Source organism: Chryseobacterium sp. 2P (genome assembly GCF_059579425.1).
Genome location: NZ_CM184194.1, coordinates 865,070 through 980,412 on the forward strand (window position 1 = coordinate 865,070; position 115,343 = coordinate 980,412).

The 115,343-nt window shown below is 35.2% G+C and carries 106 protein-coding genes, 4 tRNA genes, 3 rRNA genes and 1 other RNA gene (2 of these 114 running past the window's edge); 78 read left to right on the top strand and 36 right to left on the bottom strand.

The features are described from left to right. On the top strand, window positions 1–437 hold the 3' end of the coding sequence (locus AC52CF_RS03815; protein ID WP_214590709.1) for an RHS repeat-associated core domain-containing protein. The gene continues 679 nt to the left of window position 1, outside the view; 437 of the gene's 1,116 nt are visible here — the last part of the coding sequence; the start codon falls outside the window, past its left edge; its stop codon occupies window positions 435–437. A gap of 497 nt (window positions 438–934) precedes the next feature. Here the strand turns inward: AC52CF_RS03815 and AC52CF_RS03820 are convergent, their stop codons facing one another. Both AC52CF_RS03820 and AC52CF_RS03825 read right to left on the bottom strand, forming a co-directional pair. Beyond that, window positions 935–1,699, bottom strand: coding sequence for a 3'-5' exonuclease (locus tag AC52CF_RS03820; RefSeq protein ID WP_214590708.1), 765 nt, complete (start codon window positions 1,697–1,699; stop codon window positions 935–937). Between the two features lie 74 nt (window positions 1,700–1,773). Further along, complete coding sequence (locus AC52CF_RS03825) at window positions 1,774–2,487, bottom strand: CDP-alcohol phosphatidyltransferase family protein (protein WP_214590707.1); 714 nt, start codon at window positions 2,485–2,487, stop codon at window positions 1,774–1,776. 125 nt (window positions 2,488–2,612) lie between these two features. On the opposite strand from AC52CF_RS03825, the gene AC52CF_RS03830 reads away from it, so the two are divergent. From AC52CF_RS03830 to AC52CF_RS03880, 11 genes are all read left to right on the top strand, one after another. Continuing rightward, the gene (locus tag AC52CF_RS03830; RefSeq protein WP_375181618.1) at window positions 2,613–4,544 is read left to right on the top strand and encodes an LTA synthase family protein; all 1,932 of its coding nucleotides are present in this window, start codon (window positions 2,613–2,615) and stop codon (window positions 4,542–4,544) included. Between the two features lie 196 nt (window positions 4,545–4,740). Continuing rightward, window positions 4,741–5,157: a DUF2147 domain-containing protein gene (locus AC52CF_RS03835; RefSeq protein WP_375181617.1), complete on the top strand. Its 417-nt coding sequence runs from the start codon at window positions 4,741–4,743 to the stop codon at window positions 5,155–5,157. Between the two features lie 109 nt (window positions 5,158–5,266). Continuing rightward, window positions 5,267–6,247 (top strand): pyruvate dehydrogenase complex E1 component subunit beta, encoded by a 981-nt coding sequence (locus AC52CF_RS03840; protein WP_076396100.1) that lies wholly within the window; start codon window positions 5,267–5,269, stop codon window positions 6,245–6,247. Between the two features lie 123 nt (window positions 6,248–6,370). Continuing rightward, on the top strand, window positions 6,371–8,365 hold the full coding sequence (locus tag AC52CF_RS03845) for a KUP/HAK/KT family potassium transporter (RefSeq protein WP_375181616.1): 1,995 nt from the start codon (window positions 6,371–6,373) through the stop codon (window positions 8,363–8,365). Window positions 8,366–8,432: 67 nt separating this feature from the next. Beyond that, the gene (locus AC52CF_RS03850) at window positions 8,433–8,906 is read left to right on the top strand and encodes a Fur family transcriptional regulator (RefSeq protein WP_076396095.1); all 474 of its coding nucleotides are present in this window, start codon (window positions 8,433–8,435) and stop codon (window positions 8,904–8,906) included. 7 nt (window positions 8,907–8,913) lie between these two features. Beyond that, window positions 8,914–10,653, top strand: a complete 1,740-nt coding sequence (locus tag AC52CF_RS03855; protein WP_336732761.1) for an OstA-like protein — start codon at window positions 8,914–8,916, stop codon at window positions 10,651–10,653. Window positions 10,654–11,101: 448 nt separating this feature from the next. Beyond that, window positions 11,102–12,277 (top strand): aspartate aminotransferase family protein, encoded by a 1,176-nt coding sequence (locus tag AC52CF_RS03860; RefSeq protein ID WP_375181619.1) that lies wholly within the window; start codon window positions 11,102–11,104, stop codon window positions 12,275–12,277. Window positions 12,278–12,328: 51 nt separating this feature from the next. Then, window positions 12,329–13,393 (top strand): hypothetical protein, encoded by a 1,065-nt coding sequence (locus AC52CF_RS03865; protein ID WP_214590703.1) that lies wholly within the window; start codon window positions 12,329–12,331, stop codon window positions 13,391–13,393. Window positions 13,394–13,454: 61 nt separating this feature from the next. Next, a complete protein-coding gene (locus AC52CF_RS03870; protein ID WP_214590702.1) occupies window positions 13,455–14,018 on the top strand; it encodes an outer membrane beta-barrel protein in 564 nt (187 codons plus the stop codon). A gap of 190 nt (window positions 14,019–14,208) precedes the next feature. Continuing rightward, window positions 14,209–14,595 carry an START-like domain-containing protein gene (locus tag AC52CF_RS03875; RefSeq protein ID WP_214590701.1) on the top strand — a complete coding sequence of 129 codons (387 nt, stop codon included), beginning with the start codon at window positions 14,209–14,211 and terminating at the stop codon, window positions 14,593–14,595. Between the two features lie 75 nt (window positions 14,596–14,670). After that, complete coding sequence (locus tag AC52CF_RS03880) at window positions 14,671–15,480, top strand: aminotransferase class IV (RefSeq protein WP_496517880.1); 810 nt, start codon at window positions 14,671–14,673, stop codon at window positions 15,478–15,480. A 321-nt stretch (window positions 15,481–15,801) separates the two neighbouring features. Here AC52CF_RS03880 and AC52CF_RS03885 read toward each other — a convergent pair whose 3' ends face one another. Next, a complete protein-coding gene (locus AC52CF_RS03885; RefSeq protein ID WP_214590699.1) occupies window positions 15,802–16,350 on the bottom strand; it encodes a YqgE/AlgH family protein in 549 nt (182 codons plus the stop codon). A 24-nt stretch (window positions 16,351–16,374) separates the two neighbouring features. Here AC52CF_RS03885 and pdxH point away from each other — a divergent pair, with 24 nt between their 5' ends. Then, window positions 16,375–17,019 (top strand): pyridoxamine 5'-phosphate oxidase, encoded by a 645-nt coding sequence (gene pdxH / locus AC52CF_RS03890; RefSeq protein WP_496517881.1) that lies wholly within the window; start codon window positions 16,375–16,377, stop codon window positions 17,017–17,019. 62 nt (window positions 17,020–17,081) lie between these two features. On the opposite strand, the gene AC52CF_RS03895 is transcribed toward pdxH, so the two are convergent. After that, the gene (locus AC52CF_RS03895; protein ID WP_214590697.1) at window positions 17,082–17,393 is read right to left on the bottom strand and encodes an HU family DNA-binding protein; all 312 of its coding nucleotides are present in this window, start codon (window positions 17,391–17,393) and stop codon (window positions 17,082–17,084) included. Window positions 17,394–17,792: 399 nt separating this feature from the next. Here AC52CF_RS03895 and panD point away from each other — a divergent pair, with 399 nt between their 5' ends. The 4 genes from panD (at window position 17,793) to AC52CF_RS03915 (ending at window position 20,676) form a co-directional block, all read left to right on the top strand. After that, the gene (gene panD, locus AC52CF_RS03900; protein WP_048511083.1) at window positions 17,793–18,143 is read left to right on the top strand and encodes an aspartate 1-decarboxylase; all 351 of its coding nucleotides are present in this window, start codon (window positions 17,793–17,795) and stop codon (window positions 18,141–18,143) included. A 4-nt stretch (window positions 18,144–18,147) separates the two neighbouring features. Further along, window positions 18,148–19,230: a lysylphosphatidylglycerol synthase transmembrane domain-containing protein gene (locus AC52CF_RS03905; RefSeq protein ID WP_496517882.1), complete on the top strand. Its 1,083-nt coding sequence runs from the start codon at window positions 18,148–18,150 to the stop codon at window positions 19,228–19,230. 193 nt (window positions 19,231–19,423) lie between these two features. Then, complete coding sequence (locus tag AC52CF_RS03910) at window positions 19,424–19,999, top strand: TerD family protein (protein ID WP_214590695.1); 576 nt, start codon at window positions 19,424–19,426, stop codon at window positions 19,997–19,999. Window positions 20,000–20,001: 2 nt separating this feature from the next. Next, a complete protein-coding gene (locus AC52CF_RS03915; protein ID WP_496517883.1) occupies window positions 20,002–20,676 on the top strand; it encodes a TerD family protein in 675 nt (224 codons plus the stop codon). A 71-nt stretch (window positions 20,677–20,747) separates the two neighbouring features. On the opposite strand, the gene AC52CF_RS03920 is transcribed toward AC52CF_RS03915, so the two are convergent. The 3 genes from AC52CF_RS03920 to AC52CF_RS03930 form a co-directional block, all read right to left on the bottom strand. Beyond that, the gene (locus AC52CF_RS03920; protein ID WP_496517884.1) at window positions 20,748–21,269 is read right to left on the bottom strand and encodes a 3'-5' exonuclease; all 522 of its coding nucleotides are present in this window, start codon (window positions 21,267–21,269) and stop codon (window positions 20,748–20,750) included. Window positions 21,270–21,337: 68 nt separating this feature from the next. After that, window positions 21,338–22,537, bottom strand: coding sequence for a tyrosine--tRNA ligase (gene tyrS, locus AC52CF_RS03925; RefSeq protein ID WP_496517885.1), 1,200 nt, complete (start codon window positions 22,535–22,537; stop codon window positions 21,338–21,340). Window positions 22,538–22,727: 190 nt separating this feature from the next. Next, the gene (locus AC52CF_RS03930) at window positions 22,728–23,243 is read right to left on the bottom strand and encodes a hypothetical protein (protein WP_496517886.1); all 516 of its coding nucleotides are present in this window, start codon (window positions 23,241–23,243) and stop codon (window positions 22,728–22,730) included. A 90-nt stretch (window positions 23,244–23,333) separates the two neighbouring features. Here AC52CF_RS03930 and AC52CF_RS03935 point away from each other — a divergent pair, with 90 nt between their 5' ends. After that, on the top strand, window positions 23,334–23,909 hold the full coding sequence (locus AC52CF_RS03935) for a Crp/Fnr family transcriptional regulator (protein WP_496517887.1): 576 nt from the start codon (window positions 23,334–23,336) through the stop codon (window positions 23,907–23,909). Window positions 23,910–23,971: 62 nt separating this feature from the next. Continuing rightward, complete coding sequence (locus AC52CF_RS03940; protein WP_214590689.1) at window positions 23,972–24,994, top strand: NAD-dependent epimerase/dehydratase family protein; 1,023 nt, start codon at window positions 23,972–23,974, stop codon at window positions 24,992–24,994. 17 nt (window positions 24,995–25,011) lie between these two features. Here the strand turns inward: AC52CF_RS03940 and AC52CF_RS03945 are convergent, their stop codons facing one another. The 10 genes from AC52CF_RS03945 to AC52CF_RS03990 form a co-directional block, all read right to left on the bottom strand. Continuing rightward, window positions 25,012–25,617 (bottom strand): hypothetical protein, encoded by a 606-nt coding sequence (locus AC52CF_RS03945; protein WP_214590688.1) that lies wholly within the window; start codon window positions 25,615–25,617, stop codon window positions 25,012–25,014. 121 nt (window positions 25,618–25,738) lie between these two features. Next, window positions 25,739–26,404: a hypothetical protein gene (locus AC52CF_RS03950; RefSeq protein WP_214590687.1), complete on the bottom strand. Its 666-nt coding sequence runs from the start codon at window positions 26,402–26,404 to the stop codon at window positions 25,739–25,741. Window positions 26,405–26,415: 11 nt separating this feature from the next. After that, the gene (locus AC52CF_RS03955) at window positions 26,416–26,970 is read right to left on the bottom strand and encodes a hypothetical protein (RefSeq protein WP_214590686.1); all 555 of its coding nucleotides are present in this window, start codon (window positions 26,968–26,970) and stop codon (window positions 26,416–26,418) included. 96 nt (window positions 26,971–27,066) lie between these two features. Continuing rightward, window positions 27,067–27,450 carry a tetratricopeptide repeat protein gene (locus AC52CF_RS03960; protein WP_214590685.1) on the bottom strand — a complete coding sequence of 128 codons (384 nt, stop codon included), beginning with the start codon at window positions 27,448–27,450 and terminating at the stop codon, window positions 27,067–27,069. A 111-nt stretch (window positions 27,451–27,561) separates the two neighbouring features. Further along, window positions 27,562–27,858, bottom strand: coding sequence for a hypothetical protein (locus tag AC52CF_RS03965; RefSeq protein ID WP_214590684.1), 297 nt, complete (start codon window positions 27,856–27,858; stop codon window positions 27,562–27,564). A gap of 84 nt (window positions 27,859–27,942) precedes the next feature. Further along, window positions 27,943–28,015, bottom strand: a tRNA-Lys gene (locus tag AC52CF_RS03970). A 5-nt stretch (window positions 28,016–28,020) separates the two neighbouring features. Beyond that, window positions 28,021–28,093: transfer RNA gene (locus AC52CF_RS03975), tRNA-OTHER, on the bottom strand. Between the two features lie 7 nt (window positions 28,094–28,100). Continuing rightward, window positions 28,101–29,417 (bottom strand): hypothetical protein, encoded by a 1,317-nt coding sequence (locus AC52CF_RS03980; protein WP_214590683.1) that lies wholly within the window; start codon window positions 29,415–29,417, stop codon window positions 28,101–28,103. A gap of 40 nt (window positions 29,418–29,457) precedes the next feature. Then, window positions 29,458–29,889 carry a hypothetical protein gene (locus AC52CF_RS03985; RefSeq protein ID WP_214590682.1) on the bottom strand — a complete coding sequence of 144 codons (432 nt, stop codon included), beginning with the start codon at window positions 29,887–29,889 and terminating at the stop codon, window positions 29,458–29,460. A gap of 293 nt (window positions 29,890–30,182) precedes the next feature. Then, the gene (locus AC52CF_RS03990; RefSeq protein WP_214590681.1) at window positions 30,183–32,237 is read right to left on the bottom strand and encodes a M3 family metallopeptidase; all 2,055 of its coding nucleotides are present in this window, start codon (window positions 32,235–32,237) and stop codon (window positions 30,183–30,185) included. Window positions 32,238–32,449: 212 nt separating this feature from the next. Between AC52CF_RS03990 and AC52CF_RS03995 the strand changes: the two genes are divergently transcribed. Next, window positions 32,450–32,983 carry an SRPBCC family protein gene (locus tag AC52CF_RS03995; protein ID WP_214590680.1) on the top strand — a complete coding sequence of 178 codons (534 nt, stop codon included), beginning with the start codon at window positions 32,450–32,452 and terminating at the stop codon, window positions 32,981–32,983. A gap of 58 nt (window positions 32,984–33,041) precedes the next feature. On the opposite strand, the gene AC52CF_RS04000 is transcribed toward AC52CF_RS03995, so the two are convergent. Beyond that, the gene (locus tag AC52CF_RS04000; RefSeq protein WP_214590679.1) at window positions 33,042–33,410 is read right to left on the bottom strand and encodes a DUF805 domain-containing protein; all 369 of its coding nucleotides are present in this window, start codon (window positions 33,408–33,410) and stop codon (window positions 33,042–33,044) included. A 138-nt stretch (window positions 33,411–33,548) separates the two neighbouring features. Between AC52CF_RS04000 and AC52CF_RS04005 the strand changes: the two genes are divergently transcribed. From AC52CF_RS04005 to rimM, 4 genes are all read left to right on the top strand, one after another. Beyond that, window positions 33,549–33,998: a GreA/GreB family elongation factor gene (locus AC52CF_RS04005; RefSeq protein WP_214590678.1), complete on the top strand. Its 450-nt coding sequence runs from the start codon at window positions 33,549–33,551 to the stop codon at window positions 33,996–33,998. A gap of 247 nt (window positions 33,999–34,245) precedes the next feature. Then, window positions 34,246–34,758, top strand: a complete 513-nt coding sequence (locus AC52CF_RS04010; protein ID WP_496517888.1) for a nitroreductase family protein — start codon at window positions 34,246–34,248, stop codon at window positions 34,756–34,758. 224 nt (window positions 34,759–34,982) lie between these two features. After that, the gene (locus AC52CF_RS04015) at window positions 34,983–35,537 is read left to right on the top strand and encodes a 30S ribosomal protein S16 (RefSeq protein ID WP_214590676.1); all 555 of its coding nucleotides are present in this window, start codon (window positions 34,983–34,985) and stop codon (window positions 35,535–35,537) included. Between the two features lie 12 nt (window positions 35,538–35,549). Further along, window positions 35,550–36,092 carry a ribosome maturation factor RimM gene (rimM, locus tag AC52CF_RS04020; RefSeq protein ID WP_235129813.1) on the top strand — a complete coding sequence of 181 codons (543 nt, stop codon included), beginning with the start codon at window positions 35,550–35,552 and terminating at the stop codon, window positions 36,090–36,092. Between the two features lie 21 nt (window positions 36,093–36,113). Here rimM and AC52CF_RS04025 read toward each other — a convergent pair whose 3' ends face one another. Beyond that, on the bottom strand, window positions 36,114–37,070 hold the full coding sequence (locus AC52CF_RS04025) for a helix-turn-helix domain-containing protein (RefSeq protein ID WP_496517889.1): 957 nt from the start codon (window positions 37,068–37,070) through the stop codon (window positions 36,114–36,116). Window positions 37,071–37,160: 90 nt separating this feature from the next. Here AC52CF_RS04025 and AC52CF_RS04030 point away from each other — a divergent pair, with 90 nt between their 5' ends. From AC52CF_RS04030 to rpoN, 6 genes are all read left to right on the top strand, one after another. After that, window positions 37,161–37,631, top strand: a complete 471-nt coding sequence (locus tag AC52CF_RS04030; RefSeq protein WP_496517890.1) for a hypothetical protein — start codon at window positions 37,161–37,163, stop codon at window positions 37,629–37,631. 20 nt (window positions 37,632–37,651) lie between these two features. Beyond that, complete coding sequence (locus AC52CF_RS04035; protein ID WP_496517891.1) at window positions 37,652–38,251, top strand: CDP-alcohol phosphatidyltransferase family protein; 600 nt, start codon at window positions 37,652–37,654, stop codon at window positions 38,249–38,251. A gap of 134 nt (window positions 38,252–38,385) precedes the next feature. Next, window positions 38,386–39,834 carry an asparagine--tRNA ligase gene (gene asnS / locus AC52CF_RS04040; protein WP_496517892.1) on the top strand — a complete coding sequence of 483 codons (1,449 nt, stop codon included), beginning with the start codon at window positions 38,386–38,388 and terminating at the stop codon, window positions 39,832–39,834. A 73-nt stretch (window positions 39,835–39,907) separates the two neighbouring features. Continuing rightward, a complete protein-coding gene (locus AC52CF_RS04045; protein WP_496517893.1) occupies window positions 39,908–40,129 on the top strand; it encodes a DUF2683 family protein in 222 nt (73 codons plus the stop codon). After that, a complete protein-coding gene (locus tag AC52CF_RS04050) occupies window positions 40,117–40,410 on the top strand; it encodes a type II toxin-antitoxin system RelE/ParE family toxin (RefSeq protein WP_496517894.1) in 294 nt (97 codons plus the stop codon). Before AC52CF_RS04045 ends, AC52CF_RS04050 begins: the two co-directional genes overlap by 13 nt. A 160-nt stretch (window positions 40,411–40,570) precedes the next feature. Continuing rightward, complete coding sequence (rpoN, locus tag AC52CF_RS04055; RefSeq protein ID WP_235129818.1) at window positions 40,571–42,034, top strand: RNA polymerase factor sigma-54; 1,464 nt, start codon at window positions 40,571–40,573, stop codon at window positions 42,032–42,034. A 153-nt stretch (window positions 42,035–42,187) separates the two neighbouring features. On the opposite strand, the gene AC52CF_RS04060 is transcribed toward rpoN, so the two are convergent. The 3 genes from AC52CF_RS04060 to AC52CF_RS04070 form a co-directional block, all read right to left on the bottom strand. Further along, window positions 42,188–43,810, bottom strand: coding sequence for an AMP-binding protein (locus AC52CF_RS04060; RefSeq protein ID WP_496517895.1), 1,623 nt, complete (start codon window positions 43,808–43,810; stop codon window positions 42,188–42,190). Window positions 43,811–43,872: 62 nt separating this feature from the next. Beyond that, window positions 43,873–44,547, bottom strand: coding sequence for a DUF8845 family protein (locus AC52CF_RS04065; protein WP_214590667.1), 675 nt, complete (start codon window positions 44,545–44,547; stop codon window positions 43,873–43,875). Continuing rightward, window positions 44,540–45,031: an RNA polymerase sigma factor gene (locus AC52CF_RS04070; protein ID WP_076396001.1), complete on the bottom strand. Its 492-nt coding sequence runs from the start codon at window positions 45,029–45,031 to the stop codon at window positions 44,540–44,542. The genes AC52CF_RS04065 and AC52CF_RS04070 overlap by 8 nt, the downstream gene beginning before the upstream one ends. Before the next feature lie 194 nt (window positions 45,032–45,225). Here AC52CF_RS04070 and rnpB point away from each other — a divergent pair. Next, window positions 45,226–45,550: RNase P RNA component class A (rnpB, locus tag AC52CF_RS04075), an RNA gene on the top strand. 92 nt (window positions 45,551–45,642) lie between these two features. On the opposite strand, the gene AC52CF_RS04080 is transcribed toward rnpB, so the two are convergent. Together AC52CF_RS04080 and AC52CF_RS04085 are read right to left on the bottom strand one after the other, a co-directional pair. Then, window positions 45,643–46,515, bottom strand: a complete 873-nt coding sequence (locus tag AC52CF_RS04080) for a polyphosphate kinase 2 family protein (protein WP_496517896.1) — start codon at window positions 46,513–46,515, stop codon at window positions 45,643–45,645. A 149-nt stretch (window positions 46,516–46,664) separates the two neighbouring features. Beyond that, window positions 46,665–47,159: a DUF1573 domain-containing protein gene (locus AC52CF_RS04085; protein ID WP_214590665.1), complete on the bottom strand. Its 495-nt coding sequence runs from the start codon at window positions 47,157–47,159 to the stop codon at window positions 46,665–46,667. A gap of 127 nt (window positions 47,160–47,286) precedes the next feature. On the opposite strand from AC52CF_RS04085, the gene AC52CF_RS04090 reads away from it, so the two are divergent. The 6 genes from AC52CF_RS04090 (at window position 47,287) to AC52CF_RS04115 (ending at window position 53,841) form a co-directional block, all read left to right on the top strand. Then, window positions 47,287–49,905, top strand: coding sequence for a valine--tRNA ligase (locus AC52CF_RS04090; protein ID WP_214590664.1), 2,619 nt, complete (start codon window positions 47,287–47,289; stop codon window positions 49,903–49,905). Window positions 49,906–49,972: 67 nt separating this feature from the next. Beyond that, complete coding sequence (locus AC52CF_RS04095) at window positions 49,973–50,608, top strand: DUF4241 domain-containing protein (protein WP_496517897.1); 636 nt, start codon at window positions 49,973–49,975, stop codon at window positions 50,606–50,608. Between the two features lie 83 nt (window positions 50,609–50,691). Further along, window positions 50,692–51,582 carry a PfkB family carbohydrate kinase gene (locus AC52CF_RS04100; RefSeq protein ID WP_214590662.1) on the top strand — a complete coding sequence of 297 codons (891 nt, stop codon included), beginning with the start codon at window positions 50,692–50,694 and terminating at the stop codon, window positions 51,580–51,582. 86 nt (window positions 51,583–51,668) lie between these two features. Next, window positions 51,669–52,508 carry an alpha/beta hydrolase family protein gene (locus tag AC52CF_RS04105; RefSeq protein ID WP_214590661.1) on the top strand — a complete coding sequence of 280 codons (840 nt, stop codon included), beginning with the start codon at window positions 51,669–51,671 and terminating at the stop codon, window positions 52,506–52,508. A gap of 56 nt (window positions 52,509–52,564) precedes the next feature. Continuing rightward, window positions 52,565–53,209, top strand: coding sequence for an HD domain-containing protein (locus AC52CF_RS04110; protein ID WP_214590660.1), 645 nt, complete (start codon window positions 52,565–52,567; stop codon window positions 53,207–53,209). A 38-nt stretch (window positions 53,210–53,247) separates the two neighbouring features. Continuing rightward, entirely contained in the window at window positions 53,248–53,841 is a 594-nt protein-coding gene (locus AC52CF_RS04115; protein ID WP_214590659.1) for a hypothetical protein, read from the top strand. Between the two features lie 52 nt (window positions 53,842–53,893). On the opposite strand, the gene AC52CF_RS04120 is transcribed toward AC52CF_RS04115, so the two are convergent. From AC52CF_RS04120 to AC52CF_RS04160, 9 genes are all read right to left on the bottom strand, one after another. Continuing rightward, complete coding sequence (locus AC52CF_RS04120; RefSeq protein WP_235129828.1) at window positions 53,894–54,124, bottom strand: hypothetical protein; 231 nt, start codon at window positions 54,122–54,124, stop codon at window positions 53,894–53,896. A 193-nt stretch (window positions 54,125–54,317) separates the two neighbouring features. Next, window positions 54,318–55,208, bottom strand: a complete 891-nt coding sequence (locus tag AC52CF_RS04125) for a DUF72 domain-containing protein (protein WP_214590657.1) — start codon at window positions 55,206–55,208, stop codon at window positions 54,318–54,320. 97 nt (window positions 55,209–55,305) lie between these two features. Beyond that, a complete protein-coding gene (locus AC52CF_RS04130) occupies window positions 55,306–56,874 on the bottom strand; it encodes a hypothetical protein (RefSeq protein ID WP_214590656.1) in 1,569 nt (522 codons plus the stop codon). A 9-nt stretch (window positions 56,875–56,883) separates the two neighbouring features. Continuing rightward, the gene (locus AC52CF_RS04135) at window positions 56,884–57,456 is read right to left on the bottom strand and encodes a phage tail-like protein (protein ID WP_214590655.1); all 573 of its coding nucleotides are present in this window, start codon (window positions 57,454–57,456) and stop codon (window positions 56,884–56,886) included. Between the two features lie 470 nt (window positions 57,457–57,926). Next, the gene (locus AC52CF_RS04140; RefSeq protein WP_214590654.1) at window positions 57,927–58,748 is read right to left on the bottom strand and encodes a phage tail-like protein; all 822 of its coding nucleotides are present in this window, start codon (window positions 58,746–58,748) and stop codon (window positions 57,927–57,929) included. Between the two features lie 16 nt (window positions 58,749–58,764). Next, window positions 58,765–59,568, bottom strand: a complete 804-nt coding sequence (locus AC52CF_RS04145) for a phage tail-like protein (RefSeq protein ID WP_496517898.1) — start codon at window positions 59,566–59,568, stop codon at window positions 58,765–58,767. 1 nt (window position 59,569) lies between these two features. Continuing rightward, window positions 59,570–60,391, bottom strand: coding sequence for a phage tail-like protein (locus tag AC52CF_RS04150; protein WP_214590652.1), 822 nt, complete (start codon window positions 60,389–60,391; stop codon window positions 59,570–59,572). Window positions 60,392–60,658: 267 nt separating this feature from the next. Beyond that, on the bottom strand, window positions 60,659–62,317 hold the full coding sequence (locus AC52CF_RS04155) for a ribonucleoside-diphosphate reductase subunit alpha (protein WP_076395972.1): 1,659 nt from the start codon (window positions 62,315–62,317) through the stop codon (window positions 60,659–60,661). Between the two features lie 207 nt (window positions 62,318–62,524). Continuing rightward, window positions 62,525–63,499 (bottom strand): ribonucleotide-diphosphate reductase subunit beta, encoded by a 975-nt coding sequence (locus AC52CF_RS04160; protein WP_214590651.1) that lies wholly within the window; start codon window positions 63,497–63,499, stop codon window positions 62,525–62,527. A 428-nt stretch (window positions 63,500–63,927) separates the two neighbouring features. Between AC52CF_RS04160 and AC52CF_RS04165 the strand changes: the two genes are divergently transcribed. The 38 genes from AC52CF_RS04165 (at window position 63,928) to AC52CF_RS04350 (ending at window position 107,347) form a co-directional block, all read left to right on the top strand. After that, complete coding sequence (locus AC52CF_RS04165; protein ID WP_214590650.1) at window positions 63,928–64,617, top strand: ABC transporter ATP-binding protein; 690 nt, start codon at window positions 63,928–63,930, stop codon at window positions 64,615–64,617. A gap of 98 nt (window positions 64,618–64,715) precedes the next feature. Continuing rightward, the gene (locus AC52CF_RS04170; RefSeq protein ID WP_235129837.1) at window positions 64,716–65,945 is read left to right on the top strand and encodes an ABC transporter permease; all 1,230 of its coding nucleotides are present in this window, start codon (window positions 64,716–64,718) and stop codon (window positions 65,943–65,945) included. Between the two features lie 78 nt (window positions 65,946–66,023). Beyond that, complete coding sequence (locus AC52CF_RS04175) at window positions 66,024–67,295, top strand: ABC transporter permease (protein WP_214590648.1); 1,272 nt, start codon at window positions 66,024–66,026, stop codon at window positions 67,293–67,295. A 29-nt stretch (window positions 67,296–67,324) separates the two neighbouring features. Continuing rightward, window positions 67,325–68,521 carry an efflux RND transporter periplasmic adaptor subunit gene (locus tag AC52CF_RS04180; RefSeq protein ID WP_214590647.1) on the top strand — a complete coding sequence of 399 codons (1,197 nt, stop codon included), beginning with the start codon at window positions 67,325–67,327 and terminating at the stop codon, window positions 68,519–68,521. Between the two features lie 784 nt (window positions 68,522–69,305). After that, window positions 69,306–70,822: ribosomal RNA gene (locus AC52CF_RS04185) — 16S ribosomal RNA — on the top strand. 195 nt (window positions 70,823–71,017) lie between these two features. Continuing rightward, window positions 71,018–71,091, top strand: a tRNA-Ile gene (locus AC52CF_RS04190). Between the two features lie 83 nt (window positions 71,092–71,174). Continuing rightward, window positions 71,175–71,251: transfer RNA gene (locus AC52CF_RS04195), tRNA-Ala, on the top strand. Window positions 71,252–71,405: 154 nt separating this feature from the next. Next, window positions 71,406–74,161: ribosomal RNA gene (locus AC52CF_RS04200) — 23S ribosomal RNA — on the top strand. 164 nt (window positions 74,162–74,325) lie between these two features. Next, window positions 74,326–74,433 (top strand): 5S ribosomal RNA (gene rrf, locus AC52CF_RS04205). Together the 16S, 23S and 5S rRNA genes with 2 tRNA genes alongside form the textbook arrangement of a ribosomal RNA operon. A 460-nt stretch (window positions 74,434–74,893) precedes the next feature. After that, window positions 74,894–75,433 (top strand): hypothetical protein, encoded by a 540-nt coding sequence (locus AC52CF_RS04210; RefSeq protein ID WP_214590646.1) that lies wholly within the window; start codon window positions 74,894–74,896, stop codon window positions 75,431–75,433. A 241-nt stretch (window positions 75,434–75,674) separates the two neighbouring features. Beyond that, window positions 75,675–76,940 (top strand): serine hydroxymethyltransferase, encoded by a 1,266-nt coding sequence (glyA, locus tag AC52CF_RS04215; RefSeq protein ID WP_214590645.1) that lies wholly within the window; start codon window positions 75,675–75,677, stop codon window positions 76,938–76,940. 59 nt (window positions 76,941–76,999) lie between these two features. Further along, complete coding sequence (locus AC52CF_RS04220) at window positions 77,000–77,464, top strand: regulatory protein RecX (protein ID WP_214590644.1); 465 nt, start codon at window positions 77,000–77,002, stop codon at window positions 77,462–77,464. 19 nt (window positions 77,465–77,483) lie between these two features. Next, a complete protein-coding gene (locus AC52CF_RS04225; protein ID WP_250902183.1) occupies window positions 77,484–78,614 on the top strand; it encodes a DegT/DnrJ/EryC1/StrS family aminotransferase in 1,131 nt (376 codons plus the stop codon). A 111-nt stretch (window positions 78,615–78,725) separates the two neighbouring features. Further along, entirely contained in the window at window positions 78,726–80,651 is a 1,926-nt protein-coding gene (locus AC52CF_RS04230) for a polysaccharide biosynthesis protein (protein ID WP_214590643.1), read from the top strand. A gap of 36 nt (window positions 80,652–80,687) precedes the next feature. Then, window positions 80,688–81,509, top strand: a complete 822-nt coding sequence (locus tag AC52CF_RS04235; RefSeq protein WP_290262913.1) for a polysaccharide biosynthesis/export family protein — start codon at window positions 80,688–80,690, stop codon at window positions 81,507–81,509. Between the two features lies 1 nt (window position 81,510). Beyond that, on the top strand, window positions 81,511–83,895 hold the full coding sequence (locus tag AC52CF_RS04240; RefSeq protein WP_214590642.1) for a GumC family protein: 2,385 nt from the start codon (window positions 81,511–81,513) through the stop codon (window positions 83,893–83,895). Next, on the top strand, window positions 83,879–85,183 hold the full coding sequence (locus AC52CF_RS04245; protein ID WP_375181744.1) for a nucleotide sugar dehydrogenase: 1,305 nt from the start codon (window positions 83,879–83,881) through the stop codon (window positions 85,181–85,183). Before AC52CF_RS04240 ends, AC52CF_RS04245 begins: the two co-directional genes overlap by 17 nt. 74 nt (window positions 85,184–85,257) lie before the next feature. Beyond that, complete coding sequence (locus tag AC52CF_RS04250) at window positions 85,258–86,565, top strand: flippase (RefSeq protein ID WP_496517899.1); 1,308 nt, start codon at window positions 85,258–85,260, stop codon at window positions 86,563–86,565. A 4-nt stretch (window positions 86,566–86,569) separates the two neighbouring features. Then, window positions 86,570–87,676, top strand: coding sequence for a UDP-galactopyranose mutase (glf, locus tag AC52CF_RS04255; RefSeq protein WP_214590640.1), 1,107 nt, complete (start codon window positions 86,570–86,572; stop codon window positions 87,674–87,676). Then, complete coding sequence (locus tag AC52CF_RS04260) at window positions 87,666–88,712, top strand: hypothetical protein (protein WP_214590639.1); 1,047 nt, start codon at window positions 87,666–87,668, stop codon at window positions 88,710–88,712. Before glf ends, AC52CF_RS04260 begins: the two co-directional genes overlap by 11 nt. A gap of 14 nt (window positions 88,713–88,726) precedes the next feature. Then, window positions 88,727–89,629 carry a glycosyltransferase family 2 protein gene (locus tag AC52CF_RS04265; protein WP_214590638.1) on the top strand — a complete coding sequence of 301 codons (903 nt, stop codon included), beginning with the start codon at window positions 88,727–88,729 and terminating at the stop codon, window positions 89,627–89,629. After that, complete coding sequence (locus AC52CF_RS04270) at window positions 89,626–90,624, top strand: CgeB family protein (protein ID WP_214590637.1); 999 nt, start codon at window positions 89,626–89,628, stop codon at window positions 90,622–90,624. Before AC52CF_RS04265 ends, AC52CF_RS04270 begins: the two co-directional genes overlap by 4 nt. A gap of 102 nt (window positions 90,625–90,726) precedes the next feature. Beyond that, the gene (locus tag AC52CF_RS04275; RefSeq protein WP_214590636.1) at window positions 90,727–92,169 is read left to right on the top strand and encodes a hypothetical protein; all 1,443 of its coding nucleotides are present in this window, start codon (window positions 90,727–90,729) and stop codon (window positions 92,167–92,169) included. 332 nt (window positions 92,170–92,501) lie between these two features. Continuing rightward, window positions 92,502–93,527 (top strand): EpsG family protein, encoded by a 1,026-nt coding sequence (locus AC52CF_RS04280; protein WP_214590635.1) that lies wholly within the window; start codon window positions 92,502–92,504, stop codon window positions 93,525–93,527. Further along, window positions 93,528–94,523 (top strand): glycosyltransferase family 4 protein, encoded by a 996-nt coding sequence (locus AC52CF_RS04285; protein ID WP_214590634.1) that lies wholly within the window; start codon window positions 93,528–93,530, stop codon window positions 94,521–94,523. It abuts the gene before it with no gap. Further along, window positions 94,520–95,527 carry a glycosyltransferase gene (locus AC52CF_RS04290; RefSeq protein ID WP_214590633.1) on the top strand — a complete coding sequence of 336 codons (1,008 nt, stop codon included), beginning with the start codon at window positions 94,520–94,522 and terminating at the stop codon, window positions 95,525–95,527. The genes AC52CF_RS04285 and AC52CF_RS04290 overlap by 4 nt, the downstream gene beginning before the upstream one ends. A 10-nt stretch (window positions 95,528–95,537) precedes the next feature. Next, window positions 95,538–96,572 carry a polysaccharide biosynthesis protein gene (locus AC52CF_RS04295; protein WP_214590632.1) on the top strand — a complete coding sequence of 345 codons (1,035 nt, stop codon included), beginning with the start codon at window positions 95,538–95,540 and terminating at the stop codon, window positions 96,570–96,572. An 8-nt stretch (window positions 96,573–96,580) separates the two neighbouring features. Beyond that, window positions 96,581–97,009 (top strand): WxcM-like domain-containing protein, encoded by a 429-nt coding sequence (locus AC52CF_RS04300; protein WP_214590631.1) that lies wholly within the window; start codon window positions 96,581–96,583, stop codon window positions 97,007–97,009. Then, complete coding sequence (locus AC52CF_RS04305; protein ID WP_214590630.1) at window positions 97,006–98,124, top strand: polysaccharide biosynthesis C-terminal domain-containing protein; 1,119 nt, start codon at window positions 97,006–97,008, stop codon at window positions 98,122–98,124. Before AC52CF_RS04300 ends, AC52CF_RS04305 begins: the two co-directional genes overlap by 4 nt. A gap of 80 nt (window positions 98,125–98,204) precedes the next feature. After that, window positions 98,205–99,341: a non-hydrolyzing UDP-N-acetylglucosamine 2-epimerase gene (gene wecB / locus AC52CF_RS04310; protein ID WP_214590629.1), complete on the top strand. Its 1,137-nt coding sequence runs from the start codon at window positions 98,205–98,207 to the stop codon at window positions 99,339–99,341. Then, the gene (locus AC52CF_RS04315) at window positions 99,341–100,546 is read left to right on the top strand and encodes a glycosyltransferase family 4 protein (RefSeq protein WP_214590628.1); all 1,206 of its coding nucleotides are present in this window, start codon (window positions 99,341–99,343) and stop codon (window positions 100,544–100,546) included. Before wecB ends, AC52CF_RS04315 begins: the two co-directional genes overlap by 1 nt. Next, window positions 100,547–101,440 carry an NAD-dependent epimerase/dehydratase family protein gene (locus tag AC52CF_RS04320; RefSeq protein WP_214590627.1) on the top strand — a complete coding sequence of 298 codons (894 nt, stop codon included), beginning with the start codon at window positions 100,547–100,549 and terminating at the stop codon, window positions 101,438–101,440. A 3-nt stretch (window positions 101,441–101,443) separates the two neighbouring features. Further along, a complete protein-coding gene (locus tag AC52CF_RS04325; protein WP_214590626.1) occupies window positions 101,444–102,406 on the top strand; it encodes an MraY family glycosyltransferase in 963 nt (320 codons plus the stop codon). A gap of 27 nt (window positions 102,407–102,433) precedes the next feature. Further along, window positions 102,434–102,979 carry a dTDP-4-dehydrorhamnose 3,5-epimerase gene (gene rfbC, locus AC52CF_RS04330; protein ID WP_087709307.1) on the top strand — a complete coding sequence of 182 codons (546 nt, stop codon included), beginning with the start codon at window positions 102,434–102,436 and terminating at the stop codon, window positions 102,977–102,979. Window positions 102,980–103,068: 89 nt separating this feature from the next. Beyond that, window positions 103,069–104,370: a 30S ribosomal protein S12 methylthiotransferase RimO gene (gene rimO, locus AC52CF_RS04335; RefSeq protein ID WP_214590625.1), complete on the top strand. Its 1,302-nt coding sequence runs from the start codon at window positions 103,069–103,071 to the stop codon at window positions 104,368–104,370. 408 nt (window positions 104,371–104,778) lie between these two features. Further along, window positions 104,779–105,561, top strand: a complete 783-nt coding sequence (locus AC52CF_RS04340) for a hypothetical protein (protein WP_214590624.1) — start codon at window positions 104,779–104,781, stop codon at window positions 105,559–105,561. 27 nt (window positions 105,562–105,588) lie between these two features. Next, the gene (locus AC52CF_RS04345; protein ID WP_214590623.1) at window positions 105,589–106,329 is read left to right on the top strand and encodes a hypothetical protein; all 741 of its coding nucleotides are present in this window, start codon (window positions 105,589–105,591) and stop codon (window positions 106,327–106,329) included. A 646-nt stretch (window positions 106,330–106,975) separates the two neighbouring features. Continuing rightward, window positions 106,976–107,347: a septal ring lytic transglycosylase RlpA family protein gene (locus tag AC52CF_RS04350; RefSeq protein WP_214590622.1), complete on the top strand. Its 372-nt coding sequence runs from the start codon at window positions 106,976–106,978 to the stop codon at window positions 107,345–107,347. A 56-nt stretch (window positions 107,348–107,403) separates the two neighbouring features. Here the strand turns inward: AC52CF_RS04350 and AC52CF_RS04355 are convergent, their stop codons facing one another. The 3 genes from AC52CF_RS04355 to AC52CF_RS04365 all read right to left on the bottom strand — a co-directional run bounded on the left by AC52CF_RS04355 (window position 107,404) and on the right by AC52CF_RS04365 (window position 111,568). Next, window positions 107,404–108,168 (bottom strand): exodeoxyribonuclease III, encoded by a 765-nt coding sequence (locus AC52CF_RS04355; RefSeq protein WP_214590621.1) that lies wholly within the window; start codon window positions 108,166–108,168, stop codon window positions 107,404–107,406. 86 nt (window positions 108,169–108,254) lie between these two features. Beyond that, window positions 108,255–109,799 (bottom strand): T9SS response regulator signal transducer PorX, encoded by a 1,545-nt coding sequence (gene porX, locus AC52CF_RS04360; RefSeq protein WP_214590620.1) that lies wholly within the window; start codon window positions 109,797–109,799, stop codon window positions 108,255–108,257. 128 nt (window positions 109,800–109,927) lie between these two features. Beyond that, window positions 109,928–111,568 (bottom strand): S41 family peptidase, encoded by a 1,641-nt coding sequence (locus AC52CF_RS04365; protein WP_375191140.1) that lies wholly within the window; start codon window positions 111,566–111,568, stop codon window positions 109,928–109,930. A 265-nt stretch (window positions 111,569–111,833) separates the two neighbouring features. Here AC52CF_RS04365 and AC52CF_RS04370 point away from each other — a divergent pair, with 265 nt between their 5' ends. The 3 genes from AC52CF_RS04370 to AC52CF_RS04380 form a co-directional block, all read left to right on the top strand. Beyond that, complete coding sequence (locus tag AC52CF_RS04370) at window positions 111,834–113,060, top strand: HD domain-containing protein (RefSeq protein WP_214590617.1); 1,227 nt, start codon at window positions 111,834–111,836, stop codon at window positions 113,058–113,060. 72 nt (window positions 113,061–113,132) lie between these two features. Further along, window positions 113,133–114,152 (top strand): UDP-3-O-(3-hydroxymyristoyl)glucosamine N-acyltransferase, encoded by a 1,020-nt coding sequence (lpxD, locus tag AC52CF_RS04375; protein ID WP_185204981.1) that lies wholly within the window; start codon window positions 113,133–113,135, stop codon window positions 114,150–114,152. Between the two features lie 4 nt (window positions 114,153–114,156). Continuing rightward, a protein-coding gene (locus AC52CF_RS04380; protein ID WP_087709291.1) for a bifunctional UDP-3-O-[3-hydroxymyristoyl] N-acetylglucosamine deacetylase/3-hydroxyacyl-ACP dehydratase crosses the window boundary here: on the top strand, window positions 114,157–115,343 show its 5' portion. Its footprint extends 211 nt past the window's final position; the window shows 1,187 of its 1,398 coding nt (coding positions 1–1,187); it begins with the start codon at window positions 114,157–114,159; the stop codon falls past the right edge of the window.

The following is a 115,343-nucleotide window of genomic DNA, read 5'->3' on the forward strand; positions in this document are numbered from 1 at the left end:
CTGTGACTGCTGTGGATGATAGACCGACAGGTGATTTAAATAAGAATGGTGATAAATTTTATTCGAATGATAAAAATACATATCAATTAAATAATAATCATTGGGTTAAATTATCTGGTCAAATGGTTGATGCAAATGCTCTTCATGCTGGAGGAATGGGATCTATTTATTCAACTTACAATTCTATTACCTTAGTAGATCGTGCTATTTATAATGATAATTTAGCAACCATTTTTGATTATACAATTGATTTAAAAGGATTGGCAGTTGGTATGGGTTTATCTTCTATAGAGAAAGGGAAATTTGAAAAACCTTCTATAAAAGGTCTTGTAATTGGGTTTATTTATAATTTTTATTCAGGAACCTTTAATCAATTAAATTCAATAAGAGAACATGATGAAAACGCTGAGAAAAATATAAATCAGAATAAAAAGTAATGATAAACGGTAGAATTATTATAAGAGCAATTATATATTTATTGAAATTTTGTGGAATTATCATAGGGATTGATATTATATATAATATTATAGTGCATCATCAATTAAAATCTGCTAATATAATATTTGATATTATTTTTGGTTTTCTTTTTTGGATACTATTTCTTTTTTCTGACAGATTTCAGTCTCATAAATTTTGATATGCCATGATCTCGCGGATTTTTAATCCGTTAGCAATAATAAATAACCCACCGGAAAGCGGTGGGTTATGTGTTTTATAGCGTAGCTGCGTTTTTGGCAAAAAAATCTTTAAACTTTTTATGGGTAAGCATTTTTTCCACGAGCCGGAAAAATGGTTTGCTTGTCTTCCTCTTCGAGCTGTTGTATTATCTGATCTGTTCAAGTTCCGTTTTATCTTCCAAAATTACTTCTTTAGGAATAGAACCGTCATAATCAATCGCTCATTAAAGCATCTTTTTAACCGGCTCACTTATCATTTAAAACTTGCTTGATAATTGGATTTTCGTGAAAACCTTTTTGGTATACAATGGGAAATCAGCGTTCTGAAGCCATCCGTAATAGCCCAGATCTTTCTGGAAAACAGATTTTACCGTTTGTCCCTTATATTTTCCGAAAGCAAAGATTTCCTGTCCGTTTTCGTTGAAGTGAATCATTCCGGCAAGATCTGCGAATTTGTTCTGAGACGAAAAATTGCTTAATTCTGCGATTTCGTTCGGTACATCATCGTATTTTCCGACCTGCGCATCAAGTACTTCGAAAGTTGCCATAACATCGGCTTCCGCAGAATGGGCGTTTTCCAGTGTTTTTCCGCAATAAAACTGATAGGCAGCTCCCAAATTTCGGGGTTCCTTTTTAAAGAAAATGGTCTGTGCATCAACCAGTTTGAATTTATTCAAATCAAAATCAAACTCGGCACGAAGCAGCTCTTCCGCTAACAATGGAACATCGAATCTGTTGGAATTGAAACCTCCTAAATCCGCACCGGTAATCATTTCCATCACTTTTGGAGCAATTTCTTTAAAGGTGGGCGCATCTTTTACATCTTCATCATAAATTCCGTGGATTTCGCTGCATTCTTTCGGGATCGGCATTTCAGGATTTACCCTCCATGTTTTGCTTTCTCTCGACGAATCAGGATTTACTTTTAAAATACAGATTTCAACAATACGGTCTTTCCCGATGTTCGTTCCTGTGGTTTCCAGATCAAAAATGCAGAGCGGTTTATGTAGTTTTAAATTCATTTTTTATAATTTGAAAATTTGAGAATGTGGTAATTTGAAAATGGATTTAAATGTCCATTATTCAACACATAAATTTATTTTAGTTGTTTTTGAAATATAATTGAGATTAAAATATAATAAAGAATCACCATCGGGATTCCGACCGTTTTAAAGATAGCTAAAATAATAACAGAACCAACCAATAACGCAATTTTAGGATAATTATCCTGCAGTTTCATCGATTTGAATTTCATCGCGATCATTTTTATCGGCGAGATCAAAAGCCAGGAAGAAATTACGTTTAAAACAATCAATGCAAGTTCATTATTCATGAGAAATTCAAAGCTCTGATTTTCTTTGAAAGCGTAAAACAGTCCGAAAATTAAAATCGTATTACTCGGCGTATTCAGTCCTTTAAAATAATATTTCTGATCTTCGTCTAAATTAAAAATTGCCAGTCTTAAACAGGAAAATAATGTAATCAGCAACCCGAAATATTGAATCCCAAACGGTAAGGTCATCCCAAAGAGATCCGTTCCAAACGGTTCAAGCATTTTAAACATCGTCAGTCCCGGAACCAGTCCGAAGCTCACCATATCTGCTAAAGAATCTAGTTGGGTTCCAAGATTGGAGTTTGCCTTTAACGCTCTTGCCGTAAAACCATCAAAGAAATCCAGAACCAGAGAAAGCACGATGCAAATCGCAGTCGTCTGATAATCTCCTGAAATAAGATGAATGGCGCCGATACATCCGGAAAACAGGTTTCCTAACGTTATCGCGTTGGCAAGATTATTTTTAATAAAATTCATAGGCACAAAATTAATAAATTAAAGTAACAAAGCGTTAATTAAACAGTGCATCAATTATTGTGGATTGATAAGCCGTTACAGGGAGATATTGTTAAATTAATTCGAATTTAATGTAAATTTGCAGCATGAAATTGTTTAAAGAATTTAGAAAACAGGAAGTTCTGGTGCTTTTGTACAGAATTTTTTTAGCCTATTTTTTCTATCAGATCGCAAGATTTTTATTCTGGTACTTTAATAAAGACTTAATAAAGATCGATTCTGTTTCAGATTATTTCAGTCTGTCTTTCCATGGGATTGCGTTCGATACAACGGCAATTTTATATGTAAATGCCCTTTTTATTCTTCTGAGCATCATTCCGGTCATCATCAATACTAAAAAAAGTTATCAGAAATTTCTTTTCTGGCTGTATTTTATCACCAACGGAATTGCTTATGCAATGAATTTCGGAGATATGGTGTATTTCAGATTTTCGCAGATGAGGCTTACTTCTGCCGCGTTGCAGGTTGCGCAGCACGAAAGCAATATTTTTAAGGTTTTTACAACTTCTGTTGCTCAGAATCCTTTTGTTCTGATTGGATTTGTTGGTTTAATGATCCTTTGGATTTTTCTTTATAAAAAAGTAAAAGTTCAGGAAAACAAACCAGAAAAGCTGGTTCCGTATTTTGTGTGGTCTGTGATAACGCTTTGCATAACGGCTGTTTTGGCTGTCGGTGGAATCCGTGGAGACTTTAAGCACAGCACAAGACCCATCAATCTGGTGGATGCCAATCGTTTCGTGAAAATTCCGGCGCAGGGAAATGTCGTTTTGAACAGTACGTTTTCCTTTTTCCGAACTTTAAATACGAATAATTTTAAAGAAGTTCATTTTGTAGATGAAAAATTTATTGAACAGAACATTCATCCTTATAAAGATTATAACAGAGAAGTCGCAGAAAAACCAAATATTGTTATTTTTATTGTTGAATCCTTCGGAAGAGAATATTCAGGAGCATTCAATAAAGACAAAAATATCAAAGATTACATTTCTTACACTCCGTTTATCGACAGTTTGGCAGGGCAGAGTCTTATTTTTCCGAATACTTTTGCTAACGGAAGGCAATCTATTCACGGGATGAGTTCCGTTCTTGCCGGAATTCCGAGTTTAACGGACGCTTTTACAAGTTCGCCGTATTCCAACCAGAAAATCCAGTCCATTGTTTCTGTCTGCAACGAAATGGGATACGATACTTCTTTCTATCACGGCGCTCCGAATGGTTCCATGGGATTTTTAGGCTTTGGAAACATCTTGGGCTTCAAACATTATTTTGGAAAGACCGAATATAATAATGATAATGATTTCGATGGAATCTGGGCAATCTGGGATGAACCTTTTTTACAGTATTTTGCGAAAAATGTAGGGAAAAAGCAGCCTTTCATGGCAACCGTATTCACGGCATCTTCACATCATCCGTTTAAAATCCCTGAGAAATACAACGGAAAGTTTAAAAAAGGAAAAATTCAGATGCATGAACCAATTCAATATACGGATTTTGCCATCAGAAAGTATTTCGAAACAGCTAAAAAACAGCCTTGGTTCAATAATACCATCTTTGTTTTTACGGGAGATCATACCAACGAAATTTATTATCCCGAATACGATAAAACAATGAATCGTTTCGCAGTGCCTCTAATCTTTTATTCCCCAAATCCTGCGTACAATTTAAAAGGTGTAAATCCTGAACTGGCACAGCAGATTGATATTTATCCTACGCTTGCAGATTTAATCGGCTATCATAAAAAAATCAGAAGCTGGGGAAGAAGTCTGGTGAGCGAGAAGCAGTATTCGCCGATTATTGCCAATTCAGACGGAACGGTGGAGCAGTTTATCATCGGGAATTACATCTACCGTTTCGATGGAAAAGAGATTGTAGGGATCTTTGATCAGTCTGATTTAGGAATGGAAAAAAATCTGATGGATCAGTTGAGATCTGATCCGGAAGCGCAAAAAGGAAAGCAAATTGCCAAAGCCTGGTATCAGGATTATATGGATCGGGTAATAAACAGAAAAATGAATTAAATCATAATGAATTGATTCTCATTGCTGAATGTTGTACTAGATATTGTGTTTTACCACTTTTTGTCCTGTTTTTTTGGTATATATCTTGTAATCTATGTGAAGGATAATAAAATTTTTTGTTGTTTTAAAATTAATTTATATTTTTAGCAATAATAGACAACGAAATTATTTTATTGAAATTAAAATTATAAGAAATATGAGAAAATTATTGTTAACCTTCGCGCTTTCATTATTCGGAGTAATGTCTTTTGCGCAGATCGAAGGAAAATGGAAAACCATAGATGACGAAACAAAACAGGCTAAATCTATTGTTGAGATCTATAAAAAAGGAGATCAGTATTTCGGGAGAATTTCCCAATTGCTGATAAAACCGGCTAACCCGAACTGTACGGAATGTAAAGACGACAGAAAAAACAAGCCTATTCAGGGACTGGAAATCATCAGAAACCTAAAAAAGGATGGGGATGAATTTACAGGAGGTACGATTACAGATCCTAAAACAGGAAAAACGTACAAGTGTACGATCACGAGAAGCGGCGATAACCTGAATGTGAGAGGATATATTGGTTTATCTTTCATCGGAAGATCACAGACCTGGCAGAAAGTTAATTAACCGGATTAAATAAAAATTAATAAGCGGCATTTCATTAAATGAAATGTCGTTTTTGTTATGTAAATAATAAAAAAACACTACTTTTGTACTCTAAATTTTTCAAATAAATATGGCAGAATATACTTTTCGTGAGGTAATTGCACAGGCAATGAGCGAGGAAATGCGTAAAGACGAATCCATCTATTTAATGGGGGAAGAAGTTGCAGAATATAACGGTGCATATAAGGCTTCAAAAGGAATGCTGGATGAATTTGGTGCTAAAAGAGTAATCGATACACCAATTGCTGAGCTTGGTTTCGCAGGGATTTCTGTGGGAGCTGCAATGAATGGTAACAGACCGATTGTAGAATTTATGACCTTCAATTTCTCTTTGGTGGGGATTGATCAGATTATCAATAATGCTGCAAAAATCCGTCAGATGAGTGGAGGACAGTGGAACTGCCCGATCGTTTTCCGTGGTCCTACAGCTTCTGCAGGTCAGTTGGGTGCAACGCACTCTCAGGCTTTCGAAAGCTGGTATGCCAACTGTCCGGGATTAAAAGTGGTCGTTCCTTCAAATCCTTACGATGCGAAAGGGTTATTAAAAACAGCGATTCAGGATAATGATCCGGTAATTTTCATGGAATCTGAGCAGATGTACGGAGACAAAATGGAAATTCCTGAAGAAGAATACTATTTACCTATCGGAAAAGCAGATATCAAAAGAGAAGGTTCTGATGTAACGCTGGTTTCTTTCGGAAAAATCATGAAGCTTGCTATTCAGGCTGCTGAAGATTTGGCTAAAGAAGGTATTTCTGTAGAAGTTATTGATCTTAGAACAGTTCGTCCGTTGGATTATGATACTGTTTTGGCATCCGTTAAAAAGACAAACAGACTGGTTGTTTTGGAAGAAGCGTGGCCATTTGGTTCTGTAGCGTCTGAAATTACCTACATGGTTCAGCAGAAAGCATTCGATTATCTGGATGCTCCAATTAAGAGAATTACAACTCCTGATGCTCCTGCTCCTTACTCTGCAGCATTATTTGCAGAATGGTTCCCGAAACTTGAAAAAGTAAAAGAAGAGATCAAAAAAGCAATGTACGTTAAGTAATTACACGATTATAGAAAAAAACTTCCGGAAGGAAGTTTTTTCATTTATTATATTCATGAAGAAAAATTCATGGGGATGTAAATTTGGCTTAAATTTGCGCGTTTAAAAATTAAATTAGCTGGTATGACAGAAGTTACAGAAGGCGGTCATCATTTTGACATCAAAAAGCTTTCTTTCATTGGAATTTTAGTGTCACTCGGAATTGTATTCGGAGATATCGGTACTTCCCCGCTTTACGTAATGAAAGCGATTGTTAACGCAAGAGGAGAAGGAAGTACGATGCCTTTCAATGAGTATATCGAAGGGGCGTTGTCCTGTATTATCTGGACACTTACACTTCAGACGACAATTAAATATGTGATCATTGCTCTTAGAGCAGACAACAAAGGAGAAGGGGGAATTTTAGCATTGTTTTCTCTGGTTAAAAATCTTAAAAAAGGCTGGCTCTATCTTATTGCTATCGTAGGAGCTGCCGCGCTTATTGCGGACGGAGTAATCACACCTTCGCTTACGGTAATGTCTGCAATTGAAGGTCTTGAAATTTATAATCCGGATACCCCGGTTGTTCCGATCACCATTGCGATTCTTATTATGATCTTCGTGGTTCAGCAGTTTGGTACGAGCTTTATCGGGAAATTCTTCGGACCTGTAATGGTAATCTGGTTCCTCGTTTTGGGAGGTTTGGGATTGTCTCATTTGAGCGAAAATCTTGAGATTTTAAGATCTTTCAATCCTTATTATGCCTATAAACTTATTGCCAACTCTCCGAGCGCAATTGTAATTTTAGGAGCGGTTTTCCTTTGTACAACCGGAGCGGAAGCGCTTTATTCCGACTTAGGACACTGCGGTGCCAAAAATATCCGTGTAAGCTGGGCATTTGTAAAAATCATGCTGATCTTAAATTATTTGGGACAGGGAGCGTGGCTTTTAACCAATTACGGTAAACCCGGCTTTTCGGTAATAAATCCTTTCTTCGGAATCATGGAAGAGTGGATGGTTGTTCCGGGAGTTATTCTGGCTACAGCGGCGGCAATTATTGCCAGTCAGGCTTTAATTACAGGATCATTTACCATTTTCTCAGAGGCAATGTCCTTAAATTTATGGCCTAACCAGAAAATTGATTATCCTTCCGGAGTAAAAGGACAAATGTACATCCCAAGAATTAACTGGGGGCTTTTACTGTTCTGTATTGTGGTGGTTCTTCACTTCAAAGAATCAGGAAAAATGGAAGCAGCTTACGGTTTATCCATTACGGTAACCATGTTAATGACCACGGTTCTTTTAGTTTATTGGTTATTAAAACATAGAGTAAACAAAGCGTTAATCCTTGTTTTTGCGTTTGTTTATATGGCAATCGAATTAGGTTTCTTCAGTGCAAACGTAATCAAATTCATGGAAGGAGGATGGATTACGGTCGTATTGGCTGGATCTATCGGAGTTTGTATGTATGCTTGGTACAACGGAAGATCTATTAAAACAAAATTCATCAAATTTATTAAGCTTGAGACCTATATTCCGATCATTAAAGATATGAAGCTTGATGAAACAATTCCTAAATATGCGACTAACTTAGCGTATTTAAGCCGTGCGAAGAGAAATGATGAGATCGAATCGAAGATTATTTATTCAATCATCAAAAAACAGCCGAAAAGAGCCGATCATTATTTCATATTAAGCATTACCAATCAGGAAGATCCATATACTTTTAAATATGCAGTAGACGAAGTTCTTCCGGGAACGATCTATAAAATTAACTTCATGTTAGGATTTAAGATAGACCGAAGAATTAACGATTATTTCGATATGGTTCTCAGAGATCTGATGGCAGACGGAACAATTCCTTCAAGAAGCAGCCATCCTTCATTAAGAGCGCATAATATTCCGCCGGATCTGAAATATGTGATTATAGACAATACCTATATCAACGATATTCTTCTTACGGTTAAAGAAAAAATCATTCTTAATATTTATAATTTCGTTAAATATATCGGAAGCGACGACTTTAAAGCATGGGGAATCACTTCGCACAACGTTGTGGTAGAATCTGCGCCTATGACGGAAGACTGCGTCGGAAAATCCAAAATCGAGCAGTGCGAATTTATCCGCCACAAAGGTTAAATTCTTTAACACAGTATGACAATTTGTATTTAAATAAAAATCAATAAATTTGTAGATAAATTTTTTGATGGATACGATACAAAAAGAAAAAAATATTGCGCTGATAAAGGATGTTTTAAGAAACTATTTATTGGAAAAAGGTTTCAGAAACACGCCTGAAAGATATACAATACTTGAAGAAATATACGGTATGGATCATCACTTCAACGTGGATGATCTGTACCTTTTAATGTTGCAGAAAAAATACCACGTTTCCAAAGCAACAATCTACAATACAATTGAAATTTTCCTTGATGCAGGACTTATCCGTAAGCATCAGTTCGGGGAAAAAACACTCACTTCTTCCTCTTACGAAAAATCTTATTTTGATAAACAGCACGATCATTTAGTCGTGTATAAAAAAGATTCAGATAAGGAGATTGAAGAGATCATCGAGTTTTGTGATCCGAGAATTCAAGGAATAAAAGAAGCAATTGAACAGGCATTTGGCGTAAAAATTGATTCCCATTCGCTGTATTTTTATGGCACAAAGAATGATTAATCAATTCATGAGACTATTTGCTTTATTCCTAGTCTCTGTTTCAACGTTTTTATTTGCACAGAACCAGCCGAAAACTCTGCAAAAAGATCCTTATTTTACCAACACGACTCCTCAAAAAAATGCTCCGCCTGCTGAAAAGGTGAAGCACATCCATTCTGATGAATTAAGAAAGGACGATAAATACGACGGAAATAATTATTTCGTGGGTAATGTACAGTTTTCGCATCAGGGTTCTTTGCTGAATGCAGATCTAGTAATTGTGTATGAAGAGCAGAATTTCATCAAAGCCATCGGGAATGTAAAATTACAGAACGCCGATGGTTCAGTAATTACAGCCGATGAAATGGAGTACGACGGAAATACACAAAAAGGAATTGCCCGGAAAAATGTAGTTCTTACCGATCCGAAAGGAACGGTGATAAAAACGGAAACCATGTATTACGACAGACTCTCCAATCAGGCGTATTACAACACCGGAGGAACCATTAACGACGGAAAAAGTACAACGTATTCCAAAACAGCAACCTATTTTCTGACAACCAGAACGATTGATCTTTCCGGAAGAGTGAAAATAGAAGATGCTCAGTACATTCTGGAAGGAGATAATGTGGTTCAGAATCAGAATACAAACATCGTAAACATCAACGGACCGACCACGATCATCAACAAGAAAAATCCTAAAAACCGAATCGTTACCGATAAAGGAAATTACAATACAAATACGAAAGAAGCTTTCTTATACAAAAACTCCAGAGTATATTACAACGATAAAATTCTTACCGGAGATGAAATGTATTACAACCAGTTGTCCGGTTTCGGAAAAGCAACAGGAAATGTAACGCTGGATGATCCGAACGAAAGAAGATTCATAAAAGGAGGTTACGGAGAAATTTACGAAAAGAAAGATTCTGCCATGATGACCAAAAATCCGTATGCTGTAAAAGCTCTGGAAAAAGATTCGATGTACTTTGCGGCAGAAAAAATTATTTCTTTTCAAAAACCGGATCCTGAAGATATCAAGGTGAAGAAAAGTTTTCTTCGGGCATACAAAAAAGGTCGTTTTTATAAATCTAATGCGCAGGGAAGAGCGGATTCTATTGCTTTTAATGAAACAGACGGAGTTCTTCACATGTATACCAATCCTATTTTATGGAGCAACGGAAAGCAGGTGACCGGAGATAAAGTTGAGGCATATTTCAATACCCAAAAAGAAAATATAGATTCCTTAAAAGTTATCGGGAATGCTTTTGCTATCAGTAAAGTCGATTCTCTGAATATGAAAGACGAATTCAATCAGGTAAAAGGCAAACTGATGACGGTTTATTACGGAGAAGATAACAATATCAAAGAAGCAAAAGTAATCGGAAATGCTCAGGCAATTACCTATTCCGATGATGAAAATGAGCAGACAAAGGAAAAAGAAAGAATAGGGATTTCTCTCACTTCATGCGGTATTATTGATGCTGTTTTTGAGGAAAAAATGCTGTATGTTGTTGCCTGTAATATTGGTGCGGCATCAGACACATATCCTATGAGTATGATAGAACCCGAAAGGCGGAAGTTTCCGGATTTCAACTGGAATACCAAAGACCGGATTTTGAAATGGCGGGATATCCTCGTGGATACACCGAATTATGAGGAAGTGAAATACGAAGCCGACAATACACTTTATAACAAAGCTCAGGAAGCAGTAGAAAAAGCTAAAGCCAAAGAAGAAGCGAAAAAACCGAAACGTGTAAGAAGATAATTCGTATTTTTTTTAAGCTAAAAAGCCGAAAAATATAAATAGTCACCATTTTATTCATTTAAAATGGTGATTTATTTTTATAAAACTCCCTGAAACAAGTCGGTAGCTCATATTTTCTTTAAAAAAATTAAACTTTTTTAAAGTGTTTTATTCAAAAATCTGTGAAGCGGAAAGCCTGATGACTATTCGGTTTTTCAATTAGTAAATTTTCATGGTTTGTTGAATTGGTTTGCGATGTTGCTACTGAATGTAAATATTTTTTATTGAATGTGTATTTTAATTGTTTTTTTTCTATATATTTACCTAAGAATATATGAAACTATATTAATATTTTGTGATTTGGTGGTATTGCCCGCAGTTTTCTGCGGGCAATTTTTTTATTCTGTCCGTTTCATTTCGGTGTTTGCCGAATCTTTTATAGTTTTGCTAAAATTTTGGAACAATGGAAATGCAAAAGGATTTTTTTATATATCAGGCTCAGACGACAAAGTTTGCTGCTGGTTTTGAAGTAGAGAAGGCGGAAGGAAGCTATATTTTTGGCAAAGACGGAAGAAGATATCTGGATTTTGTAGCGGGCGTTTCTGCCAATACTTTAGGACATTCCCATCCAAAAGTAGTTGATGCCATTAAAGAACAGGCGGAAAAATATCTTCACGTCATGGTTTACGGAGAATATGCACAGGAAAAGCCGGTGGCTTTATGTAAACTTTTGGCAGAAGCTACTCCCGATCCTTTAGAAATTACTTATCTTGTAAACAGCGGTGCAGAAGCCATCGATGGAAGTCTGAAACTGGCAAAAAGATATACCGGAAGAGAAGAAATTGTTTCATTCAAAAACTCTTACCACGGAAATACACACGGTGCGTTAAGTGTATCCGGGAATGAATTTCATAAAAGAGAATTTCGCCCGTTATTGCCAATGGTTTCGTTCATTGAATTTAACAGCGAAAAAGATTTCGATAAAATTACCGAGAAAACAGCCTGTGTTATTTTAGAAACCATTCAGGGTGCGGCAGGATTTTTAGTTCCTAATGATGATTATTTAATTAAACTAAAAAAGAGATGTGAAGAAGTAGGAGCATTATTAATTCTGGATGAAATTCAGCCGGGATTCGGAAGAACCGGAAAGCTTTTTTCTTTTGAGCATTTCGGTATCGTTCCGGATATTCTTGTTATGGGAAAAGGAATGGGTGGCGGAGTTCCTGTAGGAGCTTTTATGAGTTCACGGGAAATTATGGAAACACTTTCGCATTCTCCGAAATTAGGGCACATCACAACTTTCGGTGGAAATCCGCTTATCGCTGCTTCAAGCTATGCAACTTTAAAGGAAGTTCTGGAAAGCGGTCTGATGAATGAAGTGGAAGAAAAAGAACAACTATACAGAAGTCTTCTGGTTCATCCAAAAATAAAAAACATTAACGGAAAAGGGCTTATGTTGGCTGTAAATCTCGGATCTCCCGAATATACTTTAGACGTAGCGAAAAGATGTATGGAAAAAGGACTGATTGTTTTCTGGCAGCTTTACCGAAATGAATATCTGAGAATTTCTCCTCCGCTTACCATTTCTAAAGAAGAAATAGCAGAAGGATGTAAAATTATTCTTGACGTATTAAATAATTTGTAGGAAACAAAAATTATTTTTACTTTCGCACCGTTTTAAAAAAAATAATAACTAATGAAAAAAATTATTCTCGTTGCAGGGCTAGGGTTTGCAACAATCATGGGAACTCAGTCTTGCAGTTCTTCTACGGATGATTCTATCCACACCACGACCGTTAATGAAGATAAAGCTAACATTAAAAAAACAATCGACGGTTTTTACAGCAAACTGAATACAATGGATGATGGAGATCTTTCAAAATTCATTTTGTACTCAATGTTTAACAATACCGCTCAGGAATTTGATGACAGTTATCTGAACAATGTTGTAGAAGGCTGGGAAAATCAGTTTGGAGAAGCGCTTATCAATAACAAGCTTCAGTTTGCCAACAGATTAGGAACTTATACTTACAACAATGCAAACGGAACCTGGACAAAAATTGCCAATTCTTCCAATGTTGTATTGAAATTTCCGTCCGTAGCCAATTCTTCTGTAATCGATAGTGAATTAACTCTTTCGTCGTACACAGATATTCAGACAAGTTACAATTCTGAAGTAGTTTGGTTGCCTAAAACCTTTAATCTTGTATTGAAAAGAAGCGGAAATACAGTGTTTAGCATGGATTTATCCAATGTAACATTTGATAACAGTACGAATTTCAGTATGCCAATCAGTGCAAATATTCAGATTTTTGCATCACCAATGACGCAGAATATTGTATGGACAAGAAACAGCGCTAAAGACTTCCAGTTTAAGTATAACAATACAATTCCTCAGGGATCTTCAAGCGAAGTGATTGCTAATGTAATCTTAAAACATTCTGATTACGCCAATATCTCTTCAAAAGACGACTTTAAAACCATTTCAGGTTCTATTAAAGAAGGAGATCTTAAAATTGTTGCAACCATGAATGTTGAAGCTCTTGCTCCGCTTGCAGATCCTACCGATGCGCAGATTAATAATAATACAAAAGGAGAAGTATTTTATTTAGGGCAAAAAATCGGAGATCTTGTTTACAAAACGGTAAATGGAGAAGGAGAGTTCTTTATTGTATATTTCGATGGATCATCTGAAAATACAGATGTTTACATCGGCGATTTCGAGCAAAAAGTTAAAGCTATTTTTGCTAATTATCTTTAATAATTAATACAAAAAACACACATCTCAAAGGTTTCATCATATCTTTGAGATGTTTTTTATTATGAAACGAATTATTTCAATTTTTTTGCTGGTACTTTCTGCTTCAGTTTTTGCACAGGCTCAAAATGATAGTTTATTTGCAATCCCGAGAAATCAGGTCGGAATTAGTCTCAATAAATTCATTAAATCTGTATTTGCATCCGATGATAACGCAATGATTATTAATTATCGGTATTCGGGGAAAAACAAATGGTCTTACAGAACAGGATTTGATTTTAAGAATGATGACAGTGAAGGCGGATATTCTCAATTCGCTTTTAAACTTGGGATCGACAGAAATCTGAAAAGATACAGAAGATGGAATTTTTACTACGGAGCAGATTACTTCTTCAGATATTCCAATTACAAAAACATCAATAAACCGCAGTATGATAATGGTTTAGGTGTGTTTTTAGGAGTACAGTATTTTCTTTCTCCTCATTTCTCACTTTCTACGGAACCAATGTTATATTACAAATATATTTATGTAGTAGATCGTTCGAGTTTTCAGAAAGATAATAAAACGGCATGGTCAGAAACCGGATTCGGGAGAATAGGTTTTGTGGAACTCAATTTTCATTTTTAAAATAATACAGCTCTTCATCCGAAGAGTTTTTTTATGCCTTTAAAATAGAGTTATTATGTTAAAAGAATAATTAAACATCTATTTAAAAATCTCTGACAAATATCATGAAGATTGTGCAAAAAAGTAAACACATTTTTGTGTAATAAAAAAATTAATTTATATATTGCGGAACGATTAAAACAAAGATTATATGGCGAAACATAAAGTCCATTACGAATTCCCAATGCATTGTTTATCAGAGATTTTATATGAATATCTGGCAACGGCGGAAGGGTTGTCTGAATGGTTTGCAGATGATGTGACAGAGAAAGGTGATGACTTCTTTTTCAGCTGGGGTGGAGGTCCTTCTGAGAAGGCTACTTTAATAAGATATAAGCCTGAAGGTTTCGTACGTTTCCGATGGGAAGAAGATGAAGGAACAAAGAATTTCTTTGAAATGACGATCACAATTGATGACATTACGGAAGACCTGTCTCTGAACATTACCGATTTCTGTGAAGAAGGGGATGAAGAAGAAAATGCGATGTACTGGGAAAATCTTATCGAAAATCTTAGAATTAAATTAGGAGCAGCCTAAACGTAGGCACGCTGAATTATAAAACTGATGAACGATTTATCGTTCATTATTTTTTTGTAAATAAATCAGATTACAGTGGAAAATCAATATTTTACATCAGACGAAATCAATGTGAAAAACAGAGCCTTTCTTTCGGGGGATGCCGTGAAGATTTCTTTTTTTATCAGAAACGGAAAATTAATCATGGATGAAGAATGCTATTTCTTCCTGATGGCTTCCATGAGGAAAATGAGACTGAATATTCCTTTAACCTACACACTTGAATTTTTTCAGACATTATTTCAGAAAGAAGTTATTGAAGGAAAAAACATTCAGGATGCGATCATTAATTTTCAGGTTTTCAGAAATTCGGACGGAATTACCCGTTCCAAATCCTCAGTTTCTTACTTTTATGAAATTACAGAAACCCAAGATCTGTTAGCATTGCATGAAAGAAATCTGGAACTTGATTTAATTAAGGAAATAAACGTTAATAACAACCTTTTAAGCAATATCAGGGTTCACAGTCCGGAAAATATTTACAGCGAAATTTATGCGCAGGAAAACGATCTTGATGATGTCATTCTTCTCAACCCGAATAAAAGAATTGCGCGAACAACTTTCGGGAATCTCTTGTTTCTGGAAGGTGATGTGATCAAAATCCCAAAACAGACAGAGGGAGCCTACATTTCGCCGCTTATGGAGAACTTTGTAACCTTCTTACACAAAAATAATCTTGCGGATATACAGGAACATGAGATTATTGCATTTGAGTCTCAGAAAGCGGAAGAAATACTCTTAATTTCGGATGAAAAAGGAATATTTTCTGTAGGTAAAATAAGAAATAAAACTTTCGGAAACCAGCGGTTCACGGAACTTATTAAAAACTGGAAGGAAAGTTTCTAGATGAAAATTGACAAACCCGGTAAACAACAAAGTTCCGAAAGTCCTTTACCGGGTTTTTATTCTGATAAATCAGAATTTGTATCTTTATTTATTGTTCTCTGAAAATTTCAGAAAATTTATCAGCAATTTGTTTTTGACTTTTCTCGTTGGTCAAATTGTTAAACTTTAATCTCTTGATCATGTTTCATTTAGCATCATCATTTGTTCCTTTTATATCAAAGAGATTTAGTTTACCAGATAACGTAAAACCTTTGCTTAAAATTGGTTAACGTTTTCTTAAAATTTGTTAAATATTTCAATGATATTAATGAATTTCTCTTGCTAGTTTAAAGAAATATTTTCAGGAGAATTTGCCCATAAAAGAAATTCGCCACCAAGATTCTGCATGATCGATTTCCAGAGGGTTTGATCGTTTGGCAACGTGTAATCCAGATTGTAAACATCTACCACAGTCCATAATTTTCTCTGTATTTCTTCCTCAAGCTGTAACGCTGACCATCCGGAATAGCCGGAAAATATTTTGACATTATTGATGTCCAGTTCGCCGCTGAGAACAGCGCTGATGATGTTTTCAATATCTTCGGTAAGATAAAATTCCGGGGTAATTTCTGTATACATTTCAGTTACTTTTTCCCCTTTTACAATAAAAAAAACTTTGTCATTTCCTACAGGACCGCCGTCGTAAACTTCAATTCTGAAATCGAAAAAATCTTTGAATTTACCGCTCATCTGGTTATTTTTTTTATTTAATATTAAACCAAATGCACCACTTTCATTATGTTCAATAATCAAAACAACAGATCTGGAAAAAATATCGCCGGAAATGTCGGGTGTGGAAATTAATATTTTACCTTTGTAAGAGTAATTCATACTCAAATTTAATAAAAAATATTTATGGAAAACCTGCACGATAAAAGAAAAGTGTACGAGAAATCCCAACTTATTGAAAGTGAGATAAAACAAAATCCTATTGAACAGTTTCGGGACTGGTTTATGGAAGCCAGCGAAAATCCGAACATCTCTGAAGCGAATGCAATGGCACTTTCTACACTGGAAAACGACGGTTGTCCCCGTACAAGAATGGTGTTGTTAAAGGCTTATACATACGAAGGATTTATTTTTTACACCAATTATGACAGCAGAAAAGGAAAATCCATAGAGAAGACACACAAAGCCTGTCTTCATTTTTTCTGGCCCAATCTGGAAAGGCAGATCATTATTAAAGCTGAGATGGAACGTATTGCAGAAAACCTGAGTGACGGATATTTCCATTCCAGACCAAAAGGAAGTCAGTTAGGAGCTGTAGTTTCTCCTCAAAGTGAAGAAATTCCGAACCGTGAATTTTTGGAAGACAAGCTTCAGCAACTGGAAGAAAAGTATACAGACACAGAAATTCCAAGACCTGAAAACTGGGGCGGGTATATTGCAAAGCCTTATGAAATAGAATTCTGGCAGGGGAGACCAAACCGTCTGCACGATAGAATTGTTTATGAATTGGTTGATGGTCTCGATTGGAAAATTGCGAGATTAGCTCCTTAAAATAGATGCAATAAAAAACCTCATCATCCGATGAGGTTTTATTTTTTCTTTAATCTGAGTGATTATTTTTTCTTTTTACCCGGAGCAGGAGCATTCGCTGAAGCAACAGCTGCAGAAAGGTCTGCACCAGCTTTGAATTTAGCAACAGTCTTAGCTTCGATGTTAATTGGCTTTTTAGTTGCAGGGTTGATTCCTTGTCTTGCAGCTCTTTCAGCTACTGAGAAAGTTCCAAACCCTACTAAAGAAACTTTTCCGTCTTTTTTCTTTAAAGTAGTAGTAACGTTAGAGATAAATGATTCTAAAGCAGCTTTAGCTGCAACTTTAGTGATGCCGGCATCTTTGGCGATTGCGTCGATTAATTCAGACTTGTTCATAATTTTTAATATTAAAGTTAGTTCGTTATAATAGCAAATATAATACTATTTTCTAAATGTGCAATTTTTTTGCAAAAAAATAAATAAATTTTTTGATTTTAAGTAAAATTGGTTAAAATATGATAATTCAGCTTTTTACGAAAAATCTACGTTACCCGTTACTAAAATCATGCCAATTGCTTATCTGTATTGACTTTACCAAAAATTCAATATTATTTTTTGTATTTATTAAATCCTGAATTGTATAGTAAGTATTGATGGTTTTCAGGATATGTTTATAAATTCTGTAAATAAAATCTTTAAAAATTACGTTTAATAAAATTAAAGTTCTGGGTTTCTGCTGGTTTTAAATTCATTTTAAAAGACGGTTTTATAAATTATTATTAATAAATTTGCACCATGTTAATAGAAGTTTTTAAGTCTAAGATTCACAGGGTGAGAGTTACGGCTTCTGACCTTAATTATATTGGGAGTATTACGATAGATGAAGACCTTATTGAAGCTGCAGGTTTGGTAGTGGGAGAAAGAGTTTATATCGTAAATGTGAATAACGGAGAGCGTTTCGACACTTATGTTATTAAAGGAAAAAGAAAATCGGGAGAAGTTTGTCTTAACGGTCCTGCGGCGAGAAAAGTACAGAGAGATGATATCATTATTATTATCGCTTATGCACAGATGACTCCGGAAGAGGCGCAGAATTTCCAGCCGAAGATTGTTTTCCCCGACGAAAAAACGAACCTTTTAACGTAACCGGATGGGGAAGAACTCAAAAAATCCTCTGAAATCCATTCTTACGATAGTGATCTCGCTTGCTTTTGCAGGCTTTTTTTTATGGTTCGCTTTAAAGGGGCTGGATTTTAAAGTGATCCAGAAATCCATTGAAAGAGCAAATTATACCTGGGTCTTTATTGCAGGAATTTTTGGTTTGTTAGCATATTGGCTGCGTGCAATACGCTGGAATATTCTTCTCGAACCGATGGGATATAAAATTTCCGATGCAAATGCTTTCTGGACCATATCTTTTGGATATTTGATGAATCTTACGATTCCGAGAAGCGGGGAACTGGCAAGATCTACAGCATTGTACGGTGTAGAAGACGTTCCCGTTGATAAATCTTTCGGAACTATTATTTTAGAAAGAGTTGTAGACCTTATCTGTATGATAGGTTTTCTGGGGCTTACCATCATTTTCAAGTATGATGCTATTCTTTCGTTCTATGATATTGCAACCGGACAGAAAGAGGAAAAGGTAAAAGTGGAGCATGGCTTTTTTGAAAAATTTCTAATGAAAATAGGAATTGTAGATTTTACTGCTTTTTATTTCTATATGAAGATTTCTCTTTTCCTGTTGGCAATCGTAGGATTAATTATTTTGTTTAAATACAAAAAAGATAAACTTATAGGATTCGCCAAAGGAATTTTGCAGGGCTTAACCACAATATTCAAGCTCAGACAAAAAGGGAAATTCATTCTTTATACAATAGGAATCTGGATATGTTATTTTCTTGCTGCTTATCTTGTATGTTTTTCCCTTCCCGAAACATCAGATTTTACCATAGGAGACGGCTTCTTTATTATTACAGTGGGAACTTTCGGAATGATTGTGCCTGCAAGCGGAGGAATTGGCGCTTTTAATCTGGCGATGAAATATGGCTTTATGGCTCTTTTTATTTCTGCAGGTAAAAATGCTGTAACAGGCGGTGAAATGGGATTAATATATTCTTTTATATCCCTGCCCTTACAGTTTCTGCTCACAATTATTACCGGATTGCTTTCAATTCCTGCTTTAGCGAGAGCAAGGAACAAAAATGTGGTTAAAAAAGAATTTACAGAATAATTTATCTTTTAATTAAATCTTTTGAAAATATAAAATCCGGTCATAACGATCGGATTTTTTTAGGCTTAATTTTTAATGAATTTCAAAATTTTATGTTTTGCAATTTACATAATTTTTTGTCACAAAATTTTTTGGAAATTTACTAAAACCGCCATAACTTCGATAAACAATACATAAAACACATATCATTATTATGGCAATTAATTTACAGAAAGGGCAAAGAATTGATCTTGGATTTACAAAAATGACCATCGGTCTCGGATGGGATCCAAATGAAGGAATGGGATATGATTTTGACCTTGATGCCTCCGCAATTATGATTGATGCGGAACGAAAACTGGTGAGTGAAGAATATTTTGTTTTTTATAATAACCTGCATTCGCCGGATGGTGCACTTACACATACAGGAGATGATCCAAGTGGAAAAAACAGCGACGGAGATGATGATGAAGCCATCATTATTGATCTCGAAAAAGTAGACGAAAGAGTTCAGGAAATTCTTTTTGTTGTTACCATCGAAGATTTTGATAGGAGAAAGCAGAATTTCGGACAGGTAAGAAATTCTTACATCAGAATTGTAGACAATAATACCAATATGGAAATTGCCAAATACGAACTGGATGAAGATTTTTCCATAGAAACCGGAATTGAATTCGGAAGACTGTACAAACGTGGCGGAAGCTGGAAATTTGAAGCTTCGGGAATCGGCTACAGAGCAGATCTGGGTTTCTTTCTTGAAAAATATTACAAAGGACAAATTATAAAATAAAAATGGCTATCAACTTACAAAAAGGTCAGACCATCAATCTCCGCAAAAATGAACATGGAGAAGATGCATATGATCTGTCATCTGTAACCATAGGTTTAGGATGGGATGTTAGAAGATCCGGTGGTTTTTTCAACCGTCTTTTCGGGATAAGTGACGGTGCGGAATATGATCTGGATGCCATCGCTTTTCTTTTGGATAAAAACGGGAAGGTTGCGGATCTCGGAATGACGGTTCCCGGAAGAAACGGAAGAGAGATTGCTCTGTATAAAAGCGATGTAATCTATTTCAATTCTATGCGGCATCCCAGCGGAAAAATATGGCTGACCGGAGATAACAGAACCGGAGCCGGAGATGGCGACGATGAGCAGATTATTGTATTACTGGATCAGCTGGATGAGCGCTATGAGAAAATTGTGTTTGTAGTTTCAATTTATCAGGGATTGTTCAACAGACAACATTTCGGAATGATAGAAAATGCATTTATCCGTGCGGTAGATGCAAGAGGAAGGGAAATTACAAAATTCAGTCTTTCAGGTGACACCAGTATGAACGGAATGTGTTCTATGGTTTTTGCGGAAGTTTACCGCCACAACGGCGATTGGAAATTCAGGGCCATCGGGGAACCTCACAAGACAGATAATTTTATTGAAGTTCTCGTACCTTACACCTATAAGTAAAAAAAGTATGCTGAAAATGCATACTTTTTTATTTTATCATTAAATACCAGAATTTTACTAAAACAGAGCATTTATTTCAATCCGATTTTCAGTCCCATTTCCTTTTTCATATACAGCAAAACTTCTGCATTTCCTCTTGCGTCATCAACGGGATGATGGGTGTGCTTAGTTTTTCGTAGATGTTTCCACTGGGCAAAAGTATCTTTTTCCATTCCGCAATACAGATCCGCAAGTCTCCTGGAGGAAAACCCGAAAGGATTTCTTCCGATGAAATGATGAAAATACCAACAGATAAACATCCAGTCGAAGCCGTTGTTATCACTGATGAAAATAGGTCTTACTTTAGAATTTTCTTTAATCCATTCTTCAAATTTCAGCATCACTTCTTCAGGATCATTAAAATCCAATGTTTCTTCCCGCGTAAAACCGGAAACTGCCAAAGCTTCGGGATTGAATTTCTCTGAAACAGGCTTCAGTTTTCCGTAAAATGTAGTTTCCAGATTTTCGTCTACTAAAACTGCTCCAAAACAGACCATTGAAAAATCTCCGGGAATCGGTCCGTCCGATTCTATATCGACCATAATGTAGCTCATGCGATTGTGTTTCTATTTTAAAATTTTCTGAACGAATATATTGAAAAAAAAATCTTAAAATTCAATGTTTACAAAAGTTCAAAAAAACTTCTTTTTCCGATCTTAATTTTTATTCTTTTCTCTAATTTAATTTCTTCATTCGGATCTGTTAATTTGATATTGTTGATCTGAATTCCACCGTTTTCAATCAGTCTCCGTATGAAAGATTTACTTTCATTACTTTTCAGTTCATGGCATAATTCCGATAAAACCATTTTATGCTGAATATGGTGGAGAGAGTCAATGAAAACCGGTTCAAAAACTTTTTCTTCAAAATTTTTACTCTGGAACTGATTCATAAAAAACAACTCGGCATTTTCAGCTGATTCTGCATCAAGATATTGTGTGATGATATTTTTAGCGATCAGCTTTTTAATATTCATCGGGTTTTGACCATCATTGATGTTTTGTTTTAAACGTTCTTTCTCTTCAGAAGAAAAATCCGTGGTAAGATCAATAAATTCGTCAATCAGAGAATCCGGAATGGACATCGTTTTCCCGAACATTTCATTCGGTTCGTCAGTTAATCCGATAATGTTGTTTAAAGATTTGCTCATCTTTTCCTTTCCGTCAAGTCCTTTCAGCAAAGGCATACACATCACAATCTGCGGAGATTTTCCGTGACTTTCCTGCAATTGTCGTCCCATTGTACAATTGAAAAGCTGGTCAGTTCCGCCCATTTCAATGTCACAATTAATCTGTACAGAATCGAATCCCTGCAAAATAGGGTATACAAGTTCGTGCATGGCAATCGGTGTGTTTTCTGAAAATCTTTTACTGAAATCATTTCTGCGCATCAGTTGTGCAACTGTCACTTTCGACATCAGTTGGATCACTTCCGAAAAATTCAGCGCATCCAGCCATTCAGAGTTAAAGACAATTTTTGTTTTTTCCACATCAATGACTTTGGAGAGCTGACTGATATACGTTTCTGCATTATGATGAACTTCCTCAGCGGTTAAAGATTTTCTCGCCTTATTTTTTCCTGTAGGATCGCCGATTCTTGCCGTAAAACTTCCGACAATGATTACAATCTGATGTCCCAAATCCTGAAACTGTCTCAGTTTTTTCAAAACAACTGCATGTCCCAGATGCAGATCCGGAGCAGTGGGATCAAACCCAAGTTTGATGATTAATTTTCTGTTTTCTTTTTCGGCTTGCTGAATTTTTTCTTCCAGTCCGTTTTCAGGAAGAATGATTTCTACATTTTCTTTTAATTTTCTGATCATATTTTTAATTTTTAAGCATGAAAAAACCCGAACAAAACTGTCCGGGTTCTATGATATTTTTAGATTAAATTTCTACTGAATATGGTTATAGAAGTCTTCCCGAACGGTTATCCGGGTAATAATAATTGCTGAAAAAAGGAAGACGCAATAGGTTGTTTAAGTGCTTCATGAGTACAAAGATAGAATTTTATTAAAAAATCATTTGTTTTTTCTTCAGAAAATCTTCAACTTTTCTTTCAAAGTCATGGAAATTCTGTACAAGAAAGGCACCGCTTCTTTTGTCTGAAAATTCTTTATCATTAAGCAGTAAATAAGTCTTTTTCAGTTGAAGATAACAAAGCAAAACAAATTGTTTTATTTTAACTTCGAACTGTATTTCCAGTTTAAAATTCAACTGTCCTCCGTAAGATTCTTCAAAATCATATACAGAAATAATGGCTTTATGCTGTTTATCCTTTATTCGTTTTATTTCAAATTTGCATCCTCCCGGTTCGTTGTACCAGATAAATTCAGTTTCCTGTTTGTCTTGTATCAGATCCAGAATGGCATACATGATTTCAGAAAAGGGATTATTAAAAGCATGAGTGATTAAATAATTAAAGTTTCTTCCATCAATGTAAAGCAGAAATTCACTCCATCCGGAAGGAAGAAGGATCAAAAGCATATCCAATTCATCAGACTCTATTATTTTTTTGTTGTTTCTCATGGTACTTTGCAATTTGTAAATTTAGAGAATAGTTTGAAACAAAATATCTTTTGATTTTCATTAAATTTGTGTTTCTCATTCATTTTTATCATGCACGGCAAACTCATACAGCATCTTCAGTCTTTTCATCATTTCAACACTGACGAAATCGGGCTGATTAAAGACTGCTTCGAGCCTGTGGAATATCCGAAAAATACGATTATTGAAGAAAAGGGTAGTGTTCCGGTGCATCTGTATTATATCGTTTCCGGATATCTGAGATTGTTTCATACTGATGAAAAAGGAAACGAAATAACCACCCATATCAATTGTCCTCCCGGATTTTTTACCTCATACTTTCACTTTATCAATCAGACAAAATCAGACGAAAATGTGGAATGCATTACAGATTGTAAATTATTAAGAATTACAAAGGAAAATCTGGACAGGCTTACACTGGAAAGTTCTGCAATGAAAGATTTCAGTATTTCTGTTTTCCATCAGTCGATTACTTACAACGAAAACCGTTCAAAAGAACTTTCAACATTAAATGCAGAACAACGGTATCTTCAATTGCTGAAAAATTATCCGGAAATAATTCAGTTTGTTCCTGTTCAGTATATTGCTTCTTTTCTCGGAATGAAGCCCGAAAGTCTCAGCAGAATCCGCAGAAAACTGATTAACTAACAAAAGTCAGGTGCTTTTGGAATCAGGACAGGGAACTTTGTATCGTCAAAATATAATGAAAAATGATACAAGAAAAACTAAGTCTGGTTTCCGGAGCCAATGGACATTTGGGAAATAATCTGGTAAGATTGTTACTGCAAAAAGAAATTCCTGTAAGAGCAACAGTAAGAAATACAGCTCAAAAAAAATGTTTTGAAGGATTAAACTGCGAAGTTGTTCAGGCAGATATTACGGATAAAGCATCTTTCGTAAAGGCTTTGCAGGGAGTGGAAACTTTTTATGCCGTTGGAGCCGCATTTAAACTTTGGGCGAAAAATCCGGAAAAAGAAATTTATGACGTTAATCTGCAGGGTACAAGAAATACGATTGAAGCAGCGGCTGAAGCGGGAGTGAAAAAAATGGTCTACGTAAGTTCAATTGCAGCTCTGGATTACACCAGACTTCCTACAAAAGAAAGCTATGGTTATAATCCGGATCGTCGGGATATGTATTACAATTCTAAAAATGACGGTGAAAAGCTGGCTTTTGAACTGTCTGCAAAGTTTGGAATAGAACTGGTTTCCGTAATGCCTTCCGCGATGATAGGAGGGGAAGCTTTTCTTCCGCTGAATGTTTCTTACGGTATCTTAAAATTAATTCTGAATAAAGAAATTCCTGTTGATACAAAAATTACGCTTAATTGGATTGATGTGAAAGATGTGGCGGAAGGATGTTATCTTGCAGCACAGAAAGGACGTTCAGGTGAAAGATATATTCTGGCAAATGAAGAATGTATGACGATCACAGATACAACAGCTCTGGCAAAAAAACTGTATCCGGAACTGAACCTGAAAATTCCGCAGTCGGTTCCGAAATTTGTCCTTAAGCTGATTGCGGGAATCATGGAATTTTCGGCAATACTGAAAGGAAAAGCTCCTATTTTGACGCGAAAGGATATTTCTATGTTTTCCGGATTACAGCAGAATTTTGATATTTCAAAGGCAAGAAATGAATTGGGCTTTGCACCGAAAAATCCTGAGACAGCAGTAAAAGAAGCGCTGGATTATCTCATGAAAAACAGGAACTTAATAATAAAAGAGGCCTGAAAAAGCCTCTTCTTATTTTAAAGTCTGAAAATTAAACCTTTATAAAACTTTGTGCAGTCGTACAGCTCCTTAAAATCGGGAAAATAATTTTCTTGATAAAGTTCTGTATTTCCGGCGTTGAACTTCTGTTCTGCAAAGGAAAACAGATCTTTATGATTAATCTGTAAATAATCAGATAAATAATCTTCCTTCTTTTTATTAATAAATCCTGTGAAAAAAATTCCATAGATCAGGAAGCGGTTGAAATCTTCCGTATTGCATTTGTAGCCTAAATATTGTGTTGAATATTTTTCATAATCTGAAATAAGGGTGTTGAAATTTTCCACTTTTTCTGCATTATTTATTTCATAAAAAATATCAAATCCGTGTACGAAAAGCTGGGTTTTCATTTCTTCCGGATCAGAAATGTATTTTGATGCAAACCAATTGAAAATATCTTCCACTTCATCTTTATTAAGACTTTCTGCATTCTCCTGAACTTTCTTTTTAATAAGCTCAAAACTTGTTTTTTGATTTTCTTTAAAAAACTGAAGTGCACCTTCTTCTTCGCGGCAGATTTTATTGTATAGATTGATCTTTGCGGCAACAGGATTGGTTTTGATGAAATAAAGTTTTTCTGCCATAATCTTATGTATTGCCTTATTTTTCAGCAAATTTCAAAACTAAGGTAGTGAAAAATTTCACATGAAAATGCAGATTGGTATTATTTTATACACTTTACAGGTGTTTTTATTATAAGTTTTACTATTTGTTGAAAATGTTTAAATATTTTAGTTCATCTTTTAAAACAACTTCCTGAATGGCTTTATTCATCATGCTTCGAACGATGGAAAGGGGATGATCGGGAAAATCACTGTCATATTCTTCTCTTTCAGATTTGTTCATAAGAGTTCCGGATCTGAACGAAGGTTCGTACGGATCTTCAAACCAGTTTTTAAGTCCATTATCATCGAATGTAACTTCGCCGTTTTGGAGAAATCTGCTTAGTATCAGATTATCTCTTATCCCTGTTGTTCCGGTTTCAACAGCCTGAGCTTTGATGACGAAACTGCAGTTTTCAAAAGGAATGGTAACCGATGCAAGATACGTCATCCCATGTTCTTCCTGCGGAATTTTAAAAATGATTTTTACACTGGGTATGTTATGAAGATTAAATAGTGAAACCTCAACAATACCACCGCCGGAAGCTGAAATGGAATGTCTGTGAAAATTTCTTAATTCATCTGCATTTTTAACAGTTGGCAAATCAGGAGGAATATTGAAAAAATAGAGAGAAATTAAAGCGCTTTGCTCAGGATTCACCCACACAATACGTTCCGCATTCTGATCGACGATTTCCCATCCGAAAGTGGGGATAGAAACCGAATGGATGGTAACTTCCGGCTTTTTTCTTTTAAAGAAAGTAAACATAGTTATTGATTTTAAAGTTTATGATTTGCCGTTTTAAGGAATTTTATCAATTCGGCAAGTCCGTTTTGGGAAAACTGTATTTCATTCTGACTGTAGAATGTAGCTGGCAATTTCAGGTAATATTCCCATGTTTTCAGATCAGCATGGTAGTTGCTTCCTGTTTCAATACCGCTTTTGGTGGTGTATTTGTATTTGGTGTCGTTTTCAGTTTTGGAAGATGAGTTCTGCTGAATTTTTTCAAGCGCATTGATGAGTTTTTCGACTTCATCTTTTTCCAGAGTAATGGTCTTTCTGGAAATGTTGTCGAAAGTTTCGGAAAGTGTCATGATGCCCAAAACACTCAGCGTAGAATCATCCGACAAATCTTTAAGAACAATTTTCTGAAAATGAAGGTCTTTAAAGTCACCGAGTTTTATGATTTCTTTTTGAATTACCGTTTCTTTTTTTGAACTGAAGTTTTGATAATTTTTCTCCAGACCCACATTCAAAGGTTTTACAGTGGGAATCTGCGCTTTAAGAGCTGAAAAAATGATAATAAAAAATGCCGAAATAATTGTTTTCTTCATATAAGATGGTTATTATTTATGTTTTTTAAAAATGCTGAAATTACAGAAAAATTGGGAATTGATTATTAAACCGAATCATTATTTTAGATAAAATTCTCAACGCGACTCCGGATCAAAATGAGCTTTAAAAGTAAGCGGATCTTCTGTTTTGTCTTCTGCAATTTCCAAAAATTCATGATATTCTTCAGGATGCTTTCCCATGTAAGTCATCACAATTGCAAGATTAATAAACAGATTCTTATCCGCCGAACCCAGATTTAATGCCCTGTGAAGATATTTTAAAGCCTGCTCGTCTTCTCCCATATCAGAATAGATTGCACCGATGTTAATTAAGGCTGAAGTATTTTCCGGTTCTAGTGCTAAAATTTCATCTAGCTCTTTGATTAAAAGATCGTTAATTGCATCCCAATGATCTTCATTTTCCCATCTTTTTGCCTGAAGTTTTTTTACGTTTTGTAATCTTGTGTTTGTGTTACTCATGATTTTTATTTTTTTTCTAAAATTTCTGAACAAATGTTTTTGCCTTCATTGCACCGATAATCATATATAATATAATTTTTTCCTGTTTCTACAACTTCATATTCCGTTTTTTTACCAACATAAAATAAGCTGTCCGGCATTTTTTATTTCAGCCTCAAATTTACATTTACTCAGCATTTTTATATCACTTTCTATAATAACAGTTTTTCTTCCATAGATTTCAGTCATTTTATTATTATTGAATTTAACTTTAAAACCAGAGTTACCTTTTTCGTCCCTTGAAAAAGTTCCTTTTTTTATTAAATCGCAGTTGGGAATTTTATCTGAATCTGGGAAATCATTTCTTCTTTGAGATTGACATGTTGAATATAATGCCGTTAGAGTAAAAAGGATAATTTTAAACTTCATTAAAAGGAAATAAAGACAATTACATTATATTTTTATGAACACCAATCTTTAAAATATTAAAGGATTCATCGAATATAATTTTTGTTCTGATAACAGGGCTCGAACCTGTGTCCTCCCGGGTGAAGAGCCGGGTGCTCTGCCGCTGAGCTATACCAGATACGAAGATAAGTGTAGGGCTCGAACCTACGTCAATCCGGAAGAAGAGCCGGATATTCTGCCACTGAATTAACCTATCTTAATTTTTAATTTATTTTTCCAGAGAAAAATTTATTCTTTCTTAAAACTGCTGCCAAAAATGGATTTGAAACCGTTACTCCGTGTACAAGTTCGGGTGTCGGTTTAAATTTCGCAACCGAATGTTGTCTTGGTGCAATCCATCCGCATTTTTCGGGATCTATTCTTGCTTCTCGGCAAATATCTGTAATTAATTTTTTATTGCAAAATGCTTTCCCCTGAAAAACTTCCCAAGGTAGAGGAATCTTGTTCCATACTTCTGTATTAGGATCAATCTTACTGCCTGTTGCATAATGCCATGCAACAACATCAGCAGCCATTAATCTCATGACTTTTCCAAAGCAAATGTCTTCCAGAATAAAATCCATTCCCATTGCATAAATAAGATTCATCCAGTTGTCTCTTGCTTTATTCCATGCTCCGGCTGTATTATTCCAGGTTGTAGAATCATTTCCGCGTCTTACAGCCATTGTCTGGCGATTGATATTGTTTTTGTTCCATAACAATTCTAAAAAACCGGAGATTTCCTGAATAATAGATGTCCATTTGCCCAAGAGTTCGCCTTTTTGTTTATCACTTAAATGATTTAAAGTTGTATCGCTTGTGTAAATATGAGAAATTGCCCACCAATTTGTATTTTCAGGATTTTCTTTACATCTCCCGAATAAAATTTCGCAAATTTCATCAAATGGTCTCTCCTGACTTTGATTGGTAAATACACTTCTCATATTGCAGCGTGCATTATAATAAGCGATAAAACATGCAGTATTTAGATCAGATTGAAAATCCTCAAAACTTATCGTGTGAGCTAGTCCGTGTTTAGAAATTTTTTGAAACTCAAGCTTTTTAGTTTCCTGAATTAATGTTTTTAATTTCTTTTCGATCCTTTTCAGGAGACGCCATTTTTTATTGTAATTCCGTTTAGAAATATCCAGACCTATTTCTTTTCTTTGAATTTTGTTCAGCCTGTCTGTCTTAAAATTATTCTGACCAAAGGATTTAAAAATGAGGGGAGAAGTCTTATTTAAAAAATCTTCAATATCTTCTGTCTTACGACCATATTTGTCAGTTTTTTGAGTTTCAATCTTAAAGATTTCTATGGCTTTATTAATTTGGACTTCTGCACCAACTGTAGTTCCAAAACTTTCTAACATTGAAGTATAGCCGTACAGATTTCTATTCAGAGATCCTTTTGCTGCCTTTTCCAGAATTTGATTTTCATGAGTTGAAAGTTGAACTTTCATAAGTTCAACAATCATTTCCGCAACATCTTCCGGACGTCGTCGTTCATCTAAGGTTTTGTAAAGATCTTTGATATTGTACATTGTCACTTTTTATTTCAAATCTAATAATAAACTGTGAAAATTATTGATACTTCATTTTAAAATCAAGTCCATTTTCATATTCGGCAGGATTAAAAAAAGTAATAACTCCGATATCAGAATTCAGCCTTTGTTTCAAATCATTTAAATAAATTTCAGCTAAAGTAATGGTTCCGTCAATAGTTAAACTGAAGACAGTTTTATTATCATCTGTGATATTGACGCCAAATGAAATTTTATCAGGATTATTTACATATTGATTCCAGTAAAATGTCTGGTCAACATGATCTTTATTTACAAAATAATCGATCATCTCTTTATTGCTGGTAAAGCCTTCTTCGCTATCTATTCTGGAAGTATAATCTAAATTCAAAGACTCATATTTAGGCAGATAAAGATGTAAAAGTTCAAAAATTTTTTCGGTTGATTTTCCGTCAAAATAAACCTGACAGACAATGTCTTTAATTAATTCCATGGTTTTAATTTCGAATTGGTTTAAAACGGATTCTCAAATATAAATTTTAATTCTACGCAAAGTAAAACAATTTTTAAGATTAAAGAGAACAAGCATATTTCCGTTATGTGCAGATGATGAAACGTGCGCTTCATAGCAGATGAAATCTGCCTCACTTTGCTTTACTTAAATATTTAGCTCTGAATATAAAGCTTTGCGTTTCAGATTTATAATTAAGAATAGCTTAAATTTTCATTACGGATTTTTAAAATAAAACCATTAAGCTCAATAACTTAATGGTTTTAGAAATGTTTTTATCCAAACGCTCTCTTCAGCAAACTTTCCACTTTCGGTTCGCTTCCTCTGAAATTCTTGTATAGCTCCATCGGATCTTTTGTACCGCCGGAAGAAAGAAGAACTTTGTATTTTGCAGCAATTTTAGGATTGAAAATTCCGTTTTCCTTGAAATATTGAAACGCATCTGCATCCAGAACTTCCGCCCATTTGTAAGAATAATATCCCGCAGAATATCCACCCTGAAAAATATGTGAAAAACTCGGACTCATCGCCGTTTCAGGATTCGCAGGATATAACTGTGTTGCTTTTGTATATTCATCCTCAAACTCCTTTACACTTTTATTCTCCAACTCTTCAACTTTAGTATGGTAATTCATATCCAGTAACCCGAAACCAAGCTGCCTCAAGGTCTGATAACCTTCCATAAAGTTTTTAGACTGGGCGATTTTCTCAATTTTTTCATCCGGCAAAACTTCTCCTGTTTTGTAATGTTTTGCGAACGTTTTTAAGAATTCCGGTTCGTAGCAGAAATTTTCAAGGAATTGAGAAGGCAGCTCCACGAAATCCCATTTTACGGAAGTTCCGGAAAGAGTAGGGTATTGCGTATCGGCAAGCATTCCGTGAAGAGCATGACCAAATTCATGGAACAAAGTCGTTACTTCCTGAAACGTCAGTAAACTCGGCGTATCCTTCGTCGGCTTACTGAAATTACAAACGATAGAAATATGCGGACGGGAATTTTCGCCGTCTTTTTTGTACTGGTTTTTATAACTCGTCATCCATGCTCCCGCTCTTTTGCTTTTTCGCGGGAAATAATCTACATAAAGCAGCGCTTTGAATTGGGTTGATGGTTGTTTGTTGTCAGTCTGAGCGGAGTCGAAGACTTCTTTTACCTCATAAACCTTTACCTCTTCATGGTATTTCGGAATATCGTTTCTTTCCTCAAAAGTCAATCCGAAAAGTTGTTTTGCCAATCCGAAAACAGCATCCTGAACCTGATTTAACGGAAAATAAGGTTTTAATTCTTCATCATTGAGATCATATTTTGCTTTGCGGAGTTTTTCTGCATAAAAAGCGTGGTCATAACCTTGCATTTCTTCAATTCCGTCTGCTTTTGCCAAAGATTTCAACTCTTCAATTTCTTTGTCGGCATAAGGTTTTGCTTTGGTTAAAAGTTCGTTCAGAAAATCGATAACTTTTGTCGGAGATTTTGCCATTCTTTCCTCCAGAACGTAATCTGCATAATTTTTATAGCCTAATAATTCAGCTTTTTGCTGTTTTAAATTCAGCAATTCTTTAATTAAATTCTGATTATCAAATTCTCCGCCGTCGAAAGACTTTTTGCCGTTTGCCAAAGTAATTTCCTTTCTAAGCTCACGGTTTTCAGCATACGTCATGAACGGAATATAACTTGGATATTGCAGCGTTACCACCCATCCTTCCAGATTTCTTTCTTTGGCTTCTTCTGCATATTGTTCAAGAATAGCTTCCGGAATCCCCGCAAGATCTTCTTTATTGGTGATATGTTTAAAATAATTATTCGTTGAAGCCAATACATTCTGTCCGAACTGAAGCGATTTTAAAGACAAATCCATGCTGATTTTCTTTAATTTCTCTTTGTCTTCTTCATTTAATAAAGCACCGCTTCTCACAAAACCTTTGTACGTTTCCTCCAGAAGCATTTTCTGCTCTTCGTTGAGGTTATATTTCTCTTTTTCATCGTACACTTTTTTAATTTTACTGAAAAGAGCTTCGTTTTGAGAAATTTTTGAAGAATATTCTGTTAGAATCGGAGAAACTTCCTGTGCGATCTTTTGGATTTCGTCGCTGGTTTCTGCAGAATTTAAATTGAAAAATATATTGGAAACCACATCAAGCTGCTCTCCTGAATACGCCAATGCTTCAATTACATTTTCAAAGGTTGGTTCTGCAGAATTATTGGTGATCGCATCGATCTCTTCTTCGGATTTTTTAATTAATTCTTTAAAAGCAGGAAGATAATCTTCAGTTTTAATCTGATCGAAAGGTGCTGAATGATATGGTGTGGTAAATTTTTCTGTTAAAATATTCATATTCTGATTTTTAATTATTGTAAATTTAATGATTCTCCGGAACCGACAGCAAAAATGCTCAAAAATGATGCCTGAAAAGAAGTTGTGACAAAATTGATATTATTGTATAATCTTGTCATATGCAAAGTTAAGATGAAGCCGGATTGATTAATTTTGACAGTTAACTGAAGTCTTATTAAGATAAAATTATAAACTCCTAAAATAATATAACGATGAAAACATTTTTAAAGGCTCTTGGAATCATTATTTTGTTAATTGCAGTTTACGCTGTAGTTGCCATTTTGGCTTTCGGCAACAATTATCATTATGAAAAATCTATGGTGATGAACGCTCCGAAAGAAAAAGTCTGGAAACAGATCAGTTCCACAAAAGCATTCAACCAGTGGAATCCGTGGATGAAGTTGGATCCGAACATGAAACTTACGTACTCCGGAAATGAAGGACAGGTGGGAGATAAATATTGTTGGGACAGCAAAAATGATGATGCAGGAGCAGGATGTCAGGAAATAAAAGAATTGGTTGAAAATCAGAAACAAAAGACTGAAATGATTTTTGAAAGACCTTTTGCGGGACAGGCAACCTCAGAAATTACTTTATCTCCAGAAGGAAATGGTACAAAAGTAACGTGGACGATGGATACGGAACAAGATCCGATGATGAAAATAATGCGCCCGATGATGGATTACCAAATGGGAAAATCCTATGAAGAAGGTCTGAATAATCTGAAGAAATTAGTAGAAAAATAAAGATTTTTTACATCAAAATAAAATAAAGCCTTGTGAAATTTTTCACAAGGCTTTATTCTTAATATTCTTTTTGACCTATTTCATTGATAGAATTGTAATTTCCTTCACCTTTCGGATTGGGACCGTATTCGTTCGGACCATGGTCGCTGTTTCCAAACAACATCCAAAGGGAATAGAAGGGAATAATCTGAAACCATCCTGAATTTCCTCTGTCGTGACATCTTTTTGCTCCTTGTGCTAACATAAACCACACTAGAGGAATAAGCAATAGTAAAAAGATAATAAGAAGAACTCCTGGAGGATCTTCGTTATTATTAATATTAAAATAAAGATTGAAGGGAACAGAAAATACTAAATAGATAAGATAGGATAGTCCATACTCTGTTCTTCTGATTCTTCCCTCGAAAGAAAATGGTGCTTTAAACATGGTATTTTAGTTTTATTTGTTAAAAAACAAATGTAGAAATTATTTTAAAATTTCAGTACCATATTTGGAATTGTTATTTTATGTTAAGCCGAGTAAGAATTATTGAAAAAATATTATCTTTATATAAAGATTTGATTCATGGAGAAGACCGTATTTGAGAAAAATAACATAAGAAATTATGTGAAGAACGTAATTGCCGAAAAAATTGAGAAACTTAAAAACTTTATTGAATTTACTCAGGAAGCAAGCCGTGATATAAAAAAAACTCCGAAATATGACAGCATGCGCGAGGAAATGCAGGAAGAAATCTACCAGATGCAGCGTCAGTTGGGCGCATTAAATGATCTCAGGAGAAATATGGCTAAAGTCCTGAATAATTCTACCGAAAGAGTTCAACTGGGTTCTCTGGTCATTACCAATAAGGCACGGTTTTATATTTCAGTTTCTTTAGGTGAATTTTTCTTCGAAGGAGACCGCTTTTACGCTATTTCATCTGAAAGCCCGATGGCAAAGAAAATGATGGGCATGAAACCCGGAGATGAATTTACGCTCAATAAAATCCATCAGAAAATTGTTGAGGTACTTTAATTTTTATGAATGATGAATGATGAATGATGAATGATGAATGATGAATGATGAATTTTTCAAACTAAACATTGCTGTCATTCTGAATGGAGCGTAGCGGAATGAAGAATCTATTTTGATGATATTACCGTTGAATATTCGTCAGAAAGACAAACAAACTTTTAAAATAAACGCGTAATCTAACTTATCAATAACTAAAAACTATCAGCTATCAACAGCCAGCCATCAACTTTTTCGTAATTTTACGCTCATGAATAAAGCAGAAGTTTTAAAAGAAATCATAGAGCAGAGAAGAAGTATATTCCCGAAAGATTATTCGGATACTGAAATTTCACAGGAAATTCTTGAAGAAATTTTACATTCGGCAACGTTAGCTCCCAATCATAAACGTACAAAACCCTGGCGTTTTAAAATATTCAGAGGGGAGGAAAAAGCAAATCTTGCTTTAGAAATGCAGTCGATTTACAAATCTACCCAACCTGAACATCTTTTTTTAGAAAAAAAATACAACGATATCGGCTTTAAAATCAATAAAGCAGATACCGTAGTCTCCATTGTTGTTAATTTCAGCGGAATGGTTCCGGAATGGGAAGAAATTGCCGCGGTTTCCATGGCAGTTCAGAATATGTATCTTACCTGTACAGCAAATAATATCGGTTGTTACTGGAGTTCCCCGAAAATCGTAGATCATTTAAAAGAGTCTTTAACGATTGAGGAAAACCAAAAATGTCTTGGGTTGTTCTACATGGGTAATTTGGACTAAATAGCCCTGATCGAACGGCATGTCTGAGCTCTTTTCCTTGGCTTCCGGCGCGGCGAAGCCGCGCCGGAAGCCAAGGAAAAAGCGAGTAGTGAGAGCAGGTTCCCGGCTCCAAAAAAAGAGAATTTGCAAAACTTTTTACCAGAAGCTTTTTACTTTGAACTTTTTTATTATCTTTGCACTCTTAAATATTTAACTGGGACGAGTTCCCGTAAAATTCAAACATTATGTCAGTAAAAATCAGATTACAAAGACACGGATCTAAAGGAAGACCTTTTTTCCACATCGTGGTTGCAGATTCTAGAGCAAGAAGAGATGGTAAATTCATCGAGAAACTAGGAACATACAACCCAATTACAAACCCTGCAACTATCGATTTGAACGTTGATTCTGCTGTGAAGTGGTTAAACAACGGTGCTCAGCCAACTGATACTGCAAGAGCTATTCTTTCTTACAAAGGAGCGCTTTACAAAAAACACTTACAAGGTGGTGTTGCTAAAGGAGCTTTTGATGAGGCTGAAGCTGAAAAAAGATTCAATGCTTGGGTAGAAGCTAAAGAAGCTAAAGTACAAGGTAAAGTAGACGGTTTGGCTACTGCTAAATCTGATGCTAAGAAAGCTGCTTTAGAAGCTGAAGTAAAAGTAAATGAAGCTAGATTGGCTGCTGCTGCACAGGCTGAAGCGGACGCTAAAGCTGCTGAAGAAGCTGCAAATGCACCTGCTGAAGAAACTACAGAAGGAGAAGCTGCTGCTGAATCTACAGAAGAAAATACTGAAGCTTAAGAAAAATCCGGTATGCGTAAAGAAGATTGCTATTTATTAGGAAAAATCACGCGCAGACACGGACTTGCGGGAAACGTTATCCTTAAACTGGATACCGATCAGCCCGAGCTTTACAATAAACTGGAATCAATATTCGTTGAAATCAACGGATTATTGGTTCCTTTTTTTATTGAAAAATCATCCTGGAGTAAATTGGATGCTCTTAATATTGCATTTAAAAATTCCTCGGAAGCTTTAGTGGATCAGTCATTGGGGAAAAACGTCTATCTTCCTCTCTCAAGCTTACCAAAACTTACCGGAAAGCAATTTTATTACCATGAAATCATCGGGTACAATATCCATGATGAAAATGATAACGACTGTGGAGTGATCCGTTCTGTAAACGATCAGACAGCGCAGGTTTACTTTATTACCAATCTCGATGGAAAAGAAGTAGTAATCCCTATCATCAAAGACTGGATCTTAGAAGTGAATAGAGATGAAAGATTCATCAAAATGCAGCTTCCGGAAGGTCTTATTGATGTTTTCTTGGTTCCTTCCAAGAAAGACGAATAATTTTACAAATAATTTTGCTGCTTACATTTTAGTATTCAGTTTCTTTTTCAAATCCTCAATCTGAGTATACATTCTGTTAAAAAATATTTTTCGGTCCCGGTTTCCCGAAGTATTCATCGATTTTGAATTTTTAATCTGATGCTCAAAATAATTCAGTGTTTCGGTACATGTCTTTTCATCGTTAATCAGAATATAGCCAAACATATTGGTCGGAATGGCAAAGAGTGACTGTTGAGGATGATGAAAAAAGATGTCATTGGAAAGATGCATTAGTTCATTTTCGTACAGCTGAAATTTCGTATCGTTTTCTGTTTTTTCCTCAATATACTGTATAAGTTCCGTTAATTCATTTAAAATAATCCGAGCCTCACTCTGTTTCAGGTGCCCCGTTTCAGAATAAAACAAAATTTGCTGTAGGATGCTCGAAATGGTACTGTTATTCCATAACTCAATAACATTCTGTTCCTCATATTTCTTCCTGAGTTCTTTCGTGTCGAGTTTAAAATCGGGAGGCGAAAACTGCAAAAAAGGAATGAAAACTTGTTTGGAATTAAGCAGATTCATCCATACATATACTTTAAAACGGGAAAGCATCGAATCTGAAAGCGTGTAAAAAAACGGAATGTCTTTCGCCGAATAATAGATCGTCATTCCTTTTGAAAGAGGAAGATTTTCAAACACATTGAGATTGTTCTGGAAAAATGATTTTAAATCTTCTGTTTCCGTAACAACACTTGTTTTTCTTACTATAATCTGCCGGTCAGAAGTCTGAAACTGATCCAGAGAAATCTGAAAATACTTTGCCAGTTCCAAAGCTTCCTCTAAACTGAATTTTGCTTTCAGGGAAGTTCTTCGGTGTGCCGCATCGTAGCTGATATTGAGAATGTTGGCAATTTCGTCATTCAGAGATTTTTCGCCAATCTTTTTCCGGATTTCTTTAAGCAAACGTTCCTGATACATGGTTTTTGCGATTTTCACAAATGTAGAGATTTATTTTAATTTTTTTTCGCATTTATGAAACAGATTTTCAAGTATAGCTTTGAGGTGTAATTTTTAAAATAAGCAATCATGAAAAATTTTGTATTAATCATTGCGCTGTCTTTTTGCAGTTTTGTAAACGCAAAAATCGGCAACAAAAAAGACTGGGCAATTATAGGATCAATTATTTGCACTCGTCTCGAATTAACCATCATGAATGATAAATCTTTTCTTTCTTTCGGTCCGAAAATTCCTCTTAATGAAAATAATTATGTGAGTTTAAGAGGGCATTTCAATTGGTGGGATACACCGGAAAGAAAATTTATTGTCATTCCGGAACTGGATTATTTTTACAAAGTTGCAGATTTCAAAGAAAAAAGTATAATTACAAATTTATATACCGGCGCTGGAATTACTCCATATGCGGTATCACCAAAATTTGAAATAGTTTTTTACCATTTTATTTCTGCTGAATCGGGTTATAATATTGAATACGAACCTTATAAGTACTTTTCTACTTCGGGTTTCAGATTTTCTTTGGGATTTAATTTAGTCTTTTAAATCTTAAAAAAACAATTGAAATGAAAACAATACCCTATTTATTAATCGCCACAAGATTTTGTTTGGCTCCAATCATCCTTTTGTTAGCTTATTTTAAAGGAGAGCAATCCCGATTTTTAATTTTAAGCTTAATGTATTTTGGTTTATTAACGGATATTTTCGACGGAATTATCGCACGAAAAGTCGGTGTTTCTTCCGAAAAACTTAGAAGATTAGACAGTCAGACCGATTTGATATTCTGGCTATCTCTTGGATTTGCTTCTTACTTTTTAAATGCTGAATTAATAAAAAACGAATGGAAAGGAATTGCTCTAATTTTCGTAATGGAAGCACTTTGCTATATAATAAGCTGGCTAAAATTCGGCAAAGAGACCTGTACTCACGCTTTTCTGTCAAAAATGTGGGGACTGAGTTTGCTAATTGCTTTTACCTGTTTAATTGGATTTCAACAGGCAGGCTGGGCTTTTTATATTACCGTTATTTTGGGATTTATTTCGCACATTGACGTAATTTTAATTATTTTGATTCTTCCGAAATGGCAATATGATGTTCCGAGTTTTTATCATGCATGGAAAATAAGAAAAGGAAAACAGAGAAAAAAATCGATTTTCTTTAATTGATTCTTATTTAAAGCATAATTTTTTGAGTAATTAATTGATAAATGAACTGAATTAAAACAGTGTAATCCTCAAATTGCGCTGTTTTTTTGTAACTTTGTAGACATTAATTTTTACAGAAAAATTTTAATCAACAAATGAAAAAGCAGACAATTAAGGAAATCCTACAGGATTACAAGAAAGTATTACATCATGACATTACGGTTTACGGTTGGGTAAGAACGTTCCGTGCAAATCGCTTTATTGCGCTTAATGATGGTTCTACGATTAATAATTTGCAGATTGTTGTTGATTTTGAAAATTTCGACGAAGAGATTATCAGCAAAATCAGTACAGCTTCTTCCCTTAAAATTGTAGGAGAAGTGGTGGAAAGTCAGGGAGCAGGACAGGCTGTTGAGATTTTAGCTAAAAAAATTACCATTTTAGGAGATAACTTCACTGAAGAAAGAGACAAAACGATTCTTCAGCCTAAAAAACACTCATTGGAAACTTTGAGGGATCAGGCGCATTTGAGATTCAGAACCAACTTGTTCGGAGCCGTTTTCAGAGTGCGTCATGCGGTGAGTTTTGCGGTACATTCTTTCTTTAACCAGAATCAGTTTTTCTACATCAACACGCCGGTAATTACGGGAGCCGATGCAGAAGGAGCCGGAGAAATGTTCGGGGTAACGAATTTTGATCTGAACAATATTCCGAGAGATGAGCAGGGAGACATCGATTTTGCTCAGGATTTCTTCGGAAGAAAAACAAATTTAACGGTTTCCGGACAGCTTGAAGGAGAAACTGCGGCGATGGGATTGGGAAGAATTTATACTTTCGGACCGACTTTCCGTGCAGAAAATTCAAACACAACCCGTCACTTGGCAGAATTCTGGATGATTGAGCCGGAAGTGGCTTTTAACAACCTTGAGGATAACATTGATCTTGCAGAAGATTTCTTAAAATATGTAATTAAATATGTACTGGATCACTGCAAAGACGATCTTGAGTTCTTAGACAAACGTTTTGAAGAAGAGCAAAAATCCAAGGCTGAAAAAGACAGAGCAAAAGAAGGTCTTATCGAAAAGCTTGAAAATGTAATTGCGAAACGTTTCAAGAGAGTTTCTTATACAGAAGCTATCGAGATCTTAATGAACTCAAAAGAAAATAAGAAAGGAAAATTCCAGTATCCGGTTGAAAACTGGGGAACCGATCTTCAGTCTGAGCACGAAAGATATCTGGTTGAAAAGCATTTCGAAAGTCCGGTAGTTCTGTTTGATTATCCAAAAGAGATCAAAGCATTCTACATGAAGCTGAATGAAGACGGAAAAACAGTTGCTGCGATGGACGTTCTTTTCCCGGGAATCGGAGAAATCATCGGAGGTTCTGAAAGAGAAGCGAGATTAGATGTTTTGAAGCAGAAAATGACAGAAATGCACGTTGATGAACACGAATTGTGGTGGTATTTAGATACAAGAAAATTTGGTTCTGTTCCGCACGCAGGATTTGGTCTCGGATTGGAAAGACTGGTTCTTTTCGTAACAGGAATGACAAACATCAGAGATGTAATTCCTTTCCCGAGAACTCCAAAAAACGCTGAATTTTAATTTTTTAATAAATGCATATAGAAATCCTTCTGAGAACATCGGAAGGATTTTTTTATTAACTTTACTTAAAATAATGATGATGAGTACAATTACCATACATACAGAAAACGAAAATCAGATCAATCTTCTGAAAGCCCTTCTGAAAGAGCTGAAAATTAATTTTGAAATTGATAAAGAAGAAAATCTTACAGAGTGGCAGAAGAAACAATTGCTAAAGGGTATAGATGAGGCTGATAAAGGAGATTTTGTTAGTAAAGAAGATGCTGAAGAAATTTTGGATCAATGTTTCAGATAAAATGGACTCGTCAGGCATTGTTATCTTTTGCTGACACGTTAAAATATTGGATTGCTCATAATTCTTCCCAAGCATATTCAAAAAAGCTAAGAAAAGAAGTTGAGAAAAAGGAAAAACTTATTTCCGAAAATCCGAATATAGGTTCTCCCTCTGAAATTGATGATGTTAAATATGTTTTGATTGATAAAAATTTTTCCCTTTATTATCGGGTTAATAAAGATGTTATTGAAATTCTGGCGTTTTGGGATAACAGAAGAGATCCGGAAAATTTGGATATATAAGAATAAAAAAGCCCTGAAAATAATTGTTCAGGGCTTTTTTTGTTTATTTTAAATAGCTTATTATATGTAATTGAGTACAAAAATCGTGCTAAAATTTAATTTTGTCAAAAAAAAGTATTAAATTCGTAAAATATGTTATGTTAAAACACCAACTAGTAATATGCTAAAACAACACTTACAACTCAAATTAGGACAAAAGCTGGCTCCCCAGCAAATCCAGTTAATGAAGTTGATCCAGCTTCACACACTGGAGTTTGAAGAGGAACTTGAGAGGGAGTTAGAAGAAAATCCGGCATTGGAGATCGCAAAAGAAGAATCTAAGGAAGATGATTATTCTTCTCTCGAAGATACGTATGAAACAGAAGGAACGGAAAGTATTGAAACGGATTTTGATGTAGATCAATATCTTTACGACGACGAACCAAGTTATAAAACAGCATCCAGCAACTATTCATCAGACGATGAGGAATTTGATAATGAAAGTCTTCTGACAGAAGGGCAGTCTTTGTACGATTATCTGATGGAACAGATTAATCTTGCCAATATTAACAAAGAAGATCTTAAAATCGCAGAGTATCTTATCGGAAATCTCGATACAGACGGATATTTAAGAAGAGAAATAAAATCTATTGTTGATGACCTTGCGTTTTCTCAGGGAATTTATACAACGAGAGAAAATGTAGAAGATATTCTGGAAAACTATGTACAGAAACTTGATCCGCCCGGTGTGGGAGCAAGAGGTCTTCAGGAATGTCTTTTGCTGCAGATTGAGAAAAAAGTAAGCTCAGATAAAGCGGTTTCTCTGGCTGCCAGTATTCTGAGACATCAGTTTGATGCACTTACCAACAAACACTATAACAAGATCATTCAGAAGTATGATATAGAGGAAGAAGATCTGAGAGACGCTCTGGATGAAATTTCAAAATTATCTCCAAAAGTGGGGGGTAACTTTGATACGCAAACCATTACCATTAATCAGGAAATTATCCCGGATTTTGTAATTCAGGTGAAAGACGGACAGGTTATTCCGATGCTGAACAGCAAAAATGCACCTACTTTAAGAGTTTCTGAAGAATACAAAGATATTTTATCTACTTATTCTCACGATAAAAATTCAGCAGAACACAAACAGGCGGCTTTGTTCATCAAGCAGAAATTAGATGCGGCAAAATGGTATATTGATGCCATTAATCAGCGCCAGAATACATTATTGCAAACCATTACAGCCATTGTAAAATTTCAGAAAGACTATTTCCTTACCGGAGATGAAAAATCTTTGAGACCCATGATTCTTAAAGATATTGCCGATATTACTGGCTTCGATATTTCAACGATTTCAAGGGTGGTAAAAAGTAAATATGCCGATACGCCGAACGGAATTATTTACCTTAAAGATCTGTTCTCGGATAGTTTAACGAACGATGACGGAGAGGAAGTTTCTACAAAAGAAATCAAAATGCATCTTCAGGAAGTGATCAGCAAAGAAAATAAAAGAAAACCATTAACGGATGATGCTTTAGTGGTTATTCTGAAAGAGCAGGGCTACAATATCGCCAGAAGAACGATTGCAAAATACCGTGAACAGCTTAATATTCCGGTAGCGAGATTAAGAAAAGAATTATAAAATAGAAAAGCAGTTCAATCGAACTGCTTTTTTTATTGTTTTTTAATTATCCATAAAGTTGTATCTCATTCTGAAACAGCCTGAAAAGATTCGAACGAAGTTGAAAGAATCTCCATTTGTAAAGTGGATTCTTCGCTACAAATGACAAGATCTTTAAATCTTTGCCTTATCTAATCCCAATTCCTTTACAGAAACTTCCCGCATTTCCACTTTTCGTACTTTTCCGGAAATCGTCATCGGGAATTCATCCACAAACTTCCAGTATTTCGGAACTTTATAATGGGCAATTCTGCCTTTGCAATAGTTTAAAAGTTCTTCTTCCGTTACCTGAAAACCTTTTCTCACTTTCACCCACGCCATCACTTCTTCTCCGAATTTCTCGCTCGGAACTCCGATGATCTGAACATCAAGAATATTCGGGTATGTATACAAAAAGTCTTCAATTTCTTTCGGAGAAATATTTTCACCGCCGCGGATAATCAGATCTTTTATCCTTCCGGAAATGGTAATATAGCCTTCTTCATCCATAACCGCCATATCTCCTGTGTGCATCCATCTTCCCTCATCCAGAACTTTTCTTGTGTTTTCGGGATCGTTCCAGTATTTCAGCATTACAGAATATCCTCTTGTACACAATTCTCCGTGTTCGCCACGGATAACGATTTTTCCGTTTTCATCAACGATTTTTATTTCCAGATGATCCTGAACCGTTCCTACCGTATTCACCTGCTTTTCAAATGGGGTTCCGATAAGAGTTTGTGTAGAAACAGGGGAGGTTTCCGTCATTCCGTAGCAGATGCTCATTTCTTTAATATTCATGAGACTTTCCACTTTTTTCATAATTTCCGGAGGGCAGACTGAGCCTGCCATTACGCCTGTTCTTAAACTTGAAAAATCAAAGGTTTCGAAATTTTTTACGGCTAATTCTGCAATAAACATGGTCGGAACTCCGTAAAGCGAGGTACATTTTTCGTCAGAAACAACTTTTAAAGTGATTTCAGGATCAAAACTGTCATTCGGAATTACCATACAGGCTCCGTGAGCAGTACAGCAGATGTTTCCGATCACCATTCCGAAACAGTGATAAAAAGGAACGGGAATGCAAACTCTGTCTTTTTCGGTATACTTTAACCGAATTCCGATAAAATATCCGTTATTTAAAATATTATGATGAGAAAGCGTAACTCCTTTCGGAAAACCCGTCGTTCCTGAAGTATATTGAATATTCACAGGATCATCAAACTGAACATGCTCCTCAAAACTGTGGAGTGTATCATCAGAAATATGCTGTCCGTTATTTAAAAACTCTTCCCAATTGTCATCAAAGAAAACTTCGGATTTTAAGGTGACACAAAACTCTCTTGCATCGGCAATCATTTGTTTATAATCGCTGGATTTGAAAGCCAGAGACGAAAAAATATGGGACATTTCAGACTGATTGATTACAAAGATCAGTTCACTGGTTCTGTAAGCAGGATTGATATTAACTAAAATAACTCCGATTCTTGCGGTTGCATATTGTAAAAGAACCCATTCGTAACGGTTGGTAGACCAGATTCCGATGCGGTCTCCGGATTTTGCTCCCAGAAAAATCAGTGCTTTTGCAACGGCTGTTGTCTGATTGTAAAATTCCTGATAGGTAGCGCGGTAATTTTGATGTACACAGATTAATGCTTCGTGATTAGGAAATTTTTCAACCGTGTGTTTCAGGTTATTTCCGATGGTTTCACCCAATAAAGAAATGTCGGAAGCACCATGAACATAGGATATTTGCATAGAATAAAAGATTTGGTTAAATAAAATTAACAATAATATCTTAAATTCCTGCAGTTTTCAGTTTAAATTTCCTGCGAATCGATTTCTTTTAACTGAGTTAAATTCTTATCCAGTTTTTTAATGATAATTCCATAAACAACCCTGTAATACAGCCATACCATTATTACTGTAAAAACAGTACTTATGATAATACCTGCTACGAATCCTATTAGCGTAGAATTGGTAATTTCTACATTCTGAGTATTTAAGATATAAAAAACAAAGATTGTGAAAATAGAGGTAAAAGTGATTAATAATGCAATATTAATTAAAATAAAGGCGTTAACTGTCTTCTTAAATTTAATGATCTTAAGAATAAACTTTTTAAGATTTTCCTCAATTTTTATAACCTTGTAATTCTGATAAAATTTAAGGACAAAATAAGCTGTGATGGCTAAACTTAAAACTTTTAATACGAGATAAATATTGTCGAACGTATTTTCTAATTCCGAAGTTTTCTGTACGCCCAGCTTTGTAAGAATATTAATGAAAGAGTTGGATTCCTTTCCCTGAATGATGTAGAATAATCCTATTAATGTAAAGAATAAAAACTCGAAAACACTGATCCAGAAAATATACTTCACATAATTTCGTGATTTTTTGTTGAGCATCTGAAGAATCTCATTGTTGTTGTATTTTTCCTGAACAGGCTGTTCCTGCCATGTTTTCTTAAAGCTGTCTAAATCAAATTCAGGCATATTTTTCCATCTGTTCTTTAAGGGTTTTCTTTAATCTGTTCATTTTCACACGCGCATTTACTTCGGTTATCCCGAGGTTTTCTGCAATATCCTTATAAGGCAAATCATCCAGATACATCATCACGATTGCTCTTTCCACATTGGGAAGCGTTTTGATTACTGTATACAAAAGTGATACCTGTTGCTGTTTTTCGTCATCATCTTCCACAAAATCTGCATGGTTGATGTCTAATTCATTAGTCTGTAAACTTTTGCTTTTTTTTCTGAAAAGGGTGATAGCGGTATTTAAAGCAACACGGTACATCCACGTAGAAATTTTGGAATTTCCTTTAAATGAGTCATAACTTCTCCACAATTGTAACACAATTTCCTGAAAAAGATCTTCCTCGTCCTCCAAAGAATTGGTGTAAAGACGCGAAACCTTAATAATCAGACCCTGATTATCCTTAATAAGCTGCGCAAATTCCTTTTCCTTTGAAGCCAATTGGGATGTTTAATTTTTGTAGCACGAAGATAATAATTATTAGTCAATTGTCAATTTTACTTAGTAATTGAATGGTGAATTTTTTCTTTTCATTAAAGTGATTTTAAAGCTTTATAAATTGAGAATGAATTTAATTGACAATTCACAATCCACAAAATGTGGATTTAATTCACATTTTGCTATCTTTGCAGCCACGAGAAAATCGGCTTGTTGATTTCCCGTTTCACGGGAGGTAGGAAAGTCCGGACACCGTAGAGCAGCAAAGCGGATAACCTCCGTCACCCGCGAGGGTAGGACAAGTGCAACAGAAAGGATGTACAGTTCGGCTGTAGTGAAATCAGGTAAACTCTTTGTGGTGCAATGATAAGTATATCGGTTCTTTTCAGCAATGAAAATAGGAGTTGCTCGCTCTGAAAGCCGAGGGGTAATCAGCTAAAGTTTTGCAGCAATGTAAGATGCAGATAAATAACAGGCACTTCTTCGGAAGAACAAAATCCGGCTTATAGATTTTCTCGTGGTTTTTTAAGAGTTGGAAGTTAGAGGCTGTAAGAAGGAAGTTTTTAACGAAATCATTTAAACCTCCATCTTCAGGCTCCCGTCTTCCCTCCAATTTATTTCTCGCTTTCAAGTTGTTTTTTTGCTTCTTCTAAATCTTTACGATCCTCTTCAGACAATTTAGGATACTGCAGATTCATTTTTTCCAAAGCATCAATAATAATCTGTATCGCGGCAACTCTTGCAAACCATTTGTTATCAGCAGGAAGAACATACCAAGGCGCGTAATCTTTTGAAGTTTCATTAATTGCTGTTTCATAGCATTCCATATATTTATCGAATAAAGCTCTCTCCGGAAGATCCGCGGTGGAAAATTTCCAGTTTTTTTCCTGTTCGTTAATTCTGTCCAGAAGTCTTTTCTTTTGCTCGTCCTTAGAAACATTCAGGAATATTTTTATAACGGTCGTTCCGTTTTGGGCAAGATGCTTTTCAAAATTTCTGATGCTTTCATAGCGGTTTTCCCAGAATTTATCATCAAAATCTTTAACAGATTTCCATGTTTTTTCGCTTAAATTATACTCAGGATGAACTTTACAGACCAATACACTTTCATAATGAGAACGGTTAAAAATTCCGATCATCCCTTTTTGGGGTAGTGCCAAATAATGTCTCCACAAAAAATCATGCGAGTATTCTTTCGAAGTAGGAGTTTTGAAGCTCGTCACATTGCAGCCTTGCGGATTTACTCCCCCGAAAACGTGCTCAATCATGCTGTCTTTTCCTGCAGCATCCATTGCCTGAAGTACCACCAAGAGAGACCGGCTTCCATCCGAATATAACTTCTCCTGAAGCTCACGAAGTTTTTCTTTTTCATTTAATAATAATTGTTCGCCTTCTTCTTTGGTAAGTTTTCCTTTGTACTCCGTTGAAGCTTTTTTAATGGAAAATTTTCCTTTTACCAAAAAATCGTCTGAAAAGTTAGTGTCCATGTTTATTTTAAATTATTAAAAGATTAAAGATTAATTTTGGCCGCAATCCATAGTTAAAAACCGCTAACCATCAATTAACTTAAATATAAATGTAATAAAAAAACCGCCTCCATGAGACGGTTTCATTTATTTTAGTAAAGATTTTACCATTATGCAGCAGTTTTAGCAGCAGCTTTAGCCGCTTTTTTTGCTTCCTTCTTTGCAGCTTTAGCCGCAGCTTTCTCTTCTTTAGCTTTAGCCTTCAATTCCTCAGGAGTCAATGGTTTTGGATCCGGAGCATTTGGATCTACGTTTCCTTTAATGTAGATTACGCTTCTGCTGTTTACAGGATCGTTAGAAAATACTTCAATCATTTTGTTGAAACCACCATTAATTCCGGTATTGTATCCTACCTTTATTTTAGCTGATTTTCCCGGCAGAATCGGATCCTGGCTGAATTCAGGCGTTGTACATCCGCAAGATGCTTTTACATTCGATAAGATAAGAGGCTTGTCTCCCGTATTGGTTACCGTGAAAAACCTGATGCCGTCTGAACCTGGTTTTACATTTCCGTAGTCGAAAGTAGTTTTGTCAAACGTAATCGTTTGTGCAGATGCAAGAGCGAAGGTTCCGAATAATGCAATTCCTGCGATTAATTTTTTCATATTCTTGAATATTAAATATGTTGTTAGATAAATTTTGAGAAACAAAGTTAAAAATTATTTTAATTCATACTTAAAATATTTTTCTTTAGACTATTTTTGCAAATTGTAAATTAAAGTAAAAGAATTTATGCAGATTTCAGAAAAGTACAATCCACAGGAAACAGAACAAAAGTGGTACAATTACTGGTTGGAAAATAAATACTTCCATTCAGAACCCAATGACAAGCCGCCTTATACTGTTGTAATTCCTCCGCCAAACGTTACGGGGATTTTGCACATGGGGCATATGCTTAACAATACCATTCAGGATGTGCTGGTCCGTCGTGCAAGAATGCAGGGCTTTAATGCTTGCTGGGTTCCGGGAACAGATCATGCTTCTATTGCTACAGAAGCGAAAGTGGTTGCTAAACTGAAGTCTGAAGGAGTCAATAAATCTGATATTACAAGAGAAGAGTTTTTAAAGCACGCCTGGGAATGGACTGATAAATACGGAGGAACAATTCTTGAGCAGCTTAAAAAATTAGGATGTTCATGCGACTGGGACAGAACCCGCTTCACCATGGAGCCGAAACTTTCTCAACAGGTAATTAAATCTTTTGTTGATCTTTACAATAAAGGATTGATTTACCGTGGGTACAGAATGGTCAACTGGGATCCCGAAGCAAAAACCAACATTTCTGATGAAGAAGTAATCTTTAAAGAACAGAACGGAAAATTATATTTCCTGAAATATGCCATTGAGGGATCAGAAGAATTCCTTTCGGTTGCCACAACACGTCCTGAAACCATTTTCGGGGATACTGCAGTGTGTATCAATCCTAATGATGAGAGATACGCTCATTTAAAAGGTAAAAAAGTAATCGTACCAATCGTTAACAGGGTAATTCCGATTATCGAGGACGAATATGTGGATATTGAATTCGGAACAGGGGCTTTGAAAATTACGCCTGCTCATGACATCAATGACTACGAAATAGGACAGAAACATAATCTCCAGATGATTGATGCTTTAGATGATGACGGAAATCTGAACGATCACGGTTTACACTACGCCAGAAAAAACAGATTCGAGGTAAGAAAGCAGATTGCGAAAGAACTGGAAGAAAAAGATCTTTTGCTGAAAGCAGAAGATTACGTAAATAAAGTAGGAACTTCAGAAAGAACTGGTGCGGTAATCGAGCCTAAAGTTTCTGTACAGTGGTTCCTGAAAATGTCTGAAATTGCAAAACCAGCTTTGGATGTTGTAATGGATGATGAGGTTAAATTTTATCCTGAAAAGTTTAAAAATACCTACAAACACTGGATGGAAAACATCCGCGACTGGAATATTTCCCGACAGCTTTGGTGGGGACAGCAAATTCCTGCGTTCTATTATGGTGACGGAGAAAACGATTTCGTTGTTGCAGAAACTATCGAAGAAGCTTTGGCATTAGCCAAAGAGAAAACTCAAAACCCTGAACTCGAAATTCAAAATTTAAAACAAGACGAAGACGCTCTTGATACATGGTTCTCATCATGGTTATGGCCAATGTCGGTTTTCGATGGGTTGCTTGATCCTGAAAACAAAGACATCAGTTATTATTACCCGACTTCAGACCTAGTAACAGGTCCGGATATTATTTTCTTCTGGGTGGCAAGAATGATTATGGCAGGACTGGAGTACAGAAAAGAAGTTCCGTTTAAAAATGTTTATTTCACAGGGATTGTAAGAGATAAGCAGCGAAGAAAGATGTCTAAATCTTTAGGAAATTCACCGGATCCGCTGGAATTAATGGATAAATATGGAGCAGACGGAGTTCGTGTAGGAATTTTATTAAGTTCTGCAGCCGGAAACGACCTTCTTTTTGATGAAGATTTGATGCTTCAGGGAAGAAACTTCATGTCAAAGATCTGGAGTGCTTTCCGATTGATCAATATGTGGAACCATGAAGATAAGCCTGCCAATTCAACAGAACTTCAGGCAATTGAATGGTTTGAAAATAAATTAAATAAAACAATTGCTGAGATCAACGATCAGTTTGAAAAGTTCAGAATTTCTGATGCTTTACATTTAATTTATAAATTAATTTGGGATGATTTCTGCGGTTATTATCTTGAATCAATTAAACCAAACTACGGTGAAGGTATTTCAAAAGATGTTTATAACAAAACAGTTGAGCTTTTTGAGGAATTAATGAAGCAGGTTCATCCGTTTTTACCTTTCCAGTCAGAAGAAATCTGGCAATTAATATCTGAAAGAAAAGCAGAGGAAGCATTGGTTATTGCGCAGCAGAAAAAAGCAGGCGAATTTAATGAAGAAATAATTCGAAAGTTTGAATTTGCTTCAGAAATTATTTCCGGCGTTAGAAATTACCGTCAGACAACTAAAGGGGTTTCACCTAAAGATCCTGTAGAAGTTTATACCAATGCTTCAGAATTTCCTAACGAATCAGTGATTAAGAAATTGGCCAATGTTTCAGAAATTCATTTCGGAACAAAAACGGATAAGCCGAGCTTTACATTTTTGGTAGGCGCAACAGAAATTTCAATTCCATTAAGTGAAAATTTAGATTTGGGAGAAGAGAAAACGAAAACAGAAGAAGAATTAAAATATCTGAAAGGATTTTTGATCTCTGTAGATAAAAAACTTTCCAATGAAAAATTTGTTGCCAACGCAAAACCTGAAGTTGTTGAGACGGAACGAAAAAAGCAAAAAGACGCTCTTGACAAAATTGCAATTTTGGAAGAGAAGCTGAAAAGTTTATAATAATAAGGTTTAGGTTAAAGCTGAGTCTTAAGCTTAGCTTTAACCTAAATCTTAGCCTAAATATGACATGACACACATAGAAAACATCAAAAAACTGTTCTCCAAAAACTTCGTAGAAAGCCCGTTACTGGAAAGCTTTGAAGTTGGGAAAATTTATCTTTCCAGCGGAAAACTTGTTGCCTGTGATCCTCTGATTATAAATGACATGAAACCTTTCTCCATAACATTTCCGAAGGGAGATTTTTCGGTTTTACTGCATAAGGAAAGGGAAAGCAATTGTGTGGCGTATGCCGAAATTATTTTTAGCCAGTCGGAAATTACAGACTGGAAACTGGCAACGACAGAAGGACAGAATATTAAAGATCTTGAGGAAGGAGAAGTTTTCGGATATCCTGTAGAAAGCGGGATGGGCTGCTTTATGGATGTGGATACACAGAATAATCTTAACGAGCTCGAACAAAGACTGTATCACAGCAAAGGAGTCGATTTTATGGGGATTTATGAAGAATTTTTTCATGAATATTTCTTTGATGAAAAAGGAGCAATCGATCAGTTTGCTTTTTTAAAGCCGTCTGAAAACCATCCGGGAACTATTTTTGCTTTTGAAACAGGATATGGTGAAGGTTTTTATGCAAGTTACATCGCCTGCGATAAAAATAACAATCCTGTAAAAATCATCACAGAATTTATTGAAATTAGTTAATAGTCATTAATTTTTTTTGAAATTCTAATTTCATATTATAAATTTGTACAAATCACGGAATATTAAACCATTAAGAAACACTAATGAATTTTTCCTCAGAACAGCCAAGAATTATCGTTGTAGGAAGCTCTTCGATTGATCTTGTTTTAGAAACCGAAAAAGTTCCCTGTGAGAACGAAACGGTTATTGCCCGAAAATCCGAAAGTTACTTTGGTGGAAAGGGAGCCAATCAGGCAGTTGGTGCAGCACGTTTGGGAGCAAGCGTCTACTTTGTAGGCTGTGTGGGTATGGATCCGCTTGGTCAGCAGATCATGAGAAATATGGTGAACGAAAATGTGAATGTAGGCTTTGTCTTCGAAACAGATCGTGAGTCAACCGGTACAGCTTATGTAACTACCTCAGACGGAAACGCGGCAATTGTTGTGGTTCCCGCAGCCAATAACTATCTTAGTGTAGAACATGTGGAAGCGGCAGATAAATATTTTCATACAGCAGATCTTGTTCTTCTTCAGCTTGAAGTTTCTATGAAAGTGATTGAGTATACCGTAAAAAAAGCCAAGAAATATGGTAAAAAAGTAGGTATGTATGCTTCACCTGCACAGCGTCTGAGCGATGAAATTCTAAATAATGTAGATTTTCTTGTGGTAAAAAGCAATGAACTGCATATCGTTTTCGGAGAAGAGCAGAGAGAAGAAATTCTTAAAAAATATTTTAATAAAGTTTTTGTACGAGACGACATTAATTCTACCATTTATTTCGACGGTACAGAAATGAAATACTGTAGAAACGACAAGGATAAAACTGCTTATAAAATGGGAATGGGAGATGCTTTTACGGTAGGATTTTCTATTGCTTTGTGCCATAAAAATTCGATAGCGGAGTGTGTGAAATTCGGGAATGAAGTTTCGGCAAGAGTTTCTGAATCAAAAGGCTCTCAATGTTGTCTTCCCAGACTTTCAGATTTTATTTCATAAGCTATTTGCTACATATCGAAAGTTTTAAACTTAACATAAAATATAAAGTAAAATTTCCACTTTTATAGTGGATTTTTTCTTTTACCATGAAAAAGCTTACATTTACTACATCTGATAATGTTTCAATAGCTGCCCATCTGTTTTTGCCTGAAAAAAGCAATCGTAAACTATTGCTTATCAACTCTGCAACCGGGGTAAAACAACAGATTTATTTTTCCTTTGCCAAATTTTTTTCCGAAAACGGATTTACGGTCATCACTTACGATTATCGTGGAATCGGGCTTTCAAAACCTGAAAATATGAGAGGATTTCATGCTTCCATGAGAATCTGGGGTTCGAAAGATTTTAAAGCAGTTACAGATTATATTCAGAAAAATTTTAATGATTATCAGAAATATTGCCTGGGACATTCCGTAGGTGCTTTAATTTTAGGAATGAATAAAGATGCTGAAATTTTTGAAGAATTTTTCTTCGTGGGAACCCAGAATGCTTTTGTGGGACATTTAAAATTCAAAACGAAAATAGAAGCTTATCTTGGTTTTGGAATTGCCCAGCCTCTAACTACCGCATTATTAGGCTACTTCCCCGGAAATTGGTTCGGACTCGGAGAAAGTCTCCCGAAAAATTGCGCATATGACTGGAGAACCTTAATTTTAAACAGAAAATCGACCAACGGTTTACTGGAAAAAATTGATGATTATTCTAAAAGTTTAAGACAAAAGGTATTTGTTATTCGTGCTGAAGACGATGCCTGGCTCACAGAAAAAGGCGTAAAAAGTCTTATGAATGATACCTATCCGAACCTTAAGCCAACTTACAGACTTGTGAAAACTTCTGAATCGGAAAAAGGTGAAATAGGACACATCAATTTTTTCAGAAGTTACAATAACAAACTGTGGAATATTATTTTAAATGAAATTCCGTAACGAAACATTTTTCTTTCTGACGTGTTGGTCGCCAAATATTTAAAATGATTGATATAATGAAGAATCTGATTGAAAACACGGTAGAATTTGTAAAAGAAAAACTGGAAGGAGCAGAAGCGGGACATGACTGGTTTCATATCGAAAGAGTATGGAAATTATCCAAAAAAATTGCTGAAACCGAAAATTGTAATCATGAAGTGGTAGAACTGGCAGCTTTGCTTCACGATATAGCCGATCCCAAATTTCATAACGGCGATGAAACGCTTGCTTTGAAAGTTTCCCGTGAATATCTCGAAAGCCAGAACGCCGGAGAAGAATTAATTGAGCAGGTTTTGTTCATTATTAAAAATATTTCCTTTAAAAACAGGGGAGAAGTTCCCAAAAATCTTCCTGTTGAACTGAAAATTGTTCAGGATGCAGACCGGATTGATGCTATAGGAGCCATCGGTATCGGAAGAACATTCAATTTCGGAGGCTTTAAAAATAATCCGATGTATGATCCTCATATAGAGCCTAAACTCAATATGTCTAAAGAAGAGTATAAAAAATCCAACGGAACAACCATCAACCATTTCTACGAAAAGCTTTTACTGCTTAAAGATCTTATGAATACGGAAAAAGGAAAAGAAATTGCTGCCGAAAGACACGATTTTATGCTGAAATTTCTCGATCAGTTCTACAAAGAGTGGAATGTCGATTAGTATTCTTTTAAAAGTCTTTAAATAAGTATCTTTGCAGTATGGTATTTATTGTTCTGGTTATCTTCTGGGCTTCTGTTTTTTCTCTCCTTCTTTCTAAGCTGAAGAAAGGGAAAGGCGCAGAGTGGGCAAAATTATTCCGTATCGTTACGATTATTTTTTCATTTTCAATTTTTACCTACTGGTTTATTAAGAAAAGTACTATAGGTATTGTGGAAAATTCGGTAGCGCTTCAGGTTATTAACAAACTTCCGCAGCCACTGGATTTTTATGTACTCACCTTAAATGATGCTGAAGCCGGCAAAGTAATAGAAACAAAACATCTCGGAAAAATCCGCCCGGAGTATTACAGGATAGAATATCTGAAGATGGATAAATCTGATGAATATTGGGTAGTAGGGTATCTGGGTAAAAAGAATCTTGTTTATTTTTCTCAGAATTCGGTTCCGAATAAAAATATAGATCAGATCATTGAAGTTCAGAATTATATTATTCAGAGTTCAAAGCTTTCGGATCTGGCAAAAAAGCAGATTGATACGTACAACCATGAAAATGTGAAGCTCGGAATCTGGATCACTTTAGATTTTCTGCTTTTGTTTCTCAACATCATGCTTTTGCTGCGAAAAAGAAAATAAAAAATCCCAGGCTTTAGTAAAGATTGGGACTTTTTAATGCATTTTAAAAGATTTAGGGATAGTCTAAAATAATCATAATTCTTTCTTTGTGCTCTTCCGGACAGTTTTTAATCAGTTTGTCTTTATTCTGCTTACTGATCTGTTTAGGTTCAAGCCATTCCGTAACGTCGGAACTTAAGCTGTTGTTGTCATAAGTTCTTTTTATTTTTTCGTCTTCATAAAAAGTATATTCGTCTCCGAGCCAGTTACTCGTTATACTTATTGTACAAATTTCCTTTTCCATACTGTTATTGGTTTTTATTGTGATTTGATAATATAGAATCTCTTCTTTCTAATTTACTAATTATAACAATATGAATGAAGCTTTTAGAGTAATTTTTTTTACAGACAAAAAAGTGAATTATTTATAGTGAAAGTGTACTTTTTATTATCAATTATCCCACTTATTAGTGAATAAAATTAAAATTTGTTAAACTTTAAAATAAAGTTCCTGTACTTTCGGTTGCCATTTTTGGTATGTGAATGTCTTGTTTCCACTCTTCATTCACTTTTTTAATGAAATAAGCGGAAAGCAGGGGAGAGGCTTTTTCAATATTCTGATGAACAAAAAAGTACAGATTCTGCAAACCTTCCTCTTTCCATCGGGTAAGATGTCGCATCCAGTCGTCCAGTCTGTCATAATCACTTTCTGCGTTAGCTCCTACATAACGAATGAATGCATTGGGTGTAGTGAGGCGCATATGCAGCATATCTCTTCTTCCTGCCGTATCTACAATAATATTGGTGATGTTGTTTTCTTCGAATAAGTCACATGTTTTATTAAGGATCTCTTCATCCGTAAACCAGTCTGTATTTCTCAGTTCGATTGCAAGAGGAACTTCCTTTGGCCAGTTTTTTACAAATTTTTCCAGTCTTTCATAATCTTTTGGTTTAAAATTATCATGAAGCTGAAGGAAAACCATTCCCAGTTTTTCATCAAAATTTAAAACGGCTGTAGCGAACTGTGTTACCACATCATCAATATTTAAAAGTCTTCTGAAATGAGATACCGTATTTGTGATTTTGGGAAAAAATTTAAAATCAGCCGGAGTTTTTTCTTTCCATGTCTGCACTTGTTCCGGAGTTGGCATACCGTAAAAAGTTGCATTCAGTTCAATAGAATTAAACTGAGTTGCATAGTACGTAAGTTCGTCTTTTGTACCCTTAGGATAAAATCCTTTAAGATCTGTTTTATTCCATTTTGCACATCCTATGGAAATGTTTTCCAGCCCGCTTTTATTCCTGCTCAAAATTTCTTTGGTTCTTGGATGGTCTTTTGGTAACGTAAAATCTATCTTTGAAGGATCTTCAACTTGTCCGAATTTCATATCTGAATATTTTTAGAATTAATATGTAAAACAAAGATAAAAATAAAACCACAGAAAATTTTCTGTGGTTTGCCGGATTATATAATTGGTGAGGTTTTTACTGTACTCCCTGTGTTACCATTTTATTCGATACTACCGAATAAACACATCCCGTTGTTTTTAATGTAACGGTAATAGTTGCCGGAACTGATCTGTAGGCGGTATCACCATAAGGCTCCACGATATTGCCATTAGAATCTTTAAGCGTTTTTCCTTTTATCGTATATGTCATTGTTGCTGTTCCTGTAAATCCACTTGATGGAGTAAATGTAACTATTCCGGTACTTTTATTATAGCTCCATGTTCCTTCAGGAGTTACCTTTCTTCGGTATAAAGTAAGGTCGGTATCCCCTGTTTTTGTAAAGCTGAATGTCGTTTTATCAATATTATTTTTACTTCCTGTAGGCGGAGTTGTAATACTAATAGGACCTTTGTATGCAATATCATTATCCAAAACCGGGATTGAAACTGGCTGGAGTTTACATGTGGTAGCTGCATCATCATTGGCAACAGCAGAATAAGGCAATGTTAGTTTCACATTTCGGATAATATGCTGTTGGTAAGCAGCTCCGGTTGAAGCAGCAAACCCCAGTTTTAAAAATGAAGGTACTGTAGCATTTAAAGTCTGGTTTGTAGCCGCGCCTTCAGTATCTGAACTGTTAAAGTCGGTTACAGCCGGATTCGCATTTTCGGTGTACGGAATTGATGTTTTATAATGATAATAATCAATGATATTAATTGGTGTTCCGTTTTGTGTGGTCTGAATATCGACTTTAATATCGAAGCCGTCTGTAGTAGTTGCCGTTACAAAATGAGGAATCAGATCCAGAAGCACTTTTCTGAATTCACCGTTTCCGTTTCTCAAATCAAATACAGAAGACAGGGTATTAGTGGTTGTGGCATATGATCTGTCTGTCTGTAGTATTCTTCCTACCGTTCCTGTGTTACTTAATGTGGATCTCGTTACTAAAACAGGATATCCTGTATATCCGTCTCCCAAACCATTGGTATTGATGACAGCTCCTTTTGCTCCCCTTAAAGTAACATGGCTTGCCCCTTGGCTCCATGTAACTCCGGCAATACCGTTTACTCTCGATTCTCCCTGAAAACGTTTAGATTTAAAATTTCCGAATTCATCCAAAGCGATTCCGAGATATGCTCCTGACAACCCCGTTTTTCTAAAAGAAGAAAAATCGTTTTTTGCTCTGTTATATGCATATCCTAAACCAGCACCGGGAGCACCGATTGTAGGAGTGGTAACAGATCCGTCATAAAGGAAAAAGGATAACCCGTCTCCATACGAGCCACTGAACGGAGCACCGGATTTCATGTCGTATTCGAATTCTACGTGTAAACCATTCACCGAAGTAAATGTTCTGCCGTTAATAAACAATCCTCCGAACTGGCTGGAACTTGCCGGTGTAAGCTGTACTCCTGTTGCGGTATGAGAGGCGCTTCCCTGTATGGTAAGTTCAGATGCCGATGAAGCATTCATTAATGAACTGGAATACGAGTAAAATCCATAAATACTGGCAACTTCTGTACTGTCTGTCTGTGCATACATGAGATTTGTAAGCAAGGTAAAGATAAGGCTCATCAAAGACAGCCCTGTGAAATTCTTTTTCATGATGTTTACTTATTTTACGACAAAAACAATGTTAATAAAAGAAGCAGGCGTTGCATTTGCCAGTACATCATAGTTTAAAACCCCTGTATTGCTGATGCTGTTAATTCTGAATACAGTAGAATCATACCCTGTTACATAATAATAAAGATCCGTTGCGTTAGGGAAAAAAGGAATTGTTGCAGGCGCAGAGGTACTTCTCGCATTTGTAGGGATATTCGAAAACTGATTTTTATACAGTGTATACAAATCTTTCGTCTGTCCTGACGCAATAGTGGTAGTGTCGAAAACCACACTCGGCATGTAGAAAAATCTCGCCGAATAAGGTGAAAGACATACCCAGTCCGGAGTGGCAGGAGTACCAACGTTTTGGCTTATACACTTTTTATTGGTATCAAAAATAACCAAGCCCGTTGCAGGATTAGTAACCAGTGAAAGGTTGCTGATTCTCGGCAGTAACAGACCTTTTGAACTGCTTGTAATGTCTAAAGAAGAGCTGGGATCAGGTGAACTTGTATTTATACCAACTTGTGCGGTAATGCTGTAAGAAAACATTACCAAAATTAGAGTGATAATTTTGTTCATTAGAAATAATTTTTTTGTGTTTTTAATATTGATAAACTTTTTATCAATACAATTAATTAAGGTTTCTTTTGTGTGTTTTTATGTTATAAATAAATTCATTTATAATCTTCAAGATTTATGAATGAACTATTTGTTTTTTATTTTCAAAACAACATTTGTTTTATTAATTTAATTAAAATTTCAATTTATAGTTGTGTTTTTAACAATAATAAACTTTGTTGTTAACAAAATACATTTGCAAATATACAAAAAATTTGTTTTTAAAAATATATAAAGCGCAGAGATGCAGTAATTTGATTCACTGGTTAGGGATTGAAAAAGCTATATTTTCAATATTTACAGGTGATTACGCTGGGATACATATTTTTATTTCTTAAATGTTAAAGTTATATTAAAATTTTTTAGGATTAAAAATACCTTGTCTTTCAAGTAATAGAAAACAGTTTGTTACTGTTGCTTTCAGATTATTTTTACTGTCCTAAATAAACAAAAATATAGGCAGATAAATATTTTGGCTGCAGATTAAGGGGAGTACCCGATCCGCCTGTAGAAATTGAGAATGTATGGGTATGAGCTCCTGCAGATGAAGTTGTAGATGTCGTGGCATCATTGTCTACCACCGTTTTAGTATTTCCGGCTTCAACACTGTTTACTATTCCGCTTGCCCTGTCGTTATAGGTATGGCTGTGCGCTCCGGTGTTTGAAGTTGTCGCATTATAAGTAATATTCGGAAGATTGGCCTGTGTAAGGGTAACAGCTGTATTTCCGCCCGTTGCTCCTAATGTTTCCGATGCAGATTTCGCTTTTAAATACCTGTCTGAACTGTCGGGAAGTGAAGCTGTAAAGCCCAATGAAGACGCAGCAGACTGTGCAGTTGCAGACAAGGTAGAAACTGCTCTTCCGTTTAAGAGATACCATCCGTCATGATCTGTCGCTACGTTGCTGTATTTTATGTCTCCCACAGTAGGTATTTGTACTTCCATTTTATTCCATGAACTTCCGTCATTATAATAAATCCCGGGAGTAACACTCGTAAGTGTGGTTGCAGTAGTGGTATTTGTATTATAAACCGTCATTCCGGTAATATGACCTGGAAAAGGGCTCGGATTGTCAGTAGTTATCAACGAAACCTTGGGCATTAAAAGTCCTTTATTGTTATTTTTAGAATAAATTTCCAGCAAAGCATTCGGATTTGGAGTAGGATTGCCGGGAGTTCCGTTTGTAATAAGAACCTGTGCAGAAAGAAACGAAGTAAAAGAAGTTAATATGATGGCGAAAATTATTTTTTTCATTGTTTAAATTTTTGTGTTATTTTCCTAGATAAATAAAATACTGAACCACCAAATGTTTTGGGTATTGCATAATCGCGGTATTGGTTCCTCCGCTTGCTACGGAAATTGTGTGGCTGTGATCTCCTGCGGCTGCCGTAGTTCTTACTTCTGTATCAATTGTTCTTGTTGTATTAATGCTGCCTGCATTATAGTTCCAGTAGTTTACGCCCCGATTGGTATAGCTGTGGGTGTGCGCTCCTGAAGAAGCCGTAGTTCCCGTAATGTTTACATTCGGAAGATTAGCCTGTGCGATGGAGAAAGAATTGCTTCCTCCTGTTGAGGATACTGCCTCAGAAGTATTTTTACCTTTTAAAATCCGGTCGCTTGAACTTGGAAGTGTTGTACTGAAGCCTAAAGCCGCTGCATTGGTCTGGCTGATTGAAGGCAGGGTGGAAATATTTCTTCCGTTAAGCAGATACCATCCGTCATGGTCGGTTGTTGCCATGCTGGATTTTAGATCGCCGATTTTAGGAAGATCATTATTAATGGACATTAAAACCCACTTGGTCCCATCATTATAATACAACCCGGGAATAACATTATTGGGAGATGTTCCTGCTGTCGCGGTATTGTATACCCACATCCCTTCCACATTGCTTCCGAAAGGTGCTGCAGACGTGGTTGAAGTAAGTGCGACAGTATTCATCAGAAAACCTTTATTGGTACTACTCAGTTCCAGAACAGCAGAATTTGACGGATTAGAAGTTCCAATACCCACTTGGGCTTTGTGTGCAACAAATAAAAATGCAGCAATACATGTATATAAAAATTTTGTCTTCATACTAGTTTCCTAAATAGATAAATACGTTCGTAATAATATTATTTGGCTGCATACTTACAGGCTGGCTGCTTCCCAAAGTAAAACTTAAACTGTGGGTATGATTTCCATCGGTACTTGTCGTATCATTTACACTCGATGTATCAGAAATAGGATTATTGGTTCCGGATACTACGCCGTTTGTAGTGGAATTTAAAGGGTTATCTGTATACGTATGCGTATGATTTCCTGTAGTATTTGTTGTTCCCGTGAAGGTTACGTTAGGAAGATTGGCTTGTGTTAAAGTAAAAGTATCAGCTCCGGAAACTGCTGCTAGATTGTCTGTACCGCTTGTATTTTTAAGAAAACGGTCTGTAGCATCCGGTAAATTGGTGGTAAAGCCCAATGCTGTAGCTCTGGCTCTGGCATTTGTACTCAAAGTGCTTATTGCTCTTCCGTTGAGAAGATACCATCCATTATGGTCTGCTGCCTGAAATCCGTTTTTAATGTCTCCTGCTTTTGGAGTTTTTGCAGATAATTTTACCCAGCCGGATCCTGTGTTATAATACATTCCCGGAGTTACATTATTCGGTGCAGTGCCTGCTGTTGCTGTATTATAAACGATCATTCCCGCAACATGAGCATTCATCGGAGCAGCTAAAGTGGTAGACTGAAGAGCAATTCTTGTAAGCAGAAAGCCTTTGTTGTTGGATGAATTTTCTAATTGTAAGATGCTTTCCGAATTTACGGCTCCAGAAGAATTGGAGATTTTTACCTGAGCATTAGACTGAAAAGAAGTGAATAGAATTAATGTGATAAATCCATTAACTTGAAAATATTTTCGCATAATATTCGTTTGAAATAATTTTTTGTGTTATTTTTTGCAAATGTATGAAAAAAATATATTTTACTGTCAATTGAAAATCAATGCTGAAATCAGAAATATTTATCTGTAAAGAATAGTCTTTGCATGTTTCCTTTATTCACGGCAGATTCTACAGGATATTTTATAACAGATCATGAAATTAATACAATATTAATTTTTTCTTAACATAAAAAAGCACGCTGAAAAAGCGTGCCCGATTGAATATGTAATGTTTATTATTTGAGTATCTTATGCTTCACAAGCTGTGCAGGTAACAAAATTTACCATCATTTCTTTAGAAACAGAAGAACTTCTTTGATAATAAAGGGTTTTTACACCTTTTTTCCATGCTTCGATATAAAGATAGTTCACATCTTTTACCGGCATTGTAGAAGGGATCTGAAGGTTCAGAGACTGCGCCTGATCAATGTATTGTTGTCTTTGGGCTGCCTGAGAAATAATCTCCATCGGAGAAATTTCCTTGAATGTTTTAAACACTGCTTTCTCTTCATCCGTTAACTCCTTCAAATGTTGTACCGAACCGTGATTCAACATGATCGTTCTCCACGTTTCTTCGTTATCAAGCCCTTTTTCCTCCAGTAATTTTGCAAGATATTTGTTCTTACGCATGAAGTTTCCTTTCGCAAGACCAGCTTTATAATAATTCGAAGCAAACGGTTCGATTCCCGGAGAAGTCTGTCCTAAGATCGCAGAACTTGACGTTGTAGGCGCAATGGCCATGGTTGTCGTATTTCTTAATCCGTAACCTTTCAGCAATTCCGGCTCTCCGTAAATATTGGCAAGCTCTCTTGAAGCCTGCTCTGCCTGTTCTTTAATTCTTCTGAATGCTCTTGCATTAAATTGTGTAGCCTCAAAACTTTCAAAAGGAATCATGTTTTTCTGAAGGTAAGAATGATATCCTAAAACTCCTAAACCAAGCGCTCTGTGACGCATTGCGAAGTTTCTTGCACCCTGAAGATAATAGTTTCCTTCCGTTTTGTCGATAAATTCAGATAAAACAGCATCTAAGAAATAGATTGCTAATTTCACCGCGTCTGTATCTTTCCATTCATCATACAATTCCAAGTTCATGGAAGATAAACAACAGATGAAGGATTCTTCTCTTGTAGAAGGAAGCATGATTTCAGAGCAAAGGTTACTTGCATTTACAGTAAGTCCTAAGTCTTTGTAAACCTGTGGTTTATTTCTGTTAACGTTATCCGTAAAGAAAATATAAGGAAGCCCTTTTTGCTGGCGGCTTTCCAGTACTCTTGCCCAGACTTTACGCTTTTCCATATCGCCATCAATCATATCCTGCATCCAGTAATCCGGAACACAAACTCCTGTAAATAAATTCTGGATCGGACTTCCGATGTCTTTGATGGATAAAAATTCTTCAATATCTCCGTGATCGATGTCTAAGTAAGCTGCAAAAGCTCCTCTTCTTACGCCACCCTGAGAAACAACGTCCATTGCCGTATCAAACAGTTTCATGAAAGAAACCGCTCCCGAAGATTTTCCGTTATCGGTAACCGCAGTTCCTCTGTTACGAAGCTCCCCGAAATATCCCGAAGTTCCGCCCCCGATTTTGGTCTGCATGATGACTTCGCCCATTTTATGGGTAATTCCTTCAATGCTGTCCGGAATGTGAACATTGAAACACGAAATAGGAAGACCTCTCTGTGTCCCCATATTTGCCCAAACAGGAGATGAGAAACTGATCCATCCTTTCGTGATCATTTCTTTGAAAGCAGGCTGAAGTTCCGGCTTATATAATCTTTTGGCAGCAGCAGTGGTAATTCTGTCGATGGCTCCGTCTACAGTTTCACCCTTCAGCAAATAACCTCTGTTCAGCATTTGCTCAGACTCTTCATTGAGCCACCATATGTTGTTGTTTTGTTCTTCCATTTTAATTAAGATAATGGGTTAAAAATTTTGAGGAATGATGGTAATTCTTTCCAGCTAAATATTATTCCTAAAATTATCACTACGATGTATATAAATCGTTGCGATATCGAAATGGATAAGCCTTGTAGATTACCCCATTTCTCGATTTTAATTTTAACCATATATATTATTGTTAAAAAATTTTTTCGAGAAAATGATTCTATTTAATTAAAACAAATCGTTCGCGGTAATACTCTTATCGTGCTTTGTATAATCTACCGGTCTTTTCGCAAAGAAATCATCCATAGAATTGGCGAAAACTTCCTCTTCGAACCAAACCATCGGTCTGTACTGTTCAGGAGTTACGTTGTATCTTGTTTTCATGTTGATTTTCTTTAAACTGTCGTCTACACGGTATTTCATGAAGTTTAATAAATCTTCTTTAGAAACGTTGTCGATTTCACCCAATTCAAAGATCCAGCTTAAAATATCACCTTCTCTTTCGATTGATTCATCAACCAGAGTATAAATATCCTCGATGTCGCTGTCTGTTAAAAGATCAGGCTGTTCTTCCCTGATTTTGTTGATTAAGAAAATTCCTGCGTTGGCGTGGATCTGCTCATCTACAGAAGTCCATGCGATGATATTGGAAACATTTTTCATAAACCCTTTAAATCTTGTGAAAGAAAGGATAATGGCAAATTGAGAGAAAAGAGAAACGTTTTCTACCAGAATACTGAAAAGCAACAATGCAGAAACATATTCTTTCGGTGTTGCGGAGTTTGCGTGTTTTAAGGCGTTTCCTAAGAATTCAATTCTGCTTTTTACGGCAGGGATTTCTACTACATTAAGGAATTCGTCGTTATATCCCAACACTTCCAGCAATCGGGAATACGCTTCCGAATGACGGAATTCGCATTCTGCAAAAGTAGCTCCCAAACCATTCAGTTCAGGCTTTGGAAGATGAGTGTACAGATTTCCCCAGAATGTCTTTACAGACACCTCAATCTGTGCAATGGCTAAAAGTGCATTTTTTACAGCGTGTTTTTCGTGCGGCTCCAACTGCGAATGAAAATCCTGAACATCTGCAGTAAAGTCCACTTCGGAATGCACCCAGAACGATTTGTTGATTGCCTCTACAAATTGAAGAACCTCAGGGTATTCAAATGGCTTGTAACTTACTCTCTTATCAAAAATTCCCATATTAAAATGTCTTAAAAAATTAAAATAAATAGATCAATGTGGATAACGTTCAAAAAATAATCAATATTCTGATTTGGTGTAACTTATGTGTGAAAGTTATCAACCACGGAAGCGATTTATTTTTTGATCTGTGCAAGCACAAAGTTCGAAAAAAAGAACTGTAATAAAAAGGGCGAAATACTAATTCGTTGAGTTTTAGCCTTAAAAGTTTTCCACATTTACATGAAAGCCCCTTAAATATTGACTTACAAAGTATTATGTTAACAAAAACCTGATTATTCGCAGGATTTTATTAAACAAAAAAATTAAAAGTACTTTAAATAAAGGCGTTTTAAGCTAAACAATTAATTAAATAAAGATTTTTTCAATATTCGTAACAAATTAAAAATTCTGTCTACTTATTGGGTATAAAAAACATACACCGCTTAATGTTAGTAATTCAGGATTTACATAAATCATACGATACAGGGAAGAGTAAGCTGCACGTTCTCAAGGGAATTAATCTTACCATTTCCGAAGGCGAATTTGTATCGATCATGGGAAGTTCGGGTTCAGGAAAATCCACACTTCTTAATATTATTGGTATTCTCGATGAAAAAGATTCCGGAACGTATGAGCTGGACGGAGTTCCGATTGAACATTTATCTGAAGTAAAAGCTGCCGAATACAGAAGTAAGTTTCTGGGATTTATTTTCCAGTCCTTCAATCTTATCGGTTATAAAACCGCTTTGGATAATGTTGCACTTCCGTTGTATTACCAAAATGTTCCGCGAAAGGAGCGAAACCAGAAAGCGATGGAATATCTGGAAAAAGTAGGACTGGCTCAGTGGGCAAATCATTTACCGAACGAGCTTTCCGGAGGGCAGAAACAGAGAGTTGCCATTGCAAGAGCTTTGATTACCAATCCGAAAGTGGTTCTAGCCGATGAACCGACCGGCGCACTGGACTCCAAAACAACGCACGACATCATGAAACTGCTTCAGGACATTAATAACGAAGGGAAAACCATCATTGTGGTAACCCACGAACCTGATGTAGCCGCACAAACAAAGAGAAATGTGGTGCTTCGGGACGGCATTATTGAAAGTGATGAGTTTATTAAACAGTTGGTGCTGTGAGGCAGGAGGCTGGAAGAAAGAAGTTTAATTAATAGAATAAATCAGCGGAAAGGCGGAAGAACCTCAATCATCCCGCTTCCCGCTTCAAACCTAAGAATATGTTCGATCTAGATCGTTGGCAGGAAATATTTAGTTCCATTCGCAGTAATGTATTGCGAACGGTGCTTTCCGGTTTTACTGTGGCTTTGGGATTATTTATTTTCATTGTTCTTTTCGGAATCGGAACAGGGCTGCAAAATGCCTTTACACAAGGTTTTGCAAGAGATGCACAAAATCTTATTTCTATTGCAACCGGAAAAACAACGATTGCCTACAACGGGCTTCAATCCGATCGTATGGTGACGATGAACAATGATGATTACGATTTTCTCGTAAATATTGACAAGAAAAAAGTAGGAAGTTCCACGCCGAGATATACCTCAAATTTACTGGTGAAATATGGTAAGGAAAGCGGAAATTACCAGATTAACGGAGCAAAACCCGAAGAGCAGATCATCGAAAACAGAAAAATGCTCGAAGGTCGCTATCTTACCCCGACAGATCTGGAAAGAAAACAGAATGTTGCGGTAATCGGAAGAATGGTTCAGCGAGACCTTATAAAAAACGGGAATCCGGTTGGCAAAGAATTAAATATCAATGGGACAATCTTTAAAGTCGTAGGTGTTTTCTCAGACGACGGCGGAGACTGGGACGAAAGACATATTACCGTACCGATCACCACTTTGCAGCAAATGAAGAAAGGTTCGGATACCGTAAGCATCAATTACATTGCATACAACGACAAATTAACACCGGAACAGGCAATTAAATATGGTGATGAATTAAAATCACGATTAAAAGCCCGAAAAAATGTAGCACCTGATGACGAAAACGGGATCAGAGTCTGGAACAATGCCCAGAATATGAACGACACTTTTGCTTTTATGGCAGTACTTACAGGAATTGTAGGTTTCATCGGATTGGGAACTCTCGCGGCAGGAATTATCGGGATCAGTAACATCATGGTGTACATTGTAAAAGAAAGAACCAAAGAAATCGGAGTCCGTAAAGCAATTGGTGCAAAACCCAAAAGTATTGTTGCGCTTATCGTTCAGGAGAGTGTTGTGATTACGGTAATTTCAGGATTAATAGGAGTGGGACTCGGCGTTCTGGCTTTATACTTAATAGGAGATAATCTGGAAGAATACTTCATTAAAAATCCGAGTGTAGGATGGGGACATATTATCGCTGCATTTATTGCACTCGTGTTTTCAGGGCTGATTGCAGGATTTGTTCCCGCATACAGAGCCTCAAAAATCAAACCTATTGAAGCATTGAGAACGGAATGATGAAAGAAGGTGAATGGTGAATTTTGTTTAGCAAGTGAATTTAGCTATTGACATATTAAAAGAAACAGACATTAACAAATGAACATTATATTTAAAAAAGATACTTGGCAGGAAATTTATTATTCCTTGAGAAATAATAAGCTTCGTACCTTCCTTACTATGATTGGAGTAGGTTGGGGTATGTTTTTGTATGTTAGTTTGCTGGGTGCTGCAAAAGGAATGGAAAATGGTTTTGATAAGCTATTTTCAGGTTTTGCCACCAATTCTATTTTCCTTTGGGCGCAGAATACATCCATTCCTTATGACGGTTTCCCGAAAGGAAGACAGATGTACCTAAAACTTTCGGATATTGATATTTTAAAAAGAAAAATCACCGACATTGATTATATATCGCCTCAGAACTCAAGAGGAAGCTTTACCGGAACCCCCGGAGAATTAATGTCCAGAAACGGAAAAAGCGGAACCTATTCTTTAACAGGTGATTATCCTGTAGGAAATAAAATTTCAGAAAAAAAACTGATCTTCGGGAGATATCTCAACGACGCCGATGTTTCCGGGAATAAAAATGTAGCCGTTATCGGAGAAGAAATTTACAAGAACTTTTTCGATTCAAAAAAGAACGAAAATCCTTTGGGAAAATCCATTAATATAAAAGGAATTTTCTTTAATGTGATCGGAGTATTCAGAATCAAAAAAAACGGAGGTTTTGAAAATGACCGTTCGGTTTTCATTCCGTTATCCACCTACACAAAAATGTACAATGCGGCGGATAATATTGATATGTTCGCGATTGTAAGCAAACCGAATGTAGATGTAAATTCAGTAGAAGAAAAAGTAAAACAGGAGCTTAAAGCCAAAAATAAAGTTTCGCCTGATGATACCAATGCTTTCGGAAGTTTTAATTTAGGTAAAGAATTTAAAAAACTAACGGGGTTCTTATCTGGAATGCAGTTACTCACAATCATTGTAGGAACCTTAACCATTCTTGCCGGAGTTATTGCCATTTCCAACATTCTTTTAATTACGGTAAAAGAGAGAACCAAAGAGATTGGGATCCGAAGAGCTTTAGGAGCAAAACCTTCAGAAGTAAGAAACCAGATTTTATTGGAAAGTGTGGTTATTACACTCTCCTCCGGATTACTCGGTTTCATTTTCGGGATTTTTGTTCTGATGATTCTCGATATTGCCACAAAAGGACAGGATTCATTTCCCTTCTATAATCCAACAGTTAACTACGGAAACGTATTTGCAGCAATGGCAGTGATGGTGGTTTTAGGATTGATAATCGGAATGATTCCCGCGCAGAGAGCTGTTAAAATCAGACCAATTGAAGCTTTAAGAACTGAATAAAATAATTTAAATAAAAAAATAAACTATATATGAAAAAGAAATTCACTTGGAAAAAAGCCATTTATATCATCTTGGGGCTTTTATTTGCAGTGGCGCTGTTCTCGGGAATCGGGTATCTTGTAAAGTCCAATTCTAAAGAGAGTGAGGCTTTCCTTACCAGAAAACCGTCTGTTCAGAATATGGAGGATAAAGTGATGGCAACAGGAAAAATCGTTCCCAAAGAAGAAATCGAAATCAAGCCGAATATTGCCGGAATTATAGATAAAATTTTGGTAGATGAAGGAGACAGAGTAGAAGTGGGACAGTTAATTGCAACTGTAAGAATCGTTCCGAATCTTTCTGAGGTAAATAATGCGCAGCAAAATGTCAGCAATCAGCAGCTCCAGATCAGCAATGCAAAGCTGAATGTGGATAATATGCGCAAACAGTTTGAAATGCAGGAAAGACTTTACAAGCAGGGAGTCGCTTCCAAACAGGAATTTCTCAATGCACAGCAACAGTTGTATTCTACACAACAGGTTCTGAGAAACGCACAGCAGCAATTGATAACAGCTCAGAAAGCCTTACAGATCGCAAAAACGGGATCTACTCCTGAATTACAGGGTTTGGCAACAACACAAATTCGCTCAAAAGCTTCAGGAACCGTTCTTGAAGTTCCTGTAAAAGTGGGAAGTCAGGTTATTGAAGCCAACTCTTTCAATGCCGGAACAACCATTTGTTCCATTGCAGATTTGAATTCTTTGATCTTTCAGGGAGAAATTGATGAAGCTCAGGCTGGAAAATTAAAGCAGGGAATGGATATGAATATTGTGATCGGTGCACTTCAGAATAAAACATTTCCGGGAAGATTAACCATGATCGCTCCAAAAGGAAAAGATAATAACGGAACCATTAAATTTCCTGTTGAAGGAGATGTTTTCAATCCGAATAATGAATACATCAGAGCAGGATTTTCTGCCAACGGAGAAATTGTTCTGAACTCTCAGAAAAATGCATTGCTTTTGGATGAATCTTTAGTACAGTACGAAAAGAAAAACGGAAAAGATCTTCCTTTTGTTGAGGTGAAGCAGAAAGACGGTAAATTTAAGAAAGTCTACGTGAAATTGGGAGCAAGTGATGGAATTAATGTGCAGATCTTATCCGCAATTGATAAAAACGCAGACGTGAAAGTTTGGAATCCTTCCGATAAAGACAAAGAAGAGCTAAAAGAAAAAGCTAAAAAATAGTAAACTGACACTATAAATTTTTAAACTGTAGATCCCGGGAAATTTCTCGGGATTTTTTTATTACATATTATATATGATAGAATTCAATTTGTAATTGAAGATTCCAATAGTAAAATAAAGTTAATTAGTAAAGAATGCTACTATATATATTAAGAAAGATAGCTGCTGTTCTTCCTTTTCTCCGCTTTTTCCATCTGCAAACCAAACAATGGTTTAAAATTACAGAAATTATTCTCCCAGTCACTCAGTGCTTTAGGATTAAATATGAATTAAAGATGAAATTTATGTTAACAAAAGTTGGATTGTAAGGAATAAAGCCCCTATCTTTGCCCCACTGAAAAACGATAGAGAATCAGTAAGCGCAGAAGAGCTTTTAGCTAAGCAATATTACTTAATGAATCCTGAGGGAAGACGGTAAAAGTCTTTTTAAAGCTACAGATTGAAGCGGCTTTTATTTTAAACTTTTTTTTAAAAAATATAAAATAAGATTTGCGGGAATGAAAAAGATTTGTATCTTTGCAGTCCCTAAACGGGGGAGCGCAGGAGAGTATAGATTGAGTGTTTAGAGAGGGGTTAAGGTTACAGAAAAAACTTTAAAATTTTCTTGAAAAACATTTGGTCAAATCAAAATAAGTTATTACTTTTGCACTCGCAAATACGAAACGAAAACGACAGATACTAAGTTTTGTAGGAAGCGGAAGAAATGAAGATCATTGACATACAATATAACAACCAAGTAAGGAAAAACTAAAGCGTCAAAACTTTGAGTGAGTCAGACAAACATACAATGGAGAGTTTGATCCTGGCTCAGGATGAACGCTAGCGGGAGGCCTAACACATGCAAGCCGAGCGGTAGAGATTCTTCGGAATCTTGAGAGCGGCGCACGGGTGCGGAACACGTGTGCAACCTGCCTTTATCTGGGGGATAGCCTTTCGAAAGGGAGATTAATACCCTATAATATAATGAGTGGCATCACTTGTTATTGAAAACTCCGGTGGATAGAGATGGGCACGCGCAAGATTAGATAGTTGGTGAGGTAACGGCTCACCAAGTCAATGATCTTTAGGGGGCCTGAGAGGGTGATCCCCCACACTGGTACTGAGACACGGACCAGACTCCTACGGGAGGCAGCAGTGAGGAATATTGGACAATGGGTGAGAGCCTGATCCAGCCATCCCGCGTGAAGGACGACGGCCCTATGGGTTGTAAACTTCTTTTGTACAGGGATAAACCTTTCCACGTGTGGAAAGCTGAAGGTACTGTACGAATAAGCACCGGCTAACTCCGTGCCAGCAGCCGCGGTAATACGGAGGGTGCAAGCGTTATCCGGATTTATTGGGTTTAAAGGGTCCGTAGGCGGATCTGTAAGTCAGTGGTGAAATCTCATAGCTTAACTATGAAACTGCCATTGATACTGCAGGTCTTGAGTAAGGTAGAAGTAGCTGGAATAAGTAGTGTAGCGGTGAAATGCATAGATATTACTTAGAACACCAATTGCGAAGGCAGGTTACTATGTCTTAACTGACGCTGATGGACGAAAGCGTGGGGAGCGAACAGGATTAGATACCCTGGTAGTCCACGCTGTAAACGATGCTAACTCGTTTTTGGGTTTTCGGATTCAGAGACTAAGCGAAAGTGATAAGTTAGCCACCTGGGGAGTACGAACGCAAGTTTGAAACTCAAAGGAATTGACGGGGGCCCGCACAAGCGGTGGATTATGTGGTTTAATTCGATGATACGCGAGGAACCTTACCAAGACTTAAATGGGAATTGACAGATTTAGAAATAGATCCTCCTTCGGGCAATTTTCAAGGTGCTGCATGGTTGTCGTCAGCTCGTGCCGTGAGGTGTTAGGTTAAGTCCTGCAACGAGCGCAACCCCTGTCACTAGTTGCCATCATTCAGTTGGGGACTCTAGTGAGACTGCCTACGCAAGTAGAGAGGAAGGTGGGGATGACGTCAAATCATCACGGCCCTTACGTCTTGGGCCACACACGTAATACAATGGCCGGTACAGAGGGCAGCTACACAGCGATGTGATGCAAATCTCGAAAGCCGGTCTCAGTTCGGATTGGAGTCTGCAACTCGACTCTATGAAGCTGGAATCGCTAGTAATCGCGCATCAGCCATGGCGCGGTGAATACGTTCCCGGGCCTTGTACACACCGCCCGTCAAGCCATGGAAGTCTGGGGTACCTGAAGTCGGTGACCGTAACAGGAGCTGCCTAGGGTAAAACAGGTAACTAGGGCTAAGTCGTAACAAGGTAGCCGTACCGGAAGGTGCGGCTGGAACATCTCATTTTAGAGCGTCTTAAAGACGAAAAACAAAATTAGTACGCAAGTACAAAGTACTTACTTAAAGTAAAGCTTTAGTTTTTTATTTGGTTGATATATCATAATACACACCCACTAGAAATTAGTAAAAGGGAAAGAGATTGAGAAATGAAGAATGGGAAAAAGTATATTACTTATAACTCATCACCCATTACTCATACAAAGTCTCGTAGCTCAGCTGGTTAGAGCGCTACACTGATAATGTAGAGGTCGGCAGTTCGAGCCTGCCCGAGACTACTAATTAAGGCGGCTGGCAAATCGCTTATGGCTGATGGCAAAAAAGTCAACAGCAATTAGCAAGAAGCCAACAGCACCTAGAGGGGGAATTAGCTCAGCTGGCTAGAGCGCCTGCCTTGCACGCAGGAGGTCAAGGGTTCGACTCCCTTATTCTCCACCATCATAGATGGTTTAATTTTAAAAAAGCAGATAGAGCCAAAAACAATATTTGCGAATTAGATCAGAAGTAGAATTAAGATCATTGACATTAACGGTAAAGACATCACAAAGAGAAAACCGAGCACTTATAAGTGCTTGAGTAACCTAAAAATAGGAAAGAAATCGTTAAGGGCGTATGGCGGATGCCTAGGCTTTCAGAGGCGACGAAGGACGTGGTAAGCTGCGAAAAGCTGCGGGGATTGGCACACACGAATTGATCCGCAGATGTCCGAATGGGGCAACCCAATACATTGAAGATGTATTACCTCGTAAGAGGAGCAAACCCGGAGAACTGAAACATCTAAGTACCCGGAGGAAAAGAAATCGAAGAGATTCCGTAAGTAGTGGCGAGCGAAAGCGGATTAGCCCAAAAGTCTTTATATGTTTAATAGAATGTTCTGGAAAGAACAGCCATAGAGGGTGATAGCCCCGTATATGAAAGGCATACATAGATGATAAATGAGTAGGGCGGGACACGTGAAATCCTGTCTGAATATGGGGGGACCATCCTCCAAGGCTAAATACTCCTGAAAGACCGATAGTGAACAAGTACTGTGAAGGAAAGGTGAAAAGCACTTCGAATAGAAGGGTGAAATAGAACCTGAAACCGTACGCCTACAAGCGGTCGGAGCAGATTAATTCTGTGACGGCGTGCCTTTTGCATAATGAGCCTACGAGTTAATTTTACTAGCGAGGTTAAGTAATTAAGTTACGGAGCCGGAGCGAAAGCGAGTCTGAATAGGGCGCATAGTTAGTAGGATTAGACGCGAAACCTTGTGATCTACCCATGGGCAGGTTGAAGCTTTGGTAACACAAAGTGGAGGACCGAACCGGTTGACGTTGAAAAGTCTTCGGATGACCTGTGGGTAGGGGTGAAAGGCCAATCAAACTGGGAGATAGCTCGTACTCTCCGAAATGCATTTAGGTGCAGCGTCGTATATAAGTTTATTAGAGGTAGAGCTACTGATTGGATGCGGGGGTTTCACCGCCTACCAATTCCTGACAAACTCCGAATGCTAATAAATGTTCTACGGCAGTGAGGGCATGGGTGCTAAGGTCCATGTCCGAGAGGGAAAGAACCCAGACCAACAGCTAAGGTCCCCAAATTTCTGTTAAGTTGAAGCAACGCGGTTGGACTGCATTGACAGCTAGGATGTTGGCTTGGAAGCAGCCATTCATTTAAAGAGTGCGTAACAGCTCACTAGTCGAGCGGTCCGGCATGGATAATAATCGGGCATAAACAGAATACCGAAGCTATGGATTTATAATTAATTATATCTGGTAGGAGAGCATTCTATCGGCGCCGAAGCAGTATCGTGAGGTATTGTGGAGCTTATAGAAAAGAAAATGTAGGCATAAGTAACGATAAAGGGGGCGAGAAACCCCCTCACCGAAAGACTAAGGTTTCCTCAGCCATGCTAATCAGCTGAGGGTTAGTCGGGACCTAACGCGAACCCGAAAGGGGTAGTGGATGGACAATGGGTTAATATTCCCATACTTGCTCACACTAAAAAGGGGACGGTTCGATGTAGCTATAGAAGACGGACGGAAGTGTCAAGGCCTAGCCTTCGGGCGAAGCTGTTATAGTGTAATCGGATCCAAGAAAAGCCGAAGTGAAGCAACCCGTACCAAAACCGACACAGGTAGTCGAGGAGAGAATCCTAAGGTGCTCGAGTGAGTCGTGGCTAAGGAACTAGGCAAAATAGTCTCGTAACTTCGGAAGAAGAGACGCCAGCAGCAATGCTGGCCGCAGTGAAGAGGCCCAGGCGACTGTTTATCAAAAACACAGGACTCTGCTAAATCGAAAGATGCTGTATAGGGTCTGACACCTGCCCGGTGCTGGAAGGTTAAGGAAGGGCGTTAGCGTAAGCGAAGCGTTTGACTGAAGCCCCAGTAAACGGCGGCCGTAACTATAACGGTCCTAAGGTAGCGAAATTCCTTGTCGGGTAAGTTCCGACCTGCACGAATGGTGTAACGATCTGGGCACTGTCTCAGCCACGAGCTCGGTGAAATTGTAGTATCGGTGAAGATGCCGATTACCCGCAATGGGACGAAAAGACCCTGTGAACCTTTACTATAACTTCGTATTGACTTTGAGTAAGTAATGTGTAGGATAGGTGGGAGGCTTTGAAGCAGGCACGCTAGTGTTTGTGGAGCCGACGTTGAAATACCACCCTTTACTTACTTGGAGCCTAACTTCTTTAGGGAAGGACATTGCGTGGTGGGTAGTTTGACTGGGGTGGTCGCCTCCAAAAGAGTAACGGAGGCTTTCAAAGGTACCCTCAGCACGCTTGGTAACCGTGCGTAGAGTGTAATGGCATAAGGGTGCTTGACTGTGAGACCAACAAGTCGATCAGGTGCGAAAGCAGGACATAGTGATCCGGTGGTTCCGTATGGAAGGGCCATCGCTCATAGGATAAAAGGTACTCCGGGGATAACAGGCTAGTCTCCCCCAAGAGCTCACATCGACGGGGAGGTTCGGCACCTCGATGTCGGCTCGTCACATCCTGGGGCTGGAGAAGGTCCCAAGGGTTGGGCTGTTCGCCCATTAAAGTGGCACGCGAGCTGGGTTCAGAACGTCGTGAGACAGTTCGGTCTCTATCTATTGCGGGCGTTAGATGTTTGAGAGGGCTTGATTCTAGTACGAGAGGACCGAATTGAACAAACCTCTGGTGTATCAGTTGTACCGCCAGGTGCACCGCTGAGTAGCTATGTTTGGAAGAGATAAGCACTGAAAGCATATAAGTGCGAAACTCGCCTCAAGATGAGACATCTTTTAAGGGTCGTGGGAGATGACCACGTTGATAGGCTACAGGTGTAAAGTTGGTAACAGCATAGCCGAGTAGTACTAATTACCCGTAGATTTATAGCCTATTCATAAGTAATGAGTAATAGGTAATGAGCAATCATGCTTATCATAACTTAGCTTAAGTATTTATAAGTGCAACACTGGTTTTGCCTTTGTGATGAAATTTACCGATAAAAAGCGAATGGCCAATGGCAATAAGCCAATAGCCAACAGCTATATACAACCTTTAGGGTGGTTTTAGCGGTGGGGCTCACCTGTTCCCATTCCGAACACAGAAGTTAAGCCCACCAGCGCCGATGGTACTGCGAAAGCGGGAGAGTAGGTCGCCGCCAGTTTTTATTTAAAAGTCTCATAGAATTTATTCTATGAGACTTTTTTTATGCCCATACCCCAGATAATACCCCAAGGGAAGAACCAAAAGAGCCAAGTGAAAAGTAACAAGTAAAAAGTAAACGTAAAAAGTAAAGAAGCCCCAGGATATAGTCAATCATCATTCATCAATTATCAATTATCTTTCATTACTCATTACTCATTACTCATTACTCAGCCACGATAGAAACACAATCCTTTTGGGGTACTGACGGAGCATAAACTGGAGGTTTACGAACGTAGTTCAGGAGCCCGTAATCCAAAAGATACAGTGGATAGCGGGAATAAGCTCATGAAAATTTGGTGAATGATTGGTATGAAAAGGCATGATGTATGTAATTGTCAACTTCTTATTTACAATTTGTTTTTACCGGATATTTTTGTAGATTTTTCTAATAATATTATATTTAAGGCAAACTAAAGGAAATGTGTAGATATGCCGGAAAAACATACAAGTCTCATTATGTCTGCTTCAGATGTAGAAAATCATTTAAACAGATTAGTTCTTCTGATATTTTAGGGAGGATCAATAAAAATAAGCTGAGTCATAAAGCTGGATTTCAATTTAATAAAGATACGAGTAAATTGGATACTTTAATTTCGGAAATAGAAAATCGTCCGATTAAATGTCCTGAATGCTCTCAATTAATGGCAGATCTGGGATTGGATTTTAAGGCTCCCAAGAAAACGGCTTTTAAAAAATGGGAAATAGTTGAAGGTTTATATACAATAGGAAAAGTATTTCATTCTTGTGGTTGTAGTGGACCAGGATATATTCCTCAAAACAGATTGGAATATAAAGATTATTTGATCGACAAGTTAAAATTATATCAAGAGTACTTGGTTGATTGTCAGAACTTATCAAAAGAATCAATTCCTGATAAGGATGAAAGATTAGTTTATTGGTCTCAAAGAATTTCTCAATTAAAGGAAGAAATACTTCATCAAGGTTTTGCCGTCGATTAATTTAAAAATAAGCAATACAGTATTTTCTTCAATATTGTGATATCTACATTACGAGTTAATTTTGAAAACGAACACTATGTATTCACAAGTCGAAATATTTTAAGTTTCTAATAAATTGGAGGAAGCCTTAATTTTATTATCAATAGTTGTAAATCAGGTATAAAATCATTATTCGGAATGCTGAAATCTCGGTGAAAATTTCGTACTTTTGGCATGAAAAATTTCAAAAACTAAAAGTAAAATGGATATTATTTTCGACCTGATTGAAAAGGAAAGACTAAGACAAACTCATGGTATTGAGATGATTGCATCAGAAAATTTTGTTTCTGAGAATGTAATGAAAGCTATGGGAAGCGTATTGACCAACAAATATGCTGAAGGGTATCCCGGAAAAAGATATTATGGAGGTTGTGAAGTTGTAGACGAGGTTGAAACTTTGGCAATCAACAGAGCTAAAGAACTTTTCGGAGTAGAATATGCGAATGTTCAGCCCCACTCCGGATCTCAGGCGAATGCAGCAGTTTACTTAGCGGTTTTGAAACCGGGAGATAAGATTATGGGAATGGATCTCTCTATGGGAGGGCACCTTACGCATGGTTCTTCGGTTAATTTTTCAGGAATTCAATATGACGTTGTTTCTTATGGGGTTGAAAAGGAAACTGGGCTTATTGATTACGATCAGATGAGAGAAGTTGCTTTGAGGGAAAAACCTAAGATGCTGATTGCCGGTTTTTCTGCTTATTCAAGAGATTTAGACTATGCAAAATTCAGAGAAGTTGCTGATGAAATCGGTGCTACACTTTGGGCTGATATTGCCCACCCTGCAGGTCTGGTGGCAAAAGGTCTTTTGAACAATCCATTTGAATACTGCCATGTTGTTACTACAACTACTCATAAGACGTTAAGAGGGCCAAGAGGTGGGATGATCATGATGGGGAAAGATTTTGAGAATACTTACGGTCATAAAACTCCAAAAGGAGAAATCAAAATGATGAGTCAGGTTCTTGACGGTGCTGTTTTTCCTGGTATTCAGGGAGGTCCGCTGGAGCACGTTATTGCAGGTAAGGCGGTTGCTTTCGGTGAAGCACTGGACGATCAGTTCTTAATCTACGCAAAACAGGTTCAGTCTAACGCACAGGCTTTGGCTAAAGCAATGATCGACAGAGGTTTTGATATTGTAAGCGGAGGAACAGACAATCACCTAATGCTGGTTGATCTTAGAAATAAAAATGTAAACGGAAAAGAGACCGAAAAAGCACTTGTTCTTGCAGATATTACGTGTAACAAAAATATGGTTCCTTTTGATGATAAATCTCCATTTACAACATCAGGGATCAGATTGGGAACTGCAGCGATTACAACAAGAGGTCTGAAAGAGAATGATATGGACACTATTGCCGGATTAATTTCTGATGTGGTAGATAATATCAAAAATGAAGAAGTTATAACTTCTGTCAGAAAAAAAGTAAATGAATTAATGGAGGGTAAAGCTTTATTCAACTATTAATTTTCTTAGAAATAAATTATAAAGAATGGGCTTAGCTCATTCTTTTTTATGTAGAATATATGGAGAAAAAGTCTTTCACTTTTGACGAGATTAAAATGAAGCTGGTAAACTATTGTGTTTATCAGGATCGTTGCCATGCAGAAGTTGAACAGAAAATGAGGGAGTTTCTCCTGATTGATGAAGCGAAAGAAGAAATTTTGCTTTATCTGATGAATGAAAATTATCTGAATGAAGAACGTTTTACGAGAAGTTATATTCGCGGAAAATTTTATATTAAACATTGGGGGAAAACAAAGATTAAAATTCATCTTAAACAGAAACAGATATCAGATAAGTTAATTAATCTGTGTTTTGATGAAATTGATGAAGATGATTACGGTAAAACGATCCGTAGAATTTATCAGGATTATTATGATAAACAGAGCGGACTGAAAGAATATCAAAGAAAAGCCAAAACAATTAAATATTTAATGAGCAGGGGCTTTGAATATGAGAAAATAATTGATAATTTTGACAAAGCATAAATGATAAAATTATTTTAATTTGAAAGAGGAGAGAATCTGGCTTTCACCTCCGCATATGGGAGGCAGTGAGCTTAAATATATAAAAGAAGCATTTGATACCAACTGGATTTCTCAGTTTGGAAATAATATAGACCATTTTGAGAATATTCTTGAAGAATATTTGGGTGAAAATTCTTTTGTGGCTGCTCTTTCCTCCGGAACGGCTGCTATACATTTAGCTTTGAGATTATTAAACGTAGAAGAAGGAGATTTTGTGATCTGCCAGTCTTTTACCTTTGTAGCATCAGTAAATCCCGTATTATATTTAAAAGCTGTTCCCATTCTTGTAGACAGTGAACCTTCAACATTTAATTTATGTCCTAATGCGTTGGAAGACGCTGTGAAATTTTGCCTGCAGAAAGGAAAAAAACCTAAAGCTATTATTGCTGTAAGTCTTTACGGAATGCCTTTTATGGTAGACGAAGTTTTGGAAATTTCCAGAAAATACGATATTCCGCTTATTGAAGACAGTGCAGAAGCTTTGGGCAGTAAGTACAACAATCAGGCATGTGGAACTTTTGGCGATTTATCCATTATCAGTTTTAACGGAAATAAAATCATTACTACTTCCGGTGGAGGGATTCTTATTTCGAAAAGCCAAGTTACCAAGAACAGAGCCATTTATTTTGCGACGCAGGCTAAGGAGAATGAGGATTTTTACAGTCATTCAGAATTAGGATATAATTACCGGATCAGCAATATTTCAGCTGGCGTCGGAAGGGGACAGATGGAAGTGCTTGAAGAAAGGATTCGGGCAAGGCGGGAAAATCATCTCTTTTATAAGGAATTATTTGGAAGTTTTGATGATCTTCATTTATTTTCTGAACCTTCTGCAAAATTTTATTCAAATTATTGGTTGAATGTAATTTTGATTGAGGGAGAATATTGGAATAAAAAAAAAATGCGAAGCATATTTTCTGAAAATAATATAGAAACCAGATACTTATGGAAGCCAATGCATCTGCAGGTGCTTTATAAAGACTGTATTTTTTTTGGCAGTAATATTTCTGGTGCTTTTTTTGATAGAGGTCTGTGTCTTCCGTCAGGAAGTAATATTACGGAAAATTGTAAAGAAAGAATTACCAGAGCATTATATGACTATAGAAATTAAATTTGTTATTAATTCAAAAATCGATGAAATTTTATTGTAATTTTACGCGAAGATAAATAAGTTTATTTTTCTAGACATTAATTTTAAATTATATGAACACAACTCTAGACAATGTACGATTCTCTTAGAAAGAAGATTTTTGGAGGAGATAATGTTGTCAGTCTCTCTGATGTAAGATATTTACCCAGATGGATAATATTAATAATTGATATTATTATTCTGGTAGTATCCTTATTTTTATCTACCTACATTATAGAAAAAATTACCCAAAAGGAATTTATCTACGATGATAAGAATCTTGTATTTTTATCAATTATTGTTGTGAATGTTTTTTACATGTATATTTTTAAGACTTATGCAGGAATAATCAGACATTCAACATTTACCGATCTTTTTAAACTTCTGACTTCATGCTTCTGTACGATGGCTACCGTAGCAACAGTCAATATTTTTTATTTCTGGTTCACCGGAGGAAAATTCATTCTAACACCATATCTGATACTTTTTTTCATTATTTCCTTTATGGGATTATTTCTATTCCGATTATATGTGAAAGAATTTTTTCATATTGTAAGAGAATATAGAAGAAGTACCCTTAAAAAGAGAATTCTTGTTTTAGGGATTGATGAGCAGTCTATAGCCATTGCAAGAGCGATTTTGGATAATCCAAGCCTTCCTTATCACGTAGTGGGATTTCTTACTCAAAGATCAGATTCTAAGAGAGCATCACTATTAGGAAAACCAATCCTTTCAAAAGAAAAAATTGAAGGCCATACAAAGGAAGAATTGGTTGTAGACGGAGTGATCATTATAAAAGAAATGATGTCTAAAGACGAAATGAATTCGTGGGTGAATCTGTTTCTGGAAAAAGATCTTAATATTTTTAAAGCTCCATCTGTTCAAAAACTTAGAGACAGTGATCTGGGAGGATCTATCAGGAATCTGCAAATTGAAGATTTACTGAACAGGAAGCCGATTAAAATTGAAAGTGAAGATGTAAGAAGCAGACACTTTAATAAGACAATTTTAGTAACAGGAGGCGCAGGATCTATCGGTAGTGAAATTGTTAGACAGGTTGCACAATTTAACCCCTCTCTTATCGTTGTATTAGATCAGGCTGAAACACCTTTATATGATATTGAACTTGAAATGAGAGAAAAGTTTCCTCATATCACTTTTAAGTTCGTCTTAGCGGATGTTTCCAATAAACATAGAATAGAACCATTATTCCAAATGTATAATTTTTCTATGGTATATCATGCAGCGGCATATAAACATGTACCATTGGTTGAAGAAAATCCGCATGAAGGGATTATAGTGAATGTATTGGGATCAAGAATTATTGCAACACTTTCCAGTAAGTATAAGGTGAATAGATTTGTAATGGTATCAACAGATAAAGCTGTAAATCCTACCAATGTGATGGGAGCTTCTAAAAGAGCTGCGGAATTATTTGTTCAGTCATTACAGAATGTAGAAGGAAATAAAACCAAATTCATCACAACAAGATTCGGAAATGTTTTAGGATCTAACGGATCGGTTATTCCTTATTTTAAAAAGCAAATTGAGGCAGGAGGTCCCGTTACAATTACACATCCGGATATTGTAAGGTACTTCATGACAATACCGGAAGCTTGTGAACTTGTTCTTCAGGCAGGAACAATGGGGCATGGTGGAGAAATTTTTGTTTTTGATATGGGAGAGCCTGTTAAAATTTTGGATCTTGCAAGGAGAATGATAAAATTATCAGGATTCGAACCTAATATCGATATTAAAATTATTTATACGGGACTGAGACCCGGAGAAAAATTATACGAAGAGCTTTTGAGTGATGATGCAAAAACACTGCCAACGCATAATGATAAAATTATGATCTCAAAAGATCCAAGTATGGAATTTTCGGAGATAGAATCTATGATAAATCTTGTTACTAAGGCTGCTATCAAAAGAGATAAAGTGGAAGTGGTAAGAATTCTAAAAACCATAGTTCCCGAGTTTAGAAGTAATAATTCTATTTATGAAATACTGGATAAATAGAAAAATAATAAATGTATATTTGTACAATTTAAAAATATGATGAAAGGTAAAATACTGGCTGTATTACTGGCAGTTGCATTAGTTTCGTGCAAAACCAATCCCAGCGCACACAACGATCTAAATTATATGCAGAATATAGAAAATGTTGCAATAGATGCTTCTGCTAAAAATTCTCAAAATACTATTCAACCGGCAGATCAATTAATTATTCTGATTACTGCAAAAGATATGGATGTGGTTAGACCATTTAACCAAAATTATTCTTCTTCGGAATTTGTTCAGAGTAATACATTGGCAGGCGGCAATACACCAGGACAAGGATCAACAACTATTTCAGGACCAACTTATATTGTAGATTCAAATGGGGATATAGATTTTCCAATTTTGGGAAAACTCAATACAACAAACAAAACCTTAGTCCAATTCAAGGAGGAAATAAGTAACAGAATGAAAGAATTTGTTATTAATCCTACGGTATCTGTAAGACTTACCAACTTTAAAATTTCAATTTTAGGCGAAGTAAACAGGCAGGGCGATTATATTGTGACAAACGGACAGGCAACTATTCTAAATGCCTTGGCAATGGCCGGAGATCTCACTACCTATGGCCGAAGAGATGATATCCTGATAATAAGAACAGAAAATGGACAAATTACTCATGGAAGAGTAAACGTGCGGGATGCCAATCTTATTAATTCTCCTTTCTATAATCTCAAGCAGGGTGATGCTATAATTGTATCTGCGAACAATACAAAAGATGTAATCTCAAAACAGAATCCGAATACACCTCTTATTTTATCTGCAATTTCTATCGGTGTAACAGCAATCGCAGTTGTGATAGGTCTATTTAAGAAATAAAATGATGGAACAACAAAATATTCACTCAACAGAAATTGAAACAGAACTGAATGTAAGAGATATAATTCAACCTTATTTAAAACGTTGGATGTGGCTTATTGCAAGTGTTGTATTATCGGTAACTCTTGCGTATCTATATCTTAAAAGACAAGTTCCAATTTTTGAAGTCGCTTCAACAGTACTTATTAAAGATTCTAAATCAAATAATGCGGGAACACAGGATTTTGCAGCTTTAAGAGATATTTCGGGTATTGGTAAAATAGGTAGTAATGGAGTTGAAAATGAAATGGAAATTTTCAAGTCTAAAAAACTTGTACGAGAAGTTGTAAAGACATTAGGTCTCGAAACTAATATTTATAATGGAGATTTAAAACATGAAATTTACGGTGAAACCTCTCCTATAAAGGTTAGAGTTTTACAAGAAAAAGATGTAAAAGGTAAGATTTCAGGGGTTGTAAATTTAAAAATTGACGGAAATCAGTTGAAACTGTCTTCAGAGACTATACCCACTATTAATACAACCTTCAATAAAGTTATCAGTCTGCCTTTTGCTAATATAATGATTTTAAGAAATGAGGACTATAAAGCCGGCAAAAAATTAAATGAACTTATATTAGATATCTCTACAATTGATTCCAGAACGGATGCTTATCAAGCAGCTTTAAATGTATCACTTATAAATAAAGATGCTACTGTTATCAAGCTTGCAATGAATCATGCCGATGTTGATAAAGCTAAAGCAATTATTAATAAATTGGTTCAGGTATACAACGAGGATGCAATTGAAGATAAAAATACAGAATTTAGAAATACAGCTAAATTTATCAGTGAAAGGATAGAGCAGGTTGGTAAAGATTTGGGCGATGTAGAAAACCAAAAAGAAAGGTTTAAGCAGAGTAACCAAATATCCGATATAGAAACAGAAGTTAAATTAGGTTTACAAACAAATGCGGAAGCAAAGAGTAAAGAGTTGGAAATTAATGCGCAGCTTGAACTTACCGATGCTTTGTTAGGATATGTCGGTAATCAGAATTCTTATCAGACTTTACCTAGTAATTTAGGACTAAATAATCCTAGTGCAACGACTAATATTTCTTCGTATAATCAGTTAGTTCTGCAAAGAAATAAACTTCTTCAAAGTGCTACACCGGAAAACCCGCTTGTTGTTGATATTACAAAGCAAATCAATAATATCAGAAATTCTGTTATTCAGAGTTTACAGAAAAACAGAACAGGGCTTCAGTTAGCTAAAAATGGTTTAGCATCAGAACAAAATAGCATTTCAGGTAAAATTGCTAAAGTACCGGTTCAGGAAAAGCTATTCAGAAGCATTGAAAGACAACAGCAAATAAAAGAATCACTATATCTTCTTTTATTACAAAAAAGAGAAGAAACGGCTATATCCATGGCGGTTACTGCACCTAAAGCAAGAGTTATTGATAAGGCTTTTGTAGGAATGAATGTTGCGCCCAGAGCCATGGTAATTTTACTTTCCGGGTTTTTAATAGGCTTTTTGATTCCGATTGCGATCATCTATCTTCAGCAGTTATTCAATGATAAAGTAAAAACAAAACATGATCTTGAAAAACTAACGAACAGAAAACCAATCATAGGAGAAATCCCTAGTATGGAAAGAGGACAGGATGAGTTGGTAAAAATGAATGATCTGTCGCCAATGGCGGAGTCTTTCAGAATTTTAATTACTAACATGAATTTCATGTTCCCTAAAAATATCAAAAAAGGAAGAACTGTCTTTGTAACTTCAACCGTAAAAGGTGAGGGTAAAACGCACGTGTCGGTAAACCTTGCATTAACGATGGCAACTCCTAAGAAGAAGATTATCATCATTGGTTCAGATATAAGAAACCCTCAGTTACAAAGATATAATACGACAAGAAAAGGTTTAGCCGGACTTACAGAGTTTCTTTATGATGACCAGGTTTCTGTAGAAGATATTGTACACCAGAGTGCATTTAATCCTTATTTGGATGTAATTTTCTCAGGAAGTATTCCTCCAAACCCGACAGAATTGTTATCTAACGGAAGATATGAAGATCTTCTTGCAGACCTTCAAGGTACTTATGATTATATTATCATTGATACTGCTCCATTAATGCTGGTTACGGATACGTTGTTAATTGCAAATATGGCAGATGTAACGCTATATGTAACAAGATCGAGACATACTGAAAAATCTCTGATTGATTTTGCCAACAAACAGGTGGAAGGACACAAAATAAAGAATGTTGCTTTTATATTGAATGACGTAAACAAAGAGTACTTTGCTTATGGAAACAAATACGGGTATGGATATACAGCAACAGATGACAGAAGCTTTTTTGATAAGGTAAAAAGCATTTTTATTAAAAATGATGAAAACAAATAAAGATTTTAAAATTGCCGTAATCGGTCAGGGTTATGTTGGGCTTCCATTAGCTCTGGAATTTTCAAAACACTTACCTGTTTACGGATTTGATATTAATATCAAAAGGATTGAGGAGCTTAAAGAGGGTGAAGATCATACCTTAGAAGCTAATTCTGAAGAAATAAAAGAGTGTCTGAGCATTGCAGTTAAAAGTAATTTTACAAAAGGATATATACCATCTTGCTCTTTGGAGGAAATTGCAAACGCAAATGTATACATTGTAACAGTTCCTACACCGATAGACCGATTTAATTCTCCTGATCTTAGCCTGTTGATAAAGGCAAGTGAAATGTTGGGTAGAATTCTTAAAAAAGATGATATTGTGATTTATGAATCTACCGTATATCCTGGCTGTACAGAAGAAGAATGTATTCCGATATTAGAAAAAGAATCAGGATTAAAGCTCAATGTAGATTTTTACGTTGGATATTCACCCGAAAGAATTGTTCCCGGAGATAAAGTAAACACTTTGGTGACCATTAAAAAAGTCACATCCGGTTCTACACCCGAAATTGCTGAAAGTATAGATAAACTATATCAGCTGATTATTAAAGCAGGAACTCATAAAGCGCCAAGTATTAAAGTAGCTGAAGCTTCAAAAGCAATTGAAAATGCTCAAAGGGATGTAAATATTTCTTTTGTAAACGAGCTAGCATTAATTTTTGACAGAATCGGTATAGATACCCATGATGTTTTAGAAGCTGCCGGTACAAAATTTAATTTTTTAAAATATCGTCCTGGTTTAGTAGGAGGACACTGCATTTCAGTAGACCCCTATTATCTTGCTCACAAAGCAGGGCAGCTTGGTTATCATCCTCAGGTGATTTTAAGCGGCAGGAGAGTAAACGATATGATGCCGGAATTCATTGCAGGAAAGGTTGTGAAATTAATGATCCGGAAGGGTATTCAGATTAAAAATGCAAATGCTCTGATATTAGGAATTACTTTTAAAGAGAATTGTCCAGATATTAGAAATACAAAAGTCATCAATATCTATTCTGAGCTTAAACAGTATGGTCTTAATGTGGATATTTATGATCCGTGGGCAGATAAAGACGAAGTGAAATCTGAATATAATATCGAAACTCTTGAAAATATCATTAAGGATAAAAAATATGAAGTTGTTGTTTTAGCAGTTTCACATAATGAATTTAAATTACTCGATATTGCTTCATTAAAAGCTGATAGTTCTATATTATTTGATGTGAAAGCATTCTTAGATAGAGATGTCGCAGATGCACGATTATAAATAGATTTTGAATCTCAGGATAAGAATTACTACATAAGGCTGTAGGGATTAAATTAGAATATCTAAAAAAGATAATGATGCTTGAAAAAAAAAAGTTAGTAAGAAATATTGCTTCTTTGGGAATTATTCAGATAGTTAACTATATATTTCCATTGATTACCGTACCATATGTCTCCAGGATAATTGGTCCGGACGGATATGGAATTATTAATTATGCGATGGCATTTATTGGATATTTCACGCTTCTTATTGCTTATGGTTTTGATTTGACGGCTACCAGAAGAATATCACAAAATTCAAATAATAAAGAATATATTAATGAAGTTGTTTCTGAAGTATTTACATCAAGAATAATTTTATATGCAGTATCCTGCATTTTATTTGTTATTTCTCTTTATTTTTTTACCCCTATACAGAAAGATCTTTCAGTTGCAGTAATATTATTTACCGGCTGTATATCTACGGTAATTTCGCCACAATATATCTTTCAGGGATTACAGGAACTGGAAATTTTTGCTAAACTTAATTTTGTTAAAGGTATTATAAATACAGCATTAGTTTTCATTTTAATTAAACATAGTTCAGATTATTATTGGATTCCTCTGCTTTCGACAATTTTTCTAATATCTACGAATGTATTTCTTTTTCTTTACGCTGTCAGAAAATTTCATATTAAATATAGGTTGATATCGTTTAGAAAGTCATTCAAACTTATTCTTGATGAAAGAATAATTTTCTTTTCTACTATAGTAATTAGTCTATACACTTCTACCAATATTGTAGTTTTAGGTTTTTTTGCGGATACTAAAGAAGTTGGTTACTATACAACAAGTCAGAATTTCCTTAATATAGTTAATTCAATGCTTATGCTTCCGATTTCAACAGCACTTTATCCTTTTATTGGCAGGGCATTTTCTATATCAAGAGAGCATGGAATAACTCTAATTAAAAAAATTGTTCCAATAGTTTTTTATCTTACCTTTTTTGCGTCTGTTGCTGTTCTTTTATTTGCGCCATTTTTAGTTAGGCTTATTTATGGACATCAATTTGATAATTCCATTAATGTTCTAAAAATTATCTCTTTTGTACCATTTATTGTTGGTCTTTCAAATGTTTTCGGCATACAGCTTATGTTAAATTTAGGACTGGATAAAGTGTTTTTCAGAACAACTTTCATAGCAAGTATCGCAGGTCTCATATTAAATATATTTATGAGTAAATATTGGGGATATATAGGAACGGCCTGGAATTGTGTAATCATAGAATGCTTAGTTACCATTTTAATGTATTTTGCTTTGAAAAAAGAAAAAATAGGTATTTTTAAAATGGATTACTTCAACCCAAAACAAATTTTCTTGACATTAAAAAATAGAAACGAATAATAAAATGAAAAAATATCTAATCATTGGATCTGGATTTTCCGGAGCTGTTATTGCAGAACAATTAAGTAAAAATCCGGAAAATCACATCACTGTAATAGATGAGCGGGATCATATAGGGGGAAACTGCTATACGGAGAGAGATTCGGAAACCAATGTAATGGTACATAAATACGGTCCACATATTTTTAATACAGACAATAAAGAAGTTTGGGATTACATCCAGAATTTTTGCGAAATGGTTCCGTTTGTAAATCGCGTAAAATCAATTTATAAAGGAAATGTTTATTCTATGCCTATTAATCTGCATACCATAAACCAGTTTTTTAATAAAACTATGCGTCCGGATGAGGCAAAGATATTTATAGAATCTATTGCTAAAAAAGATATTGAGGAGCCTCAAAATTTTGAAGAGCAGGCCATGAAGTTTATCGGGGAAGATCTTTATAAAGCTTTCTTTTATGGTTATACAAAAAAGCAGTGGGGATGTGAACCCACAGAATTACCTGCAAGTATTCTCAAAAGATTACCTGTAAGATTTAATTATAATGATAATTATTATGCAAATCCTTATCAGGGAATTCCAAGAGATGGATATACCGCAATTTTCGAGAAAATGCTTTCTGCCAGTAATATTGAAGTTAAACTTAATACGAAGTTTGATTCTTCATGGGATCTTTCAGAATATGAAAAAGTTTTCTATTCCGGACCTATAGATGCTTTTTTTGATTATAAATACGGAAGACTTTCGTATAGAACCGTTTATTTTGAAAGAGCTGTAGCAGAAGGAGACTATCAGGGCAATCCTGTCATAAATTATGCAGATCCTGAAGTTCCATATACCAGAGTACACGAGCATAAACATTTTACTCCTTGGGAAGAACATGAGAAAACAACTTACTTCAAAGAATTCAGTAAAGAAACTGAGGAAGCAGATATTCCTTACTATCCTAAAAGATTAACGGAGGATATGGAAAAACTTGCATTGTACGAAGAGGAGGTTAAAAAGATGGATAAAATTTATTTTGTGGGAAGATTAGCAACCTACAGATATATGGATATGCATCATGTAATAGGCGAAGCTTTAGAAATTTGTAAAAGTTATGGAAAATAAGATATATGTTTTATGTCCAGCTAAATACCAGACAGGAGGGACAGAATTAGCTCATCAACTTGTGGACTATCTTAATAAAAAAGGTCTGCAATGTTATATAGTTTATTATTTAAAGGATAAAATAGTAAATGAGGAAATTCCAGAAGGCTTTAGAAAATATAAGATTAAAACTTCTGTTGATATTGAAGATAATGATAAAAACTATTTGTTTATACCAGAAAGTTCTTTATACTTTGCTAGACAAACAAAAAATATTAAATTATTTTTTTGGTGGATGTCTTTTGATAACTTCTTTGGCATAGCTTCAATTTTTGACTACTTAAAGTACTTTTTTAAGGGATATTTTACATGGAAACAGTTATTAATTAACATATATTTTTATAATATTAAGTTGTGTACAAGTATTTCATCACTTAGAAAATGCTATAAAGATAGACTAATCAATGTTTATCAGTCCAAATATGCTCAGCATGAAATATTTAATTTAGGATTTTACAATCAAATGCCCCTAAGTGATTATATTAATAAAGAATTTATACAAGATTATCTTGCAGGAAACTCCAATCTTGTTAAACAAAATATAGTTTTATACAATCCAGCAAAAGGAATTAGGACAACCAGAAGATTAATTAAATCTGCACCAGAAATAAAATTTGTACCATTATCCGGACTTACACGTGTACAAATGAAGGAATTGCTTAGAACGGCAAAAGTTTATATTGATTTTGGTAATCATCCAGGAAAGGATAGGATCCCAAGGGAAGCATGTATAAATGGATGTTGTGTTATTGTAGCTGCAAAAGGATCTGCAAAATATTTCGAGGATGTTCCAATAAGTGAAAACTATAAATTTTCTAGAATCGATATTAAAAAGATTAAAAATACAATAAATAATATATTTGATAATTACGAACAACATAATAAAGACTTTGTCTACTATAGAAGTAGAATTGTCGAAGAGGAAAGTATATTTTACAAAGAGATAGATAATATTATTGAGTATATTAACTTGAAGAACATAAAGTCTTCTCACTAGATAAAATTCAGTAAATGCAGGTTTCAATAATAATTGTTAATTATAACACAAAAGATATTACCAATAATTGTATAAATTCTATTATCTCTCATACAAAAGATTTGGGGTATGAAATCATTTTAGTGGATAACGGTTCTAAAGATGGCTCTAAAGAATATTTCGAAGAGAGGAGAGATATAACGTATATTTATTCTATTGAAAATTTGGGGTTTGGCAAAGCTAATAATCTTGGAGCAGAAAAAGCTAAAGGAGAACTTCTGTTTTTATTAAACTCAGACACCATTTTAATTGAAAATTCCATAAAAAAAATGTTTGATTTCTTTTGTCAGAACGAAGAAGGGTTAAAAATTGGAGTTTTAGGCTGTCTTTTAATTGATGATAAGTATGAAATTAATGGATATGGCGATGAGTTTCCTTCCTGTAAAAAAGAGATTAGTAATTATTTATCATTAATTCCAATTACTAATTTTTTCGTTAAAAAGGAAAAGAGAAAACCGATTGAATTAACAAATGATTATTTTGAAATTGATTACGTGATCGGCGCGGATATGCTTATGAGAAAGAAAAATTTTCTCAAACTTAACGGATTTGATGAAGACTTCTTCATGTATTATGAAGAATCTGATTTACAGAAAAGGATGAGTAATTTGCTTGGTGTAAGAAATTTTATCTATACAAAAACTAGAATTATTCATCTAGAAGATGCTAGTGGAAAAAATATAAAGCGGTACACAAATAAAAAAAGGATTATTGTACATAAAAGCAAAAACTTATATTTGAAAAAGAACGATTTTGAAAACTTCAAGTTATATAAAATTTATGACAATTTATTTTTGTGGCTCAGTAAATTCAATAAAAAATATACAAAACAAGAATATTTTGAATACTTCACTGAAATAAAAAAGACACATCTATGAAAATAGCGATTATAGGAAGCAAAGATTTTGATAGCTTAGAATATCATATACATGATTCTCTTACTTTTTTAGGACATGAGGTATTTCATATTGATATTTCAGATGTAATAAAAATTCCGTACAGATATAATTATTATGCTACAAAACTATTCCCAAAATATGATGAAAAAGTATTTCTTAAAATAGCAGATCGAGTTATTGATGAAAAACCGGATTTGGTAATCGGGGTTTATCGCTTTATACATCCGAAATGTATAAGAAAAATAAAAGATGAACTTAAAAATGTAGTAGCGATTCATATTAACCCGGATGCTTTAACCACTTTTGAGTATCAACAGATATTTGTTTCCGATTATGATGCATATTTTACAAAAGATCCTTACATTGTAAGTTTTATGAAAGGTAAAATGTCTCTGAATGCGCATTATCTTCCTGAGGCTTTTAACCAAAGAGTTCACAAACCTTTTGAAGAAAAAGACAGAAAAACATTGGAAGAAGAGACGAATATAGATGTTGTAACCTTTGGAAATATGTATCCTTACCGTGCCAATATGATTAAAAGTTTGGTAGAAAGCAATATAAACATAAAATTATTTGGCATACCGGATAAGAGATTCCCACAGAAGGCAGTTCAGAATAACTTTACCAATGAATATATTACTGGTGCCAGAAAATCAGAGGTTTTGTTAGGATCTAAAATAGTTTTTAATAACTTTCATTATGCGGAGATAGAATCTGTGAATGTAAAATTCTTTGAGATTGGTGGCATCGGTGCTTTTCAGATATGTGATTATAAACCTATAATTAAAGAATACTCTATAATTGACCCGGAACAATTTACGTTTAAAAATATTAATGAAGCTATAGAAAAAATTAAGTACTATATTGATAAGCCTAATGAAAGACACCTTTTAAGCAAACAGCAACGAGAACATTTCTTAACACATCATACTTATGACATAAGATTGAAAAAAATGTTAGATAGTATATTGTAATTTTCAAAAATTAGCAATTTGTGAGTATATATTTATTATTGTAGATTTTGATTATATTAAAGTGATAAAAAATTAATATATACAGTCAAATAGAAAAACGTAATGTTAAAATTAAAATTAAATAAAGCTACATTTATTGCTATAAATCTAATGGTATTTGGATTCATTGCATATAAATCTTTTTTTTTATTGAATGAGGTAAAGAATAGAGAAATTGAATATGAATTGTTATTAGCTTTTTTATCATCGCTGCTATCTATAGTGCCATTTACATACTCTTGGTATAAATTAGGAAAACCAAGACTTACAGATTGGGTGAAGTTTTCTACTTTTTTATATTTGATTTTTAATTATTACGATATAGCTAATTTGTTGGATTCTAAAGAGGTAGGAATATATGCGGAAAATTATGTGAACATTTCTTATGTTTATGGTGCTTTACTAACTGTTGTTATTGGTTTAATGACAATTAATATTGTAGATTTTCTGTTCATTTTTTTTGGTGCTGTAAAAAATAAAAATGTACTGAATTACGAGATACAAAATAAATATATTTTGAGAAATGAAAAACTTTTTATTATTTCTTCACTATCATTTATAGGACTCATGTATTTATTACTCGCGTTGGGTGTTATAGGGTATGGAGCTTCGGATGAAGTAAACATAGGATCTTTTTCATTCATATTTCAGGTAATTAATATCGTATCTCCTATTTTTTATTTGTCTTATTTAATCCTTAAGTATTCCATGCATTATAATTCTAGAATGTTTAATATAGCGTTTAAAACGTATATGTTTTTATATATTCTTTTTGGATTAATTGCCGGTATGAAAGGAATTCTTATTTTTGGAATTGTTCTTTTTTTAATTCCTTATCTTAATTCCGGAAGGAAAATAAATATAAAATATGTAGTGTTTTCATTTTTGTTTTTACTTATTCTTTATCCATTAAATAACAACTACCGAGATATTTTAGTTAAGAATCCAGGAGTAAGTAAAATTGCTGCTTTACAAGTCGCAACCGCCCAAACTGTATCATTAAATTTTGGAAAAAATGTTTCTTCCAGTACAAATAGCTACACTGATAGAATAGCAATGTTGCCCTATCTGGTTTTTGCTTTAGAAAAAGAGAAGGATTGGAATAATTATAAAAACTTAGATAGATTTATTTACTTACCTGTTTCATTAATCCCAAGATTTATATTGTCAAACAAACCGCAAGAAGACAATGGGGCAAAACTACAAGAAATGATTGTAAAAGGAATAAGAAATTCTCCCACGCCAACAATGTATGGTTGGGCATATTTGGAAGGAGGATTTATATATGTTGTATTTCATTTTTTATTACTATCTGTAGTACTCAACTATGTTGATTTTTGCATAAAGAAAAAATCTATTTTTCATTTAATTTTTTATGCAAATCTTTTGGTAAAAAGTATTATTATCGAACAAGATGTTTATTTCTTTATTGCCTCCTTGTTTCAAATGATATTAGTCTATTATTTTTTTACAAAGTTTTTTTTCGTACGATCCTATATTAAGTAATTAATTTGCTTTAAATTAAGTTTAGAATTAGTAAAATAATTTAACTTTATTTTTATTAGTTCTGGAGTATTGAAAAATATTTTTATAAAAAAAGAATCAAGAATATAACTTACCAGACAACTTTAGTATAGAATCATATCTTTAATGAACCACATAAAACAAGGCTTAAACAAAATGAAGAAGATTATAATTTTTATAAATAAATTGAAATACAATTTATTTATAGAAATTACATAATTAATAGAATTGCTTGTATTTAGATATTATTAATTATTATGATATTACTTACTCTATTTTTACTAATTGTATTTTCGATCTTATCATTCTTTGATTTGATAAAAACGAGAAAGAATATCATACTATATTTCTTTTTAATATATCTCGTAATCTTAGAGGCAATTAAGTATAGTAGTGGTACAGATTATTTTTTTTATTATTATGATTATCAAAATTATTTTACTCATCAAAATTATCAATCAAGATATGAACCTTTATATTCAATATTTTCAAAATTAGCTGTAGTTTTAAAATTACCATATCACCTATTTCTATTTATTTATTATTTCATTTATTATTTATTAATAGGGATTGTTTTAAAGAAAGTTTCTCCTTATCCGATAATATCATTATTATTATTATTTTGTATTTCTATAGGTCTTATGGGAAGCAACAGGCAGTTGATGGCAGCCGTCATCGTTTTTTTTACCTTTTTTACTTTTTTTATTAATAGTGCATCATTTAAAAATTATTTTTTGTTTTTTTTATCTGTTCTTATTGCCTGTGGTTTTCATTATTCCGCTATAGTTTTCTTACCTATAGCTTTATTTAGGAATCGAATAGCATATAGTTTTTGGATTTCTTGTCTAGTGATTGCTTTTTTGTTTTTAGCTTTTAACATTAATAGCTACATAATTTTTAATATAGACAATTTTATCCCTCAAGCTTATTCTAATCTCATAAACAAATATAAAACAACTGAAAATGTAGTTATACCTGTAGATTCCAATATAATACTAGGTTTTTTGCGAAGAGCATTACTTGTGATATTATTTTTAATATTTAAGACTGAGCATAAATTTCGTCCAATCTTTAATATTTTATATAATATTAGTTGGTTTTCGTTGATATTTTATATTCTTTTTTATACAATTCCTTTTTTAGCCTCAAGAGCTGGAACTTATTTCTTAATTTTTGAATGTATAAGTTATGTTACTCTTTTAAAATTGTTAAATCAGAAATATTTACAGCATATTTTTTTAGCTTTTATTATTTTATTTTCTATATTTTTGTTTTGCAAGAATATAGCCCCATATCCTCACTTATTTATCCCTTATAAAACAATTTTTGGAATTTTTTAAATGAAAATAAATTATTTTTTCAGAGCATATAATAGTCATCAAATAAGTATCGAAAAATTATTTGACATTATCATAAAATCCATAGAGGAAAAAGGTGTAAAAACTTATAAAATTGTTAATCCCTATAATTTTTCTTTTGTTAGCATGTTTAGATCCATGTTATATTTTAGAAAAAATCAGGCACAAATAAATCATATTACAGGAGACATCCATTGGGCAAGTTTGTTTTTAGATGCCAATAGAACAGTACTTACAATCCACGATTTAGTAGGATTAGAACAGATGAAGGGTGTTAAAAGAAAGTTATACTTTTTATTATGGGTTTATCTGCCCATTAGAAAACTGAAATATATTACTGCAATATCCGAAAAGACAAAGCAAGAAATTGTTAACTTAATACCCTGGTCTAAAGATAAAATTACGGTAATACCTAATTGTGTTTCCATTGAAATTAATAAAAAAGATGAGGTTAAGGAAATAAGTGATATTCCTAATATTTTAATAGTAGGGACGAGACAAAACAAGAATATAGATAGAGTTTTTAGAGCATTAAAAGGACTCAACATACATTTAACAATAGTAGGTAATTTATCAACTATACAAGAGATGTATTTGATGGAAAATAAATTCAAATACGATAATTTGGTTGGTATTACAGAAAGTGAGCTGTTAAAATGTTATCAAAAAGCTCATATTTTATGTTTTGTATCTGTTTACGAAGGCTTTGGCTTGCCTATATTAGAAGCGCAGGCTCAAAATTGTTGCGTTATAACATCGGATTTATCTCCAATGAATGAGGTAGCAGGAGAAGGAGCCCTACTTGTTAATCCATATTCAGTTGAAAGCATTCGCTCTGCAATAAAAGACCTTATAAATAACAAGGAAGAAAGGCAGCGTTTAACATTATTAGGTAAAAAAAACGTAGTAAAATATTCTGTAGAAAATGTGGCTAACCTGTATATAAAATTATATTTCAAAATATTAAGTAAATCATGATACTAATAGACGCATTATACATCAACAACAGCGGTGGGAAAGTTCTGTTAGATTATCTTATTGAAGAACTGGAGAAAACCGATAAAGAAGTTTTTTATCTTTTGGATGAACGTATTCAGAAAGAAAAATTACAGTTAAAAAAAAATAAAGTAATATACTTAAAGGCTTCTTTAATAAAAAGAAGAAACTTCTACAAAGAAAATAAAAATAAGTTTTCTTCGATACTGTGTTTCGGAAATCTTCCTCCTAATATTAAAACTTCCGCTAAAGTTTATACCTACTTTCATCAGCTTTTATTTTTGGATCTTCCAAAAGAAATGTCTTTTATAAGCAAAAAGATATACTACATCAAAACACGTTTTCTGAATGCTTTCAAAAAAAATACAGATTACTGGCTGGTTCAGACAGAGTTGGTTAAAGAAAAGCTGTCAAAAAAATATGGGATTCAGGGAAGTAATATTTTGGTCATTCCCTTTTATCCGCCTTTCACTTCAGAAGTTAAAACAAATATCAGAAAAGAGCATCAGTATATTTATGTCAGCAATGTATCAAAACACAAAAATCATCTTAGGCTGATTGAAGCATTTGCGAAATTTTATGATAAACACAAAAAAGGAAAACTCATTCTAACGATTCCTGATGATGCCTCTGAAATATTAAATTCAATTAATGAAAAAGTAAATCAGGGATATCCTGTTGAAAATATTGGATTCGTAGATCGAAATTCTTTATGCCAATTATACACAGAATCAGAATATCACATATTCCCATCCCTTACAGAAAGTTTCGGTCTAGGCTTAGTGGAAGCTATAGAAAACGGCTGTAAGATAATCGGTGCAGATTTACCTTATACCTATGCTGTCTGCAAGCCAAGTCTGGTTTTTAATCCTTTAGAAGTAGATTCTATTACTGAAGCATTATCACTATCTTTGCAAAAAAATACAATCAACTCAGAGTCTAAAGTAAAGAATGAAATCAATACATTAATTTCTTTACTGCATTAAAATATAAATTATGGAAATACAAAATAAAGTCCTTCTTATCACAGGTGGAACAGGTTCATTCGGAACGGCTGTTTTAAGAAAATTCATCAATACAGATCACTTCAGAGAAATCCGTATTTTTTCCCGCGACGAGAAAAAGCAGGATGATATGAGAAACCAGTTTAAAAGCGATAAACTGAAATTCTATATCGGAGATGTAAGAGATTACAGAAGTGTAGAACCTGCAATGAGAGGAGTAGACTATGTATTTCATGCCGCAGCTTTAAAGCAGGTGCCTTCCTGCGAATTTTTCCCGATGCAGGCTGTAAAAACCAATGTGGAAGGAACCCAAAACGTAATTGATGCCGCAGCTAAAAACAATGTAAAAAAAGTAATCTGTCTAAGTACAGACAAAGCCGCATATCCTATCAATGCAATGGGAATTTCCAAAGCAATGATGGAAAAAGTAGCCGTTGCCGCATCACGTAATCTGGAAAATACAACAGTTTGCCTTACAAGATATGGAAACGTAATGGCTTCCAGAGGATCGGTAATTCCGTTATTTGTAAAACAGATTAAAAGTGGCGAATCCATTACCATTACAGATCCGAGTATGACAAGATTCTTAATGTCGTTAGAGGAAGCGGTAGATTTAGTTCTTTTTGCTTTCGAACACGGAAACTCAGGAGACCTTTTCGTTAATAAAGCGCCTGCAGGAACTATCGGAGATCTTGCTCAGGCTTTGAAAGAAATGTTTAAAGCCGATAATCCGGTAAAAGTAATCGGAACGAGACACGGTGAAAAACTCTACGAAACCCTTTGTACGCGTGAAGAGATGCTGAAAGCCGAAGATATGGGAGATTTTTACAGAATCCCTGCCGATAACAGAGATCTTAATTACGCACAGTATTTTTCAGAAGGGGTAGAAGATATTTCCAAAATAGAAGACTACCATTCTCATAATACAAAACAGGAAGATGTTGAAGGAATGAAAAAACTTTTATTAAAACTCCCATTAATCAGAAAAGAAGTTCTGGGAGAAGATATAATGCAATATCCTGATTAATTTTTATTATGGCTATTCCTGCAATCATAGAAGGAGGAAAATATTCTGACGAAAGAGGCAGTTTGTTTTTTAACAATAACTTTGATGTTTCGGCAATTAAAAGAATATACTGTATCGAAAATAAAGATACAGATTTTATAAGAGGTTGGACAGGTCACAAAACTGAACAGCGATGGTTCTCTGCATTACAGGGAATCTTTATCATAAGATTAATAAAAATTGATCATTGGGAAACACCCTCAAAAGATTCAGAAATTTTGGAATTTGAACTTCATGCAGATCAGTTGGATATTCTTCATATTCCACAAGGATATGCAAGTGCTATTCAATCCAAAGTGCAAGAATCAAAATTATTGGTAATGGCAGATTATGCTTTGGGAGAAATAGAAGATGATTATCGATTTTCTATTGATTACTTTAAAAATTTACAGCAATGAAAAAAATAGGAATTACCGGACAGAACGGCTTCGTTGGTTCGCATTTATATAACACTTTGGGCTTACAGCCTGAAAAATTTGAAAGAATTTCTTTCGAAAGAGATTTTTTCGAATCTCCTGAAAAACTGGACGACTTCGTAAAGCAGTGCGACGTTATTGTACATCTTGCAGCCATGAATCGTCACCCCGATCCGGAAGTAATCTTCAATAATAATGTAGAGCTTGTTAAAAAACTGACAGACTCTTTACAGAGAACAGGATCAAAAGCACACGTTCTTTTCTCATCATCTTCTCAGGAAGAAAGAGATAATCTGTACGGTAAATCTAAAAAAGAAGGCAGAGAATTATTTGCAGACTGGGCAAAAAACAATGGAGGTAAATTTACAGGGATGATTATTCCTAACGTTTTCGGACCTTTTGGAAAACCGAATTACAATTCTTTCATCGCAACATTCTGTCATAAACTTACCCACGGCGAAAATCCTGTGATTGATAATGATGGAGAAGTAAAATTAATCTATGTCGGAGAACTTGTTCAGGAAATCATCAATCAGATTGAAGTTGCAGAAACCAACGAATTATATGAAGTTCCTCACACATCCGTAAATAAAGTTTCTGAAGTTTTAGCTAAACTTGAAAATTACAAAAAGCTTTATTTTGATAACGGAGAAATTCCGGTGTTGGAAACGAAATTCGATCTTAATCTTTTCAATACATTCCGTTGTTATTTTGATATTAAAAATCATTATCCCGTAAAATTTACACAGCACACCGATCCGAGAGGGGCTTTTGTGGAAGTAATTCGTTTGGGAATCGGCGGACAGTGTTCTTTTTCCACTACGGTTCCGGGAATTACCAGAGGAAACCATTTTCATACAAGAAAAATCGAAAGATTTGCGGTAATTAAAGGCAAAGCCCTTATTCAATTAAGAAAAATAGACAGCGATGAGGTCCTAGATTTTTATTTAGACGGAAACGAACCCGCTTATGTAGATATGCCGATTTGGTATACCCACAATATTAAAAACATCGGAGAAGAAGAACTGTACACTATTTTCTGGATCAATGAACCCTTTAATCCGGAAGATTCAGATACCTATTTTGTGGAAGTTTAATAATATTTAATTATAAACTTCACGGGCTTCTCCAATAAACAGACATTAAAATTTATCTTTGCAAAGGCAAAAAAAATACAATGAAAAAACTAAAAGTAATGACGGTTGTAGGAACACGACCGGAAATCATTAGACTATCAAGAGTATTATCAGCTTTGGATGCTTCCGAAGCCATTGAACATATTATCGTCCATACAGGTCAAAACTACGATTACGAGCTGAACCAGATCTTTTTTGAAGATTTGGGACTTCGTAAACCGGATTATTTTCTGGAAGCAGCAGGTAAAACGGCAACAGAAACGGTGGGAAATATTTTAATTAAAATAGATCCTCTTTTGGAAGAATTGCAGCCTGAAGCATTTTTGGTTTTAGGAGATACCAATTCTTGTCTTTGTGCCATTCCTGCCAAGAAAAGACAGATTCCTATTTTCCATATGGAAGCTGGAAACAGATGTTTCGATCAGCGGGTTCCGGAAGAAACCAACAGGAAAATTGTAGATCACACTGCAGATATTAATTTAACCTATTCAGACATCGCAAGAGAATATCTTTTAAGAGAAGGTCTTCCTGCAGACAGAATCATCAAAACGGGTTCTCCTATGTTTGAAGTGCTGAATCATTATCTTCCTCAGATCGAGAGTTCAGATGTTTTAAGCCGTCTGAATTTAGAAGAAGGAAAATACTTTGTGGTATCATCCCACAGAGAAGAAAATATTAATTCTGAGAAAAACTTCAACGGATTAATAGAAAGTTTAAATGCCATTGCAGAAAAATTTGGTTATCCGATCATTGTTTCTACACACCCGAGAACCAGAAACATGATCGATAAAAAGCAGGTTGAGGTAAGACCGGAAATTCAGTTCTTAAAACCGCTTGGATTCCATGATTATAATGCGTTACAGATGAGAAGTTATGCTGTTTTATCAGATTCTGGAACTATTTCAGAGGAGTCTTCTATCTTAAATTTCCGTGCTTTAAATATCAGAGATGCACACGAAAGACCGGAAGCAATGGAAGAAGCATCCGTAATGATGGTCGGTTTATCTCCGGAAAGAATCTTACAGGGATTAACGCAGCTTCAGCAGCAGAAAGTAGGAACAGAAAGAAATTACAGACCGGTTTCAGATTATTCAATGCCGAATGTTTCAGAGAAAATGGTAAGAATTATTCTGAGTTATACGGATTACGTTAACAGAGTTGTTTGGAGCAAAAAATAATGAAAAATCTCTGGATCGCAACCGAACTTTTTTATCCTGAAGAAACTTCAACTTCTTTTATACTCACAAAAATAGCAAACAGACTTTCGGAAAAGTATGATGTAAAAGTTGTTTGTGGAGATCCTGTGTATGACAAGCAAAAGAAAAGCAGTCATTTTAGTCTGGATTCCCGCGTAAATGTTCACAGAATAAAAGGATGGGGCGGAAACAAAAACAGTCTGTTGAGCAGATCTCTAAGATTTGTTTTTCTGTCTCTTTCTATCTTTTTTTATCTTTGGAAAAACGTTAAAAAGGGAGAAAAGGTTTTTATGGTTACGAATCCGGCGCCTTTAATTCTGCTTGTTTCAATCCTTAAAAGATTAAAAAAAATAGAATTAATTATTCTGGTTCATGATGTTTTTCCCGAAAATACCATTCCTGCCGGAATCATTAAATCTGAAAAGTCAGTACTATACAGAGTTCTCAGAAGTATTTTTGATAAAGCGTATTCAAAAGCTGATCTGCTGATTACATTAGGCAGAGATATGCAGCAAGTTATTGAAGCTAAAATCAGAAAATATAACCGCCATTCGAAAATTGAGATCATTGAAAACTGGGGAGATACGGAAGGTATTTATCCGCTCTTGAAAGAAGAAGTACTTAATGAGGATTCATCTTTAAAAGACAGGATCATCTTTCAGTATGCCGGAAATTTAGGAAGAGTTCAGGGATTAATTGAATTATTGCATATTATAAAAAAAGTGAAAAATAATCGTCTGGTTTTTCATTTTGTCGGAGAAGGAGCTGTTAAGAATACAATGTTGGAATATGTAGAGGAAAATAAGCTGAAGAATGTTTTCTTTGACGGAGCTTATTCAAGAGAAGATCAGCTTCAGGTATTAAATAAGGCAGATGTGTCATTTGTAAGTTTAGCGCCTAAAATGTTCGGATTGGGAGTTCCTTCAAAAACATACAATATTTTAGCTGCCGGAAAACCGGTTTTATATGTTGGAGAAAAAAACAGCGAAATAGATTTACTTTTAAGAGAAGAAAATATAGGGTATTCATTTCAGCATTTTGAAGAACAGAACATTCTGGATTTTTTTAATTCTTTCGATGAAACGTCTGTTCAAGAATTAGAAATAATGAAACAAAAAGCAAGAAAAGTAGCAGAGAAAAAATTTTCAGAAGAGATCATGCTGAATAAATTTTATAATATTATTTAAATGAAAGTGCTATTTACAGGAGCCAACGGTTTTTTGGGAAAAAATGTAATTCCTTTGCTTCAGAAGAAAAATTTTGAAGTAAAGACCTTTGGAACTTCCAATGCAGATTATATATTTAATATTACCGATGCCATAACTCCTTTTAAAGAAAAGTTTGATATTATTTTTCATGCTGCTGGTAAAGCGCATTCTGTTCCTAAAACTAAGGAAGAAGAAAGTGTATTTTACAAAGTAAATTTTGAAGGAACAAAAAACCTTTGTAATGCTTTGGAAGAAAATCTGCCGGAATATTTTGTTTTTATAAGCACAGTGGCTGTTTATGGTAAAGATTTCGGTGAAAATATAACTGAAGATATGCCATTGGAAGGATACACGCCTTATGCTGAAAGCAAATTGATGGCAGAGGAATTTCTTACTAAATGGTGCAAAGAAAAGAATGTAAAACTGTTCATTCTCAGACCTTCTTTAATTGCAGGACCCAATCCTCCGGGTAATCTGGGAGATATGATTAAAGCGATTAAATCGGGAAAATATTTTAATATTGCAGGAGGAACAGCAAGAAAAAGTGTATTCTGGGTGGAAGATTTTGCTGAGATAACCGTGAAAATGCTGGGAAAAGAGGGTGGAATTTATAATGTTTGTGATGATGCAAATCCTGCTTTTAAAGAAATCTCTGAAAAAATATCAGCCAAATTAAAAAAGAAATCTCCGAAAAGTATTCCTTTTTTTCTGGCAACATCAATGGCTTTAGTGGGTGACTTATTGGGAAATAAAGCTCCAATTAATTCTTTGAAATTAAGAAAAATAACAGATTCTCTTACATTTTCTAATGAAAAAATAAAGAGAGAATTAAATTATAATCCTTCAAACGTAATAGAAAAATTTCAACTGTAAACTATGGAATTTTTAATCGTAACAATTCTGCTTTTTATATCTATGCTCATCTATTTTAAAATAGCAGATAAATACAATATTATAGATAAGCCTAATCACAGAAGTGCACATACACAAATCACATTGAGAGGAGGAGGAATTATTTTTCCTGTTGCTTTCATTATATTTTCTGCATTTAATTTTAATGAAGTCATAGAAAACTACTGGTCATTTGGTTTAGGATTACTGGCAATAAGTACGATCAGTTTTATAGATGATATTGTAACCCTTTCAAATAAAATAAGGCTTTCCGTTCATTTTATTTCTGTAGTTTTATTACTGTATTTTACAGGAGCATTTAATTTAATGCCAATTTGGGTTTGGCCCATACTGTTTATTCTGATTATTGGTACCTTGAATGCTTATAACTTTATGGATGGCATCAACGGAATGACGGGTTTATACAGTTTAGTGGGCTTATCATCATTATTGTACATTAATGAAAAGGTAATTTCATTCACCGATGAAAATTTTATTCTTTATCCTGTTTTAGCCTGCGTCGTTTTTCTGTTCTTTAATTTCAGAAAAAAAGCAAAATGTTTCGCGGGTGATGTCGGAAGTATGGCAATCGCTTTTTGGGTAATCGGTCTTATTACCTTATTAATTATGAAAACTCAGGACTATAAATATATATTTCTTCTTTCCGTATACGGAATCGAAGTAGTTCTTACCATAGTAGAAAGATTACTGCTTAAAGAAAATATATTTGAGGCACACAGAAGACATTTATACCAGCTCTTTGCCAACGAAAAAAAGGTTTCCCATCTGCTGATAAGTTTTGTTTATGCTTTGGTACAGGCAATTATAAATTTATTTTTAATATATTCACACTGGGCAATCTGGATTATTATTCCTGTGATTTTTATTCCCGTAGGCATCATTTATCTCGGATTGAAATGGAGCTTGAAAAAACAATATCAACTATAATAAGTACTGATTCAAGAAATAAAAGTTATGAAAATAAAAGAAACTCCTTTAAAGGACTGTTATATTATAGAACCGACAATTTTCGAAGACGACAGAGGATATTTTTTCGAAAAATTCAATGAAAAGAAATTTGAGGAACTTACCGGAATGAACGGACATTTTGTTCAGGATAATATTTCAAAATCTTCTTATGGTGTTTTGAGGGGGCTTCATTTACAGAAAGGAGAACACGCACAGGCAAAACTGGTATCCTGTCTGGAAGGGAAAGTCTGGGATGTAGCGGTAGATCTTAGAGAAGACTCTCCAACGTTCGGAAAATGGTTTGGGATTGAGCTTACGGCGGAAAATAAAACACAGCTTTATATTCCAAGAGGTTTCGGACATGGATTTTCTGTTTTAAGCGAAACTGCCGTTTTCTCATATAAATGCGATAATTTTTATAATAAAGAATCAGAAGGATGTGTAAAATACAATGATCCGGATCTGAATATCGACTGGAAAATCTCTGACAGTGAAGCTGTACTTTCTGAAAAGGATGAAAATGCAGCAAGCTTTAAAGAAAAGAATTTTTAATATTATGAAAGCCACTTATTGAAGTGGTTTTTATTTTTTAATACAGACTCTTCAATATTTTGTATCTTTGCAAACTCAAAATCAAAAAGATGCGTACAAAATCCGTAGGGAAGAAAAAAATAAATGTAGTAACGTTGGGTTGTTCCAAAAATGTATATGATTCCGAAGTTTTAATGAGTCAGCTTAAAGCCAATGGTAAAGAAGTGGTACATGAAGACAAAGGAGACATCGTTGTAATTAATACCTGCGGATTTATAGACAATGCAAAAGAAGAATCTATTAATACGATTCTTGATTATGTAGAAGCAAAAAACAGGGGAGAAGTTGAGAAAGTTTTTGTAACAGGATGTCTTTCGGAAAGATATAAGCCGGATCTGGTAAGAGAAATTCCGGATGTTGATCAATATTTCGGGACGAGAGATCTTCCTATTTTATTAAAACATTTAGGGGCAGATTACAAACATGAATTGGTTGGGGAAAGACTTACCACTACACCAAAACATTACGCATACTTAAAGATTTCCGAAGGCTGCGACAGACCTTGTTCATTCTGTGCAATCCCTCTCATGAGAGGAGGTCACGTTTCAACTCCGATTGAAAAACTGGTTACAGAAGCACAGAAATTGGCAAAAAAAGGAACCAAAGAACTGATTTTGATTGCGCAGGATCTTACTTATTATGGTTTAGATATTTATAAAAAACGCGCGCTTGGAGACCTTTTAAAAGAATTGGTAAAAGTGGAAGGAATTGAATGGATTCGTCTTCATTATGCTTTTCCGAGCGGATTTCCGGAAGATGTTCTGGATATCATTAGAGAAGAACCCAAAGTTTGTAATTATATAGATATTCCTCTTCAGCACATCAATTCAGATTTACTAAAATCGATGAAGAGAGGGACTACTCACGAAAAAACGGATGCTCTTCTTTCAAAATTCAGAGAAAAAGTTCCGGATATGGCGATCAGAACAACGCTTATCGTTGGTTATCCCGGAGAAACTCAGGAAATTTTCAATGAGCTTAAAGACTGGGTAAGAGAACAGAGATTCGACAGACTGGGATGCTTTACTTACTCTCACGAAGAAAATACAGGAGCTTATGTATTGGAAGACGATGTTCCGCAGGAAGTGAAAGAAGCCAGAGTGGAAGAAATTATGGAAATCCAGTCTCAGATTTCATGGGAGAAAAATCAGGAGAAAATTGGGAACGTGTATAAATGCATCTTCGACAGAAAAGAAGGAAATTATTTTATTGGACGAACAGAATACGATTCTCCGGACATAGACAATACCGTTTTGGTTTCTGCAGAAAATACATATATTTCTATCGGAGATTTTGCGGAGATAAAGATTACCTCGGCTGAGGAGTTTGATCTGTATGGAGAATTAATTTAAAATTATTCCCAATTAGTTGATTTTTTATTAAAAAAAGACGTATATTGTTCTGATTAATATAATGTTATTGATTTATTAATAAAAATTAACATTTATGAAATCACGATTGTTAATTTTTTAATTTACTGATTATCAATATTGTTTTGTTTTTGTAAATTAAATTGTTAAAACTTTTTCATCTATTGTTATGAAAATAATTTTAAAAATATTAACTTTGCATTATAAAGAGATTTTACATAAGTATTAAGCTATCAATTAAGCTTTTATAAAATGTAAAAAAAATGTTTTTTGAAATTATATAATTAAAAATATTTTATTTTTACTAATGGATGCACACATTGGGGATGGCACCCTGATCTGAGAAACACATTCGTTAGTTAAAATGTAATTTAAAATCTTTAAAAACTTATGAAAAAATTTTTATTAACAGCGACTATGTTAGTCGGATTTGTAGCAATCGCTCAGGCTCAGCAAGGAAGAGTGGGGATTAATACAACTACTCCCGCTGCTACTTTAGATGTTGTCGGTACTCCTACTGACGCAACTAAGCCGGACGCATTATTGGTCCCTCGTTTGACAAGAGGTCAGTTACAGGCAAAAGATGCTGTGTATACTGCAACACAGAACGGGGCATTGGCATTTGTTTCCTCAATTGCTGATGGTGCTGCTTCTGGAAAAGCAGTAAATATTACTGCCACTGGATTCTACTACTATGATGCAACAAACTCAGTTTGGGTTGCCGTAGGTGGAGGAGGTTCTGCTACTGATACAAGTATTTATCTTAATGATGGTACTTTAGCAGGAAATAGAACTGTAACACAAAACAACAATAATTTAACTTTTTCTACGGGAACAGCAAAAACTATCGTGAATGGTAATTTCCAGACACAGGGTGCTGTATACGCTACCAGTGTAAGAACATATACAGGTTCTTCTAACGTAGACTGGAATTCTAGCGACTATTTAGTTGTTATTACAAATAATGCTATTAGCGGACAGCTTGCATTACCAAGCCCGACAGGAGCAAATACTGGTAGAGTTCTTATGATTAGAAATAATACGGGGGGTGCTGTAGCTCCTACAAATGCAAATGGTATTGCATGGCCTTTGAACTTTCCTAACTTAGCCGGAGGTTCTGCAGCTATGTTTATTTCAGATGGAACTAACTGGTGGAACAGTGCAAGTAGATAATACATTAATATTTAATAAAACAAAGCAATGAAAAATATATTTAGAGCCTTATTAGGAATTTCCCTTACGGTATTGGGTGTTAACTCTGCATCTGCTCAGGTAGCTAGTAATGGTATCGTAGCTAATAATATTACTGGAGAAAATCCATTCTTTGATGCTTCTTCTAATTTCGATACAGCATCTACAGGTACTGCCAATAATGTTGGAAAAGGATTGTATTTTCCAACTACTAACTTGGTAACCTGGACATTTAAAACAACAAATTTAGATGGTGTAACTTTCCCAACTGCTTTTGATGGTATGATTGTTTACAATAGCGGTACAGGTAATACTGTTTCAGGACAAGGTGTTCAGGTAGCTGTAACTCCAGGGTTTTATTACTTCTCTAATCCTGGTCAGTCTACAAGTATTGCCAATGGAAGATGGTTGCCATTAGGTGCTGCTTCTGCAAAATTTAATGCTGTAAATAACGCTTTAGCCGGTGTTGCAACAAACACATTGGTAGATGGTAATCCTGTTTATGCATATAAAGGACAGTTTACTACAACAGGAAGTTCAACAGCGGTAACTTTAGCTGTTCCAACAGGTCTTACTTCAATGTACGGAATTACAATCTTTAAAAAGGCTTCTACCGGAAATAAAATAGTTTTCTCTAAAGAATTATATTCTTATGATTCAACAACCGGTGCGGCAGTTACAGGTTCTCCAAGCATGTCTGTTGTTTATCCTGCAGATACTTATGACTATATTATTGAATATTTCAAATAATATTTTAAAAATATCTATATACAAAACCAATGAGACTTCTCATTGGTTTTTTTATTGATGAATTTGTTTAAATTTTTTATTAATCTTAAGTCTTAAAAACGCAGTAAAGTCAAAGATTTTTAATAAGGATTCAATCTTAATTTCATCGTAGATAAAATCTTTGCAGCTTAAGAGGAGAACGTATTTAATGAATATTTTGCGCCTTTGCGATGTTTATAGTTTAAATAATCAGAATGCTTTAAAATGTTTTTTGATTAAAGGATTTTTAAAAATCAAATGCTAAATATTATTATCCTGAATTCATACTAATTCATATTGATTGTAGGTCAGTATAACCGTGAGATCATCCAATTGATTTAAAATTTATTTGTTGGAAAACAAATGCTAAAATTCATTAACTTATTGATTGGTAGATGAATAATTATGTTAAAAAAATCTTAATCTTAATTATTTAGTTAAAATTGTTAACTTTTGCTTTTGTTTTTTAACACTTTTTAACACTGTGCCTTAAGTAGCCTGTTTATAGGGCGTTAAGAAAAATATTAACATAAAATTTTATTTTCATTAACACTTGTTAACAAATAAAGTAGGCACTTTAAAAGATTCCTTATAGATTTGCCCCTGTCAAAACCAATAAAATTTCAAAATGATGAAAAGATTCATTCTCGTAATCATAATGATGATTTCAACCCTTGGTATTTATTCTTTCAAAATGAATGCCATAGATGCGAAAAAAACAAGTTATGCATCGTACTACCACGATAAATTTAACGGTAGAAAAACAGCAAGCGGAGAGATCTTTGATAATGCAAAGTTCACCGCAGCCAACAGAACGCTTCCATTTGGAACAAACATTAAGGTAACCAACCTTAATAATGGTAAAGAGGTAATAGTGAAAGTAAATGATAGAGGACCTTACCATTCATCAAGAGCTTTAGATATGTCTAAGGCAGCGTTCGATGAAATCGGAGATACCGGCAGAGGTACAATTCCGGTGGAATATGAAATTGTCGACTAAAATTTATGATTTAAATTTTAAAAAGCCAACTGATTCAGTTGGCTTTTTGCTTTGTTTTAAAGGCTTAATTCTACCAGCGCAGGACAATGGTCAGAATGTACGGCTTCCTTCAAAATAACGGCTCTGGAGAGCTTATCTTTTAAACTGTAGGAAGTGAAATTATAATCCAGTCTCCATCCCTTATTTCTTTCCCGGGAATTTTGTCTGTAACTCCACCATGTATAATGGTCGGGTTCATTATTAAAAAACCTGAAACTGTCGATCAGTTCACATTCATTGATGAAATTCGTCATCCATTCTCTTTCCATCGGTAAAAAGCCGGAAACATTTTGTAAACCTTTCGGGTTATGAATATCTATTTCTTCATGACAGATATTAAAATCTCCTGAAATGATCAGATTCGGAATTTCTTTCTTTAAATTTTTAATGTACTCTAAAAAATCATGGCAAAACTGCATTTTAAAATCCAGCCGTTCGATATTTGAAGCAGAAGGAACATATACAGAAATGACGGAAAATTCATCAAAATCTGCACGGATGATTCTTCCCTCATTATCATAGCTTTCAATACCGCAGCCGTATTCTACATGGTTGGGCTTTATTTTAGACGCAATTCCAACGCCGCTGTAGCCTTTTCTTACTGCGGAATGCCAGTAACTGTGATATCCCAGTTTTTCGAGACTTTCAATATCGATCTGGTCATTTCCTGCTTTACTCTCCTGAATGCAGATAATATCCGGATCAGCCGTTTTCAGCCAGCCTAAAAAATCTTTCGTAAAAGCAGCACGGATTCCGTTGACGTTATAAGTGATTAATTTCATAATTCAAAAGTATTAATAAAAAAGAAGCGGAAAAAATCTTTGATTTTTTCCGCCCCTCTCGTCACCCGAAGTCAAACTATGAAAAACTACTTGGGTTCCAAAATACTGAATGGAATGATACACTCTTCCAGTGAAATCCCTCCATGCTGGTACGTTTCTTTATAGTAATTTACAAAGTGATTATAGTTCTTTGGATAAGCAAGGAAAATATTATTCTTCGCAAAAATATATTTAGAACTTAAATTTCCTTTCGGTAAAAACAGCTTTTCAGGATTCGTAATTGCCCAAACATCACTGTCGTCATACGTTAAACTTTTTCCGGTCTTGTAACGGATATTCGTAGAAGTTTCTCTGTCTCCTACAACTTTACTCGGTTTTTTTACGTAAACTGTTCCGTGATCAGTAGTAATCACCAGTTTGAAACCGTTTTCTGCGGCAACCTTGATGATTTTCAATAAAGAAGAATTCTCAAACCAGTTCAACGTTAAAGATCTGAAGGTTTTATCATCACGGATCAGCTGATCTACAATATGATTGTCCGTTTTCGCATGAGAAAGAATATCAATAAAATTATAAACAATTACCAATAGATCATTGTTTTTATGCTGGTTAAAATCGTCGTAAATCTTTCTCTCGAAATCAGCATTCAATACTTTCAGATATTTCATGGATTTCGAGCTTAAACCGATTCTTTTCATCTGATCTTCAAGAAAATCGCGCTCAAATTCGTTTTTATTTCCTTCTTCATTGTCGTTAAACCATTTGTCAGGAAAACGTTTTTCAATCTCTGAAGGCATTAAACCTGCAAAAAAAGAATTTCTTGCATATTGGGTTGCAGTCGGAAGAATACTGTAATAATAATCCTCAGAAACCTTGTTGTAATACTTCGTAAATAAAGGTTCAATAACTTTCCACTGGTCATAACGAAGATTATCAACCATCAGAAGCAAAACCTTATCTTTTTCAACCTCAGGTTTCACTTTATCCTTGAAAAGCGTATGGCTCATGATCGGTTTATCCGAATCGTGAAGCCAGTCTTCGTAATTTTTTTCAATAAATTTGGCAAACTGGATATTGGCTTCCTCTTTTTGTGACTGAAGAAGATCCGCAAACTCATTATCCGTTACTTTATCAAATTTAATTTCCCAGTTAAGAATTTTCTTATAATATTCCGCCCAATCCTGATACGTTCTTAAATAAGAAAGCTCCATAGAAAGATTCCTGAATTCCTGCTGATACTGCAGAATCGTTTTCTGCTCCACAAGGTTATCCTGCTGAAGATTTTTCTTTAATGACAGTAAAATCTGGTTAGGATTTACCGGTTTCAGGATGTAATCTGCAATCTGCGATCCGATTGCTTCTTCCATGATATGTTCTTCCTCACTTTTCGTTACCATAACGATTTTCAGTGAGTTGTCTTTATCCTTAATCATCGGAATCGCTTCAAGACCTGAAATTCCGGGCATATTCTCATCAATCAGCGTCAGCGCAAACTTCTCCGAGTCCATAAGTTCCAGAGCCTCATTAACGTTATTAACGGGAGTTACCTGATATCCCTTTTTTTCAAGAAAAACGATGTGTGGTTTAAGTAGATCTATTTCATCATCTATCCATAATATCTTTTCCGACATAATTATTTTTTTACATGGTTATTGTATCAAATTGCTGACCAATTAATTCTAAAATCTGCCAAAATCCGCAGACGTAAAGTTAAATATAAGTTAAATGAAATAACGGAATAATTACGTTTTTCTTTTATTTAATTTCCACTTTTTAAATATTCCAGAGCTCTTTCCATAATTTCGTCTTTTCCCTGCTGTATTCCCTTCACGGTCGGTCGTACGATAATATCCGGAATAATCCCGATGCGCTGCGTTTCTCTTCCGTTCGGATAATAGGCTCCCAAACCTGTAAAACACGTTTCGAGACCGGCAATATTAAATGAAATGACATCACCGTTTGCGCCGGAAGTATAGCCTCCGATTACTTTTGCTTTCGGATGCTGCTTAAGCATCATTACAGTAGTTTCAGCCTGACTTTGGGTAACTTCATTAACGAGAATGACCACATTTCCTTTATAATAGTCCGGATTATTTCTTCCAATGCTGTTTTTACGGCGGTAAAATTTGCTTAAATACCGGGTTTCAGGAAAAATAAACTCATAGTAAATTTTATTTTCTGGAAGCAATAATCTGCTTAAAGGCAAAATCGTCATATTCGGATAATTTCTGGAGTCGAAAATGATGGATTCCGTATTTTTCAGATTTTCAAACATGTTATTCAAATCAGATCTTTTAATCAACCCCATGTTCACATAACCCACCTTTTTTTCATCATCAAGAAACTTCCATTTTTCAGGAACCGGAGGATTTTCCCGGATAATTTCTTTTTGTGAGTACGTTTTTACTTTTAAGGCTGAATTTTTGCCATTCCTTTCAATTTTAAGCTCAAGTGAATCTTTATTGGTATACAGAAAAAGATATTTCGACTTGTTGATCTTTCCCCAGGAATTCGAAGCTGGAATATATTTTCCAAATAAATTAACTTTCTGAGGAATCGTTAATCCTTCAATATCATAAATAACATCGCCGGTTTTCAGCGGATTTTCTTCATTGAAAATATTCGGATAGGCTTTCGTTACAACAAGCTTTCCTTCCGCGTAAGAATACTGCACCGGAACATTTTTCCTTCCATATTGGTTTAAACTAATCAGCCTTGAAAATAAAAAAGCATGCGAATCATCCGTTTTGGTCACAAGTTCAGCTAAAGTTAAATGATAGCTTTCATCATTATCAACAGCAAGAAATTTAGGAATCATTTCTCGTAAAACATCATTCCAGTTCTGATCGGTTTTATATTTGTAGGCAAAAAAATATTCTGCATAATTCCAATATCTGAACAGTTCAAAAAGGGCAATTTGTTTTGAAGTAAATTTCGATCCGTAAGAATTTTCATTCCTGAAATAAACCTTTCTTCCGTTTAATCCGAAATAATAATTTTCACCGATATTCCTGTTGTTCTCAATAAATTTCAGCTTTTCACTTACATTTTCAGAAAAAATACGCTGATCATCCATCCATCCGAGATCAAAATTTTTTAAGAAATAAACTTTATCGTTATCATTTATACAATTTTTACAATCTTCAGTTTTTCCGAGACTTTCAATCCAGTTAGAATACAATTCATTCAATTGATCTTTATCGTTAATATTTTCAAGTTCATCAATTTTCTGAAATAACTGCTGATCCCAGTTAAACTTACCTTTTGCTACATTCGGATGATAGTATTTCAAAAATCCCCATACTTTACATAACGATTCAAGCTTTTGGGTTTCCGATAAAGCCTGTGCTGAAAATTGTAAACAGAAAAATAGAATGATAAAGAGTGAGAGTTTTCTCATGAAAAGGTTATTCAGTCAAAGATAGCTTTTAAACACAAACAGCACAACTATTTATTAGAGAAGATTTTTATCCAGCCTTTGCTGAGTGAAACGCCTTTCCGAACGAAAATATGCAGCACAACTGTAAAAAAAATCTTTGCGGACTTTGTGTTAAAAACAAATTCAACAAAGAAAGTTACTTTTAAAACAACAAACAGTTTAATGAAAATTAATTACCTCTAAAATATAAAATTCCTAAATTTGTTTGCAAATACAGACGTTTTCAATGCAGAACAAGCTAAAAATTATCAACGATCCCGTTCACGGATTCATCAAAATTCCCCATGAAATTTTATTCGACATCATCGAGCATCCTTACTTTCAGAGATTAAGAAGAATCGGGCAGACAGGACTTTTAAACCTGATTTTTCCGGGCGCGACACATACAAGATTTCACCACGCTTTGGGAGCCATGCATTTGATGTTTACGGCTTTGGAAACCTTGAAGCAGAAAGGCGTGAAAATTTCAGAAGAGGAAGAAAAAGGGGCAATGTTGGCGATTTTAATGCATGATATTGGTCATGGTCCGTTTTCCCACGCTCTGGAAAGTATGCTGATGGACGATTGGCATCATGAAAAACTGTCTTTATTGTTAATGAATCGTCTGAATGATGAATTTAACGGAGAATTATCCTGCGCTATCGAAATGTTTCAGGGAAAATACCACCGAAAGTTTTTCAACCAGCTTATTTCTTCACAGCTTGATGTCGATCGTTTGGATTATCTGAAACGGGACAGCTTTTTTACGGGAGTTTCCGAAGGAAGCATCAATACACAAAGAATCATCTCCATGATGAACGTCTGTGATGAGGGCGAGCTGGTAATTGATGCAAAAGGCGTTTATTCTATTGAGAATTTCCTCACGGCCAGAATGTTTATGTATTGGCAGGTGTATTATCATAAAACATCCGCTCTGGCAGAATTTCTTTTGGTTAAAATTCTGGAAAGAGCCAAGCTTCTGGTTTCACAGGGAATCGATTTGGTGGCAACTGAAAACCTGAAATATTTTCTGCATCGCGGAAAAAGTGCAGCCACGGATGAAGATGTGGAACGTTTTACACAACTTGATGACAATGATATTATTCAGGCAATGAAAAACTGGCAGAATGCAGAGGATATGATTCTCTCGTATTGGTGTAAATGTGTGATCCAGAGAAACCTTCCGAAAACCATTATTTCATCTCATCCTTTTGAGCCGGGTTTTATTGAAGAAAAAATAAAGAATGTGAATGAATTTTTCGGAATCGATAATGGGAGCGAACTCGTACACGAAATAAAAAGAAAACTCCTTCCTTACGATACCGAAAAACAGCCGATTTATCTGTTGCAGAAAAACGGTAAAAAAATACGTCTTGACGAATCGGAAGACCAGCTTTTATCGGGCTTGATGATAAATAAAACCACAAGATATATTCTTACATTTCCAAGAAATATTTCACACATTATTTCTTAAAGAATATTAAAATTCACGTTCCGAAAACTAAAAAATGTTTGCGAATTACAGAATTTCTTATCTTTGCAGAATATGGAATTTACAGCTTCGCAAATTGCAAGTTTTATCGACGGAAAAATAATAGGTGACGAGAATGCACTTATTACTGGAGTTTCGCCTATAGAAAGCGGGGAAACAGGACATCTTTCTTTCATCGCGCAGGATAGATTTTCGCATTATTTAGAGACTTCAAAATGTTCCGTTATCATTGTTTCGGAAAAGCTTATCTCAAAAGATTCTTACCTTCCTACTGTTATTGCAGTAAAGGATGCTTATCTTTCTTTTCAGGTTCTCATGAATTTATATCAGGAAATGCAGGGAAGAAGAAAAGGAATCGAAAATGGTTCATCCATTCATGAAACTGCCGTAATCGGAGAAGATGTGTATATCGGAGCTTTTACCTACGTTTCAGAAAAGGCAAAAGTGGGAGAGGGAAGCCAGATTTATCCGCAGGTTTACATCGGAAAAGGGGTGAAGATCGGGAAAAACTGTAAAATTGACAGTGGAGCGAGAATTTACGATTACTGCATCATCGGAGACAATTGTGTTATTCATTCCAATACCGTAATCGGAGGAGACGGTTTCGGATTTCAGCCGACTCCGGACGGATTCAAAAAAATTCCGCAGTTAGGAAACGTTATCATTGAAGACGATGTGGAAATTGGTTCCAACTGCAGTATAGACAGAGCAACCATTGGTTCTACCGTAATCGGAAAAGGTACTAAAATTGATAACCTGATCCAGATCGCACACAACGTAAAAATCGGAAAAAACAATGTAATTGCCGCACAAGCCGGAATTGCAGGATCTACAACCATCGGAGACTGGAACCAGATTGGAGGTCAGGTAGGTGTTGTAGGACACATCAAAATAGGAAATCAGGTAAAAATACAGGCTCAGAGTGGCGTAAATTCCAGCGTAAACGACAGAGAAACCATTTATGGATCTCCGGCGATCAGCTACAACGACTATCTTAGAAGTTATGTACATTTCAGAAACTTACCTGAAGTGGTAAAAAGAATAAATAATCTCGAGAATAACTCAAAAGATTAAACTAATGAGTGATATGCAAAAAACACTTCAGCAGGAAGTGACACTTTCCGGAATCGGACTTCATACTGGTAAAGAAGTAAAATTAACCATGAAACCTGCAAAAGAAAATACAGGTTTCGTATTCGTAAGAACAGATTTGGAAGGGCATCCTCAGGTCGAAGCAGACGTTAATTACGTTGTAGCTACAGAAAGAGGAACAACATTAGAAAAACTGGGAGTAAAGATCACAACTTGTGAGCATCTTTTAGCGGCTTTGGTAGGCTGTGATATTGATAATGCCATTCTTGAAATGGATGCTTCCGAACCGCCGATCTTAGACGGTTCTTCAAAATTCTTTGTAGAAGCAATCGAAAGCGTAGGAGTAGTAGAGCAAAATATAGCAAGAGAATATCTTGTGGTAAAAGAAGTTCTTACCTACAGCGATCCGGCTACAGGATCTGAGATCACCATTATTCCTTCAGATACCTACGAAGTTACAACGATGGTAGATTTTGGGACCAAAGTTTTGGGAACTCAAAATGCTACGCTTAAAAATATTTCTGAGTTTAAAGAAGAAATTTCATCAGCAAGAACATTTAGCTTTTTACACGAACTGGAAATGCTTTTAGATCACGGTTTGATCAAAGGCGGAGATATTTCCAACGCGATTGTTTATGTAGATAAAGATCTTACACCGGAAACTACAGAAAAACTAAAGAAAGCCTTTGGTAAAGATAACGTATCGATAAGACCAAACGGAATTCTTGATAATTTGAACTTAAACTATCCCAACGAAGCCGCAAGACACAAATTACTCGATGTGATCGGTGATCTGGCTTTGGCAGGAGTGAAAATAAAAGGAAAAGTAATAGCCAACAAACCGGGACATTACGTAAACACACAGTTTGCAAAAAAACTGAACCGTCAGTGGAAATTGCAGAAAAAGAAAAATGTTCCTGATTTTGATTTAACAAAAGAACCTGTTTTCGATATCAACGGAATCATGAGACTGATGCCTCACAGACCACCGTTCTTATTGATTGATAAAATTCTTGAACTTTCAGATTCTCACGTTGTAGGTCTTAAAAATGTTACAATGAACGAACCATTCTTCGTTGGACATTTTCCGAAAGAACCCGTAATGCCGGGAGTTTTACAGGTAGAAGCTTTGGCACAGACCGGAGGAATTCTTGTTTTGGCAAGCGTTCCGGA

Bases quoted from the DNA above. Each gene is read 5' to 3' on its own strand.
- AC52CF_RS03820 (WP_214590708.1), bottom strand. From the start codon at position 1,699: ATGAATTTAAAACTACATAAACCGCTCTGCATTTTTGATCTGGAAACC.
- AC52CF_RS03825 (WP_214590707.1), bottom strand. From the start codon at position 2,487: ATGAATTTTATTAAAAATAATCTTGCCAACGCGATAACGTTAGGAAAC.
- AC52CF_RS03830 (WP_375181618.1), top strand. From the start codon at position 2,613: ATGAAATTGTTTAAAGAATTTAGAAAACAGGAAGTTCTGGTGCTTTTG.
- AC52CF_RS03835 (WP_375181617.1), top strand. From the start codon at position 4,741: ATGAGAAAATTATTGTTAACCTTCGCGCTTTCATTATTCGGAGTAATG.
- AC52CF_RS03840 (WP_076396100.1), top strand. From the start codon at position 5,267: ATGGCAGAATATACTTTTCGTGAGGTAATTGCACAGGCAATGAGCGAG.
- AC52CF_RS03845 (WP_375181616.1), top strand. From the start codon at position 6,371: ATGACAGAAGTTACAGAAGGCGGTCATCATTTTGACATCAAAAAGCTT.
- AC52CF_RS03850 (WP_076396095.1), top strand. From the start codon at position 8,433: ATGGATACGATACAAAAAGAAAAAAATATTGCGCTGATAAAGGATGTT.
- AC52CF_RS03855 (WP_336732761.1), top strand. From the start codon at position 8,914: ATGAGACTATTTGCTTTATTCCTAGTCTCTGTTTCAACGTTTTTATTT.
- AC52CF_RS03860 (WP_375181619.1), top strand. From the start codon at position 11,102: ATGCAAAAGGATTTTTTTATATATCAGGCTCAGACGACAAAGTTTGCT.
- AC52CF_RS03865 (WP_214590703.1), top strand. From the start codon at position 12,329: ATGAAAAAAATTATTCTCGTTGCAGGGCTAGGGTTTGCAACAATCATG.
- AC52CF_RS03870 (WP_214590702.1), top strand. From the start codon at position 13,455: ATGAAACGAATTATTTCAATTTTTTTGCTGGTACTTTCTGCTTCAGTT.
- AC52CF_RS03875 (WP_214590701.1), top strand. From the start codon at position 14,209: ATGGCGAAACATAAAGTCCATTACGAATTCCCAATGCATTGTTTATCA.
- AC52CF_RS03885 (WP_214590699.1), bottom strand. From the start codon at position 16,350: ATGAATTACTCTTACAAAGGTAAAATATTAATTTCCACACCCGACATT.
- pdxH (WP_496517881.1), top strand. From the start codon at position 16,375: ATGGAAAACCTGCACGATAAAAGAAAAGTGTACGAGAAATCCCAACTT.
- AC52CF_RS03895 (WP_214590697.1), bottom strand. From the start codon at position 17,393: ATGAACAAGTCTGAATTAATCGACGCAATCGCCAAAGATGCCGGCATC.
- panD (WP_048511083.1), top strand. From the start codon at position 17,793: ATGTTAATAGAAGTTTTTAAGTCTAAGATTCACAGGGTGAGAGTTACG.
- AC52CF_RS03905 (WP_496517882.1), top strand. From the start codon at position 18,148: ATGGGGAAGAACTCAAAAAATCCTCTGAAATCCATTCTTACGATAGTG.
- AC52CF_RS03910 (WP_214590695.1), top strand. From the start codon at position 19,424: ATGGCAATTAATTTACAGAAAGGGCAAAGAATTGATCTTGGATTTACA.
- AC52CF_RS03915 (WP_496517883.1), top strand. From the start codon at position 20,002: ATGGCTATCAACTTACAAAAAGGTCAGACCATCAATCTCCGCAAAAAT.
- AC52CF_RS03920 (WP_496517884.1), bottom strand. From the start codon at position 21,269: ATGAGCTACATTATGGTCGATATAGAATCGGACGGACCGATTCCCGGA.
- tyrS (WP_496517885.1), bottom strand. From the start codon at position 22,537: ATGATCAGAAAATTAAAAGAAAATGTAGAAATCATTCTTCCTGAAAAC.
- AC52CF_RS03930 (WP_496517886.1), bottom strand. From the start codon at position 23,243: ATGAGAAACAACAAAAAAATAATAGAGTCTGATGAATTGGATATGCTT.
- AC52CF_RS03935 (WP_496517887.1), top strand. From the start codon at position 23,334: ATGCACGGCAAACTCATACAGCATCTTCAGTCTTTTCATCATTTCAAC.
- AC52CF_RS03940 (WP_214590689.1), top strand. From the start codon at position 23,972: ATGATACAAGAAAAACTAAGTCTGGTTTCCGGAGCCAATGGACATTTG.
- AC52CF_RS03945 (WP_214590688.1), bottom strand. From the start codon at position 25,617: ATGGCAGAAAAACTTTATTTCATCAAAACCAATCCTGTTGCCGCAAAG.
- AC52CF_RS03950 (WP_214590687.1), bottom strand. From the start codon at position 26,404: ATGTTTACTTTCTTTAAAAGAAAAAAGCCGGAAGTTACCATCCATTCG.
- AC52CF_RS03955 (WP_214590686.1), bottom strand. From the start codon at position 26,970: ATGAAGAAAACAATTATTTCGGCATTTTTTATTATCATTTTTTCAGCT.
- AC52CF_RS03960 (WP_214590685.1), bottom strand. From the start codon at position 27,450: ATGAGTAACACAAACACAAGATTACAAAACGTAAAAAAACTTCAGGCA.
- AC52CF_RS03965 (WP_214590684.1), bottom strand. From the start codon at position 27,858: ATGAAGTTTAAAATTATCCTTTTTACTCTAACGGCATTATATTCAACA.
- AC52CF_RS03980 (WP_214590683.1), bottom strand. From the start codon at position 29,417: ATGTACAATATCAAAGATCTTTACAAAACCTTAGATGAACGACGACGT.
- AC52CF_RS03985 (WP_214590682.1), bottom strand. From the start codon at position 29,889: ATGGAATTAATTAAAGACATTGTCTGTCAGGTTTATTTTGACGGAAAA.
- AC52CF_RS03990 (WP_214590681.1), bottom strand. From the start codon at position 32,237: ATGAATATTTTAACAGAAAAATTTACCACACCATATCATTCAGCACCT.
- AC52CF_RS03995 (WP_214590680.1), top strand. From the start codon at position 32,450: ATGAAAACATTTTTAAAGGCTCTTGGAATCATTATTTTGTTAATTGCA.
- AC52CF_RS04000 (WP_214590679.1), bottom strand. From the start codon at position 33,410: ATGTTTAAAGCACCATTTTCTTTCGAGGGAAGAATCAGAAGAACAGAG.
- AC52CF_RS04005 (WP_214590678.1), top strand. From the start codon at position 33,549: ATGGAGAAGACCGTATTTGAGAAAAATAACATAAGAAATTATGTGAAG.
- AC52CF_RS04010 (WP_496517888.1), top strand. From the start codon at position 34,246: ATGAATAAAGCAGAAGTTTTAAAAGAAATCATAGAGCAGAGAAGAAGT.
- AC52CF_RS04015 (WP_214590676.1), top strand. From the start codon at position 34,983: ATGTCAGTAAAAATCAGATTACAAAGACACGGATCTAAAGGAAGACCT.
- rimM (WP_235129813.1), top strand. From the start codon at position 35,550: ATGCGTAAAGAAGATTGCTATTTATTAGGAAAAATCACGCGCAGACAC.
- AC52CF_RS04030 (WP_496517890.1), top strand. From the start codon at position 37,161: ATGAAAAATTTTGTATTAATCATTGCGCTGTCTTTTTGCAGTTTTGTA.
- AC52CF_RS04035 (WP_496517891.1), top strand. From the start codon at position 37,652: ATGAAAACAATACCCTATTTATTAATCGCCACAAGATTTTGTTTGGCT.
- asnS (WP_496517892.1), top strand. From the start codon at position 38,386: ATGAAAAAGCAGACAATTAAGGAAATCCTACAGGATTACAAGAAAGTA.
- AC52CF_RS04045 (WP_496517893.1), top strand. From the start codon at position 39,908: ATGATGATGAGTACAATTACCATACATACAGAAAACGAAAATCAGATC.
- AC52CF_RS04050 (WP_496517894.1), top strand. From the start codon at position 40,117: ATGTTTCAGATAAAATGGACTCGTCAGGCATTGTTATCTTTTGCTGAC.
- rpoN (WP_235129818.1), top strand. From the start codon at position 40,571: ATGCTAAAACAACACTTACAACTCAAATTAGGACAAAAGCTGGCTCCC.
- AC52CF_RS04060 (WP_496517895.1), bottom strand. From the start codon at position 43,810: ATGCAAATATCCTATGTTCATGGTGCTTCCGACATTTCTTTATTGGGT.
- AC52CF_RS04065 (WP_214590667.1), bottom strand. From the start codon at position 44,547: ATGCCTGAATTTGATTTAGACAGCTTTAAGAAAACATGGCAGGAACAG.
- AC52CF_RS04080 (WP_496517896.1), bottom strand. From the start codon at position 46,515: ATGGACACTAACTTTTCAGACGATTTTTTGGTAAAAGGAAAATTTTCC.
- AC52CF_RS04085 (WP_214590665.1), bottom strand. From the start codon at position 47,159: ATGAAAAAATTAATCGCAGGAATTGCATTATTCGGAACCTTCGCTCTT.
- AC52CF_RS04090 (WP_214590664.1), top strand. From the start codon at position 47,287: ATGCAGATTTCAGAAAAGTACAATCCACAGGAAACAGAACAAAAGTGG.
- AC52CF_RS04095 (WP_496517897.1), top strand. From the start codon at position 49,973: ATGACACACATAGAAAACATCAAAAAACTGTTCTCCAAAAACTTCGTA.
- AC52CF_RS04100 (WP_214590662.1), top strand. From the start codon at position 50,692: ATGAATTTTTCCTCAGAACAGCCAAGAATTATCGTTGTAGGAAGCTCT.
- AC52CF_RS04105 (WP_214590661.1), top strand. From the start codon at position 51,669: ATGAAAAAGCTTACATTTACTACATCTGATAATGTTTCAATAGCTGCC.
- AC52CF_RS04110 (WP_214590660.1), top strand. From the start codon at position 52,565: ATGAAGAATCTGATTGAAAACACGGTAGAATTTGTAAAAGAAAAACTG.
- AC52CF_RS04115 (WP_214590659.1), top strand. From the start codon at position 53,248: ATGGTATTTATTGTTCTGGTTATCTTCTGGGCTTCTGTTTTTTCTCTC.
- AC52CF_RS04120 (WP_235129828.1), bottom strand. From the start codon at position 54,124: ATGGAAAAGGAAATTTGTACAATAAGTATAACGAGTAACTGGCTCGGA.
- AC52CF_RS04125 (WP_214590657.1), bottom strand. From the start codon at position 55,208: ATGAAATTCGGACAAGTTGAAGATCCTTCAAAGATAGATTTTACGTTA.
- AC52CF_RS04130 (WP_214590656.1), bottom strand. From the start codon at position 56,874: ATGAAAAAGAATTTCACAGGGCTGTCTTTGATGAGCCTTATCTTTACC.
- AC52CF_RS04135 (WP_214590655.1), bottom strand. From the start codon at position 57,456: ATGAACAAAATTATCACTCTAATTTTGGTAATGTTTTCTTACAGCATT.
- AC52CF_RS04140 (WP_214590654.1), bottom strand. From the start codon at position 58,748: ATGAAAAAAATAATTTTCGCCATCATATTAACTTCTTTTACTTCGTTT.
- AC52CF_RS04145 (WP_496517898.1), bottom strand. From the start codon at position 59,568: ATGAAGACAAAATTTTTATATACATGTATTGCTGCATTTTTATTTGTT.
- AC52CF_RS04150 (WP_214590652.1), bottom strand. From the start codon at position 60,391: ATGCGAAAATATTTTCAAGTTAATGGATTTATCACATTAATTCTATTC.
- AC52CF_RS04155 (WP_076395972.1), bottom strand. From the start codon at position 62,317: ATGGAAGAACAAAACAACAACATATGGTGGCTCAATGAAGAGTCTGAG.
- AC52CF_RS04160 (WP_214590651.1), bottom strand. From the start codon at position 63,499: ATGGGAATTTTTGATAAGAGAGTAAGTTACAAGCCATTTGAATACCCT.
- AC52CF_RS04165 (WP_214590650.1), top strand. From the start codon at position 63,928: ATGTTAGTAATTCAGGATTTACATAAATCATACGATACAGGGAAGAGT.
- AC52CF_RS04170 (WP_235129837.1), top strand. From the start codon at position 64,716: ATGTTCGATCTAGATCGTTGGCAGGAAATATTTAGTTCCATTCGCAGT.
- AC52CF_RS04175 (WP_214590648.1), top strand. From the start codon at position 66,024: ATGAACATTATATTTAAAAAAGATACTTGGCAGGAAATTTATTATTCC.
- AC52CF_RS04180 (WP_214590647.1), top strand. From the start codon at position 67,325: ATGAAAAAGAAATTCACTTGGAAAAAAGCCATTTATATCATCTTGGGG.
- AC52CF_RS04210 (WP_214590646.1), top strand. From the start codon at position 74,894: ATGTGTAGATATGCCGGAAAAACATACAAGTCTCATTATGTCTGCTTC.
- glyA (WP_214590645.1), top strand. From the start codon at position 75,675: ATGGATATTATTTTCGACCTGATTGAAAAGGAAAGACTAAGACAAACT.
- AC52CF_RS04220 (WP_214590644.1), top strand. From the start codon at position 77,000: ATGGAGAAAAAGTCTTTCACTTTTGACGAGATTAAAATGAAGCTGGTA.
- AC52CF_RS04230 (WP_214590643.1), top strand. From the start codon at position 78,726: ATGTACGATTCTCTTAGAAAGAAGATTTTTGGAGGAGATAATGTTGTC.
- AC52CF_RS04235 (WP_290262913.1), top strand. From the start codon at position 80,688: ATGATGAAAGGTAAAATACTGGCTGTATTACTGGCAGTTGCATTAGTT.
- AC52CF_RS04240 (WP_214590642.1), top strand. From the start codon at position 81,511: ATGATGGAACAACAAAATATTCACTCAACAGAAATTGAAACAGAACTG.
- AC52CF_RS04245 (WP_375181744.1), top strand. From the start codon at position 83,879: ATGATGAAAACAAATAAAGATTTTAAAATTGCCGTAATCGGTCAGGGT.
- AC52CF_RS04250 (WP_496517899.1), top strand. From the start codon at position 85,258: ATGATGCTTGAAAAAAAAAAGTTAGTAAGAAATATTGCTTCTTTGGGA.
- glf (WP_214590640.1), top strand. From the start codon at position 86,570: ATGAAAAAATATCTAATCATTGGATCTGGATTTTCCGGAGCTGTTATT.
- AC52CF_RS04260 (WP_214590639.1), top strand. From the start codon at position 87,666: ATGGAAAATAAGATATATGTTTTATGTCCAGCTAAATACCAGACAGGA.
- AC52CF_RS04265 (WP_214590638.1), top strand. From the start codon at position 88,727: ATGCAGGTTTCAATAATAATTGTTAATTATAACACAAAAGATATTACC.
- AC52CF_RS04270 (WP_214590637.1), top strand. From the start codon at position 89,626: ATGAAAATAGCGATTATAGGAAGCAAAGATTTTGATAGCTTAGAATAT.
- AC52CF_RS04275 (WP_214590636.1), top strand. From the start codon at position 90,727: ATGTTAAAATTAAAATTAAATAAAGCTACATTTATTGCTATAAATCTA.
- AC52CF_RS04285 (WP_214590634.1), top strand. From the start codon at position 93,528: ATGAAAATAAATTATTTTTTCAGAGCATATAATAGTCATCAAATAAGT.
- AC52CF_RS04290 (WP_214590633.1), top strand. From the start codon at position 94,520: ATGATACTAATAGACGCATTATACATCAACAACAGCGGTGGGAAAGTT.
- AC52CF_RS04295 (WP_214590632.1), top strand. From the start codon at position 95,538: ATGGAAATACAAAATAAAGTCCTTCTTATCACAGGTGGAACAGGTTCA.
- AC52CF_RS04300 (WP_214590631.1), top strand. From the start codon at position 96,581: ATGGCTATTCCTGCAATCATAGAAGGAGGAAAATATTCTGACGAAAGA.
- AC52CF_RS04305 (WP_214590630.1), top strand. From the start codon at position 97,006: ATGAAAAAAATAGGAATTACCGGACAGAACGGCTTCGTTGGTTCGCAT.
- wecB (WP_214590629.1), top strand. From the start codon at position 98,205: ATGAAAAAACTAAAAGTAATGACGGTTGTAGGAACACGACCGGAAATC.
- AC52CF_RS04315 (WP_214590628.1), top strand. From the start codon at position 99,341: ATGAAAAATCTCTGGATCGCAACCGAACTTTTTTATCCTGAAGAAACT.
- AC52CF_RS04320 (WP_214590627.1), top strand. From the start codon at position 100,547: ATGAAAGTGCTATTTACAGGAGCCAACGGTTTTTTGGGAAAAAATGTA.
- AC52CF_RS04325 (WP_214590626.1), top strand. From the start codon at position 101,444: ATGGAATTTTTAATCGTAACAATTCTGCTTTTTATATCTATGCTCATC.
- rfbC (WP_087709307.1), top strand. From the start codon at position 102,434: ATGAAAATAAAAGAAACTCCTTTAAAGGACTGTTATATTATAGAACCG.
- rimO (WP_214590625.1), top strand. From the start codon at position 103,069: ATGCGTACAAAATCCGTAGGGAAGAAAAAAATAAATGTAGTAACGTTG.
- AC52CF_RS04340 (WP_214590624.1), top strand. From the start codon at position 104,779: ATGAAAAAATTTTTATTAACAGCGACTATGTTAGTCGGATTTGTAGCA.
- AC52CF_RS04345 (WP_214590623.1), top strand. From the start codon at position 105,589: ATGAAAAATATATTTAGAGCCTTATTAGGAATTTCCCTTACGGTATTG.
- AC52CF_RS04350 (WP_214590622.1), top strand. From the start codon at position 106,976: ATGATGAAAAGATTCATTCTCGTAATCATAATGATGATTTCAACCCTT.
- AC52CF_RS04355 (WP_214590621.1), bottom strand. From the start codon at position 108,168: ATGAAATTAATCACTTATAACGTCAACGGAATCCGTGCTGCTTTTACG.
- porX (WP_214590620.1), bottom strand. From the start codon at position 109,799: ATGTCGGAAAAGATATTATGGATAGATGATGAAATAGATCTACTTAAA.
- AC52CF_RS04365 (WP_375191140.1), bottom strand. From the start codon at position 111,568: ATGAGAAAACTCTCACTCTTTATCATTCTATTTTTCTGTTTACAATTT.
- AC52CF_RS04370 (WP_214590617.1), top strand. From the start codon at position 111,834: ATGCAGAACAAGCTAAAAATTATCAACGATCCCGTTCACGGATTCATC.
- lpxD (WP_185204981.1), top strand. From the start codon at position 113,133: ATGGAATTTACAGCTTCGCAAATTGCAAGTTTTATCGACGGAAAAATA.